The sequence below is a fragment of the Aeromonas sp. 601027 genome, assembly GCF_049174455.1.
In the GTDB taxonomy this organism is placed as follows: Bacteria; Pseudomonadota; Gammaproteobacteria; order Enterobacterales; family Aeromonadaceae; genus Aeromonas; species Aeromonas veronii_A.
Genome location: NZ_JAAKTN010000008.1, coordinates 1 through 113,249 on the forward strand (window position 1 = coordinate 1; position 113,249 = coordinate 113,249).

General features: G+C 60.0%; 108 protein-coding genes and 2 pseudogenes. 62 read left to right on the forward strand and 48 right to left on the reverse strand.

Annotation, left to right across the window (positions count from 1 at the left end; all coding sequences use genetic code 11):
- Positions 1-386 precede the first annotated feature (386 nt).
- Both tmaR and G5193_RS11525 read left to right on the forward strand, forming a co-directional pair.
- Positions 387-704, forward strand: coding sequence for a PTS system regulator TmaR (gene tmaR / locus G5193_RS11520; protein WP_005336024.1), 318 nt, complete (start codon positions 387-389; stop codon positions 702-704).
- Between the two features lie 208 nt (positions 705-912).
- Positions 913-3,996 carry a transglycosylase domain-containing protein gene (locus G5193_RS11525; RefSeq protein ID WP_421206051.1) on the forward strand — a complete coding sequence of 1,028 codons (3,084 nt, stop codon included), beginning with the start codon at positions 913-915 and terminating at the stop codon, positions 3,994-3,996.
- A 109-nt stretch (positions 3,997-4,105) separates the two neighbouring features.
- On the opposite strand, the gene yidA is transcribed toward G5193_RS11525, so the two are convergent.
- The 4 genes from yidA to G5193_RS11545 all read right to left on the reverse strand — a co-directional run bounded on the left by yidA (position 4,106) and on the right by G5193_RS11545 (position 9,393).
- The gene (yidA, locus tag G5193_RS11530) at positions 4,106-4,915 is read right to left on the reverse strand and encodes a sugar-phosphatase (protein ID WP_421206052.1); all 810 of its coding nucleotides are present in this window, start codon (positions 4,913-4,915) and stop codon (positions 4,106-4,108) included.
- Positions 4,916-5,029: 114 nt separating this feature from the next.
- The gene (locus G5193_RS11535; protein WP_421206053.1) at positions 5,030-6,697 is read right to left on the reverse strand and encodes a FapA family protein; all 1,668 of its coding nucleotides are present in this window, start codon (positions 6,695-6,697) and stop codon (positions 5,030-5,032) included.
- Positions 6,698-6,952: 255 nt separating this feature from the next.
- The gene (locus tag G5193_RS11540) at positions 6,953-8,101 is read right to left on the reverse strand and encodes a competence/damage-inducible protein A (RefSeq protein WP_421206054.1); all 1,149 of its coding nucleotides are present in this window, start codon (positions 8,099-8,101) and stop codon (positions 6,953-6,955) included.
- A 53-nt stretch (positions 8,102-8,154) separates the two neighbouring features.
- Complete coding sequence (locus G5193_RS11545) at positions 8,155-9,393, reverse strand: HD-GYP domain-containing protein (RefSeq protein ID WP_421206055.1); 1,239 nt, start codon at positions 9,391-9,393, stop codon at positions 8,155-8,157.
- A gap of 144 nt (positions 9,394-9,537) precedes the next feature.
- On the opposite strand from G5193_RS11545, the gene metA reads away from it, so the two are divergent.
- Positions 9,538-10,485, forward strand: coding sequence for a homoserine O-succinyltransferase MetA (metA, locus tag G5193_RS11550; RefSeq protein ID WP_421206056.1), 948 nt, complete (start codon positions 9,538-9,540; stop codon positions 10,483-10,485).
- On the opposite strand, the gene G5193_RS11555 is transcribed toward metA, so the two are convergent.
- Positions 10,486-11,004 (reverse strand): cyclin-dependent kinase inhibitor 3 family protein, encoded by a 519-nt coding sequence (locus G5193_RS11555; protein ID WP_216952807.1) that lies wholly within the window; start codon positions 11,002-11,004, stop codon positions 10,486-10,488. It lies immediately after the preceding gene.
- A gap of 143 nt (positions 11,005-11,147) precedes the next feature.
- On the opposite strand from G5193_RS11555, the gene G5193_RS11560 reads away from it, so the two are divergent.
- Positions 11,148-11,618 (forward strand): Lrp/AsnC family transcriptional regulator, encoded by a 471-nt coding sequence (locus tag G5193_RS11560; protein ID WP_005336001.1) that lies wholly within the window; start codon positions 11,148-11,150, stop codon positions 11,616-11,618.
- A 91-nt stretch (positions 11,619-11,709) separates the two neighbouring features.
- Here G5193_RS11560 and G5193_RS11565 read toward each other — a convergent pair whose 3' ends face one another.
- Positions 11,710-13,674, reverse strand: coding sequence for an LTA synthase family protein (locus G5193_RS11565; protein ID WP_421206057.1), 1,965 nt, complete (start codon positions 13,672-13,674; stop codon positions 11,710-11,712).
- Between the two features lie 259 nt (positions 13,675-13,933).
- Between G5193_RS11565 and G5193_RS11570 the strand changes: the two genes are divergently transcribed.
- The 3 genes from G5193_RS11570 to G5193_RS11580 all read left to right on the forward strand — a co-directional run bounded on the left by G5193_RS11570 (position 13,934) and on the right by G5193_RS11580 (position 18,142).
- Positions 13,934-14,191 carry a DUF2442 domain-containing protein gene (locus tag G5193_RS11570; RefSeq protein ID WP_005335997.1) on the forward strand — a complete coding sequence of 86 codons (258 nt, stop codon included), beginning with the start codon at positions 13,934-13,936 and terminating at the stop codon, positions 14,189-14,191.
- Positions 14,192-14,436: 245 nt separating this feature from the next.
- On the forward strand, positions 14,437-16,404 hold the full coding sequence (locus G5193_RS11575; protein ID WP_227341869.1) for a TonB-dependent copper receptor: 1,968 nt from the start codon (positions 14,437-14,439) through the stop codon (positions 16,402-16,404).
- Between the two features lie 109 nt (positions 16,405-16,513).
- Positions 16,514-18,142: an alpha-amylase family glycosyl hydrolase gene (locus G5193_RS11580; protein WP_421206058.1), complete on the forward strand. Its 1,629-nt coding sequence runs from the start codon at positions 16,514-16,516 to the stop codon at positions 18,140-18,142.
- A gap of 83 nt (positions 18,143-18,225) precedes the next feature.
- On the opposite strand, the gene G5193_RS11585 is transcribed toward G5193_RS11580, so the two are convergent.
- Positions 18,226-19,665 (reverse strand): RimK family protein, encoded by a 1,440-nt coding sequence (locus G5193_RS11585; protein ID WP_201982819.1) that lies wholly within the window; start codon positions 19,663-19,665, stop codon positions 18,226-18,228.
- A 186-nt stretch (positions 19,666-19,851) separates the two neighbouring features.
- Here G5193_RS11585 and G5193_RS11590 point away from each other — a divergent pair, with 186 nt between their 5' ends.
- Genes G5193_RS11590 through G5193_RS11600 form a run of 3 tightly spaced genes read left to right on the forward strand, consistent with a single transcriptional unit; the run spans position 19,852 to position 21,453 of the window.
- Positions 19,852-20,373, forward strand: coding sequence for a GNAT family N-acetyltransferase (locus G5193_RS11590; protein ID WP_005363198.1), 522 nt, complete (start codon positions 19,852-19,854; stop codon positions 20,371-20,373).
- A gap of 31 nt (positions 20,374-20,404) precedes the next feature.
- Positions 20,405-20,650, forward strand: coding sequence for a DUF3624 family protein (locus G5193_RS11595; RefSeq protein ID WP_042053656.1), 246 nt, complete (start codon positions 20,405-20,407; stop codon positions 20,648-20,650).
- Between the two features lie 56 nt (positions 20,651-20,706).
- Positions 20,707-21,453: an SDR family oxidoreductase gene (locus G5193_RS11600; RefSeq protein WP_421206059.1), complete on the forward strand. Its 747-nt coding sequence runs from the start codon at positions 20,707-20,709 to the stop codon at positions 21,451-21,453.
- Positions 21,454-21,514: 61 nt separating this feature from the next.
- Here the strand turns inward: G5193_RS11600 and G5193_RS11605 are convergent, their stop codons facing one another.
- Positions 21,515-22,987 carry a C69 family dipeptidase gene (locus tag G5193_RS11605; protein WP_421206060.1) on the reverse strand — a complete coding sequence of 491 codons (1,473 nt, stop codon included), beginning with the start codon at positions 22,985-22,987 and terminating at the stop codon, positions 21,515-21,517.
- A gap of 474 nt (positions 22,988-23,461) precedes the next feature.
- Here G5193_RS11605 and G5193_RS11610 point away from each other — a divergent pair, with 474 nt between their 5' ends.
- The gene (locus G5193_RS11610) at positions 23,462-23,887 is read left to right on the forward strand and encodes a hypothetical protein (RefSeq protein ID WP_421206061.1); all 426 of its coding nucleotides are present in this window, start codon (positions 23,462-23,464) and stop codon (positions 23,885-23,887) included.
- 184 nt (positions 23,888-24,071) lie between these two features.
- Here G5193_RS11610 and G5193_RS11615 read toward each other — a convergent pair whose 3' ends face one another.
- The gene (locus G5193_RS11615) at positions 24,072-24,650 is read right to left on the reverse strand and encodes a hypothetical protein (RefSeq protein WP_421206062.1); all 579 of its coding nucleotides are present in this window, start codon (positions 24,648-24,650) and stop codon (positions 24,072-24,074) included.
- A gap of 244 nt (positions 24,651-24,894) precedes the next feature.
- Between G5193_RS11615 and G5193_RS11620 the strand changes: the two genes are divergently transcribed.
- A complete protein-coding gene (locus tag G5193_RS11620; RefSeq protein WP_421206063.1) occupies positions 24,895-26,046 on the forward strand; it encodes an iron-containing alcohol dehydrogenase in 1,152 nt (383 codons plus the stop codon).
- 89 nt (positions 26,047-26,135) lie between these two features.
- Here the strand turns inward: G5193_RS11620 and G5193_RS11625 are convergent, their stop codons facing one another.
- The 3 genes from G5193_RS11625 to G5193_RS11635 all read right to left on the reverse strand — a co-directional run bounded on the left by G5193_RS11625 (position 26,136) and on the right by G5193_RS11635 (position 27,593).
- Positions 26,136-26,594 (reverse strand): methylglyoxal synthase, encoded by a 459-nt coding sequence (locus G5193_RS11625; protein WP_005354960.1) that lies wholly within the window; start codon positions 26,592-26,594, stop codon positions 26,136-26,138.
- 171 nt (positions 26,595-26,765) lie between these two features.
- Positions 26,766-27,242: a bacterioferritin gene (bfr, locus tag G5193_RS11630; RefSeq protein ID WP_005354959.1), complete on the reverse strand. Its 477-nt coding sequence runs from the start codon at positions 27,240-27,242 to the stop codon at positions 26,766-26,768.
- 144 nt (positions 27,243-27,386) lie between these two features.
- Positions 27,387-27,593, reverse strand: a complete 207-nt coding sequence (locus tag G5193_RS11635; protein ID WP_005335965.1) for a bacterioferritin-associated ferredoxin — start codon at positions 27,591-27,593, stop codon at positions 27,387-27,389.
- A gap of 136 nt (positions 27,594-27,729) precedes the next feature.
- On the opposite strand from G5193_RS11635, the gene G5193_RS11640 reads away from it, so the two are divergent.
- Both G5193_RS11640 and G5193_RS11645 read left to right on the forward strand, forming a co-directional pair.
- On the forward strand, positions 27,730-28,041 hold the full coding sequence (locus G5193_RS11640) for an HlyU family transcriptional regulator (RefSeq protein ID WP_005354958.1): 312 nt from the start codon (positions 27,730-27,732) through the stop codon (positions 28,039-28,041).
- Positions 28,038-30,104: a tRNA(Met) cytidine acetyltransferase TmcA gene (locus G5193_RS11645; protein WP_421206064.1), complete on the forward strand. Its 2,067-nt coding sequence runs from the start codon at positions 28,038-28,040 to the stop codon at positions 30,102-30,104. The genes G5193_RS11640 and G5193_RS11645 overlap by 4 nt, the downstream gene beginning before the upstream one ends.
- Here G5193_RS11645 and G5193_RS11650 read toward each other — a convergent pair.
- Positions 30,091-30,810 (reverse strand): SDR family NAD(P)-dependent oxidoreductase, encoded by a 720-nt coding sequence (locus tag G5193_RS11650; RefSeq protein WP_421206065.1) that lies wholly within the window; start codon positions 30,808-30,810, stop codon positions 30,091-30,093. The two genes, G5193_RS11645 and G5193_RS11650, sit on opposite strands and share 14 nt — an antisense overlap.
- A 201-nt stretch (positions 30,811-31,011) precedes the next feature.
- Between G5193_RS11650 and G5193_RS11655 the strand changes: the two genes are divergently transcribed.
- From G5193_RS11655 to G5193_RS11665, 3 genes are all read left to right on the forward strand, one after another.
- Positions 31,012-32,028 (forward strand): chemotaxis protein, encoded by a 1,017-nt coding sequence (locus G5193_RS11655; protein WP_421206066.1) that lies wholly within the window; start codon positions 31,012-31,014, stop codon positions 32,026-32,028.
- A gap of 175 nt (positions 32,029-32,203) precedes the next feature.
- Entirely contained in the window at positions 32,204-32,683 is a 480-nt protein-coding gene (locus G5193_RS11660) for a hypothetical protein (protein ID WP_421206067.1), read from the forward strand.
- A gap of 17 nt (positions 32,684-32,700) precedes the next feature.
- The gene (locus G5193_RS11665) at positions 32,701-33,315 is read left to right on the forward strand and encodes a superoxide dismutase (protein ID WP_421206068.1); all 615 of its coding nucleotides are present in this window, start codon (positions 32,701-32,703) and stop codon (positions 33,313-33,315) included.
- A gap of 84 nt (positions 33,316-33,399) precedes the next feature.
- Here the strand turns inward: G5193_RS11665 and G5193_RS11670 are convergent, their stop codons facing one another.
- The 8 genes from G5193_RS11670 to G5193_RS11705 form a co-directional block, all read right to left on the reverse strand.
- Positions 33,400-34,347, reverse strand: a complete 948-nt coding sequence (locus tag G5193_RS11670; protein WP_421206069.1) for an ElyC/SanA/YdcF family protein — start codon at positions 34,345-34,347, stop codon at positions 33,400-33,402.
- 187 nt (positions 34,348-34,534) lie between these two features.
- Entirely contained in the window at positions 34,535-37,294 is a 2,760-nt protein-coding gene (locus tag G5193_RS11675; RefSeq protein ID WP_421206070.1) for a collagenase, read from the reverse strand.
- Positions 37,295-37,522: 228 nt separating this feature from the next.
- Entirely contained in the window at positions 37,523-38,941 is a 1,419-nt protein-coding gene (gene menE, locus G5193_RS11680) for an o-succinylbenzoate--CoA ligase (protein WP_421206071.1), read from the reverse strand.
- Complete coding sequence (gene menC / locus G5193_RS11685) at positions 38,934-39,863, reverse strand: o-succinylbenzoate synthase (RefSeq protein ID WP_158111287.1); 930 nt, start codon at positions 39,861-39,863, stop codon at positions 38,934-38,936. Before menC ends, menE begins: the two co-directional genes overlap by 8 nt.
- Complete coding sequence (gene menB, locus G5193_RS11690; RefSeq protein WP_005354934.1) at positions 39,863-40,723, reverse strand: 1,4-dihydroxy-2-naphthoyl-CoA synthase; 861 nt, start codon at positions 40,721-40,723, stop codon at positions 39,863-39,865. Before menB ends, menC begins: the two co-directional genes overlap by 1 nt.
- Entirely contained in the window at positions 40,716-41,513 is a 798-nt protein-coding gene (gene menH, locus G5193_RS11695; protein ID WP_421206072.1) for a 2-succinyl-6-hydroxy-2,4-cyclohexadiene-1-carboxylate synthase, read from the reverse strand. The genes menB and menH overlap by 8 nt, the downstream gene beginning before the upstream one ends.
- Complete coding sequence (menD, locus tag G5193_RS11700) at positions 41,473-43,230, reverse strand: 2-succinyl-5-enolpyruvyl-6-hydroxy-3-cyclohexene-1-carboxylic-acid synthase (RefSeq protein WP_421206073.1); 1,758 nt, start codon at positions 43,228-43,230, stop codon at positions 41,473-41,475. The genes menH and menD overlap by 41 nt, the downstream gene beginning before the upstream one ends.
- A 32-nt stretch (positions 43,231-43,262) precedes the next feature.
- Positions 43,263-44,585: an isochorismate synthase gene (locus G5193_RS11705; protein WP_421206074.1), complete on the reverse strand. Its 1,323-nt coding sequence runs from the start codon at positions 44,583-44,585 to the stop codon at positions 43,263-43,265.
- A 208-nt stretch (positions 44,586-44,793) separates the two neighbouring features.
- Between G5193_RS11705 and G5193_RS11710 the strand changes: the two genes are divergently transcribed.
- Positions 44,794-45,699, forward strand: coding sequence for a 1,4-dihydroxy-2-naphthoate polyprenyltransferase (locus G5193_RS11710; RefSeq protein WP_042053617.1), 906 nt, complete (start codon positions 44,794-44,796; stop codon positions 45,697-45,699).
- Between the two features lie 75 nt (positions 45,700-45,774).
- Here the strand turns inward: G5193_RS11710 and G5193_RS11715 are convergent, their stop codons facing one another.
- Entirely contained in the window at positions 45,775-47,169 is a 1,395-nt protein-coding gene (locus G5193_RS11715) for a PepSY-associated TM helix domain-containing protein (RefSeq protein WP_421206075.1), read from the reverse strand.
- Between the two features lie 268 nt (positions 47,170-47,437).
- On the opposite strand from G5193_RS11715, the gene G5193_RS11720 reads away from it, so the two are divergent.
- Positions 47,438-47,845, forward strand: a complete 408-nt coding sequence (locus tag G5193_RS11720) for a hypothetical protein (protein ID WP_337073192.1) — start codon at positions 47,438-47,440, stop codon at positions 47,843-47,845.
- A gap of 27 nt (positions 47,846-47,872) precedes the next feature.
- Here the strand turns inward: G5193_RS11720 and G5193_RS11725 are convergent.
- The 3 genes and pseudogenes from G5193_RS11725 to dbpA all read right to left on the reverse strand — a co-directional run.
- Positions 47,873-47,965 (reverse strand): annotated as a pseudogene (locus tag G5193_RS11725) (YkgJ family cysteine cluster protein); the annotation flags it as partial.
- A 52-nt stretch (positions 47,966-48,017) separates the two neighbouring features.
- Entirely contained in the window at positions 48,018-48,308 is a 291-nt protein-coding gene (locus G5193_RS11730) for a YkgJ family cysteine cluster protein (protein WP_005363120.1), read from the reverse strand.
- 89 nt (positions 48,309-48,397) lie between these two features.
- A complete protein-coding gene (gene dbpA, locus G5193_RS11735) occupies positions 48,398-49,777 on the reverse strand; it encodes an ATP-dependent RNA helicase DbpA (RefSeq protein ID WP_421172272.1) in 1,380 nt (459 codons plus the stop codon).
- 544 nt (positions 49,778-50,321) lie between these two features.
- Here dbpA and G5193_RS11740 point away from each other — a divergent pair.
- On the forward strand, positions 50,322-51,527 hold the full coding sequence (locus tag G5193_RS11740) for a NupC/NupG family nucleoside CNT transporter (RefSeq protein ID WP_216952829.1): 1,206 nt from the start codon (positions 50,322-50,324) through the stop codon (positions 51,525-51,527).
- A 64-nt stretch (positions 51,528-51,591) separates the two neighbouring features.
- On the opposite strand, the gene G5193_RS11745 is transcribed toward G5193_RS11740, so the two are convergent.
- Positions 51,592-52,092: a metal-dependent hydrolase gene (locus G5193_RS11745; protein WP_041234360.1), complete on the reverse strand. Its 501-nt coding sequence runs from the start codon at positions 52,090-52,092 to the stop codon at positions 51,592-51,594.
- Between the two features lie 125 nt (positions 52,093-52,217).
- Positions 52,218-52,667, reverse strand: a complete 450-nt coding sequence (locus G5193_RS11750) for a YaiI/YqxD family protein (RefSeq protein WP_064339342.1) — start codon at positions 52,665-52,667, stop codon at positions 52,218-52,220.
- Positions 52,668-52,807: 140 nt separating this feature from the next.
- Between G5193_RS11750 and zntB the strand changes: the two genes are divergently transcribed.
- Positions 52,808-53,773, forward strand: a complete 966-nt coding sequence (gene zntB / locus G5193_RS11755; protein ID WP_005341467.1) for a zinc transporter ZntB — start codon at positions 52,808-52,810, stop codon at positions 53,771-53,773.
- A gap of 13 nt (positions 53,774-53,786) precedes the next feature.
- Positions 53,787-54,299, forward strand: coding sequence for a mechanosensitive ion channel domain-containing protein (locus tag G5193_RS11760; RefSeq protein ID WP_005354921.1), 513 nt, complete (start codon positions 53,787-53,789; stop codon positions 54,297-54,299).
- A gap of 142 nt (positions 54,300-54,441) precedes the next feature.
- Here the strand turns inward: G5193_RS11760 and G5193_RS11765 are convergent, their stop codons facing one another.
- Positions 54,442-54,855: a hypothetical protein gene (locus G5193_RS11765; protein WP_421206076.1), complete on the reverse strand. Its 414-nt coding sequence runs from the start codon at positions 54,853-54,855 to the stop codon at positions 54,442-54,444.
- Positions 54,856-55,117: 262 nt separating this feature from the next.
- Between G5193_RS11765 and pulA the strand changes: the two genes are divergently transcribed.
- On the forward strand, positions 55,118-59,182 hold the full coding sequence (pulA, locus tag G5193_RS11770) for a pullulanase-type alpha-1,6-glucosidase (protein ID WP_421206077.1): 4,065 nt from the start codon (positions 55,118-55,120) through the stop codon (positions 59,180-59,182).
- A 210-nt stretch (positions 59,183-59,392) separates the two neighbouring features.
- Here pulA and G5193_RS11775 read toward each other — a convergent pair whose 3' ends face one another.
- Positions 59,393-61,828, reverse strand: a complete 2,436-nt coding sequence (locus G5193_RS11775; protein ID WP_421206078.1) for a zinc/cadmium/mercury/lead-transporting ATPase — start codon at positions 61,826-61,828, stop codon at positions 59,393-59,395.
- Positions 61,829-62,012: 184 nt separating this feature from the next.
- Between G5193_RS11775 and tpx the strand changes: the two genes are divergently transcribed.
- A complete protein-coding gene (tpx, locus tag G5193_RS11780) occupies positions 62,013-62,513 on the forward strand; it encodes a thiol peroxidase (protein WP_021230929.1) in 501 nt (166 codons plus the stop codon).
- Positions 62,514-62,571: 58 nt separating this feature from the next.
- Here tpx and G5193_RS11785 read toward each other — a convergent pair whose 3' ends face one another.
- On the reverse strand, positions 62,572-63,399 hold the full coding sequence (locus G5193_RS11785) for a transporter substrate-binding domain-containing protein (RefSeq protein WP_100646827.1): 828 nt from the start codon (positions 63,397-63,399) through the stop codon (positions 62,572-62,574).
- Between the two features lie 142 nt (positions 63,400-63,541).
- On the opposite strand from G5193_RS11785, the gene G5193_RS11790 reads away from it, so the two are divergent.
- Positions 63,542-64,771: a DEAD/DEAH box helicase gene (locus tag G5193_RS11790; protein WP_421206079.1), complete on the forward strand. Its 1,230-nt coding sequence runs from the start codon at positions 63,542-63,544 to the stop codon at positions 64,769-64,771.
- Between the two features lie 3 nt (positions 64,772-64,774).
- Here the strand turns inward: G5193_RS11790 and G5193_RS11795 are convergent, their stop codons facing one another.
- Positions 64,775-65,605, reverse strand: a complete 831-nt coding sequence (locus tag G5193_RS11795; RefSeq protein ID WP_227341890.1) for a CPBP family intramembrane glutamic endopeptidase — start codon at positions 65,603-65,605, stop codon at positions 64,775-64,777.
- Between the two features lie 162 nt (positions 65,606-65,767).
- Between G5193_RS11795 and G5193_RS11800 the strand changes: the two genes are divergently transcribed.
- Positions 65,768-66,472 carry a substrate-binding periplasmic protein gene (locus G5193_RS11800; RefSeq protein ID WP_254204244.1) on the forward strand — a complete coding sequence of 235 codons (705 nt, stop codon included), beginning with the start codon at positions 65,768-65,770 and terminating at the stop codon, positions 66,470-66,472.
- A gap of 71 nt (positions 66,473-66,543) precedes the next feature.
- Here the strand turns inward: G5193_RS11800 and G5193_RS11805 are convergent, their stop codons facing one another.
- Positions 66,544-66,840, reverse strand: coding sequence for a hypothetical protein (locus G5193_RS11805; RefSeq protein WP_005348860.1), 297 nt, complete (start codon positions 66,838-66,840; stop codon positions 66,544-66,546).
- A 53-nt stretch (positions 66,841-66,893) separates the two neighbouring features.
- Positions 66,894-67,268: a YacL family protein gene (locus G5193_RS11810; RefSeq protein WP_031227767.1), complete on the reverse strand. Its 375-nt coding sequence runs from the start codon at positions 67,266-67,268 to the stop codon at positions 66,894-66,896.
- Between the two features lie 209 nt (positions 67,269-67,477).
- Between G5193_RS11810 and G5193_RS11815 the strand changes: the two genes are divergently transcribed.
- The 7 genes from G5193_RS11815 (at position 67,478) to G5193_RS11845 (ending at position 74,905) form a co-directional block, all read left to right on the forward strand.
- The gene (locus G5193_RS11815) at positions 67,478-68,593 is read left to right on the forward strand and encodes a sugar diacid recognition domain-containing protein (protein ID WP_216980066.1); all 1,116 of its coding nucleotides are present in this window, start codon (positions 67,478-67,480) and stop codon (positions 68,591-68,593) included.
- 118 nt (positions 68,594-68,711) lie between these two features.
- Positions 68,712-69,974, forward strand: coding sequence for a GntP family permease (locus G5193_RS11820; RefSeq protein ID WP_005340326.1), 1,263 nt, complete (start codon positions 68,712-68,714; stop codon positions 69,972-69,974).
- A gap of 9 nt (positions 69,975-69,983) precedes the next feature.
- On the forward strand, positions 69,984-71,117 hold the full coding sequence (locus G5193_RS11825) for a glycerate kinase (RefSeq protein ID WP_335833599.1): 1,134 nt from the start codon (positions 69,984-69,986) through the stop codon (positions 71,115-71,117).
- 232 nt (positions 71,118-71,349) lie between these two features.
- Entirely contained in the window at positions 71,350-71,913 is a 564-nt protein-coding gene (locus G5193_RS11830) for an NnrU family protein (protein ID WP_421206080.1), read from the forward strand.
- A 58-nt stretch (positions 71,914-71,971) separates the two neighbouring features.
- The gene (locus tag G5193_RS11835; protein WP_005340333.1) at positions 71,972-72,508 is read left to right on the forward strand and encodes a glutathione peroxidase; all 537 of its coding nucleotides are present in this window, start codon (positions 71,972-71,974) and stop codon (positions 72,506-72,508) included.
- 82 nt (positions 72,509-72,590) lie between these two features.
- Positions 72,591-73,526, forward strand: coding sequence for a LysR family transcriptional regulator (locus G5193_RS11840; RefSeq protein WP_421206114.1), 936 nt, complete (start codon positions 72,591-72,593; stop codon positions 73,524-73,526).
- Positions 73,527-73,708: 182 nt separating this feature from the next.
- The gene (locus tag G5193_RS11845; RefSeq protein WP_005357935.1) at positions 73,709-74,905 is read left to right on the forward strand and encodes a NupC/NupG family nucleoside CNT transporter; all 1,197 of its coding nucleotides are present in this window, start codon (positions 73,709-73,711) and stop codon (positions 74,903-74,905) included.
- 101 nt (positions 74,906-75,006) lie between these two features.
- On the opposite strand, the gene G5193_RS11850 is transcribed toward G5193_RS11845, so the two are convergent.
- The 5 genes from G5193_RS11850 to G5193_RS11870 form a co-directional block, all read right to left on the reverse strand.
- Positions 75,007-75,426: a DUF4426 domain-containing protein gene (locus G5193_RS11850; protein WP_111901074.1), complete on the reverse strand. Its 420-nt coding sequence runs from the start codon at positions 75,424-75,426 to the stop codon at positions 75,007-75,009.
- Positions 75,427-75,469: 43 nt separating this feature from the next.
- Positions 75,470-75,772, reverse strand: coding sequence for a DUF167 family protein YggU (yggU, locus tag G5193_RS11855; protein WP_123173809.1), 303 nt, complete (start codon positions 75,770-75,772; stop codon positions 75,470-75,472).
- Positions 75,772-76,323 carry a YggT family protein gene (locus G5193_RS11860; RefSeq protein ID WP_042011910.1) on the reverse strand — a complete coding sequence of 184 codons (552 nt, stop codon included), beginning with the start codon at positions 76,321-76,323 and terminating at the stop codon, positions 75,772-75,774. The genes yggU and G5193_RS11860 overlap by 1 nt, the downstream gene beginning before the upstream one ends.
- A gap of 11 nt (positions 76,324-76,334) precedes the next feature.
- Positions 76,335-77,159 carry a pyrroline-5-carboxylate reductase gene (proC, locus tag G5193_RS11865; RefSeq protein WP_219295531.1) on the reverse strand — a complete coding sequence of 275 codons (825 nt, stop codon included), beginning with the start codon at positions 77,157-77,159 and terminating at the stop codon, positions 76,335-76,337.
- 142 nt (positions 77,160-77,301) lie between these two features.
- Positions 77,302-78,003, reverse strand: a complete 702-nt coding sequence (locus tag G5193_RS11870) for a YggS family pyridoxal phosphate-dependent enzyme (protein ID WP_204480235.1) — start codon at positions 78,001-78,003, stop codon at positions 77,302-77,304.
- A gap of 39 nt (positions 78,004-78,042) precedes the next feature.
- On the opposite strand from G5193_RS11870, the gene tapT reads away from it, so the two are divergent.
- From tapT to G5193_RS11890, 4 genes are all read left to right on the forward strand, one after another.
- On the forward strand, positions 78,043-79,077 hold the full coding sequence (gene tapT / locus G5193_RS11875) for a type IVa pilus ATPase TapT (protein WP_005340354.1): 1,035 nt from the start codon (positions 78,043-78,045) through the stop codon (positions 79,075-79,077).
- A 28-nt stretch (positions 79,078-79,105) separates the two neighbouring features.
- Positions 79,106-80,215, forward strand: coding sequence for a type IVa pilus ATPase TapU (gene tapU, locus G5193_RS11880; RefSeq protein ID WP_216954525.1), 1,110 nt, complete (start codon positions 79,106-79,108; stop codon positions 80,213-80,215).
- 47 nt (positions 80,216-80,262) lie between these two features.
- A complete protein-coding gene (yaaA, locus tag G5193_RS11885) occupies positions 80,263-81,036 on the forward strand; it encodes a peroxide stress protein YaaA (protein WP_421206081.1) in 774 nt (257 codons plus the stop codon).
- Between the two features lie 194 nt (positions 81,037-81,230).
- Positions 81,231-81,656, forward strand: coding sequence for a hypothetical protein (locus tag G5193_RS11890; protein WP_005340360.1), 426 nt, complete (start codon positions 81,231-81,233; stop codon positions 81,654-81,656).
- Positions 81,657-81,813: 157 nt separating this feature from the next.
- Here G5193_RS11890 and G5193_RS11895 read toward each other — a convergent pair.
- The 3 genes and pseudogenes from G5193_RS11895 to arfB all read right to left on the reverse strand — a co-directional run bounded on the left by G5193_RS11895 (position 81,814) and on the right by arfB (position 84,265).
- Positions 81,814-82,984, reverse strand: a pseudogene (locus tag G5193_RS11895) (IS3 family transposase).
- Between the two features lie 347 nt (positions 82,985-83,331).
- Entirely contained in the window at positions 83,332-83,823 is a 492-nt protein-coding gene (locus G5193_RS11900; protein WP_227341897.1) for a methylated-DNA--[protein]-cysteine S-methyltransferase, read from the reverse strand.
- 25 nt (positions 83,824-83,848) lie between these two features.
- A complete protein-coding gene (gene arfB, locus G5193_RS11905) occupies positions 83,849-84,265 on the reverse strand; it encodes an alternative ribosome rescue aminoacyl-tRNA hydrolase ArfB (RefSeq protein ID WP_139430011.1) in 417 nt (138 codons plus the stop codon).
- A gap of 201 nt (positions 84,266-84,466) precedes the next feature.
- Here arfB and glnK point away from each other — a divergent pair, with 201 nt between their 5' ends.
- The 5 genes from glnK to G5193_RS11930 all read left to right on the forward strand — a co-directional run bounded on the left by glnK (position 84,467) and on the right by G5193_RS11930 (position 89,862).
- A complete protein-coding gene (glnK, locus tag G5193_RS11910) occupies positions 84,467-84,805 on the forward strand; it encodes a P-II family nitrogen regulator (RefSeq protein WP_005341406.1) in 339 nt (112 codons plus the stop codon).
- 258 nt (positions 84,806-85,063) lie between these two features.
- Complete coding sequence (locus G5193_RS11915) at positions 85,064-86,071, forward strand: Fe(3+) ABC transporter substrate-binding protein (protein WP_021230948.1); 1,008 nt, start codon at positions 85,064-85,066, stop codon at positions 86,069-86,071.
- 39 nt (positions 86,072-86,110) lie between these two features.
- Positions 86,111-87,736 (forward strand): ABC transporter permease, encoded by a 1,626-nt coding sequence (locus G5193_RS11920; RefSeq protein WP_421206082.1) that lies wholly within the window; start codon positions 86,111-86,113, stop codon positions 87,734-87,736.
- An 82-nt stretch (positions 87,737-87,818) separates the two neighbouring features.
- Positions 87,819-88,853, forward strand: coding sequence for an ABC transporter ATP-binding protein (locus tag G5193_RS11925; protein ID WP_019445596.1), 1,035 nt, complete (start codon positions 87,819-87,821; stop codon positions 88,851-88,853).
- 103 nt (positions 88,854-88,956) lie between these two features.
- Positions 88,957-89,862, forward strand: a complete 906-nt coding sequence (locus G5193_RS11930; protein WP_040067425.1) for a Dyp-type peroxidase — start codon at positions 88,957-88,959, stop codon at positions 89,860-89,862.
- 90 nt (positions 89,863-89,952) lie between these two features.
- Here the strand turns inward: G5193_RS11930 and argR are convergent, their stop codons facing one another.
- On the reverse strand, positions 89,953-90,423 hold the full coding sequence (argR, locus tag G5193_RS11935) for a transcriptional regulator ArgR (RefSeq protein WP_005340378.1): 471 nt from the start codon (positions 90,421-90,423) through the stop codon (positions 89,953-89,955).
- A 201-nt stretch (positions 90,424-90,624) separates the two neighbouring features.
- On the opposite strand from argR, the gene G5193_RS11940 reads away from it, so the two are divergent.
- The 6 genes from G5193_RS11940 (at position 90,625) to G5193_RS11965 (ending at position 95,584) form a co-directional block, all read left to right on the forward strand.
- The gene (locus tag G5193_RS11940) at positions 90,625-91,365 is read left to right on the forward strand and encodes an ATP-binding cassette domain-containing protein (RefSeq protein ID WP_179902581.1); all 741 of its coding nucleotides are present in this window, start codon (positions 90,625-90,627) and stop codon (positions 91,363-91,365) included.
- A gap of 24 nt (positions 91,366-91,389) precedes the next feature.
- Complete coding sequence (locus G5193_RS11945) at positions 91,390-92,127, forward strand: transporter substrate-binding domain-containing protein (RefSeq protein WP_058053929.1); 738 nt, start codon at positions 91,390-91,392, stop codon at positions 92,125-92,127.
- 3 nt (positions 92,128-92,130) lie between these two features.
- Complete coding sequence (gene artQ / locus G5193_RS11950) at positions 92,131-92,781, forward strand: arginine ABC transporter permease ArtQ (protein ID WP_236381186.1); 651 nt, start codon at positions 92,131-92,133, stop codon at positions 92,779-92,781.
- Between the two features lie 3 nt (positions 92,782-92,784).
- Positions 92,785-93,447, forward strand: coding sequence for an arginine ABC transporter permease ArtM (gene artM / locus G5193_RS11955; RefSeq protein ID WP_216952846.1), 663 nt, complete (start codon positions 92,785-92,787; stop codon positions 93,445-93,447).
- A 221-nt stretch (positions 93,448-93,668) separates the two neighbouring features.
- On the forward strand, positions 93,669-94,604 hold the full coding sequence (gene mdh / locus G5193_RS11960) for a malate dehydrogenase (protein ID WP_005340384.1): 936 nt from the start codon (positions 93,669-93,671) through the stop codon (positions 94,602-94,604).
- Between the two features lie 395 nt (positions 94,605-94,999).
- Entirely contained in the window at positions 95,000-95,584 is a 585-nt protein-coding gene (locus G5193_RS11965) for a tetratricopeptide repeat protein (RefSeq protein ID WP_103251390.1), read from the forward strand.
- Positions 95,585-95,683: 99 nt separating this feature from the next.
- Here the strand turns inward: G5193_RS11965 and hmpA are convergent, their stop codons facing one another.
- A complete protein-coding gene (gene hmpA / locus G5193_RS11970) occupies positions 95,684-96,877 on the reverse strand; it encodes an NO-inducible flavohemoprotein (protein ID WP_201990764.1) in 1,194 nt (397 codons plus the stop codon).
- Between the two features lie 111 nt (positions 96,878-96,988).
- Here hmpA and G5193_RS11975 point away from each other — a divergent pair, with 111 nt between their 5' ends.
- Positions 96,989-97,459 (forward strand): Rrf2 family transcriptional regulator, encoded by a 471-nt coding sequence (locus G5193_RS11975; protein ID WP_005340388.1) that lies wholly within the window; start codon positions 96,989-96,991, stop codon positions 97,457-97,459.
- 40 nt (positions 97,460-97,499) lie between these two features.
- Here the strand turns inward: G5193_RS11975 and G5193_RS11980 are convergent, their stop codons facing one another.
- Positions 97,500-98,780, reverse strand: coding sequence for an HlyC/CorC family transporter (locus G5193_RS11980; protein ID WP_005348906.1), 1,281 nt, complete (start codon positions 98,778-98,780; stop codon positions 97,500-97,502).
- A gap of 42 nt (positions 98,781-98,822) precedes the next feature.
- Positions 98,823-99,614, reverse strand: a complete 792-nt coding sequence (locus G5193_RS11985; protein ID WP_227341902.1) for a cytochrome C assembly family protein — start codon at positions 99,612-99,614, stop codon at positions 98,823-98,825.
- Positions 99,615-99,819: 205 nt separating this feature from the next.
- Between G5193_RS11985 and ffh the strand changes: the two genes are divergently transcribed.
- From ffh to rplS, 5 genes are all read left to right on the forward strand, one after another.
- Positions 99,820-101,196, forward strand: a complete 1,377-nt coding sequence (gene ffh, locus G5193_RS11990; protein ID WP_005341384.1) for a signal recognition particle protein — start codon at positions 99,820-99,822, stop codon at positions 101,194-101,196.
- Between the two features lie 182 nt (positions 101,197-101,378).
- The gene (gene rpsP / locus G5193_RS11995; RefSeq protein ID WP_216952849.1) at positions 101,379-101,627 is read left to right on the forward strand and encodes a 30S ribosomal protein S16; all 249 of its coding nucleotides are present in this window, start codon (positions 101,379-101,381) and stop codon (positions 101,625-101,627) included.
- A gap of 24 nt (positions 101,628-101,651) precedes the next feature.
- Entirely contained in the window at positions 101,652-102,173 is a 522-nt protein-coding gene (gene rimM, locus G5193_RS12000; protein WP_005340394.1) for a ribosome maturation factor RimM, read from the forward strand.
- Positions 102,174-102,207: 34 nt separating this feature from the next.
- Positions 102,208-102,957 (forward strand): tRNA (guanosine(37)-N1)-methyltransferase TrmD, encoded by a 750-nt coding sequence (trmD, locus tag G5193_RS12005; RefSeq protein ID WP_005308699.1) that lies wholly within the window; start codon positions 102,208-102,210, stop codon positions 102,955-102,957.
- A gap of 32 nt (positions 102,958-102,989) precedes the next feature.
- A complete protein-coding gene (gene rplS, locus G5193_RS12010) occupies positions 102,990-103,337 on the forward strand; it encodes a 50S ribosomal protein L19 (RefSeq protein WP_005308701.1) in 348 nt (115 codons plus the stop codon).
- Positions 103,338-103,445: 108 nt separating this feature from the next.
- Here rplS and G5193_RS12015 read toward each other — a convergent pair whose 3' ends face one another.
- Complete coding sequence (locus tag G5193_RS12015; RefSeq protein WP_005348910.1) at positions 103,446-103,769, reverse strand: isoamylase early set domain-containing protein; 324 nt, start codon at positions 103,767-103,769, stop codon at positions 103,446-103,448.
- Positions 103,770-103,849: 80 nt separating this feature from the next.
- Entirely contained in the window at positions 103,850-104,524 is a 675-nt protein-coding gene (mutH, locus tag G5193_RS12020) for a DNA mismatch repair endonuclease MutH (RefSeq protein ID WP_042084339.1), read from the reverse strand.
- A 733-nt stretch (positions 104,525-105,257) separates the two neighbouring features.
- Between mutH and rppH the strand changes: the two genes are divergently transcribed.
- From rppH to G5193_RS12060, 8 genes are all read left to right on the forward strand, one after another.
- Entirely contained in the window at positions 105,258-105,785 is a 528-nt protein-coding gene (gene rppH / locus G5193_RS12025; protein WP_279461041.1) for an RNA pyrophosphohydrolase, read from the forward strand.
- Between the two features lie 14 nt (positions 105,786-105,799).
- On the forward strand, positions 105,800-108,079 hold the full coding sequence (ptsP, locus tag G5193_RS12030; RefSeq protein ID WP_005340422.1) for a phosphoenolpyruvate--protein phosphotransferase: 2,280 nt from the start codon (positions 105,800-105,802) through the stop codon (positions 108,077-108,079).
- 67 nt (positions 108,080-108,146) lie between these two features.
- Positions 108,147-108,971: a prolipoprotein diacylglyceryl transferase gene (gene lgt / locus G5193_RS12035; protein WP_421206083.1), complete on the forward strand. Its 825-nt coding sequence runs from the start codon at positions 108,147-108,149 to the stop codon at positions 108,969-108,971.
- Positions 108,971-109,765: a thymidylate synthase gene (gene thyA / locus G5193_RS12040; protein ID WP_019445582.1), complete on the forward strand. Its 795-nt coding sequence runs from the start codon at positions 108,971-108,973 to the stop codon at positions 109,763-109,765. The genes lgt and thyA overlap by 1 nt, the downstream gene beginning before the upstream one ends.
- 223 nt (positions 109,766-109,988) lie before the next feature.
- A complete protein-coding gene (nhaA, locus tag G5193_RS12045; protein WP_005348917.1) occupies positions 109,989-111,179 on the forward strand; it encodes a Na+/H+ antiporter NhaA in 1,191 nt (396 codons plus the stop codon).
- On the forward strand, positions 111,176-111,583 hold the full coding sequence (locus G5193_RS12050; protein WP_201953738.1) for a hypothetical protein: 408 nt from the start codon (positions 111,176-111,178) through the stop codon (positions 111,581-111,583). Before nhaA ends, G5193_RS12050 begins: the two co-directional genes overlap by 4 nt.
- A complete protein-coding gene (nhaR, locus tag G5193_RS12055; RefSeq protein WP_005340434.1) occupies positions 111,570-112,502 on the forward strand; it encodes a transcriptional activator NhaR in 933 nt (310 codons plus the stop codon). The genes G5193_RS12050 and nhaR overlap by 14 nt, the downstream gene beginning before the upstream one ends.
- A gap of 51 nt (positions 112,503-112,553) precedes the next feature.
- A complete protein-coding gene (locus G5193_RS12060) occupies positions 112,554-112,856 on the forward strand; it encodes an ArsR/SmtB family transcription factor (protein WP_013724128.1) in 303 nt (100 codons plus the stop codon).
- Between the two features lie 49 nt (positions 112,857-112,905).
- Here G5193_RS12060 and rpsT read toward each other — a convergent pair whose 3' ends face one another.
- Positions 112,906-113,169 carry a 30S ribosomal protein S20 gene (rpsT, locus tag G5193_RS12065; RefSeq protein ID WP_005308808.1) on the reverse strand — a complete coding sequence of 88 codons (264 nt, stop codon included), beginning with the start codon at positions 113,167-113,169 and terminating at the stop codon, positions 112,906-112,908.
- Positions 113,170-113,249: the final 80 nt, after the last annotated feature.

The following is a 113,249-nucleotide window of genomic DNA, read 5'->3' on the forward strand; positions in this document are numbered from 1 at the left end:
AGGCCTTTTTGCTATGGGCGGTTTTTGCCCATAAGTCCCACTGGTTTGCACACCAGAACCAACACAAAGCCCAGTCTTACGACCGCGCGTTGGTGTTTTTAGCGTGTTAAACAGCCTGTATTAGCATTTATCTGCAGGAAGAGAACTAAAAATCCTGTCATTTCCTCCATTTTCTATCTATATCAAGCCCTTATCTGATGGATTACTGGCTATTTTAACTGGTTTACTTTTGGCCAAACTCTGTTCATGGCGCGCGATTAGGGTTGTATCTCGCTTATAACTCGGTAGAGTAAGGGCATCTTGAGTTTGCCTGTCCCGCGCCGAGTTTGCCGGGTTCCAGGTGTAACTTGGCCAGTTTTTATCAACCTTAAGTCAGTGGTATCGATATGGAACAAGTAAACAAGTCCACCTTCAGCGATGTACTGGAATATGTGCGTATGTCCCGTCGCCAGAACAAACTCAAGCGTGAAATTGCGGATAACGAGAAAAAGATCCGTGACAACCAGAAGCGCGTGCTGCTGCTCGACAACCTGAGCGACTACATCAAGCCGGGCATGAGTATTGATGATGTGCAGGCGATCATCGCCAACATGCGTGCCGACTATGAAGAGCGCGTGGATGACCACATCATCAAGAACGCCGAGCTTTCCAAAGAGCGTAAAGAGCTGAGCACCAAACTGAAGGGCATGAGCTCTCACAAGTAAGCGTTCAGCTTTTGCTTAAAAGACACCGGCCACTGGCCGGTGTTTTGTTATCAGCTCTGATCTCTGCCACTCCTGCAACAATCGGCTCCCCTTTTTAGAATTGCCCTGTTACCATCACTACAAAGCGGTCAATAGTTTCAAGCCATTGACTTGAAAAGACTAAGCTTGAGTGAAACACAATAAATTGCGCAACCATGGTGGGGCTGATATGGGCGCATCAGAACAGACGGATTTGACACAAGTGGCATCTCAAGATTCATCTGTCCAGACCTCGGACGGGAACCCAAAGCGCAAGCGCCGTCCCTGGTGGCGTTGGCTGTTCTGTTTTCTCTTTTTATTGTGCCTGGGGGCGGTGATCGCTCTGGTTGGCTATGAGATGAAAACCTCGAAGCTGCAATCTCAGGAGATATCCCGTTATGCCGCCAAGCTCACCTATCAGGTCGAGCCTGGCCAGAGCAAGCAGATCGCATTCCCTGAGGATGGCCCGTTCGACAAGCGGCTCGGCTATGTGCAACTGCCGATGATGCAGGAGCGTTTGCTTCAGCGGGGCTATGAAGTCAGCAAGCAGGTGCATTTCTCCGACGCGCTCTATGACTACGCCAGTCGTGGCTTCTTCGTGCCCTATACCGAGAAGGTGCAGGCTGGCCTGACGTTGCACGATTGCCGCGCAGAACCTTTCTATCAATTCAAGTATCCGACCCATCACTATCCGGATTTTGACTCAATTCCGCCGCTCGTCATCCAGTCGCTGCTGTTTATCGAGAACCGCGACTTGCTGAGCAACGAAGAGCCGTTGGCCAACCCGGCGGTCGACTGGCCCCGTTTTGCCAAGGCCGCGCTCTCTCAAGTGGGCAAGGCGCTCGATATGCAGGATCAATCTGCCGGTGGCAGTACCCTGGCGACCCAGGTGGAGAAGTATCGCCACTCGCCGGATGGCCTGACCCTGTCGCCGACCGAGAAGATCCGTCAGATGGCCTCTGCCAGCGTGCGTGCCTATCGTCTCGGGCCGGAAACCCTCGAAGCGCGCAAGCTGGTCGCCTGGGCCTACCTCAACTCGGTACCGCTCTCGGCTGCGCCGGGATATGGTGAGGTGCATGGTTTGGGGGATGGTCTCTGGGTCTGGTTTGGTGCCAATGTCGATGACGTGAACCGTCTGCTGGACCCCGCCCGCAACCAGAACGCACCGCTGGCCGAACAGGGACTTGCCCTGCGTCAGGTTGTCTCTTTGATGATTGCGCACCGCCGTCCCTCTTACTATCTGGCTCAGGGGCGAGAGGCGCTGGCTACCCTGACCGACAGCTACCTGCGCCTGTTTGTGCAGGAGGGGATGATCACGCCACCTCTGATGGAGGCGGCGCTCAAGGCCAAGATTACGTTCCGGGACTTCCTGCAGTCCCCGGCTATCACCCGGGTGAACAATAACAAGGGGTTGCAGGTTGCCCGTACTCGCCTGAGCCGCCAGCTCGGGGTGCAGCTCTATGACCTCGACCGGATGGATCTGACCGCCGATACCAGCCTCAACATGCCGTTGCAAAATGAAGTATCCCGTTATCTGCAGCAGTTGGCCGATCCGGCGTTTGCCGCCCAGGTCGGGCTGTTTGGTGAGCGCCTGCTCTCGCCGGAGAAGACGGGCGATGTGCGCTACAGCTTCACCCTGTTCGAGAAGTCGCCGGATGGGTTCAAGGTGCGGGTACAGACCGACAACACCGATCAGCCGTTCGATATCAACGAAGGCTCCAAGCTGGAGTTGGGCTCAACCGCCAAGTTGCGGGTACTGACTACCTATCTGGAGATCGTGGCCGAGCTGCACGACAACTATGCCGGGATGCCGGTCGAGAATCTGCGCAAGCTGGCTGCCGTCTCTCAGGACAACCTCAGCCGTTGGGCCATCTCCTATCTGATGACGGCTCAGGACAAGAGCCTGCCTGTGATGCTGGAAGCGGCGCTGGATCGCAAATACTCCGCCAGCCCCAACGAAGGGTTCTTTACCGGTGGCGGCATGCACACCTTCAACAACTTCCGCCGCGAGGATAACAATCGCATTCCGACGTTGCGTGACTCTTTGCGTGAGTCGATTAACTTGCCCTTTGTACGGCTGATGCGCGATATCGTGCGCTACAGCCTCTACAAGGAGGGCAACCGTGCCCAGTTGCTGAAGGACGACAAGGATCCCCGTCGTCAGGAGTATCTGGCCAAATTTGCCGACAAAGAGGGCCAGACCTATCTGCTGCGCTTCTGGCGCAAATATCGCGGCAAGACTCCCGAGGAGCAACTCGATACCTTCCTCGACGGTCTAAAGCCGAGTGCGGTACGTCTGGCGGCGGTTCACCGCTACCTGATGCCGGAAGCCAGTGAAGCTGCATTTGCTGCCTTCCTGGCGGAGCGGTTGCCGCGGGAGAAGTTGAGCGCCAAGCGGGTCAATCAGCTCTACGTCAGCTATGGCCCGGGCAAGTATTCACTTCCGGATCAGGGCTACATCGCCCGGGTTCACCCGCTGGAGCTGTGGCTGCTGGCCTATCTCAAGGAGTTCGACAAGGCCACCTTTGCCGACGCGGTGGCGGCCAGTCGTGACGAGCGGCAGGAGGTCTACAGCTGGCTGTTCAAGACTCGCCATCGCAGTGCTCGTGACAGCCGGATCCGCACCATGCTGGAGGTTGAAGCCTTCCTCGATATCCATCAGCGCTGGGCCAAGCTCGGTTATCCGTTCGACCATCTGGTGCCTTCGCTGGCGACCGCGTTGGGTAGCTCCGGCGACCGCCCGGCAGCACTGGCCGAGCTGATGGGGATTATCCAGAATGGCGGTATCCGCTCGCCAACTTTGCGTATCGAGCACCTCTCGTTCGCCAAGGGGACGCCCTTCGAGACCGAGTTTGAGCCGCAGCACACCGATGGTACCCGGGTGATGCCAGCAGAGGTGGCGGCCGCCCTGCGCAGTGCGCTCTCCAAGGTGGTTGAAGGGGGCACGGCAAGACGTATCGCCGGCGCCTTTACCCTGCCGGATGGCACTGTGCTGCAGATGGGGGGCAAGACCGGAACCGGGGATAACCGGATTGAAACCGTGGGCCGTTATGGCAACGTGACCAGCTCACTGGCGCGCAACCGCACCGCGACCTTCGTTTTCTATCTGGGTGAGGATCACTTCGGTACCCTGACCGCCTATGTACCGGGTAGCCAGTCTGACAAGTTCCGTTTCACCTCGGCGTTGCCGGTGCAGGTGCTCAAGGGGATGGCTCCCCTGCTGACGCCTTACCTGCAACCGGGCTCACATACCCAGTGTCTGGCGAACCAGTGATGCGAGCGAATTAACGCTCATCACGCAGATAACTGACCAGAAAAAACGGGGAGGCTGACAGCCTCCCCGTTTTTATTTCCTTATCGGGCGCAGCGGTGCTCGATTGCGATCAGGCATTCAGTACGAACTGCTCGATCACCTGAGCCACGCCATCTTCATCGTTGCGGGCAGTGGTGTGCTGGGCGAGAGCCTTGATCTCGTCGGTGGCATTGCCCATCGCAACCCCGAGGCCAGCGTACTCGATCATGTGGCGATCGTTGCCCGCATCCCCGACGCAGATCACCTGATCGGCGGTCAGGCCAAGATGCTCGGCCAGTGCGGCGACGCCGGTTCCCTTGTTGCTCTGCTTGTTCATGAATTCAAGGAAGAAGGGGGCGCTCTGTACCACGGTATAGTGCTCATAGAGCTCTGCAGGCAATCGCTCGATGGCGCGGGAGAGCTGGGGCGGCTCGTCGATCATCATCACCTTCATGATCTGCTCGTCGGCAGGCAGGGTAGCGAAGTCGATCAGATTGATCGGCATGCCGATCAGGCGGGATTCGTGCTCGGTGTAGGTGCTGACACGGGGGCTGATCAGGCCGCGGGTGACCGAGAAACCATGGACGTTTACCTCCAGCTCGTCAGCCAGTTTGGCGACGGCGCTGGCGTCACTACCGGTCAGCAGCTGGCTGCGGATGATGCGCTGATCGGCCACCTGCTGCACCAGGGCGCCGTTGTAGCAGATGACGTAGTCATGTTCTGTGGTGAGGCCGAGCTCTTCCAGATAGCGGCTCATCCCTTCCAGCGGGCGGCCGGAGGCCAGCACAACGGTTACCCCTTTGGCGCGCGCGGCGCTGATGGCGGCGTGGGTGCGGGGAGTAATCTGGCCCTGCGGGTTGAGCAGGGTGCCATCCATATCCAATGCGATCAGCTTGTACATCTCTCACTACCTGAGTCTGGGTGGCCCGCCCGGTGGGGCCAAGGAAGTGGCGAGTGTAGCGAAAATCGGCGGCGGGATCACGGCCGGTTCAGCGATGGGGCCGTGCCGGTTTAGCTATTTGTGTCCCTCGTAAGGGGTCATCTCCAGGGTTTCATCATGGATGGTCAGGCGGGTAGGGCCTCGGGTGATGGTAACCTTGCGTTTGAAGCTGGCCATCTCGACCTCGATGCCGGAGTAGAGGTGTTGGGTGGCAATGACCTCCATCTGAGCCATCAAGTTTCGCAGCTCCTCCTGGTTGGCGGTGAGCTGCTCATCGAGCTGGGCCAGTTCGGCCAGCTGATGGTCCCGGATCGGTTTGAGCTTGCGCAGGGTATCCGGATTGCGCTTGTCGCCGGGTAGTTGCAGCAACTTCATGACCAGCTCCTTGATTTTCTCCAGCTGGGCCTGACACGTCTGCTGGCGCAGCTTGAGCTGGTGTTCCTGCTCCTTGTGGGTGAAGTAGCCGCCAAGGATCTGCAGCCGGGTATGGTTGGCGGCCTCGGCCCCCAGGCTGGGGGCCATGATCAGGCGATTGGCAATGCTGGTGCCCCCCAGCAGAGTGCCTTTGCGCATGTTGCTATCGCCTACCTTGATATCTTGTCCGCTGCGGGAGTAGCAGTGGCTGAGCTGGCTCTGGATCTGGATATCCCCCCCCGCTTCCAGCTGGGCATACTGGGCGTAGCTGGCGTGGATTTCCCCTTGTGCATTGAGCTGGCAAAGGTACTCCCCCTGCTCGTTGCGGCGGCCAATGATGCCGTGGCGTACCGTGATGCTGCCCCCAGCTTCGATCCAGCCCCCTTCGATAAAGCCGCCGATGACGATGTCACCGCTGACCCGGATCTTCATTCCCGGGTTGACGTCGCCGCTGACGATTAAGCCTCCTTCAAAATCAATGTGGCCGTGGCGGGCATCAACCTGTTTGACGCTGAGCACCTCGTCCACCTTCATGCCCGCTTTCTCCTGACAGGGCAGGCCCGCCCGACCGGCAATCAGCAGGTCGGGATCGTCGGGGGAGATAAAGGTGCCCTCGCCAGCACTCATCGGGCTGTCTTTGCCGTCCTTGGCGGGCAGGTCCTGACCGGTCACGGTAAAACCGGGTACCCCGACGGTGGCCGGATGACGGCGCATCAGCGGAGCGCCGGCCTTGACGGTGACGATGGAGCCGAGATCCCGCAGGTCGACCTTGCCATGCCCCAGCTCCTGCGGTTTGAGGATCCGTTCGGCCGGGGTCTCCACCAACCGCTCATAGCGAGTGTCCTGACCATTGACGGCAGGCTGGCCGTTGGCAATCACCAGCTTGAGCTGACTGCCGGGGGCGGCCTCCTTGGCTGACTGGATGGCAGCGGTGAGCAGTTGCTCACTCACCCCCTGTTTGATTTCGCTGATGGCGATCGCCTCTTTCAGCTGTTCCAGCGTCACATACTTGCCACCCCAGTCGGCAGTGATCTGGGCGATGGCGCTCATGCGATCCTTCTCCACGATTACGGCGAGTCGGGCATCCTGACGCTTGCCGACAGGGATGGGGTTGGCAGGGACGGGGGCGGCAGGGTTGGTGAGCAGGGTATTGAGCAGGCTGATGGCCTGTTTGATCCCCTCGGGCAGCGGCTGATAGCGGCGACAGTTGGAAGCGAGCAGCAGAGCCTGCACATCCTGTTCCGTGACAGGTTTGGTGAGACCGGCGGCAATCCGCAGGCAGACCAGTTCCATATCGCTTGATAGCAGCAACCACTCTTTGCTTAACACCGCATCTCCTTGCTGGATGAGAACGGAACGATCGGCTCGTTCCTCTACTGTCATTTAATCTCTCAATGATTAATAAAGCGAGTCACCAACCCTGAGAGTGGGCAGTATTCAGATATTTCCTCTGAATGGTCAATGAATTGAAGTCAAATCGGTGATGGCGGCCAGATAAATGTGGGCGCTGTTTGGAAACGGAGTGAAAAGACGGATCGCAGCGCCAGCGACATAGGGTCGCTGGCAGGTGAATGGCGGTTCTTATCAGCTGCGCTGGGCTGTTCTGGCCAGGGTGAGGTAATCGCCGAGCACCGGCTCACCCAGCATATGGCGGCGCAGCATGTCGAGGGCGGCGAAGGCGAGGATCTTGCGGCGACTCTCCGGGTCGGGGTGGCTGACCTTGACCGTCTGACCGACGTGTTTTCCATCGGCGCTGAGTAGCAGTGGTACACCCTCAGTGCCCTCTCGCCCTATGGTCAGTTGCAGGCCCGCATCGGCGGTCGGCAGTTGCGCCAGCTCATCGGCCAGTTGCGTACTGAAGTTGGCCTCCAGCCGGGGATGGCCGTGACAAAGCGTCAGCAGGGCGCCGCCACTCTCTCCCTCCAGCAGAGCCAGCGGTTTGCCTTGCAGCAGCGCCAGGATCTGCTGCGCCGGTTCCGTATCTCCGCTGCCAACCAGCCAGGGGTGGATCGTATCCAGCAGTCGGCGTTCGGCACTCTCCATGTCAGCGGTACTGGCGCCGTGGCCGATCAGTTTCAGCTCGATAAGGGGCATGGAGGAGCGGTAACCCAGCTCGATGCCGATGGGCCAGGGGTCGGCATCCAGCATATCGCTGAGCGCCGACTCCGAGACACCGAAGGTGTAAAAGCGACGCAGCTCGGTATCGACTTGTGCCTCGGCCAGCTGTTTGAGGCGCGGCAGAATTTGCTCGCGCACCATCTGCTTGAACTCGAACGGCACGCCCGGGGTGAAGAAGAGCTGACTCTGGCCATTTCGCACCACAAAGCCGCAGGCGGTGCCGACCGGGTTGTCGAGGATCTCGCACCCCTGTGGCAGCCAGGCCTGTTTGGCATTACTTTGTGCCATGGGGCGGCCACGGCTGGCGTAGCGCGCTTCGATGGTAGCGAGCCAGTCGGGGAAGAGGGTGAGCGGTTGGTCAAAGGCCTCGGCTGCAGCCTGAGCGGTGAGGTCGTCGGCGGTGGGCCCGAGCCCGCCACACACCAACACCACCTCGGCGCGGCGGGCACTCTCTTGCAGCACCGTTTTCAGGTCGGCGAGGTTGTCCCCTACCGTCAGGCGACGGCGCACCTGCCAGCCCTGCTCCAGCAGCAGAGCGCTGAGCCAGGCCGCGTTGGTATCCACCACCAGACCCGTCACTATCTCGTCTCCGGTACTGATGATCTCGATACGCATGGCAGGCTCCTTGGATTAAACGGGTGGCAACGGTTGGCCTTGGGCCAACACAATCAGGCTTTGTTGTGCTCGAAGTAGTAGCTGATCCGGGTACGCGGATTGAGGTACTCGAACACGGCGGGCGGCAGCCGTTTGGGGTGGATCACCTTGGCGATCGACAGTTCGGCCTGCTGCAGGTCGATGATGGCCGCTTCCTGACGGGGAATGCGCGGATCGTAGACCAGCACCGAGGGGTAGAGCAGGCGGGAAGCGTTGACCGACATTACCAGCCCCACCTGACCATTGGAGAGTTGCACCACGCTGCCGGGGGGATAGATCCCCATCAACCGGATCAGCATGCTGAGGTACTCCGGATTGAACTGGGCCTTGCGCTGCTTGTAGAGGCCGCTCAGGGCCGAGTAGGGCACCTTGGCCTGCATATGGCAGAGGTTATCGTACTCGTTGATCAGAGACACCATCTGGGTGAGCTGATCGAGCTGGCCACCCTTGAGCCCTTCCGGCCCGCTGCCATCGAGATATTCGTGGTGGTGCAGCACTATCCCCTTCGCTTCCGACGGGAAATCCTTGGCCAGATTGAGCAGATCCAGCCCGTAGCGCGGGTGCTGGGCCATCAGGTTCTGCTCCGGCCTAGTGAGCGGCTCGGTCTTGCGCAGGATCTGGCTCGGGATCTTCAGTTTGCCGATGTCGTGGAACAGCGCCCCCATACCGATATGGCGGATCTGGTCGGCCGACATGTTGCACTCCTTGGCCAGCAGCATGCTGAGTACGCTGACGTTGAGGGAGTGGAAGTAGAGGTTGTTGCCATCCTCGCTGTCGGAGACCAGATGGAGCACCATCTCGTCCACCGAGAGCAGTTGCTCGGTCATGGCGTTGACCAGCTCCTGCGCCTCGCCGATGGCATTGAGGGGGCGGGACTGGAGCTTGCTCATCACGCTGCGCACCTGGGCCAGCGACTGCTGAAACTGTTTCTCGCACTGCTGCAGGTTACGACGATACTGCTGCAACTGCTCGATGCGGCGGTCCTTCTCCTGCTGCATCCGGGCCTGCCGCTGGGCGGCGTCTGCGCTCTCTTGTGGTTGAGGCTGTACCTGATTGAGGGGCTTGGGCGGAACGTCGCTCTTGTCGGGAATGATGGTGACCAGTTTCAGACCGAGTCGGCGGATCAGCTCGATCTCCTCTTCATTCTTGATCTTGAAGCTGGAAAACAGGAACGGGTGTTCGCGCCACCCCAGTGGCAGGGAGACATAGTTGCCGACTTGCAGTCGATCTACGGAAATCTTGATACCGGTCATTATCTTGGATGCAGGGGAGATACTGAGCCGTATGCTAGTCAAAGGCGAGAGTGAATACAAAAGGTATCTGATGACAGGGTGGGAGCTTTATTATAGGCTTCTGGATGTCCAGACATATTTACCGATGCAGTACAGGGAGTAAGCATGCCGATCAAGATCCCGGATCAGTTGCCCGCAGCCGAAGTGTTGGGGCAGGAGAACATCTTCGTGATGACGGAATCCCGGGCCGTCACCCAGAACATCCGCCCGCTGCGGGTACTGATCCTCAATTTGATGCCCAAGAAGATTGAGACCGAGATCCAGCTGATGCGGATGCTCTCCAACTCGCCGCTGCAGGTGGATGTGGATCTGCTGCGCATTGATGACAGGGAGTCAAAGAACACGCCGCAGGCGCATCTGGAGAACTTCTATCACGACTTCGAGCAGGTGCGTGGCAACAACTACGACGGCATGATCATTACCGGCGCGCCGCTCGGGCTGGTGGAGTTCGAGGAGGTGGTCTATTGGCCGCGTATCGTCGAGATCATCGAGTGGTCCCATCAGCATGTTACCTCCACCCTGTTCCTCTGCTGGGCGGTGCAGGCGGCGCTCAAGGCACTCTACGGCATGGAGAAGCAGACCCGTGGCGAGAAGCTCTCCGGTGTGTATCATCATCATCGCCTCGATGAGCACGAGCCGCTGCTGCGCGGTTTCGATGACGAGTTTGTCGCTCCCCACTCCCGTTACGCGGCGTTTGATGGCGATCTGATCCGTGCCCAGACCGACTTGCAGATCTTTGCAGAGTCAGAAGAGGCGGGGGTTTATCTGGCTGCGACCAAGGATTGTCGTCAGGTGTTTGTCACTGGCCATCCGGAGTACGATGCTTTGACACTGGATGGGGAGTATCAGCGTGATCTAGCGGCGGGGCTCGACCCGGCCATTCCGGTCAACTACTACCCGAATAACGATCCGAGCCGGACGCCGCGCGCCAGCTGGCGCAGCCATGGTCATCTGCTGTTTGCCAACTGGCTCAACTACTACGTCTATCAGCTCACCAGTTATCGGGTGGAGGATATCGGCAAGGTCTTCACCTACGACCAGGGGGGCAAGTAGTCAGTCGCCCTGCTCCAGCCGCTCGGCCAGCTGGTCGAGCCATTGGCGGTGGCAGGCTAACGCGAATGCCTTGGGTCTGTGGGCCTTGATGGCGGCCATCGCTTCTTGCTGCGGCTGGCCGAGGGTCATCAGTAGCGCGGCGGCGACCAGCCCGGTACGACCGCTGCCCCCTTTGCAATGGATGACCAGATGCTTGCCATCCCCCAGCAGCTCGCGCAGCTGCGGCAGTGCCTGTTGCCAGGCGGCCTCGAAGGCGGTGTCGGGGGCCAGATCATCCTCGATGGGCAGATGGAACCAGCGCATCCCTTCGTGCTCGACCTGCTGGCCGAGCGGCGCCAGTTCGAGTCGGGTCAGCTCGGCGCTCGTCATCAGGGTCACCACCCCGTGGGCACCGGCCAACCGCAGTTGATCGAGCGCCAGGGTCAGCGGCACCTGCTGGGTGCCGGGGCAGGGAGTCAGCAGTAACTGGCCATCGACACGGGGAACCTCAAGGCTCCAGAAGGGGTGAAACGGGTGCATGGCGGATCCTCGCGTAGTGGCCGCAGGTCTGCGGTCGGTGAATGGCGCCAAGGATAGGCGGGGCCGGAGGGATGTCAATGGCCGTTGTGTTTGCCCCGGTTTACGGGCAGAGTCTAAAAAATTGAGCGGTTCAAGGAGTTAAGATGAGAAACCTGGATCAACTGGATTTGGATATCCTGGCCCATCTGTTTCGGGATGCGGGCATGACCAACAAGGATCTGGCCGCGCTGGTGGGCGTTGCCCCCTCCACCTGTCTGGAGCGGGTGCGCAAGCTGCAGCAGGATGGCGTGCTCAAGGGGGCGCACTGCGAAGTGGATTATCAGGCCCTCGGTGGTCACATTCAGGCCATGGTCTCCCTGCAGCTGGCCCGTCACAGCCGTCAGATCATCGATGCTTTCCGCGATGCCATTCTGGCGCTGCCCGAAGTGATCAGTCTGTTCCACATGGGGGGCAAGGATGATTTTCTGGTGCACCTCTGTGTCTCCGATACCGAGCACCTGCGCAACTTCGTCTTTGATCACTTCACCTCCCGCGAAGAGGTGGTGCACCTCGAAACCTCGCTGGTATTCGAGCACAAGTTCAGCCGCTCCCTGCCCTGCTTTCCCCAGCCATAACGGCCAGTGGGCCGACAGTATGAATAGATAGAAAAAACCGCCAGCTGGCGGTTTTTTCTATTCTGCTATGGGTTGAAGCAGCACGAGTGGCTCAATTGGCCGCGGTGCGTTCATCCTTGGCCGTCTGATAGAGGCTCTTCTGATAGGCCATGCTGCCCCACAGGGCAAGACCGAGGGCATCCTCCTTCAAGGCGTCCGGCTGCGCCGCCAGAGTCAGCTTCTCGCTGGCATTGTCGTAGACATAGCCCTCTGCCGCCCGTTCCGGTTGCAGGATCACCACATCCTTGCCGCGCATCAGGGCAAAGTTCTTGTCGTACTGCATGATGGCGCGCCCCGGCCAGTCGGCGGGCATACGGGTCAGATCCTTGCCGAGCATGGGGTAGTCGGCACTGATCCCCATCAGGGAGAGCAGGGTCGGCGCCATGTCGATCTGGCTGACGATGCGCGGATCCTTTCTCGGTGCAATACCGTCGCCCACGATAACCCCCGGAATATGGAAGCGGGGGATGGGCACCAGACTGGCGCCACCGACCCGGCTGTCGTGATCGGCGATGACCAGGAACAGGGTGTCTTTCCAGTATTCGGACTGTTTCGCCCTCTTGAAGAACTCGCCGATGGCGTAATCCGCATACTTGGCCGCGTTGTTGCGGGTCTGTTTGGGTTGCTCGAAGAGTTCGATGCGGTTGTCCGGGAATTCAAACGGATCGTGATTGCTGGAGCTGAACACCAGACTGAAGAAGGACTTGCCCTCCTTGTGCAGCGACTTGAAGGTCTCGTCGGCCTTGGCCATCAGATCCTCGTCGGAGGCGCCCCAGGAGCCCTTGAACACCGGATTGTCGAAATCCTTATGCTCGACGATGGTGGTGAAGCCATTGCCGAGGAAGAAGCTGCGCATGTTGTCGAAGTGACTCTCGCCGCCATAAATAAAGCTGGTGTCGTAACCCCGCTGCTTGAGCAGATCAGCGATGGTGAAGAAGTTGGTCTGGCTCTTGCCGAGTTTGACCACCGACTGTGCCGGGGTAGGCGTGAAGCCGGTCAGTACCGCCTCGATACCACGCACCGAGCGGGTGCCGGTGGCGTAGAGCTGCTCGAAGGCCCAGCCCTGCTGCGACAGGGCATCGATGTTGGGGGTGAGCGGCAGGCCGCCGAGGGAGCCGACAAACTGGGCGCCCAGACTCTCCTGCAGCAGGATCACCAGATTCTTCGGTTTACCCTGGAAGCTCGCTTCATTGAAGGTCTGGCTGGGCAGCAGAACGGAGTTGAAATCACTGGCCGGACGGCCACTCTCCTTGCGCATGACCTCGAGCACCTTCTGCTCCGTCATCTCGCCGTAAAACTGGCCGGCATCCTCCTCGGCGCCCATCTGCTTGATGGCAAAGAAGAGGGAGTAGGCGGAGTTGACGGTGAGCGAGTTGACCAGCGGATCCTCGGCAAAGGCGACCATGGCCGGGTTCAGGGCGCGGTGGCCGAGACTGGAGCGGGCACCGAGAAAACCTATGGCCAGAATGAGCAGGGCGAAGGCCGGACGCAGATACCAGCGGGGGAAGCTGAGGCCACGCACCAGACGGCCGCTCAGCCTCCAACCACCGGTCAGCACGGCGCCACTGAAGAGTACCGCCAGCAGCAGCTCGGCTTTGCGGCCCGCCCACAGCATGGCGAACACCTCTTTCGGATAGATGAGGTACTCCACATAGAGACGGTTGGGACGCACGCCATACTCGGTGACAAACGAGGGGGTGGAGATCTCGAGGAACAGCATCAGCCAGAGTCCGACGGTCAGCCAGACGCGCATCAGTTGCAGCCAGCCTCGGCCGATGGCATGGGGGCCTGCCAACAGCAGAGTGAGCATGGCGGGGACACCCCAGACCCAGCAGAGGGTCGCAAAGTCGACCCGGATCCCTTGCAGCAGCATCTCCTGCCAACCGGCCACGGCATCGACCCGTTCCAGTTGCCAGAGACCGAGGGCGATTCGGCTGAAAGAGAGAGAGAAAAGCGCGAGCGCGCAGAAGACGGCGAAGGGCCAGAACGGGCCGAGTCGCTGTTTTAGAGTTGTCATGTTTGTTCCTGAATGAGACTGTAAACGTCTGTCCACAGACGTTTTTTTAGTTGTTGTGAGGTTATGACAGATCGAATTGGTTAAGGTTGCATTCAAGTTTGTTAAAAGTCGGCATTAACACATTTATCATCTAAAAATGTGATGTCGCGCCACTAATGAGCACAGCATAATCTGCTGGGTAAAATGTGAGCCACAGCGTGTATGGATGGAGCGCTGGTGTTTATAATTGCCGCGAATTATCTCAATCGGAGCCGAAGGGATGCCGGTCTTTATCGATGTCGAGTATGTGCGGGGGTGGCGCCTGTTTCTGGTGTTATCGGATGGCACCACGGGGGTGCTGGATCTGACCCCCTGGCGAACCCAGCCGCTATTTGCAAAGCTGGAGAGCGAGCGTCACTGCGCCCGGGTCTTCATCAACCGTCACCACCAGCTGGAGTGGCCTGTTGGCTGCACGCTATCCGCTCATGAGGTCTATCACCTCATCTCTCCCATCGATGAGCGGGAAGCCTTCAGCTAATCCCCATTTTTTGTGAGCCAACGCCAGATTCCTGTTACTGGAATGTTTGCCCGTTTGCCTTTCTGAGCCAACTTGGGTAAAACCTGCGCAACATTTTGCCAACTTGCTTTCGCTTCATCTGACAGAGGCTTGCCGCTTTCGCGCCGCAGGCCTTTTTTGCGGCCAGATGGCAAACCTTTCCCTTACCGAAAGGTTTGGTTGGTTGAATGAAAATAACAAAACAAACAAATACATAAGGAAAATGTATGGCTTGTCATATGCGCACACCCCTTGCCCTGCTGGTGGGTGGGCTCGCCTGTCACGGCGCTACCGGTCAGGAATCGGTGCAACAGCTGGATCCCATGGTGGTGGTGGCAACCCGCCCCGCCAGCACACTTGAAGTGATACTGGATCCCAAGAAGCCCGGTTCCCCCATGCCCGCTGCCGACGGTGCCGGTTATCTGAAGAATGTCACCGGCATGAGCATGGTGCGCAAAGGGGGGCTCGGTGGCGACCCTGTGCTGCGGGGGATGGGGATGTCCCGCCTCAACGTGCAGATGGATGGCGGCATGCTGGCCGGTGGCTGTGGTGGCCGGATGGACCCGCCCACGGCCTATGTGTTCCCCCAATCCTTTGACCGGATCCGGGTACTGAAGGGGCCGCAATCCCTGGAGCAGGGGGCCACCCTGGCGGGAACCGTGCTGTTCGAGCGGGACAGACCCGAGTTCACCGCACCGGGCCTCAAGGCCGATGCCTCGGCCCTCTATGGCAGCTTTGGCCGTGATGATCAGATGGTGGATATGACGGCGGGCTCGACCGACGGTTATCTGCGCGGTCAGTTCACCCACTCCGACAGCGACGATTACCGCGATGGTCACGGTAACAAGGTGCGATCCTTCTATCGCCGCGAGAACGGCACCGCCCAGCTGGGCTGGACGCCGGGGGAGCACACCTGGCTGGAACTGACCGCCGAGCGCAGCAACGCCCGCGCCGCCTATGCGGACCGCACCATGGATGGCCCCATGTTTGATCGCGAATCCTTCGGGCTGAAGCTCAAGCAGGAGCAGATCACCACTCACTGGCAGCGCAGCGAGCTGACCCTGTGGGACAACTACATCGACCACATCATGGACAACTTCAGCCTGCGGCAAAACAGCGGCATGAAGATGCTCTCCAACCCGGATCGCCGCAATACCGGCGGGCGCTGGGCCAACGATATCGCCCTGCCTGCCGACTGGCTGCTGACCGCCGGGCTAGATAGCAACCGGGATCAGCATCGCAGTCGGAGTGGGGTCGACTATGCCACCAAGGATCGCCAGCGCACCCTGCGTTTCGAGCAGCAGGGCGGCTTCGCCGAACTGGGTCGTCAGCAGGGGGCTCACAGCTACAAGGGCGGTTACCGTCAGGATAGGGTAGAGACCACCCGCTATGGCGCCGGTGAACAGACCCTCTACAGCGATACCCTGAGTCTTAACAGCGGGTTTGGCCGCTACGAATATCAGTGGTCGCCACGCTGGTCCAGCTATCTGGCCTGGGGGCAGGCAGAGCGGGCGCCGGATTACTGGGAGCGCAGCAAGGACAGCACTCCGTTCACCCTCAACCCAGAGCGCAGTCGCCAGTGGGATGCGGGGCTGGCTTTGCGCAGCCGCGAGCTGGACCTGACCCTCTCCCTCTTTAGCGCTGATATCAAGGACTACCTGCTCTACAACAGCAAGTCGAACCAGGTGCGCAATATCGATGCCCAGACTCGGGGCGGCGAGCTGGAGGGGCGCTGGCAGTTTGCCGAGCAGTGGCGTCTCGATGGTGGTTTGGCGGTGGTCTATGGCGAAAACCAGAGCGACAACAAGCCGCTGGCCCAGATGCCGCCGCTTGATGGCAAGCTGGCGTTGGGCTGGCAGCCGGACGAGGCGCTGAGCTTTACCCTGCTGGGGCGCGCGGTGGCGGCGCAGGATCGGGTAGATCTCTGGTCCGGTACCGTTGCGGGTCAGGATCAGGGTGAGACTCCGGGCTTCTTCACCATGAACCTGAGCGGCGCCTGGCAGTTTGCCAAAGGGTGGCAGCTCTCGGCCGGGGTGGACAACCTGTTCGACACCTTCTACTACGAGCACCTCTCCAAGTCGGTGCACGCCAGTCAGGCGGGGTTGGGCTACGAGCAGAGCGGCCGCATCCCCGAGCCGGGCCGTTCCTATTGGCTCTCTGTCAACTACCGCTTTGCCTCGGCAGGGGTGCTCTAACCAGTTGAGTCAGATAACGTTTTCAGTCACAGACACCGCTGTGTGAGCATCGCTATCATGGTGAAAAACAGGCGTATCAGACGCCTGCTCTCACAGCGGGAACATAACAATGAAACAGGGAACGTTACGCTATGGCGGCCTGCTCGGGGCCGCCCTGTTACTTGCGGCTTGCGGCGGCAGCGGTAGTTCAGGTGGGGAGAGTTCTCCCCCCGTCGTCAATCCGCCGGTCACCCACCCTCCGGTCGCCACGGCCAGTCGTGCCTGCTATGGCGACGATCAACCCGCCTGCAACCTGCGCATCTATCAGGTAATGGTGGAGTCGTTTGCCGATGGTGACGGCAGTGCCAACTACGGCGTCGGCTATGGCCCCTCACAGCACAACGGCGATCTGCAGGGGATCATCGACAGTCTCGACCACATCAAGAGTCTCAACGTCAACGCTATCTGGCTCACCCCGGTGTTCGACTCCTGCGCGGGGCAAGGCGGTGATAACAGGCTCGATGCCACCGGCTACTTCGCTTGCGACTTTTTCACCGTGGATCCCAACTTTGGCAGCAATGCCAAGCTCAAACAGCTGGTGGATGGGGCGCACCAGCGCGGCCTCTATGTCTTCCTCGACGGGGTGTTTGGCCACGTCAACAAGGTGGGGGTGAGCAAGCCCTCGCCAGAGGGGCGTCTGCCAGCCCTCACCAGCGGCGGTGCGGGTTATCCCGGCCAGCTGGTGGATTACAGCAAGCCGGAGAGCCTCGCCTACTTCAAGGAGGTGGCCCGCTATTGGGTCGAGCAGTACGGCATCGACGGCTGGCGCCTCGATCAGGCCTATCAGCTTGGGCTGGATGATTGGCGCGCCATTCGCAGCGAAGTGGAGCAGGCCAGCGCAGCGCGCAAGGCGGCAGGGCAGCAGTGGGGCACCCTTGGCTACATGGTGGGCGAGGTGTGGAAGGGGGCTGACGACATTCGCGCCCAGGCTTACGGCAGCAGCGACAATCCGGCGCTCTCCTCGGCGTTCGACTTCCCGTTGCGCTACGGCATCGTGCAGGCGCTGGCGGTGGAGGAGTCCGGCAAGGGCGGACAGGGGGCCAGCGTGCTTGACGCCAGCTGGAACAAGGTGGAGAACTACCCGAATCATGCCATGCCGAACCTGATGCTGGGCAACCACGATCTGGTGCGTTTCGGTGATCTGCTGGAGCGTGGCAACTTCAAGTCGACCGAGTACTGGCAGCGCCACAAGGCAGCCTTCAGCTTTATGGCGGCCCGCTCCGGCCCCATCACCTTCTACTATGGCGAGGAGTTTGGCGACGAGGTGCCGGGCTTTGCTGCCAAGGTCAGCGGTGACTGTGCGGCACAGGGCTTGTGCGACGATCATGTGGCCCGCAGCGATGGCAAGGTGCCCGCTGTCACCGGTTTTGTGCCGGGTAGCGAACAGGCCGAGCTGAAAGAGTGGCTGGCCCAGTTGCTGGCGATGCGCACCGCCCACCCCGCTCTCTATCAGGGGGAGCGAGTCAAACTGGTGGCCGAGGGCAGCCTCTATGGTGACATCAAGCAGACGGCGGGGGAGCAGATAGTCTACCTGCTCAACCTCTCCACCACGGCGCTCAGCTACAACCTGCCGACGGGCAAACTGCGCAGCGGCAGCGCGCTGGTGGATCTGCAAAGTGGCGAGAGTCTGGCTATCGGCGGCAGCAGCGTAACGGTGGAGATACCGCCCTTGAGCGGGCGTTTCCTGCGTCTGCAATAAGTCAGCCACAGCACGCTTTGATATGAGAGAGGGCCCCATCGCGGGGCCCTCTCTGTCATTGTGGGTGACAAAGTCATGGCGGGTTATGCGGTGGTCTGGCCCCGGTTTTCCAGCCGCTGGCGGAAGGCACGGGCCAGTCGCTCGTAGAGATCTTGCGCCTCCTTGTCTTCGATATCGCCGCGGATCCAGGGGTTGTCGACTATCTCCAGCAGCACGCAGTCACGCCCTTGCTGGCGCAAGTCGAGCCCGTAGAGGCCATTGCCGAGCTGATGGACGGCGCGGCGGGCGGTCTGCAGTACCCGCTCCGGCACCTCGTTAAGCGGCAGCGCCTCGATCCGGCTCATGTCGAGAGGGTGCTTGCGGCGGCGGATGCGGTTGCCGGGCTCGGGCCGGAAACGGCGGCAGGCAAACAGCGGAGATCCATCGAGAAAGCCAATGCGCCAGTCGAACTCGGCGGGGATCCGGCTCTGCACCAAGAGCAGGGCGGAGCGGCCCAGCCCCTCGTCCAGCAGGCGGGCCAGCTGTTGCTCGTCGCTGGCCATGGCGAGATCGCGCCCCTGTGCCCCGTCGGGCACCTTCACCATCAGCGGCAGGCCGAGCCGCTGTACCAGCTCATCCACATGGTGGCGGCCGCGGCGGGTGACCACCATGGTGGGCGGCATGGGCACGCCGCTGCGCACCATCAGCTCGTAGAGGTAGAGCTTGTTGCTGCAGGCGAGGATGGCGCGGGAGCTGTCGATCACCGGCATCTTCAGCTGTTCGGCACGGTGGGCAAATTCGAAGGTGTAGTGGCCGACCGCGGTTTCGGCGCGCAGCCAGAGGGTGTCGAACTCCGGCAGCCGCTCTATGGCCGACGGTGGCAGGATCTCGGCCCGGATGCCTTGGGCGGCAGCAGCCCGGATAAAGCGCTCCAGCGCCAACCCGTCACTGCTGGCACGGCCATCATCGGGATCCACCAGAATGGCGAGCTGGTAGAGCGGCGCCGCCTGCTCCTCGTCACCGGTCCCCACCAGTGCCTGGGCGTGGTGCAGCATCAACTCTTTCTCGCTTGGGCTCAGCTCCAGCGGTGACAGGCTCTGCTGCTGGCGCACCGACCAGCCGTGGCGGCCGCGCTTGAGGGTCAGCTCCTGCAGCGGCAACTGGCTCAGGCCATAGTAGTAGCGGGCCAGCCCCGCCAGCTCGCTCTGTTCACACTGGCCGAAGATGGCGCGGACTCTAATCCGATCCTCGCTCTGCTGGGCCAGCCACCCTTGCGCTTTGCGCCACAGCTTGGCCGGTGGCTGCTGGGGTTGCAGTCGGCTGATGGCCTGCAGACCCGGCAGGCAGTGGTGGCCGCGGGCCTGGGCCAGCAGCGAGCAGTAGTAGCCTGCGCTAAGGTGTTCCAGATTGCGGCAGAGGTTGATGATGCGGGGCCTCCCGCCGGTGGTCGGCACGCCATGTTGCAGATAGGTGCGGGCGGTCAGCAGATAATCGGCATGGCAAGGCCAGTCGCCCAGCTCTTCGACGATGACATAGGTACTCATATTTTCGGCTCCACAGATCAGACTGCCTGAACAGGCAGGATCCCCAGTGGGCTTCGATGCACCGACAAGCACGACAATGGCGCGAGGGGAAACAAGAGGTTACAGTGCCTAATATGACGCCTTGGTAACTTGTGATACAAGTCGCATTTTTGGTGCTGAGGATAAATAACCGAACAAGGACTCCCCGTGTTGACCGTACGTGCGGCCCGAACCGATGATCTGGGCGCCATCGTTAATCTGGAACGCTACTGTTTTCCTCCCGAAGTCGCCTTTGGCCGCAGCCGCTGGCACTATCTGCTGGCCCACGCCAAGGGGCGCACCCTATTGCTGCTGGACGAGAAACATCAGCTGATGGGCTATCTCTGCCTGCTGGAGCACAGAGGCTGGGATCGGCTGGTCATTCAGGCGCTTGCCATCCGCTGGACGGTGCGTCGTCTGGGCTGGGCCCGCCGTCTGCTGGAGCAGGTGATCCGCGAGGGCAAGGCCGCTGGCTGGGGGGCGATTCGCCTCGAAGTGGGGGACGCCAACGAAGAGGCGCTGGCGCTCTATCAGGGATTGGGATTTCGTCCCCAGCAGCGGCTGGCGGACTACTATGGCCGCGACCAGCACGCCCACCGGCTGGTGCTGCCGCTGGTGAGCGACGAGGAGCGTGAGCGGCGCAGAGTGGCTCGCACTCAGGCGCGCAAGCCCTCTGCGCAGGCCAACTGATCATGTTGAACGAGCAGAATCGAGGAGCAGGATGAGCTGCGACAACTGTCTTGCCACCGCTATCAGAGCAAAGCTGGGGCGCTGTCCGGTCTGCGCCATCCAGACCTTCATCATCGGCCTGAGTGGCTGGCTGGTCTGGTGGTGGTGCGGTGCCGACACCTCGGTCAACGCCCTCACCGGCCTGCTGTTTGCGCTGGGTGGCTCGGGCTTGTTGCTGCTCCATCTGGTGGTATTTGTCTGGCGCAAGGCGACCGGACGTGAATTGAGCGATGAATGAATCTTAATAGATTCAAATAGATAAATAACAATATCGGTGTAGATATGGAGGTTCAGATGATTGCAATGGTAACGGGCGCCTCGTCCGGTTTTGGTGAAGCCATCAGCCGCCAGCTGGTGCAGGCAGGCTACAAGGTGATCGGTACCGGTCGCCGTGCCGAGCGGCTGGCTGCGCTGGCCGACGAGCTGGGCGAGCAGTTTCTGCCGCTGGCGTTCGACGTGCAGGACAAGGCGGCCACCCGCGCCGCCATCGCTGGCCTGCCAGCCGCCTGGAGCGAGGTGGATCTGCTGGTCAACAACGCCGGTCTGGCGCTGGGGCTGGAGCCGGCCCACAAGGCGGATCTGGAAGATTGGGAGCAGATGATCGCCACCAACATCAGCGGTCTGACTCTGCTCACCCGATTGCTGCTGCCGGGCATGGTGGCGCGCAATCGCGGCCATGTCATCAACATCGGTTCGATCGCGGGCACTTACCCTTACCCGGGCGGCAACGTCTACGGCGCCACCAAGGCGTTCGTGAAGCAGTTCAGCCTCAACCTGCGCGCCGATCTGGCGGGCACCGCCATCCGCGTCACCAACGTGGAGCCGGGCCTGTGCGGCGGCACCGAGTTCTCCAACGTGCGCTTCCACGGTGACGATGCCAAGGCGGCCTCCGTCTATCAGGGGGTGGAGGCGATCCAGCCGGAAGATATCGCCAATACCGTGCTCTGGGTGAGCCAGCAACCGGCCCACGTCAACATCAACAGCATCGAGATCATGCCGGTGGCCCAGACCTTCGGCCCGCTCCATATCAGCCGTCGCTGATGGCTGCTGCGGATGAAATAAGAGAGGCTCCCAAGGGAGCCTCTCTGTTTTGGTGGCCTGTTTATAGGCTCATGATCTTCTTGAACTCCTCTGGCGAATACTTCTTCTCGGTGCGCTTGGTGAGATCCGTCATCAGCTTGTAGCGCAGCGTTTTGGCCATCTGATAGGTCTGCTCCAACTGGCCATAGGAGTAGTCGGCGGCCAGCCCGATGGCGGTGGCCTTGTCACCGGTATAGGCCTGCTTCAGGCTCTGGTCGAGCAGGGCCACCTCCTTGTAAAGCTTGCTGCTCTCCTTGCTCCAGACGCCGTGCAGCAGCGGCAGGTATTTGTCTGGAGCGGCGCTGGCCAGCGCGGTCAGGCTGCGGAACTGCCAGTAGGCGGAATCATCGGAGTAGCTGTCGCTGCCGGTGCGATAGGGCAGGGGGTAGTTTTCCAGCGTGTTGTAGAGCGGCACCATGACCGATTCAGCCAGCACGCCGTAGCTCTGCCAGATCAGTCCCTGCAGCTCTTTGGGCATCTCCTTGCGCAGCTGGATGACGTGGGATTCCAGCTGGCGATCGATGCGGATCGGCCGCTCTGCCTTGCCCGCCAGCGGCGTGCCCTCATAGGTGGCGCTCAGCAGTTTGGCCACGTCCGGCACGGCGATGGGGGCATCCGGCTTCATAAAGAGCGGATATTGCGCCTGCCGGGTCGGCTGCGGGTGGCTGGCGGTCAGCATTTTCTGGCCGAGCCACTCCCGATCCACGTTGTAGGGATCGGCAATCACTCCGAACGCCTTGGCGAAGTTGAACTCTTTCGGGTCGGCGTTATCCAGCAGTTTGTGCTCGCGCACGAACTCCAGCAGCTTGGGCGAGTGCAACACTTCGGCGCTGTCGAGATTGACGCCGTGGATGCGCAGGCCGTTGGCCACCATGGCGTAGCTGTCGTCCGGCACCCGCACCGCGATCCAGTGGTGGCCGGAGCCAATTTCCATCAGCCAGGCCTCGTTCACATCCGCCAGATAGAGGCTGTTGCCCTCACCGGCGCCATATTGCTCCACATAGCGGCCGAGCAGCTCGCCCCCCTCTTTGGCCGTCTTGGCCTGCGGCAGGATCAGGGTCGGGATGATGGCTTCAATCACTCCTTTCTCGATCAGCGGATCGGCTTTCTGGGCCTTGTCGTTGACCTCGGCACTGGTGGTGGCCGAGATGGCGACGTTGAACTCGTTGATGCCACGCTCTTCATAATATTTGCCTGCCGGATCGCTGGTTGTGGCATCCCAGTCACGAATGGCTGAGTAGGCGAAAAACGCCTTTGGCATCGGCACTTCCAGCCCGTTACCCAGTTTCCAGACCTTGCCCTCGTTCTGCTGCGCGGGCCGGAAGGCGAGGTACTTGTTCCAGTTGTTGACGCCAAAATCCTCGTTTCTGGCGATCATCACGCTGCCATCGGTACTGGCGCCCTTGCCGACGATAAGGCCGGTACAGGCGTCGGCACTGGTGCCAAGCAGGGTGAGCAGGGTGGCAGAGAGAAGACTCAAGGTGTGTTTTTTCATAGGTGTACCCGAAGGGTTGCGGTGAGTGAGAGTCAGACGAGGGGATGAGGTGTGGGGAGGCTGCAGCTCCGAACTGGCAGCGGAGTGAGCACGGCAGATTGGTCTGCCTGTTATTGGTTTTTCGAACAGATCATCCATGACACGGCTGGCTGGTTGTGATGTGCGCCAAAATTGTATTCCTGAGTGGTTGTTTGTTTTGTGAGCGATCTGCGATTCCTGACTTTTCTCTGGCGTCGTGGCGCGTGGACGGCGAAATGTGCCAAAACAGCGAGAGCCGGCAGCAGATGAGTCATGATTCTGACGCCAGCCTTGCGTGTGGGGCGTGGTGAGATCCGCCATAGCGCGGGATCTTGCAACATCTGACAAGTTGGCCTGTAACTTGCTGGTTTAATTGATAATGGTGGGGCCTGACGCCCCATGTGACCGGATCAGCCTGTGCCCATTGCCGCAGATGCGCACTGAATTGGAGCCCCCATGGATATCAAACCCTACAGCCAGCAGCTTGCCCAGAGCGCCTCCAACAACCGCGCCCTCGCTACCCTCAACAGTGCCAGTAGCGGCGGTCAGGGCGGTGGCTGGGAGGAGATGGTCAGCCTCTCCACCCAGCGCATGACCGGTCAGGCCCAGCAGGTGCTGACCTACGAACATCTGGCCAAGAACAACAAGTTGCCACCGGCGCTGGATATGAGCTCCGACAAGGGGGGCGTGGTGCAGCAACTGGTGGACAAGGCGCTCGGTTTCGATCGCAAGAAGTTCAACGAGATCGAAGAGAAGCTCAAGACCATCGCCGATAACAAGAAGCTGACGCCGGAAGAGCGGGCGGAGCAGAGCAAGCCGCTCAACGAGCAGAAAGAGGCGATGCTGAAAGAGGCGATGGGTCGCCTGACCGGTCAGAAATAGAGTGGCAGCAGCGTACCGATTTGGTCGGCAAATCGGTTGAGAAGAGGCAAGATCTTGCCCGGCATTGTGGATGGAGTGAATAGGCTGGATCATGAACAGCGGGAGGCCATATTGCCTCCCGCTTTGTATAGATGCATGTTGTTAACGAGTGATGTGCCAGTGTGCCGATGCGGCCTGAACGGGACTACTCGGTAGCGACTATGCCGATCCCGATAGCCTTGGTTTGGACCGCCTTGAGCTGATCACCTTCTGCGACCAGATTAAACTGCTCCGGGTTGTTGATCTTGATGGTCATGGTCTCATCCACCCCCCTGACGGTGACGGTCTGCTGTTGTTTGTCCAGCCCGATGACATCGGCATAAATAGTTACTCTCATGCCGACACCGGCCCCCGGTTTCTGGTCTGCTCCGGCGCGTTCGCCATCCACTTCTACTATCCGTTTTCTGATGCCGGCGGTGCCTTTCAGTAGTTCTATATCGAGCATCTGCAGATACTTGAGTGCGACCTTGTCCCCGACCTTGATGTTCGGCAGATTGGCAACCTGTTCGCCAGCAAAGATATCGAAGGTTTCGCCTTCTGCGTTTTTCAGAGTGACTTTGCGGGTTTCCATATCGATGGCGGTCACGGTGGCACTCGCCGTGACCGCCTCAACCAGACTGGCCTGCCCCGGGGTTGAGGCGATTTCGGTGGTGATCTCGGCGGCTTGAGCCAGCGTGGTCGAGAGGGTAAACAGACCTGCAATCCATGCATGCTTCAGTTTCATGTTTCAGACCTTCCTGTATGGCGAGGGAGTGGATAACCGTGACGGGGGCAGCAGGATGGGAAAGTGATGGGAAGCCTGATTGCCAAGGTGCTGCCCGCCCTCCTGACAGACCATAGCAGAGCCATGCCTGAAAATGCCTCGGCCAAGACCGGCAATCTCCATTTTGATAGCCAGCTCCCGTTTTTGACCTGGCGGGGCTGCAGGCGCACAATGTTCGCGCATTGAGCCAGTCGAGGAGTCCGCCGTGTACAACTTCCAATATGCCAATCCGACCCGCATCTGTTTCGGCGAGGGGCAGATCGCCAGCCTGCCCGAACTGATCCCGCCCGGCAGCCGGCTGCTGGTGCTCTACGGCGGTGGCAGCATCAAGCAAAACGGCGTCTATGAGCAGTTGACCCGGGCGCTGGAGGGCGTGACGTGGCAGGAGTTTTCCGGCATCGGCGCCAACCCCAGATTCGAGCTGTTGATGGAGGCGGTGGCGCAGGTGAAGCGCGAGCGCATCGACTTCCTGCTGGCGGTCGGTGGTGGCTCGGTAGTGGATGGCACCAAGTTTGTCGCGGCGGCCGCCTGCTATGAGGGGGATGATCCCTGGGATATCTGCGGTAAACAGGCGAGTGTGCACAAGGCGCTGCCGATGGGCTGTGTGCTGACCCTGCCAGCCACCGGCTCCGAGAGCAATCCCACCTCGGTGGTGAGCCGGGGGGATGTGAAGATCTCCTTCAAAAGCCCGCTGGTGCAGCCGCAATTTGCGGTGCTCGACCCGACCACCACCTACAGCCTGCCGCCGCGCCAGACCGGCAATGGCGTGGTGGATGCCTTCGTCCATATTGCCGAGCAGTACCTCACCTTTCCGGTGGGAGGCGAGGTACAGGATCGGCTGGCGGAAGGTTTGCTGCAGGTGCTGGTGGAGAACGGCCCCAGGGCGCTGGCGGAGCCGACCAACTATCAGGTGCGGGCCAATCTGATGTGGGCGGCCAGTTTGGCGCTCAACGGCCTTATCGGTTGCGGAGTGCCGCAGGATTGGGCCTCTCACGCCATCGGCCATCAGCTGACGGCGCTTTACGGGCTGGATCACGGCCAGAGTCTGGCGGTGGTGCTCCCCGCCCTGCTGCGGGAACGGGCTGCGCAGAAGCAGGAGAAGCTGGCCCAGTTTGCCGAGCGGGTGTGGCATTCGACCCGCGAGGACAAGGCCCTGCGCATCGAGGAGGCGATTATCCGCACCGAGCAATTCTTCCAGAAGATGGGATTGGGTACCCGGCTGGCTGACTATGGCCTCAGCGAAAGTTGCATTCCGGCGGTCTGCTCCAATCTCAAGCGGGTGGGGCGCACCGCGCTCGGTGAGCAGCAGGATATCGACCCGGATCGGGTGGCACGGATCCTCGCCCGCGCGCTATAAGCCGGCGCCGGTTTGTGTCCCTGGCTGATTCATTTTCCCAATTAAAGAGGGCCGCTTGTTGCGGCCCTTTTGCATGACGGGTTAGCCGATCACTCGGTGCGTGCCTTCAGATAACCGGCGTAATCCGGGATCTGCACGCTGAACGCCTGGCGCATATGGGGGCTGTCCATGATGAAGTCGGCGGTCGCTTCGTTGGTGGCGACCGGGATGTTCCAGACTGCCGCGAGGCGCAGCAGCGCCTTCACGTCCGGATCGTGCGGCACCGCATTGAGGGGATCCCAGAAGAAGATCAGCACGTCGATCTTCCCTTCGGCGATCAGGGCGCCGAGCTGCTGGTCGCCCCCCATGGGGCCGGAGAAGAGGCAGGTGATGGGCAGTTGCGCCTGCTTGCCGAGCATGGTGCCGGTGGTGCCGGTCGCATAGAGGTGGTGGAGCTTGAGCTCCTCCTTGCGGCGCATCACCCAGTTCAGCAGAGGGGTCTTCATGTTGTCGTGAGCCACCAGAGCCACCCGTTTGTGGGGCGCCATCTCGCGTGCAATCTGTTCCATGGAAATCGTCCGTAGCATTGTTATTGGCAGAGAGCCGTATCCTAATCGAAAGCCATGACAGATGCTGTGTCGGGCGTATTAACTGTGATCCTGTCGAAAAGTTTTCGGGTCATGGCTGCTCAAATGAAGAGACCCGCGCTGGCGGGTCTCTTTGCTTGCTGGCTTGCTGGCTCAGGAGCCGTGGTGCAGTTGCGATTGTTGGTAGTTCTCCAGCCCGATGCGATCGATAAGATCGAGCTGGGTCTCCAGCCAGTCCACATGCTCCTCCTCATCCTCCAGGATCTCCTGGAACAGGTCGCGGCTGATGTAGTCCTGCACCGACTCGGCGTAGGCGATGGCTACCTTGAGGTCGGGGATGGCATCCATCTCCAGCGAGAGGTCGCAGCGCAGCATCTCTTCGACGGTCTCGCCGATGCGCAGCTTGCCCAGATCCTGCAAGTTGGGCAGTCCTTCCAGAAACAGCACCCGTTTGACCAGCTCGTCGGCGTGTTTCATCTCATCGATAGACTCGTGATACTCCTTGTGCCCGAGCGCCTTGAGGCCCCAGTCATCGTAGATGCGGGCGTGCAGGAAGTATTGGTTGATGGCAATCAGCTCATTGGCCAGCACCTTGTTGAGGTGGGCAATGATCTTGGGATCTCCTTTCATCGACAGTGCTCCTTGGTTCGTGCCTGAGGCTTCGATCGTTAGAGCTTAGTCCAGAAAAGTGACAACAAGAGGTCTGGCGAGCCAGTTCGCCTGAGAAAAGGGGTGACCCTGTTGGCGGGTCGCATCAGAAAAGATGTGTCCGGATCAGGCCACTTCGTAGTAGAGCACGGGTTGCTCCTGCTCCATCTTGTCGAGTTCGGCGGCGATGATCTCCATGGTCATGCGCACGCATTTGCCACATTGGGCGCCCACCTCGAGCGACTGCTTGAGCTGGCGGAATTCGCTTTTACCTGACTGTACCGCTTTGCGGATCTGGGTATCTGTGATGCCGCGGCACAAACAGACGTACATGATGGTCACCTCTTGTGGAATGAAATGAAATCTAAATGAGAATGGTTCGTAGTGCAAATAACCATTAGTAATAAGATCCCCTGCTTGCCACTGTGCAACCCCTTGGGGACAATGCTGGCAACCAGAGGAGATCACCATGCTCAAGAAACTGTTCAGTGCCCTGTTCGGGGGCGAGCCGACCAAGGCGCCGGAAGTCACTCCCACCGAATATGCCGGCTATCTCATCTATCCGGAACCCATGGCCGAAGGTGGCCAGTACCGACTGGCAGGGCGCATCACCAAGGAGCTGGACGGCGTGCTGCAGACTCACCGTTTCATCCGCTCCGATCTGTTTGCCAATCCGGCTGATGCCGAGCGTTTCATGGTGCAAAAGGCTCACACCTTTATCGATCAGATGGGAGATCGCATGTTCGAGCCCCGCAAACCGGCTGACAGCCAAGCTTCATGACACTGCAAGAGGTCACCCTGCTGCGCGAGGCGCTGGCCCGCGCCGGTGAGCGGCGCCTGATCTGGCTGGAGGGGGAGGAGGCCGACTGCATTGCCCGCGCCCAATCCCTGCTCGGTGAGACTGTCTTCTGGCTGGGAGCCGGGCCCGAGTGTTATGCCCCGCAACCCGCAGCCAAGTCGCTGCAACGCCTTGGTCAGGAGTGTGACACGCTGGTGTTCAACGCCTTCAGCGGCTTTCATCCCGATGCCTTCGGGGCGCTGGCGGGCACTCTGCGCGCCGGTGGCTTGCTGTTGCTGCTGACGCCGCCAAGAGTAGAGTGGCCTGCATGGCCGGATCCTGACCGGATCCGGCTGGTGGCCCAGCCGGAGGAGGCGGGCCGGGCCGGCCACGGCTTTATCGCCCGACTGGTTCGGTTGCTGGAAGGTGATCCTGCCCTCTCTCTGGATCCGCCGGTTTGCTCGCTGCCGTGGCAACCGATTGGGCCGGAGCGCAGGCTGAGCTGCGATCAGACACGGGCACTGCCCGCCATCCACAAGGTGTTGCACGGCCATCGTCGTCGGCCACTGGTGCTGAGCGCCGACCGCGGCCGAGGCAAGAGTGCGCTGCTGGGGCTGGCTGCCGCCGAGCTGCTGCGCCAGCAGCCCGCGCTGAACATAGTGGTGACGGCCCCCTCGCAGGCGACGGTCGCGACCCTGTTTGCCCACGCCGCTCGCGGGCTAGATACCACGCCTGAACAGCTGACCGGACTGAGCTACTGCTCGCCGGATCGGCTGGTGCACGAGGCGATGAATCCCGATCTGCTGTTGGTGGATGAAGCGGCTGCCATTCCGACCCCGCTGCTCGAGGCCATGCTGGCCCGCCACAGCCGCATCGTGTTTGCCACCACCGAGCACGGTTACGAGGGGACGGGGCGCGGTTTTCACCTGCGCTTCAAGCGGGTGCTCGATAGCCAGACCCCGGAGTGGCAGGAGATCCACCTCTCTGAGCCCATTCGCTGGAGTGAGCGCGATCCGCTGGAGCCGCTGATTTTCCGCCTGCTCGGTCTCAATGCCGAAGTGGTAACTCCCTTGCCGCCGACTAGCCCGAGCTGGCGTCTGGTCAATCAGGAGGCGCTGGAGAGCGACGAGACGTTGCTCAACCAGCTGTTCGGCTTGCTGGTGCTGGCTCACTACCAGACTACGCCGAGCGATCTCAGATCCCTGCTGGAGAGCCCGGATCTCGACATCCATCTGCTGGAGCAGGATGCGAGCCTGCTGGGAGTGGCCTTGGTGGCGCGGGAAGGGGGAATAGACCCTGAACTTGCCGAGGCGATCTGGGCCGGGCGTCGCCGTCCGCGCGGCCATCTGCTGCCCCAGTCGCTGCTGGCTCATGCCGGTTTCAAGACTGCGGGGGGGCGCAGCTACGCCCGGGTGATGCGTATAGCCATCCCCCCCGAGCTGCATCGCCACGGTCTGGGGTCGCTGCTGCTTGGCAAGCTTGAGGAGCACTATCGCCAGATTGGCACCGACTACCTCGGCTCGGCCTTTTCGGCCAGCGCCGACCTGCTCCCTTTCTGGCGCAAGGCTGGATTGACGGTGCTGCGCATCGGCCTGCAACGGGATGCCGCCAGCGGCTGCCACGCAGCCCTGCTGCTAAAGGAGCTGAAACCCGAACATGAGCCCGAGCTGGATCAGTGGCAGCAGCGTTTTGTACGCCAGCTGCCGACCCTGCTGGTGGGTGAGTTGAAAGGATTGGATCCCGAGCTGGTATGGCAATGCCTGCAAGGCAGCACCGTCACCGCGCCGGAGCTTGGCGAGTTCGAGCGCGATGAGGTTGAGTGCTTTGCCCTGCATCACAAGCCGTTCGAACTGAGCCAATCCAGCCTGCAGTTGTGGCTGGCACGCAATCTGTATGTGCTGGGTTCACTGACCCCTGAAGAACGTTATCTGCTGATCGCAGCCATCTGGCAATATGCCGACTGGGGAAGACTGGCTGCGAGGTTGCAACTGGCTGGCAAGCCCGCCGTGATCAAGAGTTTGCGGGCGCTGCTGGCGCGTCTCTTGAGTTCCTCTACCACTCGATAGGTTTGCCCTGCCAGTCGAGAAAGCTCAGCTCGCCATCCGGTTGCAGCCGGTTCATCAGGTTAATCAGATGGTCGGCTACCAGCTCGGGACTCTGCACATTTCCTGGCGGTACATTGGCGTGAAACGGGCGAGAGAGTTGGGTATCCACTGTGCCGGGGTGGAAAGCCAGCAATTTGACGCCGGTGGCCCGCCGGGCCAGCTCGATGGCGGCACACTTGAGCAGCATGTTGAGGGCGGCCTTGGATGCGCGATAGCCATACCAGCCGCCCGCTCGGTTGTCGCCAATGCTGCCGACCCGAGCGCTGAGAACGGCCAGAGTGCAAGGCTCGCGGCCAAACAGCGGTAACAACTGGCTGATCCAGCGCAGCGGCAGCAAGGCATTGGTCTGGTAGAAGCGGGTCATGGCATCGAGATTGATTGCTTCGAGTCGCTTCTCTGGCTGGATTTCCCCCTGATGCAGTATGCCGTTGCAGATCACCACCCGATGCGGTCTCGGTGCCAACTCCGCGATGTGGGCTACCGCTTCTGTCATTTGCTCATCGCTGTAATCACAACATAGCCAGTGCGGGGGTGGCGAAGAGGCTCCTGCTGGTGCGGGCTGACGACTGATGGCAATCACTGGCCCAACACCCGCCGCCAACCAGTGTGTCACCAGAGCCGCCCCGATCCCGCCAGAAGCGCCAATCACGACGATACCTTCACTCATCTCAGGCTCCTTGTGAGTACATGATGGATTTCTCCATCTGCCAATGTTGTCCTGATTGGCAGATACGATCCCGCCATCCTGCGGGATCAAGCGGTTAACGATGCAATCTTGCCGAGATCCGAGCCGTTGGGTGAATTCCATTCCTATACTGAGGGAAAACCGCAGCGGTCTGCTGCCCGCGCAACCAGAATGAGAGTCACCATGATGTCCAAAGATGGGGAAGAGCGTAAATCTATCCTGACCGAAAGTGGCACTAACGAGCTTGAGATCATCGAGTTTCACCTCAAGAAGCAGCTACCGGACGGTCGTGAAAAAACCGCTTATTACGGGATAAACGTCGCCAAGGTGCGCGAGGTGATCCGGGTGCCGGAAACCACCGATTACCCCAATGCCCAGCGCCATATGGTGGGGGTCTTCTCCCTGCGGGATCGCCTCATCCCGCTGGTGGATCTGGCGGGCTGGCTCGGCATCGAGACCAACCCCGACCCCAGCCACAAGGTGGTGATCGTCACCGACTTCAACAAGATGGCCAACGGTTTTCTGATCGATAGCGTCAGCAGGATCCATCGGGTCTCCTGGGAGGATGTGGAGTCTCCCAGCCAGTTTCTGGAGGCGGGGGAGAACGACTGCGTGGTGGCCGTGGTCAGGCGTGATGGCAACCTCATCATGATCCTCGACTTCGAGAAGATCATCGCCGATATCAACCCCGAGCTCAGCATGGAGAAGTACGACGTCACCCAGGATCGCAAGGTGCTCATCGACGATCGCATGATGGCACTACGTCAGGGCAAGACCATTCTGGTGGTGGACGACTCGGCCTTTATCCGCAAGATGATCGAAACCACCCTGCGCACCGCTGGCTACAACGTGATCACGGCCAAGGACGGCGGCGAGGGACTGGAGATGATGACGGATTTCGATCGTCTGGCCCAGGAGGAGAGAATGCCGGTGACCGGCTTCGTCAATGCGGTGATCACCGATGTGGAGATGCCGCGCATGGATGGCATGCACCTGCTCAAGCGGCTGCGGGACACCCCCTCCTACAAGGAGATGCCCATCGTGATGTTCTCCTCCCTGATGAGCGATGACAACCGTCAGAAAGCGCTGCAATTGGGGGCCAACGATACCATCACCAAGCCCGAGATAGGGCGCATGGTGGGGATGATGGATCACATGCTGCTGGGGATTGCCCCGCCCTCGCCCGCCAACAACATCTGACCTGCCGTTAACTTCCAATTGGCCGGTCGAATCCACTGACCGGTGCCTCAAGCGGCCACTCCTTGCCAAGGGGTGGCTGCGTTGTTTTGGCTGTTTACTGCGATTCCCGACGCCCCTTGTCTCCCGGATATAATTCATGTAATGATAATTATTATCATTTGTTGGTGTGAAGCATATGACAGCAACCTGGGTGAAGGGGTGGGTCGAGTCGACCGAAGGTGGCAGCAGCATGAGTCACTGGAAAAAGCAGACCCGAGAGGGCAACCGGCTGTTTGATTGCGGCGAGTATCATCATGCGCTGGCTCATTATCAGCAGGCGCTCTGGCTGGCTCGTCAGCAATTGGTGCAGTGGCACGATGCCGATGAGGCGGTGGCGGCGCTGGTTGTGGCTCACCACAATCTGGCGGATCTGCTGGTGGCCATGACTCTGCCCGATCGCGCCGCCGACCTGCTCTGCTATGTGCACGACTGCCTGCTGGCGACCTGTCACTCCCCCGCTTGCTCCTCTCGCCTGCGTGAAGCCGCGTTGCGCCATACCAGCACAACCCGTGCCGAGTTGCTGACGTTCGTACAGCGCCACGGCAGCCACGCCGGGATCATGCGTTCGCTCGGTCACTGCCTGTGTCAGAGCGAGCCCTCATCCCGGCTCCATTAATCCGAACAGAGGTCATCATGAGCCATACCCTGCCAGCCCTGAACTATGCCTACGACGCACTGGAACCCCATATCGATGCCCTGACCATGGAGATCCACCATAGCCGTCATCACCAGACCTATATCAACAACCTCAACGCCGCACTGGAAGGGGCGCCCGAGCTGGCTGCACTGCCTGTAGAGGAGTTGCTGCGCCGCTTCGATACCCTACCCGCTACCTTGCTGGGGGCGGTACGCAACCATGGCGGTGGCCATGCCAACCACTCCCTGTTCTGGCTGGTGATGAGCCCGCAGGGGGGCGGTGAGCCGGGCGGTGAGCTGGCGCTGGCCATCGAGCGGGAATTGGGGGGATTCGATGCCTTCAAGCAGGCTTTCACTCAGGCGGCTCTGAGCCGCTTTGGCAGCGGCTGGGCCTGGCTGGTGGTGGACAAGGCGGGCAGATTGCAGGTGGAGAGCAGTGCCAACCAGGATAGTCCCCTGATGCATGGCCATACCCCGATCCTGGGGCTGGATGTGTGGGAGCACGCCTACTATCTCAAGTACCAGAACAAGCGTCCTGACTATATCGCAGCCTTCTATCAGGTGGTGGATTGGGCCGAAGTGGCCCGCCGCTATCAGGCGGTGCGAGGCTGACTTGGTCGCTGGGAATTGATTTGCAGTACAGCCGCCACAACCCGCGCTGTAATAACAAGACCCGCCAGTTGGCGGGTCGTCTGTTTATGGTGTGGCAGTGCTGACGCTGGCGGCTGAAGGGGTCATCGGCAATGTGGGCAAGGCCGCGCTGGGCATCTCGGCGGTGGTTTGTGCCGCAGGTTTGGTGGGAGTGACTGGCTCAGTGGCTGCCGCTGCGGATAAAGCAGGAGTGACTTGTTCAGTCGCGGCCGAGGCAGATGGAGTAGCCGACTCGGTGGCAACCGCGGCAGAGACTGCCGCTGGCTTGGCCTCATCCACCGCCGGTTTGGGCTGTTTGAGGCAGGGTTGCAGGCTGCCGATGGTGCTCAGTGACTGGCAAGGCACAGGCAGACCGATGGGGACCGGTGCCCCGAGGAACTTGGGCCCCTTGTCCAGTACATAGAGGTCGAGCAACCCCATCAGGCGGGCAAAGACTTCCCGCACCCGGGTGCGGATCCCCTGATAGGCGCTGGGATCCTCGGCATTGAAGCCGACCGCATCGATACCGAAATGGCGGGCGATGAAAATGGCCCGCTCGTTATGAAAGCCCTGGGAGACCACGGTAAAGCGCTCCTGGCCGAACACCTCCTTGGCGCGAACCACAGAGTCGAGGGTGCGGAATCCGGCGAAATCCATATAGATGGCGGAGGCGGGGATGCCCGCCTTGATCAGGGCGCGGCGCATCTGGCGCGGCTCGTTGTACTGCACGGTGGCGTTGTCACCGGAGACGATGATGAAGTCCACCTTGGCATTGTTGTAGAGCTCGGCCGCCGCCTTGATGCGGTATTTGAAGTAGTGGTTGGGGCCACCACCGGAGAGATATTTGGAGGTGCCCAGCACCACCGCAACCCGGTTGTAGGGCACCTTGTCCACCCGATCGTAGGTGTAGTGACGGGCATCCGAGACGATCCACTCGCTGTAGCCCAGCAGCATGGCAATCAGGGCCAGCAGCAAAACGAGGCAGGCGAGGAGGATCTTGGCAAACTTCTTCATGCGCGGTGCGGTCAGGGTCTGAAGTTGGGAGTGGCTATCGGCATTCTATTACAACTCGGCCGCTGGCGTCAGGCTTGATAACGGGTGGGCGCCTCATTCGGGCAGAGGTTGTCGCAGCAGAGGCCGGGAGAGCGGGAGGATAAAGCGAGGGGCTGCGGTGGCAGCCCCTCTGTTGGGTGAAGGTTTATCAGTGGGCGGAGTCGTTACCCTTGCAGGCGTCTGACTCCTTGTTGGCTTGCCACCAGGGCAGCAGATCCCGGGCGAGCCACGCCTGATAGGCGTCGCTGTCGTTGGCGATCAGCCGGTCCAGCTCCCCTTCGAAGTCGCTCATCGCCTGCTGCCGATCCGGATTGCGCAGCGCCTGTGCCAGCGCCAGCCAGCTGGCGCCGCGACCGGTGTCGTTAAGGAAGCGGTGCACGGTATAGGACCAGGAGTAGACCATCTCGCCACCCTGGTCGTAGTCAAGGTGGAGGATCGCCGCCAGTGTCGGACGCTGGTTGGCGGGGCGGTTTGCCACGTTATCCAGACCCCGGGCAAAGCACTGGCCGTGGGCGATGTACTCTGCAATCCCCTCGGCCCACCAGGTAGTGCGGTTGAGCGGATAGTGGCCGAAACTGCCGTACTGGTTGAAGCGCCCATCCAGATAGTGAACGTACTCGTGGCGCAGGTTCCACACCTGGAAGGCAGGGCGTTTCCACTCCGCCTCATAGGCGAAGAAGCGGGCCTGATTGCCGGGGCGAGCCGGATCCCCCTCGATATAGATGCCGCCATTGTCGGTGGAGACACCAAACAGCGCGCTGCCGTAGCGGCCCCAGTCGGCGGAGGAGTTGAAGATCACCAGCTCCAGCGCCTCGTTGTGATCATCGGCCACCGGTTGCCAGCCTGTCTCCATCTGCTGGTGGAAGCGCTGCTCCTCGTCACCCAGCTCGCGGCAGATCCCTTCGGCCTGAGACTGGGTCAGATCCTGAGCGCGCAGACGCAGGGTGGGCGAGCAGGTGTGCTCGAACGGCAGAATATCTTCCATGCGGATCGGGGTACAAAGCCCGGCGAACTCGCCACTGATACAGGCTTCGCTGGTGCGATCCGTGTAGGTGAGGTAGTAGCTGGAGAGGGTCAGGGATACCTCTTCCAACATGGCAGCCGGATGCTGTCCGCCCGGGATCAGCCCTTGCTGGCGCATGATAGCGATGACATCGCGATCCAGCTGTTGGCGGTAGGCGATCGCCTTATCCGGGCTGGTGTGATGGAGGTAGCGCATCATCTGGTAGAGGCGGCTGTGGGCATCGAGGATGTTGTTGAAGATAAACAGATCCCGTGAGCCATCGCGCTGTTTCCAGAGGGCCAGCTCGCTCAGGCCCAGTTGCAGCAGGCTCTGGCGCAATGCCGCCTCCTGTTGCAGCACAGCTGCGCTGAAGTCAGCCTGCTGACCGTAAGAGGCGCTCTGATCGACCAGATTGAGTAGCTCGAACAGGCCATCGGCCCAGGGTTTGTGGCCATTGATCTGTGCCGCATGTTGCACCGCATAGCCGAGCGCCTGGTTGAGCTGGGCCAGCATAGGGGCGGCACTCTGACGGAAGGTGGCTTGCCCAAGTTGTCCCTGCGCTGCCACGCTCCAGGCTTCCAGCACTGTGCCAGCCTGATCCTGCGGTTCAGCTCCCAGCAGCAATGGGTGGTTGAGCAGATCAATCATCACCCCGGCCAGTGCCCGGGCGACCTGATCACTCTCTTTGCCAACGCCGCCGTGGTAGTTGTGGGCGCGCACATAATAGAGCAGCTTGTCCATTGCCGGATGGGTCGGCTGGTTGGCCGCCAGCAGGGCACGCATGCCGCGCACCACCGCCATCAGCTTGGCGTCATCGTGGCCGTAATCCGCCTGCCAGGCAGGACTGTTCTGGCCGCTCACGTCGGCCACCAGTTTGGCTGCATCGCTGTCGAGCAGATCCACATCGGGCTGCTCGGGCTCGGAGCAGAGACGACCGTTGGCGCGGCGGCACTCCAGCTGCTCCTCCTTGCTGGCCAGCACGATGGGGCGATTGAGCACCCGACTCTCCTGCCACGCTTTGCTCTCTGGCAGGGGTTGCCACTCGCCGCCGGCGACCGGGTATTGGTAGCCGCTATCTTGCAGCGTTACCTGAACCTCGCTGCCAGCGGGGATCACCTGACGGCAGATGCGATAGCGGATGGTGTTGCTCCCCTCCTTGCGCTCCTGCGGCCCATCACACTCCTGCTGAGGCGTGAGCTGATCCAGCTGCCACTGATAGCGGCGCCAGACGTGGATCTCGCTGACCTGAGCAGCAGCCTGACTACCTGCCACCGGTTGCAGACGAAAGAAGATCTGCTCCAACCGGCCATCCCGCTCACTCGGGGTCTCTTCAAGTACCTGCAACTGCTGCCAATCCTGCGGCTGATAGTGCCACTCCGACTCGGCGCAGCGGCCCTGCGCGTTGAGTTCGCAGCGATCCAGCACCCTTTCGCTCTGACCCAGGATGATGGCTTGCGGCAGCGGCAGACGATCCTGCCGCTGGGCGGTCGGCGTGCCCGCCAGCTGCTCCCAGCGACCCTGCTTGAGGCCATAACCAAAGTCATAACTGCTGGCGGGGATGAGCTTGCCCGCAGGAATCCGATCCTCACAGCGCACGAAGCGGATCTGCCAGCCCGCATCTACCTTGAGCTGCGGCTCGCCACACTGTTTATCGGCCAGTGCGGCGAGATCGCTGCTCTGCCAGTCGAAGCGACGGTAGACCCTAAGCTGCTGGTAAGGAGCATTGCTGCTGCGCGCCTTGAGCTCGTAGGTGATCTCGGTGATGCGAGCGGCCAGTTGCCGGCTCGATTCGCCAGTCAGCTGATACTGTCGCCAGTCATTGGGGGAGTAGTTGGCTTGCGCCGAGGATGTCGCCAAAAGCAGGGGGCCTGCCAGCAGCAGCCACCCGGTACCTGAACGGTTCATTTTTATCCCTTTGTTCTTGTTTGTGTATTGTCTTGCGAGTAATCGCAAGGCAATTTAAACAGATCCAAAGGGATATCAATTGCCAATTAAAAATCAGATAAATCAATAAGATGATGGCTTTTTGAGTCTGATCGGATTCTCGTGGGCTGGCGCCGCAGTGAGGACTCACATGTTTCTTTTTCTGTTTTCAGAGCAGATCGGGAAATTGTGAGTCCGATCTCATTCAGCTTATTGTGACAAGGTGGTCAGCTGTCGGGCAATCTTGCCCAGCAGTTGGCGAGAGGGCTTGAGATTACCGCCAAGATCGGGCCAGGGGAGCCAGTGGTCGGGCACCATAAAGCCGGGCAGGGTGCTGCGGAGCCAGGTTGCCAGTTCGGAGTCGGGAACCGGCTCGCCGTGCCAGTCGATAAAGGCGGCGGGGCGTTGCCCCCACTCGTCGCTCGGCACCGGCACCACCAGCGCCTGGGCGACGGCGGGATGATCCACCAGTCGCTGCTCTATGGTTTCGGGCTGGATGTTTTCGCCACCCGAGATAAAGAGGTTGTCGAGCCGCCCCTCTACCAGCAGCTCCCCTGCCGTAGTGAACCTCCCCTTGTCGCGGGTATGAAACCAGCCCTCGTCATCGAGGGGCTGTTCCAGCTCGCCAGCCCGGTAGTAACCGGCAAACAGGGTGGTGCCGCGCACGCAGATCTCCTGCTCCCGGATGCACACCTCCCGTCCCGGTAGCGGTTTGCCAACTACGCCAGCATCGCCGGGGATAGCGGTGCAGACCTGACTGCCCATCTCGGAGAGACCATAGCTCACCTTGGGTTCGAGCCCCATGGCGCAGAGGCGACTTACCAGCGGCTGCGGGATGGCGGCGCCACCGAGCAGCAGCTCGCGCAGGCGGGTACGGGCGGGATCAAAACCCTCTGCCAGCAGGCGCCAGAGCTGGGTCGGCACCAGCGAGAGATGGGTAATGGGTTGCTGTTCAAGCCGCGCCTTGAGCGGCTGACTGCGATCGTCTAGCACCAATGTGGCACCCGCCAGAAAGACCCGAAACAGGATGGCGTAGCCGCCGACATGGAACAGTGGTAGGGAGAGCAGCCAGCCGGACTTCTCATCGAGGGAAATGAGGGTGGCAGAGCCGCGCGCCGAGGCAAGGTGGTTGCAGAGCCGGTGCACCACCGCTTTCGGCGTACCGCTGGAGCCGGAGGTGAGGATCATGTTGTTGAGCTGGGTCGATTCCAGCGGCCACGCTTCCTCTCTTGCTGGCAGTTCGCGCGTGAAGTCGAGCTGCAAGGGCTGCCAGTTGCCTGCCGGGATCTCCTCTGCCGACCAGAAGGCATCGGCATCGAGTTGTACCGCCAGCTCACGCTGCTTTTCGAGAGGAAAGGCGGGATTGAGCGGGCAGAACACCACGCCGCTGCGCACGCAGGCCCACGCCAGCAGCACATCTTCCAGCGCACCGCGCACCACCGCAGCCAGATGATCGCCACGGCGCACGTCGGCCTGTTCCAGCTGTTGGCACAGGCTGTTGAGGCGGGCATCGAGTTGGCGGTAACTGAGGGGGGAGACTGCGTGGATGGCAATGCGGTTCGGTGCTGTGATTGCCCAGTGGCGTACCGGGCAAGATGTCTGTTCGGATGAGCGGGAGGGGTCAATCACGGTAATACAGTTGCTCCAGTCGGCTCAGTTCCGGTTTGCCATCTTCCCCCAGCAGATTGCCCGCCATCCAGCGGCGGGTATCCAGCCCCGGCGCCTGTTCCGGCGCCCATTCGCCTGCCAGATGAAAGAGCTGGTTCAGGCCCAGATCCGATTCGAAGCAGGAGGAGATGATCACCTTGAGCCGCAGTTCGCGGGCGCGGGCGATCAGCGCTTCGCAGTTGGCGAGTGAACCGAGCAGGGTAGGCTTGAGCACCAGCGCGCGCAGTTGCGGGATAGGCTCCCACGGCTTGCCTTGTGCCAGCAGTTCGTCCAGCGCCACCGGCATGCCGGTGCGGTTGGCGACAAAGGCGATGTCGGCAAAGTCGGCACAGGGGTCTTCCAGATACTCGATGCGATTCGGGTCGAGGTGGCCGCAGAAGGTCCACGCCTCCTCGCGAGTCCAGCCCTGGTTGGCATCCAGTACCAGCTTGAGGGAGGGGAGGCGATCGCACAGCAGGCGGATCAGTGCCAGCTCGTCACGCATCGGGTAGCGTGCCACCTTCAGCTTGGCCTTGCCGGGCGTGCGGTGCAGCCACTCTTTCCAGTTGCGCAGCAGCTCCTGGGGGGAGCCTTGAATGAGGGGATAGGGCTCCGGCAGCGGGTTGCGCTGCTCGGGCCATGTCCGGCGCGCGCAGTCGAGGCCAAATTGCACCGACGGCAGCACGGGGTTCGGGGTGTCACCGGCGGCCAGGGCCGCCAGCGTGGCAAGGGCTTCTGCCTCTGCCTGTTGCAGGCTCTCTTTCGAGAAGCCGGGCAGGGGGGCGATTTCCCCCCAGCCGTCGTTGATGCGCACCAACAGCCCCTCTCGCGCCACCTCCACCTTGCCGTGAAAGGTCAGTGGCTGGGTAAAAGGCAGTTGATAGCGATACAGGGCGAGTGTCATCAGGGGTTCCGCTTGTATTTGGAGAAGTCGGGGCGACGCTTTTCGTTGAAGGCGTTGCGGCCTTCCTGACCCTCTTCGGTCATGTAGAACAGCATGGTGGCATTGCCCGCCAGCTCCTGCAAGCCCGCCTGACCATCACAGTCAGCGTTGAGGGCCGCTTTCAGGCAGCGCAGCGCCATCGGGCTGTTTTGCAGCATTTCGCGGCACCAGCGCACGGTTTCGCGCTCCAGTTCCGCCAGCGGCACGACAGTGTTGACCAGACCCATGTCGAGGGCTTGCTGGGCATCGTACATGCGGCAGAGGAACCAGATTTCGCGGGCCTTCTTCTGGCCTACAATGCGAGCCATGTAGGAAGCACCCCAACCGCCATCGAAGGAGCCCACTTTCGGGCCGGTCTGGCCAAACTGGGCGTTGTCGGCGGCGATGGTCAGGTCACACATCATGTGCAGCACGTGGCCGCCACCGACCGCGTAGCCCGCTACCATGGCAACCACAGGTTTCGGGCAGGTGCGGATGTCGCGCTGGAAGTCGAGCACGTTGAGGTGGTGAGTCCCCTCGTCATCCCGGTATCCACCGTAGTCGCCACGGATCTTCTGGTCGCCGCCGGCGCAGAAGGCTTTCTCGCCAAAACCGGTCAGGATGATGGTGCCGATCTGATCGTCATAACGGGCATCGGCCAGCGCCTGCAGCATCTCTTTGACGGTGCGGGGGCGGAAGGCGTTGCGCACCTGGGGACGGTTGATGGTGATCTTGGCAATGCCATCGTTGGACTTGTGATAGAGGATGTCCTCGTAACCGGCGGAGCAATCTTGCCATTCAACAGGTGCATACAGTTCAGCTTCCGTCATTGCTTCAATCATGACTCGTCTCTTCTTGTTGGTTGACCCACTTCGCGAGAAGTCGGGCAAAGTTATCAGGCTGATGGGCGTGCAGATTATGGCCGCCATCCAGCACCAAGTGGTTGATTCTGCGATCCTGGTTCGCCAGCTGGCAAGCCAGCTGATGGAATTTGTGATCCCGCTTGCCACTCACATAAGTAACCGGCAGTTGGCTCGCCATGAGCCAGGGGGCGAGATCCGGCTGCTTGCCTAGCGAAGTGGCACGCAGCATGGTGGCGATGCCCTGACCGTCGTTGCCAAGGCGGCGGGCGAGCTGGCGGGCCCGGGCCGCATCGTCAAGATCGGCAAACACCCCTTGCCGGTACCAGTCTGCCAGCACGTCAGCCAGGGGCTCCTGCTCGAAGCGCCGCGCCCACTGTTCATCGTGCTGGATGCGGGCGGCCCGTTCACTGGCCGGTAACCCCGGGTGGCAGTTCTCCAGCAACAGCCCCCGCAGCCCGGCGGACTCGCGGCTGGCGTGATAGAGGGCCAGTCGTCCGCCCAGCGAGTAGCCGACCAGCAGGTAGCGTTCAATGTTGCGGCTTGCCAGCTCGGCGACCAGCCACTGGTGGCTCTGCTCAAAGTCGCTGACGTTGAGAGCGCGATACTGGCCGTGACCCGGCAGATCGAGGGCGATGCAGCGGATGGCGGGCAGCCGGTCGATCACCGGTTGCCAGTCGCCGCCATCCCCCAGCAGGCCGTGCAGCAACACCAGCGGCACATTGGCATCTTTATTTGCCACGGATGGCGGCCCCCAGCGCCTTGAGATCATCGGCTACCTGCTCGCTCGGTACCCGGATCTCGATCAAGGTAACGCCATGTTGGAGGGCGGCGCGGTAATCCTGTTCGAACTCGGGCAGGGTGGTCGGCGCCCGATAGGCGAGGCCAAACATGGCGGCAGCATGTTCAAAGCTGAGGCCGTGGGGCAGCCGGTAGTAGCTCTCCAGCAGCTCCCCTTCGGTGGGCACCGGCAACATACGAAAGATGCTGCCGCCATCGTTGTTGAGCAGGATCACCACCAGCGGTCGGCTCGCCTTGCTGAGCAGGGCGAGGCTGTTGAGATCGTGCAGGGCGCTGAGATCCCCAAGCAGCAGGGTGGTGGGCTCATCACTGCCCGGCTCGACCGATTGGGCAAAACCGTAGGCGGTGGCGATGAGGCCATCGATGCCGGAGGCGCCGCGGTTGGTCATCACCCGGCTCGGCCCCTTGCCCGTTTCGCCGAGCATATCCATCAGTCGGGCCGGCATGCTGTTGCCGACAAACAGCTGTCCTTCGATAAGGGAATTGAGGCGATGGCAGACCCCGAGTTCCGAGAAGTGCTCGCAGGCGGCGGCAATCTGCTGGCTGGCGTTGTGTTGCAGCTCGGCCAATGTGTGCCAAGGGGCTTGTGTGGTGACCGGATGGCCCGCAGCAAAGGCGCTGGCACTGCAGAGCAGCCGGTTGCGCAGCCGGTAGTCGGGATCGAGCCGCGCCGGTTGCGGATCCACCAGCCAGTAATCCTGCCATGAATGGTGTTTGATGAACTGGCCAAGCCTCTTGGAGACAAGCCGCGCACCAAATTGCAGCAGCACCTCGGCGCGGCCCAGCTCGGCGACGAATTCAGGGTCGTTGAGCGCCATATCCATATGGATGAGGTTGCGACTATCGAAGCGGATCTGGCTCTGCAGATCCGCCAGCAACGGCCAGCCAAGTTGCTCTGCCAGTTCGGCGGCGGCCTGTGCCTGTTCGGGGTCAGTGATCCTGCCGGCGACAATAATGCCGCGCTGTTGGCGAAAGGTTTCCCACTCCGCCTGAGGTGGGCAGGTCGGCTCGTTTTGCTGCCACGGGCTCCAAGGCTTGCGCGAGCCGAGCCAGTCGCCGAGGGGGGCCAGATAGTCGGAGAAATCCTGATAGTGCTCGCCCGGGTAAAGGGGCTCGGGGTACATGCAGTTGAAGTGCACCACCCCGGGGGTGAGCGCCTGTTTGGCCAAGGCTTGGTCCACCGAACTCAGCACAAACGCCGCCGGAATGGTCGGGGTGGGGCTCGGCAGGTTCTGTTGATAGACGGGGTAGCGGCCGAAGATCCCCTGCTGGTCGATCGCCTGATTGGCGCCGTTGTCGATCAGTTCGTGAGGGCGATCGGCGGAGAGAATAATCAGCGGCACGCCGGTGAGCTGGGCCTCTGCCACGGCGGGCCAGAGGTTGGCCACTGCGGTGCCCGAGGTCATGATCACCGCCACCGGCCGGTTGCTCCCCTTGGCCAGCCCGAGCGCCATAAAGCCGAGGCCGCGCTCGTCAAAGTGCAGGTGACGACGAAAGCCCTGATGGGCCGCGGCGGCCATGGTCAGCGGCGCAGAGCGGGAGCCGGGGGCCAGCGCGATGTCGCGCACCCCGAGGCGAAAGAGCTCCTCCAGCAAGAGGGAGGACCAGACGTGGTTGAAGGTGGCGTGCTGGCTCGAAAACGGTGTGCAGGCAAACTCTTCGCTGGCAGGCTCTTTACGGGTGGGCATAGGGGCTCTCGTAGCGTGAAAAGGGTGAATGACTATCCCAGCAGGGAGAGCACATTGGCGATCTTGTTGTCGAGTTCGGCCCACTCGGCGACAGGCTCGGAACCGGCGACAATGCCGGCACCGGCAAACAGGGTGACGCTGCCCGACTGAATGCGGGCGCTGCGAATGGCGACCGAGAACTCGGAGGTCTCCCGGCTCAGCATGCCGCAGGCTCCGGCGTACCAGCCCCGATCGTAGGGTTCGAACTCGCGGATAAAGGCGAGTGCTGCCTCGCGCGGAGCGCCGCCCACCGCCGGCGTCGGGTGGAGGGCGTCGAGCAGCTGCCAGTCGCAGACCCCAGGCTTGAGCTCGGCTTCGATATCGCACTTGAGATGCTGCAGCAGCCGCAGTTTGAGAATGCGCGGCTCGGTCAGGGTGGCATCGTGGGTCAGTGGCGCCAGACGGCTGAGGATGTCGGCATGTACCAGCCGGTTCTCCAGTCGGTTCTTGCTGTCGGCCAGCAGCTCGGCGGCCAGTTGGGCATCGGCCTCTTCATCGCCGGAGCGGCGAATGGTGCCCGCCAGCGCCTCGGTAAAGAGGTGGCGATCTTCCCGGCGGTAGAGCCGCTCGGGAGAGCAGGCGATAAAGGCCTGCTCGAGGGAGAATTGAAAACCGAAGTGGAAGCAGTCCTGGGCATGGCGGGCCCACTGGTCGAGCATGGCCCAGGGATTGATATCCGCATCATGGTTCGGAGTGGTCAGCACGCTCTCCCGCGACAGCACCACCTTGGGAGTGTGGGCCTGAAAATCGGGGGCTGTGACGCGCTCCACCAGCGTCTGCCACTGGGCGGGGCCGGGGCAATCCTGTCGCTGCCAGGGCTGCTTTTGCAGGGCGGGCAGCGGGGTTTCCGGGCGCAGGGCATCGAGGGCGGCGTCGGCCGCCTGCAGTTCGGCCTCGAGATTGTTTTCATCCAGCCAGAGGTTGAGGCAGAGACTGACGCACTCACCACGGCGCACCAGCTCGATGCGGGGCAGCACGAAACGGCAGGGGCCAAACCCTTGCCAGCCGGACTGAGCCGGATCAAACGCCAGTCCGCCATAGTAGCGGGGGCTGTCGTCATGATGCTGGTTGGCTGTGTTAGTGCACACCTGCTTGATGGCGTGCGGCTCGGTCAGTTCATGGATGGCGCCCAGCGCGACATACTCGGGACGAGCCTCTCCACGGGCCTGCCAGTAGATGCGGGGATAGAGGGTTTGCGCCGCGAGCCAGCCCAGAAAGGAGCGGATTTCGATCGCCACTCGCAACCGTACGAAGCCGCTGACGTTGCTGTGACGCAGGGCGTCCAGTTGTTGCTTGATATGGGTCTGAGCCAACATGGATTCTTTTCTGAGCCGGGTAGTAACGAGCGATCCGGTAGCTGGATGCCGTAGGTTTATGCCAAAGGGCGATGATTTCCTATATATTATCTGCCCATTCGTCCATGTAAATCGCCCGCGGGAGCTTCACTCTCCGGGGCCAAGTATACCCAAATCCGGTTCGATAACCCTTAACACGATCAATATCCGATTGTTTGGCCATCACAAAATGACAAATACCTTCTCTGTTTGGTTGCTGGCGGCGCGTTTGCGAACACTGCCGCTCGCCTGCTCTTCCATCCTGCTGGGCTCGGGGCTGGCTGCCAGTCGTGGTGCCTTCGATGGCACCATCATGGCGCTCTCCCTGCTGACCGCCATCCTGCTGCAGATCCTCTCCAATCTGGCCAACGATTATGGCGATGCGGTCTCCGGCGCCGACAACGGTGAGCGGATCGGCCCGCAGCGGGCGGTGGTCTCCGGTCTTATCACCAAAAAGCAGATGTGCGTGGCGATGGGGCTGACCGCGCTGGCGGCGGTGGCCAGTGGCCTGCTGCTGCTGGGCTGTGCCTTCGGCGGCCAGTGGCTGCAGATTTTGGCATTTGTGGTGCTGGGTGGCGCGGCCATCGTCGCGGCGGTGACCTACACTGTCGGCAAGACCCCTTACGGCTATCGCGGGTTTGGCGATATCTCGGTGTTCCTCTTCTTTGGTCTGCTGGGGGTGCTCGGCTCCTACTACCTCTTCACCAAGACGCTGGAGTGGGATCTGCTATTGCCTGCCACCGCCTGTGGTCTGCTGGCGACCGCCGTGCTCAATATCAACAATGTGCGCGACATCGAGACCGACGCCGCCAGCGGCAAGATCACTCTGGCGGTTCGCCTTGGCCGCAACCGCGCCATCGCCTATCACTGGGTACTGCTGGGGGCGGCGTTGCTGGCAACCATCGCCTTTATCCTGATCCAGCCCGCCAGTTTCTGGCCGTGGATCTTCCTGCCCGCCATGAAGCCGCTCAGCGATGCGGCCAAGACTCTTCGCGAAAGCTACGATGGCGAGGTGCTGACCGGTGCCCTCAAGAAGACCGCCATCAGCGCCTTTCTGTTCAGCCTGCTACTCTCCATCGGGTTGGCGCTCTCCTGACAGCTGGTCGCAGCTCGCCAAGGCGAACAATACAAAGGGCTCCCGAGATGGGAGCCCTTTTTGGTTTTGGCGGGTTTAGCTGGCGCGCGCCACTTTGAGCGTACGGCGGGAAAATAGCAGGGTATCCAGCAGCCAGATGACAACCATGGAGGTGCCCACCAGCGGGAAGGCAATGCCCAGCAGGATCAGCAGGGCGATGGCACCGCGCATCGGCGGGAGTTTGGCGGGCAGTGGCGGCGCGGCGAGACGGCCTTGCGGACGACGGCACCACCAGATCCACAGGCCGCTCACGGCGCTGGCCAGCACCATCAGGCAGATGGTCAGCATGGCCAGTTGATGGGGCCAGCCGTAGAGCTTGCCCATGTGCAGCATGACGCCGCTCTCCACAGTCTTGGCAACCGTGCCGTAATCCTGCCAGCGCACATCGGCCAGCACCTTGCCGCTGTATTGATCGATATGCAGGGTGGCGTCGTTGCGTGGATCGTCGGCAAACAGGGCGATGGTGTAGACGCCGGTGGTGCCGACCGGCGGGGTGATGCTGTACCCCGGACTCACCTTCCGGGCAGTGGCGATATCCAACACCTGTTGCAGCGGGATCCGCTGGCTGGCCATCACCATTCCCTCGTGCTCGCCGTGGTTCATGGCGCCGTGATCGTGCCCCTCATCAACAGGCTGCGAGCTGGGCATGGGAGTGTTCTCCACCGCCCAGGGGACGGTCTGCTCGTGGGCCTGATTGAGGCTGCGAGCCAGCGGTGCCGATTTGGGCACCTCGTTCCACATGGCGGCGGGGAAGCGGTTCCAGACCGCGGCAAACTGATCGCCCCAGAAACCGGTCCAGGTCATGCCGCTCAGCAGCAACAGCAGCAGGAAACCAGCGCCCCAGAAGCCGACCACTGCGTGCAGATCCCGCCACCAGAGGCGTCCGCGCTGGTTCACTCTGGGCCAAAGAATGCCACCCACCCCGGGCCCCTTGCGTGGCCACCAGAGGTAGAGGCCGCTCAGCAGCAGTACTAGCCCCCAGCCTGCCGCCAGTTCGATCAGCCGATCCCCCGTGGTGCCGAGCAGCAGGTCGGCGTGCAGGGAGCGAGCCACCGCTTGCAGATTCCACTTGTTGTCCATGGTGCCGAGCAGGGCGCCGCTGGCGGGATCCATAAACAGGGTCAGTTCGCGCTCCCCCTGATTGACGATGAACTGAGCGCTCAGGTCGGGAGCGGCAGGCGGCAGGTATTTACGCAGGTTGGCATCGGGCATGGTCATCATCGCCTTGGCCAGCAGCTGGTCGGCACTCAGGGTCTGGCTGGCGGGGGCGACCTCCATCAGCTCTGGGTACATCAGGTTGTCGAGCTGGGGTTTGAACAGATAGACGATCCCGGTCAGTGACAGCAGGATCAGGAAAGGGGCGACAAAGAGACCGGCGTAGAAGTGCCAGCGCCAGATCCGTTGGTAATGACTCGAGTCCCTGTTTTTCATTGCACATCCTTGTTGAGGTGCCAAACCTTTCGGCAGGTGGAATGTTTGTGGCGGCGCGGATAATAGCAGTAACGTTTCGTTAACTGCAATCGCACATCTTGAGATCGATTCAGTGCGGGCTGCCGGTAACATGAGGTGCCGACGGTTTGCTGGATAGGATGAGCACGCTTTGGGAAAAGCCTGTTTGCTGCTGGACTTTTCCTTATAAATTATTACCTTGTGGTAACAATTTGCAGGCGATGGTGGTGGTAACGGAATGGGAGCAGTCATGCAGCCACATGGGCAATTTGACATGGAGCGCAGGGGCCAGATGCTGATCTGCCGCCCGAGTGGCCCTTTCAATCTGGCAGGTGCCATGGCCTATGAGGCGCGTTTTCGTCACGAACTGGCCGGATTGATGGATGGCCCCTGGGGGATTGTCGAGGTCGCGACCGAGTTTGAAGCGGCCGGGCCCGAGGTGCTGGCCCGTTTTCGTCGCCAGTTTGGCTGGTGTGCCGAGAGTGGCTGTCAGTTTCTGGCGGTGGTCTTCGTGGGGGGCTTCAAGCGCTATCTGGCGGATAATATCTTCACGGGATTGCCCTTTCGGGCGGTACGTTACTTCGAGCAGGAGGCAGCGGCCATCCAGTGGCTGGGGGAGCAGCTCAACACCGCTCCCTGTGAACCTGCGCACGCTTGACCACCTCGCTCACCGTTTGGACGGGTTTCACTCCAGCTTGATAAACCACTTGTCCCGCTCGTCAACGCAGTCGGGTTCACCCATTTCGAATTCGCGGCAGATCAGCGGTCGCACCTCGTACTCGTACATGGATGGGGCACATCATCGTGGTGAGTGCATTCGAGGATCCTGGTCAATCCAGCTTGATAAACCACTTGTCCCGTTCGTCAACGCAGTCGGGCTCACCCATTTCGAATTCGCGGCAGATCAGCGGCCGCACCTCGTAGATACGGCACATCATGGTGTTGCGGTCGAGGGCGGCGCACCAGCCATCGTCCAGCCGGCGCATGACCGGTATCTCGCCTTCCCGTTCCAGTACATAACGGTCCGGCACGCCGGTATCGGTAAAGAGCATCACTTCGAGGCGGCAGCAGCAGGCTTCGCAGTTCTGGCAGCTCACATCGGTTTGGATTGCTTGGGTCATGGTGCCTGTCTTGCCGCATGGCGGCATCGGAGATATGAAACAGGCGCCTCTCAGGCGCCTGTGGTCTGGCTAACGGCTTGCAAAAAACCTTAGCCCAGTTTGCGGGCGCGGTAGCTGCGACCCTTGATCTTGCCTTCCTGCAACCGCTTGAGGGCGGCGCTCGCCACGCTGCGCTTCACGGCGACGTAGGAGTACTGCTCGGAGATCTGGATCTTGCCCACGTCGGCGCCGGCAATGCCGCCTTCACCGGTCAGGGCACCCAGAATGTCACCGGCCCGCACCTTGGTCTTGCGGCCTGCATCGATGGAGAGGGTCACCATCTGCGGGGCGATCGGCTTGATGTCGCGGCCGATGCTGTCGAGATCACCCAGCGGCATCGGGGCCTGCTGGTACTCTTCGATAAAGTTGACGCGCTGGGCCTCGTTCGGCTGATAGAGGCTCAGGGCCAGACCCTGCTGGCCGGCACGACCGGTACGGCCGATGCGGTGCACGTGCACTTCCGGATCATAGGTCAGCTCGTAGTTGATGACGGCGCCCAGCTCCTTGATGTCGAGGCCGCGGGCCGCCACATCGGTGGCCACCAGAATGGTGGCGCTGCCGTTGGCAAAGCGCACCAGCACCTGATCCCGCTCGCGCTGTTCCAGATCGCCATTCAGCGCCAGCGCCGAGAAGCCCTTGGCGGCCAGATGGTCGGCCACGTCGTTACAGGCGCGCTTGGTGTTGCAGAACACCACGCAGGAGCTGGGCTGGTAGTGACTCAGCAGCCAGGTGAGGGCGTCGAGGCGATGACCGGCAGGCACTTCATAGAGCTTCTGTTCGATGGCGCTCCCCTCGTGCAGGGACTCCACGCTCACCTCGACCGGATTGCGCTGCACGCCGCGGCTCATCTGGGCGATCCCTTCCGGATAGGTGGCGGAGAAGAGCAGGGTCTGACGCTGCTGGGGGGCATAGCTGATGACCCGGTTGATATCTTCGCCAAAGCCCATGTCCAGCATGCGATCCGCTTCATCCAGCACCAGCGTCTTGAGGCCGGAGAGCTCCAGCGTGCCTTGCTCCAGATGCTTGAGAATACGACCCGGGGTACCGACGGCGATGTGGGCGCCAAAGCTCAGGGTGGCGGACTGAGGTGCGGTCGGGGTGCCGCCGCACAGGGTCACCAGCTTGACGTTGGGCAGGGCGCGCGCCAGACGACGGATCTCGGTGGCCACCTGATCCGCCAGTTCGCGGGTCGGGCAGAGCACCAGCGCCTGCACTTCGAGGCGGTTGACGTTGAGCTTGGCCAGCAGGCCGAGGCCGAAGGCGGCGGTCTTGCCGCTGCCGGTTTTTGCCTTGGCGATCAGGTCTTTGCCATCGAGCACCAGGGGCAGGCTCTGGGCCTGGATCGGGGTCATCTGCAGGTAACCCAGGCTGGTGAGGTTCTCTTGCAGGGCGGGGGAGAGATTGAGGCTGCTAAATTCGCTGTTGTTCACAAAAGGACTCTATTTCGGAGAAAACGGGGATGCGCGAGCGCTAAGGCCGCGCATCATACCAGAATGTGGCACCGGATGTGGCGGATTTTTGAACGGCTGGCCATGGGGGGCACATTATGGGGGTATTTGTTGCCAGATTGGTTGTGAGCAATATGTGAAAGGATATCGGGGTAATTATTCAAACATGCGTGTAATTATTTATTGCGGATAAACGTTTGCCATTTCTGTTGTTTAAATATAATGGTTGAAAAATATTCTATTGGCGAGTGTGGCATTAAGCACAATGTTGCGAAAATGATATAAAGATATTTTGGAGGGCCATGAAAATGCCATTTTAATTATGTAATATCATGTTTTTTAATGAATTTGTCGTCGTCAAAGTTGTGCGATTAATATCAGGTTGTTGCGTAATTAATTTAAAAACGTTTGTATTATCCTGCATGCATATTATTACACGGGATTGTGATGACTCTCTGATTTTTAAATGTGCAAATGTCTATGATGGCGCCGGTCGAAAATTACAATTCACTCAGGTGCTACAGGTATGGAATACGTTCACTTTGTGCTCGGACTGGTGATGGTCCTCGCTCTTTCTCTGCTGGCTAACCGCCACAACTGGAGACAGATCAAGCTGCGTTATATCGGCCAACTGCTGGTGGTCGAGCTGGCGCTGGCCTGGTTCATGTTGAACTCGGAAGTGGGTCTGGCTGTGGTGGGTGGCTTCGCGGCCGGCTTCACCAAGCTGATGGAGTTTGCCAAGCAGGGAACCGACTTTGTATTTGGCGGCATGATGAATGAAGGTTCATTTACCTTCTTCCTGATGGTGTTGATGCCCATCGTCTTCATCTCCGTGTTGATCGGTATTCTGCAGTACATCCGCCTGTTGCCGCTGGTGATCCGCGGTATCGGTACCGTGTTGGCCAAGATCAACGGCATGGGCAAGCTGGAGTCCTTCAATGCCATCAGCTCCATGATCGTCGGTCAATCCGAGAACTTCATCGCGCTCAAGAACATCCTGCCGCACCTGAACGAGAAGCAGATGTACACCCTGGCGGCAACGGCCATGTCCACCGTCTCCATGTCCATCGTCGGTGCCTACATGCAGCTGATCGAGCCGCGTTACGTGGTGGCTGCGCTGGTGCTCAACATGTTCAGCACCTTTGTCGTGCTGTCGCTGATCAACCCCTACGAGCCGGACAATACCGTGACCGATGCCAAGGCGCTGGCCGAGGGCGACGAGCACCATACGCCGAAGAGAGAGAACTTCTTCGAGATGCTGGGCGAGTACATCATGGCCGGTTTTTCCGTGGCCGTTATCGTGGCGGCCATGCTGGTGGGCTTTATCGCCTTGATTGCCCTGGTCAACTACCTGTTCGAGCTGGCGTTTGGTGTCAACTTCCAGTACGTCATGGGCTACCTCTTCTATCCAATCGCCTGGATCCTGGGTATTCCGAGTGGTGAAGCGCTGCAAGCGGGTTCCATCATGGCGACCAAGCTGGTGACCAACGAGTTCGTGGCCATGATGGATCTGGGCAAGATTGCTGCCGAGCTCTCCCCGCGTACCGTCGGCATCCTCTCCATCTTCATGGTCTCTTTCGCCAACTTCAGCTCCATCGGCATCATCGCCGGTGCAGTAAAAGCGCTGAACGAAGAGAAAGGCAACATGGTTTCGCGCTTCGGTCTGAAGCTGGTCTACGGTTCAACTCTGGTCAGCCTGCTCTCTGCTGTTATCGCAGGCATCATGATCTGATCCTCTAGTGGCATCTGCCACGGTTTGAGCCCCTGACCTCGTCAGGGGCTTTTTTATTTCTGGCTTACAGGCGCCAGCCGCACCACCAGCCGGCAACCAGCAGGGTGAGGGTGCAAAAGCCGGTTTCGATGGCGCCGCCACTGCGCAGCGGCCAGCCCGGCAGGCGGTAACGGCGCTTGATGGGCCAGAAGAGCGGAATGCCCGCCGGGGTGAGCCAGTCCCCCAGCAGATGGCTGAGGTAGCCGACGATCAGGGCATCCTTGACCCCCATGGGCAAGGTGTCCGGCGGCAGGCTCTGGTTCAGCCCCCAGACGGCGGCGGCGACCGCCAGCAGACTGTGGGTGAAACCGCGATGGCCGAACAGCCGCGACAGAGGTTTCGAGATCCACGGCAGTCGCTGCCCCAGCACAGATTTGGGGTGGTCGAGGTCGGGCAACAGGGCGCTGGCCAGCGCGGCAGGGATGGTCTGCCACAGACTGGCATCTGCCAGGGCCGGAGTGAGCTGCAGTTTGTGGGCGATCAGGGTGCAGGTAACGGAGAAGAGCAGGTGCCCTTGGGCGGTCATGATGATTACGGCGTGGACAAGATGGCGGCGCATCTTACCAGCCTGACGGTTGTGGTCAGCTCTTATTTTAAAAATCAGGATGTTACGGCGAAAAAGCGCCCAAATTGGGCGCCTTTATAGCCTATTTATAACTTGCCTTTGACCAGCCACTTGTCGAGGGCGTTGGCGAAGCGCTGCTTGTCGGCGGCATTGAAGGGGGCCGGGCCGCCGGTTTGCACGCCGGCCGAGCGCAGCTCTTCCATAAAGTTGCGCATGCCGAGCCGCGCCTTGATGGTCTCGCGGGTGTAGATCTCGCCGCGGGGATTGAGTGCCTCGCCGCCAGCATCGATCACCCAGGAGGCGAGGGGGATATCACCGGTGATCACCAGATCGCCGGGCTGAACCTGCTGGGCGATGACATGATCTGCCACATCGAATCCCTTCTCCACCTGCTGGGTTTTGATGAAAGGCGAGGGGGGCACCCGCAATCCCTGATTGGCCACCAGGGTGGTGACGATCTGGGCGCGGTGGGCGGCGCGGTAGAGGATCTCCTTGACCGGAATGGGGCAGGCATCGGCATCAACCCAGATGGGCATGGCATGGTTTCCTGTAGTGAACGCGGATGGAAAACGAGAGCTGGCATGTTAACACAGGCCTCCCCTTCCCGGCGCGGGGCTGAGTCGGCCCCGCCTTTGGTGTAAGCTGGGGCCAGCATATGAAACGAGAAGGAGACGAGATGGATCGGGTGCCCGGTGAAGTGATTTATGCCCTGACCCTGGATGGCAAGGGTGGCATGGCGCCGCTGACGGCGGGAAGCGAAGTCCCGGCGGCACATCCCGGCTGGCTGCATCTGGATTACGGCAATCCCGATTCGGCGCGCTGGCTGTTGCAGACCCCTTTGCTCAGCGAGGCGGCCAGGGAGTCGCTGCTCGGCCAGAGCAATCGTCCCAAGCTGGTGCGGATGGGGGAGACGGTGCTGCTGATCCTGCGCGGCATCAACCACAACAAGGATCACAGGCCCGAAGAGATGGTGGCGCTGCGCATCTTCATCACCCCGGATCTCATCATCAGCAGCCGTCGTCGTCCGCTGCTCTCCGAGCAGGATGTCTTCAACCAGCTCAAGCTGGGGGGCGGCGCCGATACCCCGGCCGACTGGCTGGTGGAGATTTGTGATGCCCTGACCGATCGGGCGGGGGAGTTTGTCGAGGAACTGCACGACAAGATCCTCGATCTGGAGGAGATGGTGCTGATGCGCGACATGCCCGCCAATGGCCGCTTGGCGCTGATCCGCAAGCAGCTCATCATGATCCGCCGCTACCTCTCCCCCCAGCGGGATCTGGTGGCGCGCCTTGCCAACGAGAAGATCAGCTGGCTGGATGAGGATGATCGCCGTCGTCTGCTCGATATCGCCGATCGGCTGCGGCGCTGGCTCGACGACCTCGATGCGGGAGTGGCACGCACCGCTGTGCTGGCAGACGAGATCAACAATCTGATGGCGGAGGCGACCAACCGCCGCGCCTACCAGATGTCGGTGATGGCGCTGCTCTTTTTACCTGCCAGCTTCCTGACCGGCCTGTTTGGCATCAACCTGGGGGGCATTCCCGGGGCCGAGAATCCGACCGCCTTCTGGGTCTTCTGTGGTTCGCTGGTGGCGCTGGCCAGCGGGCTGGCTATCTGGCTCAAACATCGGCGCTGGTGGTAAGGAGGCATAACCCATGTGGCAATCAATTGGTCTGACCCTACTGCTGTTGCTGGGGCATACCCTGATCCGGCGGCTGATTCACAAGAGCCTGCTGGCGCTCGGTCAGAGCAGGCAGGTGAGCGAGAACCGGGTGCTCTACGTGGCCCATGTGTTCCACTTCCTGCTCGGCTGTGCCACCTTGCTGGTGCTGGCCGGGGTGTGGGGGCTCGACTTCTCCCGACTGGTGGTGCTCGCGTCCTCCTTCTTTGCGGTATTGGGGGTCGCCATGGTCGCCCAGTGGTCGATCCTCTCCAACATCACCGCCAGCATCACCATCTTCTTCGCCTTCCCCTACAAGATTGGCGACCGGATCCGCATCCTCGACAAGGATGATTCGGTCACCGGCGTCATCACCGAGATCGGCCTCTTCTATGTGCGGGTGCGTGATGACAACGGCGATCTGGTCACCTATCCGGCCAACCTGATCCTGCAAAAGCCGGTCAGAAAGCTGGAGGGCAAGGTGGCGGAGCCGTTGCAACCGGAGTAGCAGGACATTTGCTGCCGGGGGGCTGGGCGTAGCGAGGAGTGATGCTCTGGTGTAAATCCACCACGCCTTCATTCGACACAGGCTATTGTGGATGCGTGCTGCGGCCACAATAGCCAGAACGACTCAACAGTTGGCTCCGCAGCTAGATCTCCTGTTGTGAGAGAGCGGCCTGCGGCTTGTGTTGCCAGATTGCGCCGAGCAGCAACTTGAGCAGCAGTCCGGGCGGGTTGTCCAGCAGTTTGCCGGACTCCAGCAGCAACTGGCCATCGGCGCGAAATCCGAGGCTGGCATCTATGGTGCCATCCTCCGAGACCACCTGGATCAGGCCATTGAGGGCGGAGCGCTCACCGGGCTGACAGCGCAGCCGCAGTTCGCGGGGTTCCCCCAGCAGGGTAAAGGCGCGGCTCAGCGGGGGTGAGTCTTCATAATCGGGCCAGTTGAAGAAGTGATACTGTTCGGCCAGGGCGCCAGCCTGCTGGCAGAACTGGTCGAACAGCTGCCCGATCGCCTGATACTCCTGATCGAGTCGTCTTGCCTGCTCTTCAATCCGTTTCATTGCTTACTCCTTGTGTATCCACTTGATCAGACATTGCTTTTCTGACCCCGTGACTGCCGTTTTCCAGATATGAGGCCAAATGGCCGCGAGGTCTGTGAGCCGGATCGAAGTTTCAGTCTGAAAACGTTATCTTGTTGAAACTGGATGGTTTTTTTGCCCTCTCGCTCACATTTGAATCGATTGCCGCTGATTAATATGGCACCGCCTGGCAATGACCGGGTGCTCGACTATCGAGACTAACTACAGCGGGAATTATAAAAATATGGATATGAAAAAGACCAAAGTGGCGCTGGTAACAGCCTCACTGCTCGCGCTTTTGTCTGGCTGTAATGACAACAGCTCTGATGCCTCCGGTGTGAACCCCGTCCCCCCTACACCGCCTACACCTGAAGTCACCGATGGGCCTGTCGCTCGTCTGCCCAAGATGGATCCCCCGAAAGAGTTGCTGGTTGCCGGCGACAATCAGGTGGTCATTGCACTGGTGGATACCCAGTCGGCAGCCAAAGGCGCCAAGGCACCGTTTGACAGCTACAGCCTGCACCTTTGGAACAACGACGCCTGCAAGGCAACGGCAGATAGCGGCCTGAATACCGGGTGGGATGACAAGAGCAAGACACCGGCCACCGCCGACAGCTTTGGTCCGGCCTGGGTCGTTCCGCTCAACAAGGTGGAAGGGTGCATCAACTTTATCGCCCGCAACGGCGATCTGGCCAACCTGACCGGCAGCGATATGAAGGTGAGCTTCAGTGAGCACCCGGATCGCACCGTGGCCATCGTTGCAGGCAAGAAAGATCTGTTTGGCAGCCGTGCCGAAGCCTTTACCGCCGCCTTTGGCGTGGCGGGGGCCAGCGCTCATTTGATCGATGGCAATACCCTGATTTGGCAAGGGGGCAAGGACAAGCCCCACGTTCGCCTCTATTACACCGACTCGGGCACCATCAAGGCCAATGCCGATGGGGTGTTCGATTTCCCCTATATCAGCCTGACCGCGACCAGCCTGACTGCCGAGCAGCAGGCCAAATATCCGCACCTCAAGGATGCGGCCGCCTTTGCCCTGCCTGCCGGGAAAGATCTCAAGCCCCTGCTCAAGGGTGAGCTGGTGGCTATCGGCACCGATGCCGACGGTATCCTGCAGGGGGCGACCCTGGTGCAGAGCGCCGGCGCCCTCGATGCGCTCTATGCTCCCGAGGCGACCAAGCTGAGCTATGGTGCCGTGGTGGAGGGTAACCGGGTGACCTTCCGCCTCTGGGCGCCGACCGCCAAGTCGGTCAAGCTGGCCCTCTACAACGCCAGCCACCAGAAGAGTGGTGAAGTGGCGATGACCTTCGACAGCGCCAGCGGCAGCTGGAGTTATGAGGGGGGCAGCGAGCTGATCGGCCAGTTCTACCGCTACGACATGGAGGTCTACCATCCGCTGAGCCGCAAGGTTGAGCACTATGAGGTGACCGATCCCTACTCCCTGAGTCTGGCGATGAACTCCGAGTTCAGTCAGGTAGTGGATCTCGACGATCCGGCCCTGAAACCGGAAGGATGGGACAGCCTCAAGGCGCCCCACAGCCAGCAGAACCCCGCCGACATCACCATCTATGAGGCCCATATTCGCGACCTGACCGGTAACGATGCCTCCACCGATGAAGAGAAGCGCGGCAAGTTTGTCGGTCTGACCCAGCCCGACTCTGTACCGGTCAACCATCTGAAAGCGCTGGCAAAAAGCGGCGTCAGCCACCTGCACCTGCTGCCGGTGTTTGATATCGCTACCGTCAACGAGGATCCGGCCAAGGTAGCCAATCTCGGCGATGACTTCAGCAAGCTCTGTCAGGTCAATCCGGATGTGAAAACATCCAGATTTGGTGGCTATTGCGGTGGCGGTCAGACCGTGGGAGATGTGCTGGCCGACCTGCAAGGGGGCGACAGCAAGGATAATCCGCAGGTGCAGGAGCTCTCCGGCTATCTGCGCGGCGTCGACTCCTTCAACTGGGGTTATGATCCCTACCACTACACCACGCCGGAAGGCTCCTACGCCACCAACGCCGAGGGGACCAAACGTATTCTGGAGTTCCGCGAGATGGTCAAGGCCATCAAGCAGAACATCGGCATGAACGTGGTGATGGATGTGGTCTACAACCATACCAACGAATCCGGGCTCGGCCCCAAGTCGGTGCTCGACAAGATAGTGCCCTGGTACTATCAGCGCCTCAATCCGGAGACCGGCTCGGTGGAGAACTCCACCTGCTGCTCCAACACGGCGCCGGAACACGCCATGTTCGCCAAGCTGATGGATGACTCTCTGGTCACCTGGGCGCGCGACTACAAGATCGACGCCTTCCGCTTCGACCTGATGGGCCACCATCCGAAAGATCAGATGGTGCAGGCGCTGGCCGCGGTGAAGAAGGTCAATCCCGAGATGTACTTCTACGGCGAGGGGTGGAACTTCGGCGAAGTGCAGGATGACAAGCGCTTCGTGCAGGCGACCCAGAAGCATCTGGGTGGTACTGGCATCGGCTCCTTCTCCGACCGCTTGCGCGATGCGGTGCGCGGCGGCAGTCCGTTTGACGGTGGCGATACCATTCGCAAGACCCAGGGCTTTGGCAACGGTGCCTTCGTCGATCCTAACGAAATGAGCAAGGTGGAGCTGGCAACGGCCTTGCACCAGTCCGATCTGGTGCGGCTCGGCATGGCGGGCAACCTCAAGGAGTTCGTGCTGACCGACAAGGATGGCATGCCAAAGAAAGGCGCCGAGATCGACTACAACGGTCAACCTGCCGGTTATGCCCAGGATCCGGTGGAAGTGCAGAACTACGTCGACAAGCACGACAACCAGACCCTGTTCGACAACCTGATCTACAAGGCGCCTGCCGGAGCCGATCTGGTGCGGATGCAGGGGGTCTCGCTAGCGACTGCCATGCTGGGTCAGGGCATTCCCTTCACCCACGCCGGTGTCGAGCTGCTGCGTTCCAAATCCATGGAGCGGGACAGCTATGACTCGGGCGACTGGTACAACAAGGTCGACTACACCCTGGGCGACAACAACTTCGACAAGGGATTGCCGCGCAAGGACAAGGATGGCGACAACTATCCACTGATCGAGCAGGTGCTCGGCAAGCATGCCAAGCCTGGCTCGGCCGAGATGGCGCAGATGGTGAGCTTCTATCAGGAGCTGGCGGAGCTGCGCAACTCCTCCCGCCTGCTGCGTCTGGGCAGTGGCGCCGAGGTGATCAAGCGGGTCGACTTCCGCAATACCGGCCCGGATCAGGTGCCCGGCCTTATCGTCATGACGGTGGATGATGGCGTCAGTGCCGGAGCGGATCTGGATCCGGCCATCGACGGTCTGGTGGTGATGATCAACGCCAGCAACCAGAGCCAGAGCATCGGCGACTTCCGTGACGGTAACGATCAGCCGATCGATCTGAGCGGTATGGTGCTAAGCAGCAAGCATCGCGCAGTCGACAGCATCGCCAGCGGCGCCGCCTATGATAACGGCCAGCTGACGCTGGGGGCCTGGTCTGCCGCTGTGTTCGTCAAGCCGCAGTCTGGTGCACAGGGTGCGGGCCTGCCGGTCAGCAAGAAGACCGACCTGAGCACCCTGCCACCGTTTGGCAACACCGATGTTTATCTGAAGGGGTTCCTCGATGAGTGGGGCAACACCAACCAGATGACCTTCAGCGGCAACTTTATGTACGAGTTCACTACCGAGGTGAGCACCGACAAGCTGGGTACCACCAGCGTCAAGATCGCTGACGCCAGCTGGGGGCCGGTCAACTACGGCAGCTGTAACGCCGGTGACAAGCTGGTGGTTGGCACTCCGCTGACCCTTTGCAAGGGGGGAGAAACCGGCAATATCGGTGTCGATCTGGCCAAGGCAGGCAGCTACAAGTTTGTCTTTACCGCCATGAACAAGGACAAACCGACCCTGAGCGTCAGCTTCACCGAGCCTGTGCAGAGCTGCAAGGTGCTGGATACGGTGGCGGGCAATCCGCTTGGCTACAACCTCTTCGTCAAGGGTGAGCTCTCCGGCTGGGGAGCCCAACCTCAGTACCAGCTGAGCTACAAGGGGATGGACGGCGATCTCGCCATCTATCAGGCGGCGTTCAACTACGCTGGCAGCACCGAGTTCAAGGTCGCCAACGAGGACTGGAGCAAGGAGTACCTGCTCAACGGTGGCGGCGCGGTGAACGCTGAAACCGGCTATTCGTTCGCCTTCTCCAAGGGGGGCAGTGCCAATAACAGCATCACCCTGCCGCAGGGGTTGTGGAGTGTGCTGGTGAAGGTTGACCCGGCTGGCGTCAAGGCGGGCACCGCCGTCATTCAGGAGTGCAGCGTCAAGTAAGCAAGCCATTGAGTCCGGGGGATGGCTCGGCGCCCCCGGGTTGAATTCCACCTTGCCAAGGGTGGGATAACTCCGAGAGAGTAAGCAAAGCGCGACTGCCGACCGGCAGGCGCGCTTTTTCTTTTACGGGGTGCCGTGAGAGAAATGAGAGGAAAAAGAAAAGCCGTCCCGGTTGGGGGACGGCTTTTGGCTGGGATGCTATCGGCTGGCTTAACGCTTGCGCAGCAGCCGCAAGGCGTTGGCGGTCACCAGCGCGGTGGCGCCGGTATCGGCCAGCACCGCAATCCACAGACCGGTGATGCCGAGCAGGCTGGTGACCAGGAAGATGGCCTTCAGCCCCAGCGCCAGCGCGATATTCTGGTGAATATTGGCCAGTGCCGCCCGCGACAGCCGGATCATCGCGGCAATACCGCCGAGCTGGTTGTGGGTCAGCGCCGCATCTGCCGTCTCCAGCGCCACATCGGTGCCGCCCCCCATGGCGATGCCGATACTGGCCCGCTTCATGGCGGGGGCATCGTTGATGCCATCGCCGATCATCGCGACTTTCTGCGAGCTGGCGAGCTTGGCAATTTCATTGACCTTGCCCTCCGGCAGCAGACCGGCGCGCCAGCCCATGCCCAGCTCGGTGGCGATCGCCTCGGCGGCGTTGGGGTTATCCCCGGTTAACATGATGCTGTTGAGCCCGAGTCGGTTGAGCTCTTGCAGCGCGGCCGCTGCCTCCGGCCGGATCTGATCCCGCAGCGCCAGCAGGGCAATCGGCAGCGCCTGGTCGCCACTGCTCTGGCAGAGCACCACGACGGTCTTGCCCTGCCGCTCCAGCGAACCAATCCGTGTCTGCTGTTCCACATTCAGGGTCGCCACCCGGTTCGGTGCCAGCAGTTGCCACAGTTCACAGTTGATGCGTCCCTCAACGCCCATGCCCGGCAGGGCACGCAAGTCTCGGGCCTCCGCCAGCGTCAGCCCCTGTTCGGTCGCGTTGGCGACCACGGCGCTGGCCAGCGGGTGGTGAGAGCCCTGCTCGATGGCAGCCGCCAGCGCCAGCAACTCGGCCTCCGGCTGGCCATTGAGGCTGACCAGCTCGGTCAGCTGCGGCTTGCCCAGGGTCAGGGTACCGGTCTTGTCAAACGCCACGGTATCGATATGGGCCAGTCGCTCCAGCGCGGCCCCCCCTTTGATCAGCGCTCCCTGACGGGTGGCGGCGGCCAGCGCCGAGGTGACCGCTGCCGGGGTGGAGATGACCAGCGCGCAGGGGCAGCCGATCAGCAGCAGCGCCAGTCCGCGATAGATCCATTCGTCCCAGCTCTGGCTGAAGGCAAGGGGCGGCACCACCACCACCAGCAGAGCAACCAGCATCATGGCCGGGGTATACCAGCGGCTGAAGCGGTCGATAAAGCGCTCGATGGGGGCGCGCTGGCTTTCGGCCTCCTCGATGAGGTGCAGAATGCGGTCGATGGCGTTGTTGCCGGGCTCGGAGACGACTTCAAGACGCAGTACCCGATCGGCCGCCAGACTACCGGCCGGCACCTTGTCACCCTGACGGCGTTCCACCGGAATAGACTCACCTGTCAGGGCGCTTTCGTCAAACGCACCGAGTTCATCGAGCAGGCGGGCGTCGGCAGGTAGACGGGCACCTGGGGCGATTTCGATGATATCGCCGGGACGCAGCTCATCGGCGCCGACCTCTTCGCGCACCTCGCCCTCGGCAGTGGTACGGATGCGCAGCGCCTTGTCGGGTACCAGCGCCATCAGGGCGGTCACTCCGGCCCGGGCGCGTCCGGCGGCGTAGGCCTCCAGATGTTCACCCAGCATAAAGAGCAGCAGCACCATGGCCGCTTCGGCGGTTTCGCCGAGAAACAGGGCGCCCAGGGCGGCGACCGTCATCAGGGTCTCGATGGCGAAGGGGGAGCCGCTTTTGGTCAGCGCCCACGCCTTGCGGGAGACGGGCCACAGCCCCCAGAGGGTCGCCAGGGTAAAGAGTGGCTGACCGAGCTCTTTCGGCAGCAGGGCAGCGACCAGCATCAGACTGGCCAGTGACAGGGGCTGCCAATATTTGCCCAGGGTGTTCAGCAGCGGGCTTTGGCGTGTTGCTCCCTTTGTGATTGTGTGGGCTCTGGTGGCTTGAGCACCCTTGAGCTGGAAACCGGCAGCCAGCACAGCGGCGGTGACGGGATCCGGGGAGAGGCCTGGGGCCAGATCCACTACCAGCTTCTCGGTGGCAAACAGCACGCGTGCCTGCTGCACGCCGCTCACCCGGCAGACGGCTGTCTCGATCTTGCGGGCGCAGCTGGGGCAATCCATCCCCAATACCTGCCAGCTGTGGCGGCTGTTGCCTTGCACCGGCGCAACCAGCGGGTCTGCAGGGGGCATATCGTGCTCATGCTCATGCTCATGCTCGTGAGCTGGTGATAAGGAGGCGCTGCAGCACGCTTGATCGTGACAGCCTCCTCGGGGAGGCTCTTCATCCCCGGGGGATTCATTGCCGTCACGGGATGCGTGCTCATGAGGCGTCTGGGTTGAACAGCAACTGACGGGCGTGGTGTTGTCGCAGCAGTGGCTATCGTGGTGATGTTCACTCTGGCCAGAGGCCGCCTTGCTGACGGCCTTGATGGGGGCGGCGTGCTGATGATTGCAGCAGGATTTGCTCATGATGAGTCCCTCTTGATGGATCCCGCCCCTGCGAGATCCCTGATTACCGAGAAGGAGTCTAAACCTTGGTGTTAAGTCCAAGGTCAACCCCTTTATATCCCTTATCTTCGCGGGTGTTTGTCTGGTCCCGCCGCCCCTATACTGATCACTCGGATTTTTACTACACCAATAAAGGACATAACACATGAGCAACTCAGTCACTCTGCAAGGCAACCCGGTTTCCGTCGCTGGTCACTTCCCGGTCGCCGGTGAGCAAGCCAAGCCCTTCTCCCTGGTGGCCAAGGATCTCTCCGACGTGACCCTGGCAAGCTTTGCCGGTCAGCGCAAAATCCTGAATATTTTCCCGAGCGTCGATACTCCCACCTGCGCGACCTCTGTGCGCAAGTTCAACGAGCAGGCCAGCGCGCTGGATAACACTGTCGTGCTGTGCATCTCCGCCGATCTGCCGTTCGCCCAGTCCCGCTTCTGCGGCGCCGAAGGTCTGGACAAGGTAGTGACCCTCTCCACCCTGCGCGGTGCGGCCTTTATGGAGGATTACGGCGTTGCCTTCTCTTCCGGCCCGCTGGTAGGTCTGACCGCTCGCGCCATCGTGGTACTGGATGGTGACAACAAGGTGCTGCACAGTGAGCTGGTCGCAGAAGTGGCCGACGAGCCGAACTACGCCGCTGCTCTGGCCGTGCTGTAAGGCTGCAAGCCATAAAAAATCCCGCTTCGGCGGGATTTTTTATGCGGGAATTGTCTGTTCAGGGTGTTGCGGGCGGGGTGGTCGCCGGTTCAGCCTTGGCGGGTGGGGAGGGTTGCCACTCCACATAGGGGCGGTGGATCTTCTCGTAGATCTCGGCCAGTTTGCCGGTGGCGGCGAGTTGCTCAATGGAACGACTTAAAAATTCGTCTATTTCATCCCCGCTCCCCCCTTTCTGGATGATGAAGACATCCTCGAAATCACCAAAGAATTCACGGCGAATATTGGTCAGCTTCAGATTTTTCAGCATCAGGTCCGCCTCTTCTTGTGCCCAGACAAAGGCGTCTATGCGACCCCGAGACAGTTTGCGCAGTGACTGCTCGATACTCATCGAGCGCTGTACCGAGAAGGGCATATAGTCGGGAACGGCTTCAATCAGCAGATCCCGTTTGGTGGGCACTATGCCATAGGCCATATCTGTGGTGACCGGATGGGCAGTATTGCTGTAAATCACATGGGCCACCTTGCCAAAGCTGCGGGTACTGAAACGGTAGGGGAGCATATCGACCTCCCTGAGATTGCGGATGGCGGGCAGACCGAGATCTGCCTTGCCAGCGATCACTCCGGCCATGGCCCGGGCGATGGGATAGATGGTGATTCTGATGGTCACATCGGGATGAAGATCGTCGATGGCGCGCACTAAATCAACGAAAGGTCCTGTCTTGTCGGCATTGATCAGTCCCGGCAGCTCACCGAGATGCGCGTTAAGAGTACGCACCGGTTTGGCCTGTTCGGCCGCACTGTCGCTCGCCGTGCTGCCGGACAGGCCGAGCGAGATGCTGCCAAGCAGCGCACTGGTCAGCAGCAGGATGGGGATGTGTCTGGTCATGACAGTTTTCTCTGTGATGGGTCAGCTCAAGTGTAGTCAGCCCGTTGCAATCCCCCCTTGGCCTGGCCATCATGGATAGGGTTTTACTTCTCGGCCCCCGCTCACTAGACTTCGCCTCCCACTTCTTTGTTGACGTAGCGCCATGACCTTTCGCGAACTTGCCCTCCATCCCGCTCTGCTGGCCTCTTTGCCCACCACCTTGCAGACGCCGACCCGCATCCAGCAGCTGGCCATTCCGGCTGCGCTGGCGGGGCAGGATCTGCTGGCGCTGGCCCAGACCGGCAGCGGCAAGACGCTGGCGTTTGGCTTGCCGCTGCTGCAACGGCTGGATCCTGCCTCCAGTCAGGTGCAGGGTCTGGTGCTGGTGCCGACCCGCGAGCTGGCGATTCAGGTCACTATTGCGCTTAAAGAGGGTGCCGAGGCGCTGGGGCTGCGTATCGTGACGTTGTGTGGGGGCGTTGCGCAGGAGCGGCAACAGGCCGAACTGGCGCAGGGGCCACAGCTGCTGGTCGCCACGCCGGGGCGGTTGCGGGATCTGCTGACCCAGCAACTGTTGGGGCTGGATGGTTTGCAACTGCTGGTGCTGGATGAAGCGGATCGCTTGCTGGAGATGGGCTTTGCTCCCGACATCAAGGCGCTGCTCGTCTTTATTCCGGCGGATCGCCAGACCCTGCTCTTCTCCGCCACCTTGCCTGCCGAGCTGGAGGCGCTGGCCAACGGCCTGCTGCGCGAGCCTACCCGTATCGAGGCCACCCCCCTCAACAGCGTGGTAAACGAGATCGAAGAGCGGCTCTATCTGGTCAACAAGAGCAGCAAGGTACCGGCGCTCATTAGCCTGCTCAAGGAGCAGGCGTGGCCGCAGGTGCTGGTCTTTATCAGTGCGCGGGATGATGCCGACGGGGTGGCCAGAAAGCTGGCCAAGGCAGGTATCGCTGTGGCTGCCCTACATGGCGAAAAAGAGCAGGCGGTGCGCGAGCAGGCGCTCGGCGATTTCAAAGAGGGCAAAATTCGGGTGCTGGTGGCCACCGACCTGATGGCGCGTGGCATCCATGTGGAGGCGCTGCCGGTGGTGATAAATCTGGACTTGCCCGCCAGCGCCCCTGTCTATGTACACCGCATCGGTCGTACCGCCCGGGCTGGCCGCGAGGGGCTGGCCATCTCGCTGGTTTGTCATGGCGAGAGTGACATGCTGCAAGCCATTCGCACCCTGACCGGCCGCGAGCTGCCGTTGGGCGACCTGGCGGGATTCCCGGTCACTGACCAGCCTGCCAGCGGAGAAGGCAAGCGCCCCCCTCGTGACAAGCAGGCCAATCGCCGTACTCAGGCCAAACGCAGCGTCAAGCAGTTCAAGGGCAAGACGCCGCGCAGTTGACCGTCAGGCTCTGGCCAGCGGGTAGGTGAAGAGCACCAGATGGGCGAAGTTGAAGGCGAAGTGGATCAGGATGGCCACGGAGAGTCGCCCGCTGAGCTGGAATACCAAGCCGTAGCAGCAGCCTGCCAGGGTCGCAAACAGCGCCAGCAGTGGGCCACCGGGCAGGTGGATGGCTCCGAACAGTAGCGCGGCCACGATGATGCCAATCCAGGGGCGGTAACGCTCGGTCAGCCCCTGCTGAATAGCGCCTCGAAACAGCGCCTCTTCCGCCACGCAGGTGAACAGCAGGTTGTTGAGTGCAAACAGCCACCACCAGTGGGGCAGACCCACTTCCGGTTTCAGTGCCCCCAACTGCCAGGCGATGACCAGCAGGGCACCCAGCGGCAGCAGTAACAGAGCCAGCGGACGCCAGCGGATAGCGCCTCCCTTACCAAGCAGCGTCGGACAGGCCAGCAGCAGCCCAAAGAAGAGCAGTGGCTTGTCGAGGTTCAGATACATGTTGAATGGCACACTGGCGGGGCCTGCCAGTACCTGATCCAGCACCTTGAGATTGCTGAAACCGGGGATCAGGTGCAGGGTCAGTGCCACCGCCCATGCCAGCAGGGCTGACCATGCGAGGGGGCGGCTATGGCCGGAGAAGGTGGGCAGACGCCAGGCCAGCAGCAGGGCTGCCAGCGTCACCAGCAGTGCGGTCGTGGTGATGCGATCCAGCCAGAGCGCCAGCAGCAGAGCCACAGCAAGCAGCAGGAAACCTGGCAGGCGTTGGCGTGCCATACAGAGCAGGGTGGCCAGTGCCAGTGCTGCCCAGATCAGTATGTCAGGTAGGGGTAACATCGGAACTCCTCTGTAATAAAAGCGCTGCACCTTAGCAGGGGCGTTGGCGCAAAGGCAACCAGACCGGGTTATTTGGGTCAGCCTCCTATACTGAACTGGAGAGTAAAGAGAGGGATGGCGATGAAGCACTATGGCTGGTTGTTCTGTTGTTGGTGTGGATGGTTGTCATGCGCCCCCCTGTCGCTGGTAACCGGAGATTTTTCGCCCTATTCCGGGGCCGGGCTGCCTGATGGTGGGCAGAGCACCCGGCTGGTGACGACCCTGCTGCGCGAGGCTGGCTATGACGAGCTGAAGGTGGATTACCTGCCATGGAACCGGGGCTACGAGCTGGTTCGCAACGGCCTGGCATCCGCCACCTTCCCTTATGCCTGGACGCGTGAGCGAGCCAAGCTGTTCTATTACAGCGCCCCCATTCATATCGATCACCTCTCCTGGTTCACCTATCGTGGCAGTGATGCGGTACTCGATGGCAAGTGGCAGGGGTTGAGAGTCTGTATTCCTGCCAGCTGGAGCACCAGTCACGCAGATGAGGTGATTGCCCGTTTTTCATTGCGGCTCACTCGCCCCAAGAGTTTGGTGCAATGTCTGCAACTGCTTGAGCGGAAACGGGTTGATCTGATGCCGATGAATGATGCGGTGACGGCGGACGCCAGCATGCAGGTGTTCGGCGACCCGAACTATCTGCAACCGCTCCCCTATTTTCGCCAGCGGGATACCTTCTATTTGCTGGTGTCGCGCAAGATGCAAAATGGACGCGAACTGATAGAACGCTTCAACGAAGCCTTGGCTGCGGCACGTGCCAGTGGCCATTACGACCAACTGGTTCCCTGGGGACAGCCACGTCTGCTGCGCTGTGAGCAACCCTGAGTCAGAGCAGATTGGCACCAATTAAAAAGCCGGAGCAGTGGCTCCGGCTTTCTTTATGCCTTCTGGGGCGATTAGCGGCCTGATTCTGCGATCACGCGGGCGATGATATCGGCGCGCTTGCCGGCTTCCAGTTCGCCCAGGGCGATCAGGCCAGCCTTGAAGATGACGTTCTTCGGCAGGCTGACGTCGTCCAGCGTGGCGATCGCTTCAACGTGCATGCCGTTCAGACGGCTGGCATCGCGCGGGCTCAGGTTGACCTGGGTGTTCATCACCTGCTTGCCTTTCTTCTTGGCAGGTGCAGCCGCTTTCTTGGTGGATTCCTGTTCTTCGTCTTCCGGCAGTTCGTCATCAAAATCGTAAATAGACATAGTCAATCCTGTTGAGTTAGGCAAAAGGGCACATTTGCCCGACATTGGGTCAATCAGCCCATATCCTCGTTACGGATAAAGGCGCGCCAGGAGCCGAGCACCTGGGCAAAATCTTCCAGCCCGCACATGGCCAGCTGTTCATCATCGTAGTAGGCGAGATCGTCAAGATCCTCACCCAGCTCGATATTGAGGGCGTTGGCTTTCACCTCCGCCTCTTCATGGGTCAGCAGCAGGGAGTAGTCACCGCCGTTGAGCCGGTATTCGACTCGGGTGCGGTTGGAGAGCTGATCAATGATGGAGAAGAGCTCGTCGAGCTTCTCCTCATCCTTGCCAACCTCGTCGATCAGCCACTGACCGATGGCTTCATGGCCCATGGAGAACCGGGCGCGATAGCCACCAAACGGGTCGCGGCGAAATTCATAATCCATAGCACAGTCCAGATCGGAGGGATGGGCCAGCACGGGCAGGCGGGTGCAAGCACGCAATTCCTGCTCCATGGCGGGGCACACATCGGGTAAAGTGGCCTATTCTAGCGATCCCCCTCTCGCTTGTCTTGATGATGTGGCATCTTTGCGCCCATGTGCCCTGAATCGCCTCGTGGTGACGTAGCCAGATCAGCCCCTTGTCCGGAGATGTTATGCAGCTAAACGATAACCTTGCCCGCCAGATCGTCGCGCGGGCGATGAAGATCCTCTCCTTTTCGGTCAACGTGATGGACGAACACGGCCTCATCATTGCGTCCGGCAATCCGGAGCGGATCCATCAGCGTCACGAAGGGGCCGTGCTGGCGCTCACTGAAAACCGGGTGGTGGAGATTAGCGAAGCGACAGCCCTGCAGCTCAAAGGGGTGCGACCAGGCATCAATTTGCCCATCTCCTATCAGGGGGAGCTGATCGGGGTGATCGGCATCTCCGGCGATCCGGAGGAAGTGCGTGCTTACGCTGAGCTGGTGCGAATGACCGCCGAGCTGATCCTGGAGCAGGCGGCGCTCACCGAGCAGCTGCAGTGGGACAAGCGCCACAAGGAGGAGCTGGTGCTGCAGCTCATCCGTGGTGAAGGGCGGGACGATCAGCTGCAGCAGGCGGCCCGTTTTCTCGGGCTGGAGTTGGCCCAGCCCAGGGTGGTGGCCGTGCTTGCGCTGGAGGAGGCCGATCCGGCTCGTCTGCGCGAGCTGGTCCATCAGCTGGAGAATCCGGAGCGGGACAATCTGGTCGCCATCAACGGGCTCGACGAGATAGTGGTGCTCAAACCGGCACAATTGAGTGATGGCGTCTGGCAATCGGCGCAGGAGCGCAGCCGGATCAAGCAACTGCTGGCGCGCATTCCCCACTTCAAGGTGCATATCGCGGTGGGCGATTACTTCGCCGGGATAGACGGGCTGGCGCGCTCTTACCAGACGGCGCGAGATACCCTGCGCCGTGGCATGCGGCAGGCGCCGCGCAAACAGGTCTACTTCTTTGAGGACTACCGTTTGCCGGTGCTGCTGGGCAGTCTGGCGGACTCCTGGCAGGCGGATCAGCTGCGCACACCGCTACAGAAACTGGCCCGGGAAGATGGCAAGGGGGCGCTGCAGAAGACCCTGCGCCACTATTTCTTGCAGGATTGTGATCTGCATCGCTGTGCCGAAGCGCTGTTCATTCACCCCAATACCCTGCGCTATCGGCTGGGGCGGATAGAGCAGATAACTGGGTTGAATTTCAACAAGTTAGACGACAAATTTTTGCTCTATCTCGGCCTTAATCTCGACTTGTGATTGTGAAGTTGGACAAAAAACCACTTTTACATGACGCAATTTTTGGTTTTTAAGCCAAAGTATTCTGATTGCAGATCTCCATAATGGCGGCCATTCACTCCCATTGAAGGTGTCCGTCATGATCCCGGTTACAGCCCTTGGCGCCATCGCGGCGCTCTCCATCGCCATCATCCTCATTTTGAAGAAGGTGCCGCCCGCTTACGGCATGATCGTGGGTGCCCTGGCCGGTGGCCTGATTGGCGGTGCCGATCTGACCCAGACCGTCGCCCTGATGATCGGCGGCGCCCAGGGGATCACCACTGCGGTGATGCGGATCCTGGCGGCCGGTGTGCTGGCGGGTGTACTGATCGAATCGGGCGCTGCCACCACTATCGCCGAGACCATCGTCAAGAAACTTGGTGAAACCCGCGCCCTGCTGGCGCTGGCGCTGGCAACCCTGATCCTGACTGCGGTCGGCGTATTCGTGGATGTGGCCGTTATCACGGTCGCCCCCATCGCGCTGGCCATCGCCCGCCGTGCCGACCTCTCCAAGGCGGCCATCCTGCTGGCGATGATCGGCGGCGGCAAGGCGGGTAACGTCATGTCCCCCAACCCTAACGCTATTGCCGCGGCTGATGCCTTCCATCTGCCCCTCACCTCTGTGATGGCGGCGGGCATCATTCCGGGTCTGTTCGGTCTGGTGATGGCCTACTGGCTGGCCAAGCGTCTGAACAACAAGGGCAGCAAGGTTGCTGCTGATGAGGTGGTGAGCTTTGCCGGTGCCAAGTTGCCAGGCTTTGCCGCCGCCATCAGTGCACCGCTGGTCGCCATCCTGCTGCTGGCTCTGCGTCCTGTTGCCGGTATCGTGGTGGATCCGCTGATTGCGCTGCCCCTCGGTGGTCTGGTCGGCGCCCTGATGATGGGTAAATTCAGCAAGGTGAACCAGTTTGCCGTCTCCGGTCTCGCCCGCATGGCGCCAGTCGCCATCATGCTGCTGGGTACCGGTACCCTGGCAGGCATCATCGCCAACTCCGGCCTGAAAGATGTGCTGATCAGCGGCCTGACTGCCTCCGGTCTGCCCTCCTACCTGTTGGCGCCCATCTCCGGTGCCCTGATGTCACTGGCAACCGCCTCGACCACTGCCGGTACCGTGGTGGCCTCCAACGTATTCAGCTCCACCCTGATTGAACTGGGGATCAGCAGTTTGGCCGGAGCGGCGATGATCCATGCCGGTGCCACCGTGTTTGACCACATGCCCCACGGTTCCTTCTTCCACGCCACCGGTGGCAGCGTCCACATGGGGGTGGGTGAGCGCCTGAAACTTATCCCTTACGAAACTGCAGTCGGTCTGACCATTGCCACTGTCTCCACCCTGATGTTTGGCGTGTTTGGCCTCGCCTAAGGAATTGATATGAAAATTGTTATTGCCCCCGATTCATTCAAGGAGAGTCTGAGCGCCATGGCGGTGGCTGATGCCATCGAGGCCGGTTTCAAGCAGGTGCTGCCGAATGCCACCTACGTCAAATTGCCGATGGCCGATGGCGGTGAGGGCACGGTGCAATCGCTGGTCGATGCCACCGGCGGCCGCATCCTCCCAGTCGAAGTGACCGCCCCCCTTGGCAACAAGGTACAGGGTTTTGTCGGCCTGCTGGGTGATGGCGAGCGCGCCGTCATCGAAATGGCCGCCGCCTCCGGTATCCATCTGGTCGCTCCCGAGCAGCGCAATCCGCTGCTCACCTCCAGCTTCGGCACCGGCGAGCTGATCCTGGCCGCGCTGGAGATGGGGGTGAAGCACCTCATTCTCGGTATCGGCGGCAGCGCCACCAATGACGGCGGTGCCGGCATGATCCAGGCGCTAGGCGGCAAGCTGCTCAAAGCGGATGGTGCGCCTATTGCTCTGGGTGGCGCAGGTCTCAGTGAGCTCGCGACCATCGATCTGAGCAGTCTGGATCCGCGTCTGGGTGAGCTGGTTATCGAGGTGGCGTGTGATGTGAACAACCCGCTCTGTGGCCCGAAAGGCGCCTCTGCGGTGTTTGGCCCGCAGAAGGGGGCAACGCCCGAGATGGTTGTCGAACTTGATGCCAACCTCTCCCGTTATGCCGACTGCATCGAGCAGGCCCTTGGCAAGCAGGTGAAGGATATTCCGGGGGCGGGTGCTGCCGGTGGCATGGGGGCCGCGCTGGTCGGTCTGCTCGGTGCCGAGCTCAAGCCCGGTATCCAGATCGTCATCGAAGCCCTGAAACTGGCCGATGAAGTGGCCGATGCGGATCTGGTCATCACCGGCGAAGGGCGCATCGACAGCCAGACCATCCATGGCAAGACGCCAATCGGTGTCGCACGCTGCGCCAAGCAGTTCGGCAAGCCGGTGATCGGTATCTCCGGTTGCCTGACCGACGATTGCGGTGTGGTACACGATCACGGGCTGGACGCGGTATTCGCCGTAGTCAACCGCGCCATGTCTCTGCCGGAGGCGCTGGAGAGCGCCAGCACCAACATTCAACTCACTGCGCGCAACGTAGCGGCGCTCTATCAGCTCAAGGGTTGATCCTGTTCGGCCGATGGGCGCCATCGGCCACTCAATATCCCCGTTTGGGGCATCTCCCATCCCGCGAGATGCCTGACTGCCCTGGCACTTATTTGCCGATCCATCGTGATCGGCTCTTTTCTTTCTGCTCCTTTGTCTTGCCACACTTTTGACTCCATGGGTCAGCACGGTTTTGATAGGCGCAAATCTCCCTTTACGGCATAGTGGTCGTACCAAGTACAAGGAGAGACTCATGTTCCTGCTGACCCTGGGGGTTGCGCTGTTTACCCTGATCCATCTCTACCCCTGTTTTGCGGTGGCCCATCGGGCGCGGCTGCGCGAGAGGCTGGGTGAGAATCGCTACAAGGGGCTCTTCTCCCTGCTGGTGTTTATCGCCATCGCCTGCATCATCGCCGGTTGGCGCTCGGCCAGCTCACTGCCGCTCTACTTCCTGCCCAAGTGGGGGCCGATGACCATGACGGTGATGATGCCCTTTGCGCTGATCCTTTTCTTCTCCGGCCAGGGGCCCAACCATCTGCGCCGTTGGCTGGTGCATCCCCAACTGCTCGGTACCCTGCTCTGGGCGGTGGCTCATCTGCTGGTCAACAGCGAGGCGCGCTCTCTGGTGTTGTTTGGCGGCATCGGGCTGTGGGCGCTGGTGAGCATGGTCTGGATTTCGGTGCGGGACTGGCAGCGATATCCCCGTCCGGCGGCCAACTGGACGGGCACCGGCATCAGCGTCGGGGCGGGCCTGGCTGCCACCGCGCTGCTGGTGTTCTGGGGCCACGGCTGGCTGACCGACATTCCCCTGCATTGAGAGTGAACTGCGGCTCTGGTAACCGCGTATGATGGACAAAACAAAAGGAGTCTTGGCGATGAAATGGTTCACTCTGTTGCTGTTATTGGGGGCCGGTGCGGCCTCTGCGGCGTGCCCCGATTATTTCAATGTGGAGATGCGGGAGCTAAACAACTCTCAGCGCCACAACCTTTGTCAGCTGACCGAGGGCAAGGTGGTGCTGGTGGTCAATACCGCCTCCTATTGCGGCTACAGCGGCCAGTTCCGAGATCTGGAGAAGCTCTACCAGAGCTACAAGGATAAAGGGCTGATTATTCTCGGTTTCCCCTCCAACGACTTCTGGCAGGAGGCGGGCAACGAGACCAAGACCGCCGAGGTGTGTCGGCGCGACTATGGCGTCACCTTCCCGATGTTCAATCGAGTGGCGGTGCGGGGCTCCGATGCTGTGCCACTGTTCAAGGGGTTGGCGGCGGCCGCTGACGGGGATGAGCCGAACTGGAACTTCCACAAGTATCTGGTGGGGCGCGATGGCAAGCTGATCGCCAGCTACGGCGCCAACCAGAATCCGGCTGACGACCCCCTCAAACTGCAGATCACCCGGGCGCTGGGGCTCTGACCCTACCCCTTGGCGGGCGGCTCTGGAATAATGGGCTACCGCCACTCAATCCGGTTATCCTGTGCTGCAACGTCTTCCTCAAATGGTGATCTTCGATGCGCTGGTGCGCGAGAAGGGGATCTCTGCCGCCGCCCGTCGTCTCGGGGTCTCCAAATCCCATATCAGCAAGCAGCTGGCGCTGCTGGAGACCACCCTTGGCGCCCAGCTGGTGCAGCGCACCACCCGCCGCTTCGTCCTGACCGAGCTGGGTCAGGAGTATGCCCGTCACTGCCATGCGCTGGTGGCGGTGGCGCAGGAGGCTGACTCCATGATCGCCGAGCGGCGTGGCAAGGTGAGCGGCGTGCTCCATCTCGGGGTGGGCCAATCTTTTGGTCGTCTGCACGTCATTCCCCATCTCAAGGCGTTTCAGGATCGCTATCCCGAGCTGGAGCTGGAGGTCTCGCTGTTCGACCACAGAACCAATCTGGTGGATGAGGGGCTGGATCTCTGGCTCACCACCTATGAGGACAAGCCGGAAGGGCTGGTGGGACAGCGGCTGGCCGACATTGGCTTCGTGGTGGCGGCTTCGCCGGATTACCTGCTGAGCCACGGTACGCCGCTCCATCCCAAGGATCTGGCCCAGCACAACTGCATCACTTACCAGAGTCGGGAGCGGCGCTATCACCAGTGGTCGTTTCGCCAGGGCAAGGAGCGCCAGACGGTGCAGGTGGCGGGCAACTATCGGGTGGATATGGCGGAGGCGGTGCGGGATGCGGCACTGGCCGGGCTCGGCATCGCCTATATCGCCAACTACTTGCTGGACAAGGAGTTACAGAGCGGCAAGCTAATCCCGGTGTTGCCAGGATGGCGACCGAACCAGCAGATGGCGGTACACGCCGTTTATGCCAGGCGCGAACATCTGGATCCCAAGATCCGTCTCTTCATCGATTTCCTCAAGGCCAGATTTGGCCCCGAACCCTATTGGGAGCAGCGACTGGTCCCCTGGCTCGGGGGTAAATTGTCCGGCAGTGAGGAATGATTGTTTCCATATAAAAACTCTCGATTTCTCCTGATACTAAAACCGAACCAAATCAGCCAGTTGGCGCAACCGATATCGTGCAAACGTTTTTTCTAACAGGCTTGTAACCAAGCGGACTTGCAGTGACGGGGTGAGAGGCGCAGAATCCGCGCCCATCTTTTGCCCCACCTGATGGAGTCCCTATGATTGCCCTGCTCGGCATCCTGAGTATCCTGGCGCTTGCCGTCATCTGCTCTGATAATCGTCGTCGTATCCCATTGCGAACAGTTGGTCTTGCCCTCTGTCTGCAAGTCATGTTTGCCGGTCTAGTGCTCTGGCTGCCTGCCGGTCAGCACGTGCTGAACGGGGTCAGCGAGAGCGTAAGCAGCGTGATCGGTTATGGTCAGGAGGGGATCGCCTTCCTGTTCGGCGATCTGGCCAAGTTCAAGCTGGGCTTCATCTTTGCCTTCAACGTGTTGCCGGTCATCATCTTCTTCTCTGCGGTGATCGCCATCCTCTACCACATCGGCATCATGCCGCGGGTGATCGCCCTGCTGGGTGGTGGCTTGCAGAAATTGCTGGGCACCGGCCGTGCCGAGAGCCTCTCCGCGACCGCCAACATCTTCGTCGGCATGGTGGAAGCGCCGCTGGTGGTCAAACCCTACCTCTCCAAGATGTCCGATTCCCAGTTCTTCGCCGTGATGAGCTGTGGTCTCGCCTCCGTCGCCGGTGGCACCCTGGTGGGCTATGCCAGCCTCGGGGTTGAGCTGAAATACCTGATCGCGGCAGCCTTCATGTCGGCCCCTGCCGGTCTGGCGATGGCCAAAATCCTGGTGCCGCCGGGAGCTGAAGAGGTCGATCACCATCAGGATGTAGAGATCCCCCGCGCCACCAACGTGATTGAAGCGGCGGCCGATGGCGCCATGTCCGGTCTCAATATCGCGGTGGCAGTTGGTGCGACTCTGCTGGCCTTCGTTGGCGTGATCGCCATGCTGAATGGCCTGCTCGGCTGGGCTGGCGGTCTGGTGGGGCTGGATCTGAGCTTCCAAATCATTCTGGGCTGGCTGTTTGCCCCCGTCTCCTGGCTGATCGGTGTGCCCTGGGATCAGGCGCAAGCCGCTGGCGCCCTGATCGGCACCAAGATCGTGGTCAACGAGTTCGTCGCCTTCATCGGTCTGGTGCAGGATCAGACCTTGAGCGAGTCGAGCAAGGCCATCGTGACCTTTGCCCTGTGTGGCTTTGCCAACATCTCCTCCATGGCGATCCTGATCGGCGGTCTGGGTTCCATGGTGCCGGAGCGCAAATCCTTCATCGCCCGTTACGGCATGCGCGCCATTCTCTCCGGCGTGCTGGCGAACCTGATGAGCGCCTGTCTGGCCGGTCTGTTCCTCGCCCTGTAACCGCTGCGGTACGGAATAGATGTAACAAGGGCGCCCTGATGGCGCCCTTGTCATATGGATAAAATGAAGCCCCTACCTTGGTCGGGGCTTCTTGTTGCTGCTCAGTCGACGTAGAAGGTCTGCTGGAAGCTGAGGTTCTGTTGCTGCCCACCGCCCATGATCTTCAGGGTGAACTGATAGGTATCTTCGTTGCGGTAGGGGAGGGTCGCCAGATAGTAGATGGCATCCCCCTCTTTTACCTCCTGAAAGCTCAGGGTGCGGATGGTGCCGGTCAGGTTCTTGGCCTCACCGGTGATCCCCACGGCTTGCGCCACTTTCTGCTTGTCCTGTACCGCGATATTGATGATGGCGTTGTAGCGACTGCGCTCCAGTCCATACGCCTTGGCGACCTCGGGGGTGAGGAAGCTGGAGTTGAAGGCGCTGTAGTGCACCAGCCAGGGCCCCAGCTCCTTCATCTGTTCTGCCTTGAGCGGCAGTGTCATCAGCAGTGCCAGCAGGCCACTCATCCAGGCTGTTTTCATCTGTCATCCCTCTCATATCTACGGTTGGCGCAGGCCGATTCATTCAGCCTTGCGTGTCATTCAGCAGTGCACTCACTTCTTGCGGCAACTGTTTGGGGCTGTCGATGGTGACGGTTTTGTGTCGCCCCAGCTCGCCCCGCACTATGGTGATCTGTCCCTTGGCCACCTTGAACTGCTTGGCCAGAAACTTGATCAGATGGCTGTTGGCTTGGCCATCGACGGGCGGCGCCGTGATTGCCACTTTCAGCTCTTCGCCATGCAATCCGATGATCTGATCCCGACTCGCCTTGGGCTGGATCACCAGATGCAGTACCAGTTCATCCCCTTGTTGCAGGACGGCAGGCATCAAATCATCCACCACAGCTGGCCGAACAGGTCACCCAGCAGGTAGTTGATGGCTTGCAGGCCGATAAAGGCGACCAGCACCGAGAGATCCAGTCCGCCCAGTGCCGGCAGTACGCGGCGGATAGGGGCGAGGAACGGCTCGGTCAGCTGATGCATCACGTATTCGATGGGGTTGCGGCCCTGGCTGACCCAGCTCAGGATGGCGCGGATCAGCAGTACCCAGAAGATCATCGAGCCCGCTTTCTTCAGCACGGTCAGCGCGGCGAACAGGCTGATGCTGAGCCAGTCCGCCAGCAGCACATTCATGCTCTTGAGTAGGGCCAGCTTGGCGAAGGCGATGACCAGCGCCAGCACCACAGAGGCGAGGTCGATGCCGCCAAAGCCCGGGATAACGCGGCGCAGCGGGATCACCAGCGGATTGGTCAGCTTGACCACCATCTGGCTCATCGGGTTGTAGAAGTCGGCACGGGCCCACTGCAGCCAGACGCGCAGCAGGATCACCATCAGGTAGAGATCGAAAACGGTGTTAATCAGAAAGTAAGCAGTGTTCATCTGGGCTCCTGTTAGAAGAGGGTTTCCATTTCGGTGGCACGAGCAACGGCCGCCTGCATGGCTTGCGCAGTCAGCGGCATCAGCCCCTGCTGCTGGAATGTCTTGATGGCTTCAGCTGTGGTGCCGCCCTTGCTGGTGACCTGCTCACGCAGGGTTTGCAGCGCCAGCTCAGGGTTCTGCTCCACCATGGCGGCTGCGCCCAGCGCGGTCTGCTGCACCAGCAGGCGTGCCTGATCGGGCGAGAAACCCATCGCCTCCGCCTCTTCGGCGATCGCCTGCATAAAGAGGAAGAAGTAGGCCGGAGCACTGCCCGCCGCGGCGATGACGCCGTTGATGCCAGACTCCTGCTCCACCCAGAGGGTCTTGCCGACCGCCTGCATCATCTGCTCGGCAAAGTCACGATCCACGGCGGCAATATGTTCGGGTGCATAGAGACCGGTCATGCCCAGACCCAGCAGGGCAGGGGTATTGGGCATGGTGCGGATGATGCGGTCATGGCCACCGGCCATCTCGCCAAGGCGCGCCACCTTGATGCCAGCCGCGATGGAGATGAGCAGCTTGCCCTCAAGGGAGCCCAGCTCGGCAACCAGAGCGGCCAGCATGCCTGCCATCAGCTGCGGCTTGACTGCCAGCACGATCACTTCGGCGCCTCGGGCCGCCTCGGCATTACTCTGGGTGATGCGAATGCCATGTTCGCTCGCCAGCGTCTCCAGCTTGGGCAGACTGGGGTTGGCGGCCGTGATCTGCCCGGCGGGATAACCCGCCTTGACCAGTCCGGCGATGATGCTGCGGCTCATGTTGCCCGCGCCGATAAAGGCCAGCGTTCTATGCTGCATCAGATGCTCCTGTTGCACATGGGGTCGCGGCGGGGTTGGCACTGCCTGCACCACCTGACGCCAGAATTCGGTGTTCCATCAAACGCTCCTGTTGATGAAGTCGCGGCAAGAGGCGGACGTATGGGTTATCCGCTGGCCTTGCCTATGAGTAGTCACGGGCGCCGAAGATGGCGGTGCCGACCCGCACCATGGTGCTGCCGTGGGCGATCGCCAGTTCAAGATCCTCGGTCATGCCCATCGAGAGGGTATCCACCGTGGGGTATTGTCGCGCAAGCTCGGTGAACAGAGTCTGCATACGGGTCATTTGGGCGGCCAGTATGCTCTCGTCGCTGGTGTGCTCTGGAATGGCCATCAGTCCCCGCAGCACCAGTCGCTCACTTTGAGAGACCAGCTCGGCAAGGCGGAAAATCTCTTGTTCCGACGTTCCGGATTTGCTGCTCTCTCCGCTAATATTGATTTGCAGACAAACATTTAGCGGTGCCATTGTAGTTGGGCGCTGGTTGTTGAGGCGGTCGATCAGCTTGTCCCGATCCACGCTCTGCACCCAGTCAAACCGTTCGGCGACCAGTTTGGATTTGTTCGATTGCAAAGGGCCGATAAAGTGCCACTCTATGTCGCTATATTCCGGCTGCTGGCGCAAGGTATCGATCTTGGCCGCTGCTTCCTGAGCGTAGGATTCGCCAAAGCAGCGCTGACCTGCGGCATGGGCGGCCATGATGGCCTCGACAGGTTTGGTCTTGCTCACGGCCAGCAGGCGGATCTGCTGCAGGTTGCGGCTCGCCCGTTCGGCGGCCTGGGCAATACGTTCCTTTACCTGAAACAGGTGCTGGGCAATCTGGTTCATATTTCGTTAGTGATCTTGTGATGGGAGAATGACAAGTCTATGGATATCACAGAGTTATTGGCTTTCAGTGTAAAGCATAAAGCCTCGGATCTACACCTCTCGGCCGGGGTTCCCCCGATGATCAGGGTTGATGGTGAGGTTCGCAAGATCAATTTGCCCGCCCTGGAACACCGGGAAGTGCATGCCCTCATTTACGACATCATGAACGACCATCAGCGCAAGGAGCTGGAGGAGAACTTCGAGGTCGACTTCTCGTTCGAGGTACCCAATTTGGCCCGTTTCCGGGTTAACGCCTTCCAGCAGGCGCGCGGCTCGGGTGCGGTATTTCGTACTATCCCCAGCACTGTGCTGAGCCTCGAGGATCTCGATGCGCCGGAGATCTTCCGCAAGATTGCCGAGTTCCCGCGGGGTCTGGTACTGGTGACCGGCCCGACCGGTTCGGGTAAATCGACCACCCTGGCGGCCATGGTCAACTACATCAACGAGAACTTCCATCACCACATCCTCACCATCGAGGACCCCATCGAATTCGTCCACGAGAACAAGCGCTGCCTGGTGAACCAGCGGGAAGTACACCGTGATACCAAGAGCTTCAGCAACGCCCTGCGCTCGGCCCTGCGGGAAGACCCGGACATCATTCTGGTTGGCGAGATGCGCGACCTTGAGACCATTCGTCTGGCCATGACTGCCGCCGAAACCGGCCACCTGGTGTTTGGCACCCTGCACACCTCGTCGGCGGCCAAAACCATCGACCGTATCATCGACGTCTTCCCCGGCGCGGAGAAGGACATGGTACGCTCTATGCTCTCCGAATCCCTGCGGGCGGTTATCTCCCAGACCCTGCTCAAGCGCATTGGTGGCGGTCGGGTGGCAGCTCACGAGATCATGATGGGCATTCCGGCGGTGCGTAACCTCATTCGGGAGGACAAGATTGCCCAGCTCTACTCGGTGATCCAGACCGGGATGACCCACGGCATGCAGACCATGGATCAGAGCCTCAAGCAGCTGGTGAGTCGCGGCGTGGTGGCATCCCTCGATGCCAAGGCCAAGGCCGTTGATCCCAACAGCATTTAAGCGACTTGTACCCAGGGAGGGATAAATGATGAATCTGGATGATCTGCTGAGCCAGCTGGTCGAGCGAAAGGGATCGGATCTGTTTGTGACGGTGGGATCGCCGCCCATTCTCAAGGTAAATGGCCATCTGGTGTCGCTGGGGGGAGACGCGCTCGACAAGAAAGGGGCGCTGACGCTGGTCAGGGATACCCTCAGCAGCGATCACTTCGAGCGCTATGTCCGCACCAAGGAGGCCAACTACGCGATTTACCGCGAGGCGCTGGGTCGTTTTCGGGTCAGCGCCTTCTGGCAGCAGGAGCTGCCCGGTATGGTGATTCGTCGTATCGAGACCCGCATTCCCACCTTTGAAGATCTGCAGCTCCCCAGGATCCTGCAGGAGGTGGCGATGGCCAAGCGCGGGCTGGTGCTGTTTGTCGGTGCCACCGGGGCGGGTAAATCGACCACTCAGGCGGCGATGATCGGCTATCGCAACCAGCATGCCGATGGTCATATCCTGACGGTGGAAGACCCGGTGGAGTTCGTCCATCAGCATGGCCGTAGCCTGGTGACCCAGCGGGAGGTGGGGATCGACACCGAGTCGTTCGATGTAGCACTGAAAAGCTCGCTGCGTCAGGCACCGGACGTGATCCTGATCGGCGAGATCCGCAGTCAGGAGACCATGGAGTTTGCCCTGCAGTTCGCCGAGACCGGCCATCTCTGTCTCGCCACTTTGCATGCCAACAACGCCAACCAGGCGCTGGATCGCATCCTCCATCTGGTGCCGCAGGAGAAACATCGCCAGTTTCTGTTCGATCTCTCCTTCAACCTCAGAGCTATTGTCGCCCAGCAACTGGTGCCGAGTGTCGATGGTTTGCGGCGCAGTGCGGCATTCGAGATCCTGCTCAATACCCCGCTCATCACCGACATAATCCGCAAGGGAGAGATGCACCGTCTCAAGGAGGTGATGACCAAATCTGCCGAACTGGGCATGCAGACCTTCGATCAGGCGCTTTTCAGCCTGTTCTGCGCCGGCCAGATTGGCTACAGTGAGGCCCTCGCCCATGCCGACTCGGCCAACGACCTGCGGCTGCTGATCAAGCTCTCCGGTCGCGAGCAGCTGGGGTCCGGCACACTGGAAAATGTGACGCTGGATGAATGAAACATGGGGCCGATCCGCTGTTCGGCCCCTCGCCAGAAAGGAACGTTATGCTGATTGTGGTTTCCCCGGCCAAGACGCTGGATTACGAGTCACCGCTGGTGACCCCCCGTTTCACCCAACCCGAGCTGCTGGAGCACTCCGCCGAACTGATTAGCCGAGCCCGCCAACTGAGCCCTGACCAGATCGCCACTCTGATGAAGATCAGCGACAAGCTGGCCGGTCTCAATGCCGCCCGGTTTGCCGAGTGGCAGCCAGATTTCACCCCCGCCAATGCCCGTCAGGCGCTGCTGGCCTTCAAGGGGGATGTCTACACCGGTTTGGCGGTAGAGGATTTCAGCGAGGCCGATTTTGACTTCGCTCAGGCACACCTGCGGATGCTCTCCGGCCTCTATGGCGTGTTGCGTCCCCTCGACCTGATGATGCCCTATCGACTGGAGATGGGGACCAGGCTCGACAATAGTCGCGGCAAGGATCTCTACCAGTTCTGGGGGGAGGTGATCACTCATCACCTCAACGACGCGCTGGCAGCCCAGAGGGATGAGGTGCTGATCAATCTGGCCTCCGACGAGTATTTCAAGTCGGTACGACCCAAGAGCCTGAAAGGGCGGATCGTCACGCCGGTGTTCAAGGATGAGAAGAACGGTCAGTTCAAGATCATCAGCTTCTACGCCAAGAAGGCTCGCGGCATGATGGCCCGCCACATCATCAAGCACCGTCTGACCGAGGTGGAGCAGCTGACCGGCTTCAACGCCGAGGGCTACTACTTCGTGCCGGAAGAGTCGGACGCCAATACCCTGATGTTTAAACGCGCCGAAAATTAATTACAAAAAGAGGGAACCAATCTTTCGACCCGAGGGTCTGAACATGTGAATCCTCTGTTGTAAGCACTTTTTATTCGCCGACGTTTGATACGTCGGCTTTTTTATTGCCGTTTTTATTGTCCATCGATTGCCTTCGCCGGGACTATGTGGTTCAGATAGACTCAAGACAGGGAGCGAGTTGTCGTGAGGTGAATATGGAACAGAAAAATGCCATTCGGCAGGTTGCCGTCCCTTGGGCTCCGTCCCGCCAGCTACCGCCCGGTCTGGTTGTGGCCGAGTTGCATCAGGATCTCTGGAGCGACTCCCTGACCATCATGCTGGGGCGGGCGCGCAGCATCGATTTACCCCCGCAAATCCTCTGCCGGGTCTATTTTCGCCATATTTATGCCCTGCGGGTCATCGAGGATTGCGATCTGGCCGAGGGGAAGGATAGCCACGCCATCGAAGAGCAGATCCAGCTCATCACTCCATCCCGTTTTGCCAGCTGGTTCCATCAGGAGTCGGACGGCCTGCATCTGGATGAAGATCTGCAGCACTATCGCATCTCGACCTGGGATTATTGCGCCGATGTGCTGACCTCCTCGGCGCCGGAGCTGCAGTTCCTGCCCCAGAGCGAGTAGCCAGCTGTTACGTCAGAGGCGAAGGGTGATCCTTCGCCTCTTGGTTTTTGGACGGGGCAGATTTTGTGGCATTCAGGCCATTCAGCCTGGGTGGTGGCCTGTTGTGTTTGTCTAGTCCTGAAATAGGTTTACACATTTTCAACTAGCATTTTTCTACTCAGAACCCTCTATGTACCGCATCGGGGGTTCTGTATTTCAACGCATGATGCGGCCGCTCCGCGTTGTAAATATCCACTGCTTCACGCACCATTTCCCGCGCTTGCGTCAAATCCTGCGGGCTTTGCAACAATAACTCTCCTTTCAAAATCCCGTTCACCCGCTCCGCCAACGCATTCTGGTAACAGTCATACCCATCCGTCATCGAGCATTTCACCCCGTACCGTTCATGTAGTGACTGATACAGCCCCGAGCAATACTGCACGCCGCGGTCTGAGTGATGGATGAGTTCACCGCTGCCACACCGTTGCTTCAGTGCTTTCTTGAACGCCATCGCCACCGATTCGGCATGCATTCCTTCGTGCACGTGATGGCCCACTATCTTGCGTGAGTACGCATCCGTCACCAGGCTCAGGTACAGTGGCCCGCTCCTGGCTGGCAGATAGGTGATCAGACCTGCACTGGGGCCACCGGTGTGACCTGCTCTGGTCCCGACTTGAGCAAGTTGGGATGATGGTAGAAACGGTGAAAACTGTGGGTGGTCTTGTGATACGCCCGTCTGGGTGGCACCAGCAGGCGGTGCTCGGCTAATATCCGAAACAGCCTGTCACGCCCGACCTTGAGCCCGCCATCATCCTGACCCTGCAGCAGATAATGCAGCTTGCGAGTGCCCACCCGAGGTTGTCGTAGTCGAACCTGACGCACGAAGCGCACCACCTGCAGCCCTTGTGCATGGCGCTCGTCGGCGACCCGATTGCGCTTGTAGTAAGCCTGCCGGCTTATCCCCAGAAACAGGCAAGCCCTGACGATGGTCAGCCTTTCGACTTGCCGCTGCGAGAGGACTTGCCGAGTCGCTTTTTTACGATGGAGACGCCGTAGTCATTCTTCAGTACATCGACGACGGCCTCAAAGAACTGGGCCTTCTGACTCATCAGCGCCAACTGCTGCTCGAGTTCCTTGATGCGCTGTTCGGGCGTCTGGTTGTCGGGGTCAGGCATGGTGATGCTCCTGCCGGCACGCACAGAAGCCCCCTGGCTCCAATCTTGCCGACCATGTTTACGCAACCATACCAGAACGGTGGAGCGGCCCTGAATGCCATAACGCACCTGAGCCTGTTTGTAGGTGAGCTCGCCTTTTTCAATCTGCTCGACCAGTGCCAGTTTAAAAGTCAGCGAGTAATCGCGCTATGTCCGTTTCACACCTTGTCCCATCGGGTTCTCCATTTATTGGGGGGAAAGGTGTAAACCATATTCAGGACGGGACAGTTGCCACAAAAAAAGCGCCTCAGAGGAGGCGCGGGGAAAAAGACAGATTGGAAGCGTCACATGGGTGCTACTTGAATCAGCGAATGAGCCGTGCCATTCAAGTATGGAGCCATAATGCCAAGCTCAATCTGAAGTAGTTCTGAGGCGATTCTTCATCTTCTGTTCATCTTGTCAGCAAGGCGTGGCCACTGATTGAAAGCCTTTTCATTCTGGTCGCGATATTGTCCCGTTCCTCTCCGGGGACGCTCATTGTCTCATGGGGCCAGCTCGAATGTTGTGCCTGCCTGTTCCAGTGCCAGCAACCAGCGCTTGATGGGAATGCCGCCAGCATAGCCGGTCAGATCGCCGCTGCGTCCGATCACCCGATGGCAGGGTACTATGATGCTCAGCGGATTGCGGCCATTGGCAGCGCCTACTGCTCGCACTGCCTTGGGATTGCCGATAGCCTGGGCAATCTCGAGATAGCTCACGGTCTCGCCATACGGGATATCACACAAAGCGTTCCACACCGTTTGCTGGAACGGGGTGCCCTTCGGTGCCATGGGCAGATCGAACTGCTGCAATTTTCCGGCAAAATAGGCGGTGAACTGCTCGACGAAAGGAGCAAGAGCCAGGTCATCACGCTGCCACTCATTGGTCGGAGTTACCGGCTGCTCCCCCCGCACGAACTCCACATAGCGCAGACCATCCTGATCGATGGCGACCAGCAGGGGGCCGCGGGCGCTGTCGCAAAAACTGTATCTCATCGGCTGACATCCTTTGGGGGCTGGCTCAGTCCAGAACCGGTTTGCCGCGGGCGGATTTGATATCCCCCTTGCGCTTTTTGGCATCGACCCGTTTGCGCTGGGAGCTGCGGGTCGGCTTGGTGGCATGGCGAGCCTTGGGGCGCCAGGCTGCTTTCTTCAGCAACTCCACCAGACGGTTCATCGCCTCCTTGCGGTTCATGTCCTGGCTGCGATGGCTCTCGACCCGGATCAGGATAAAGCCATCGTGTACCCGGCTGTCGCTCAGCTTGTCGAGACCCTCCTTGTAGAGGGGCGTCAGGCTGGGAGAGTTGCGGTAATCGAAGCGCAGCCAGACGGCGGAGTCGGTCTTGTTGACGTGCTGTCCACCGTTGCCCTGTGCCCGCATGGTCTGAAATTGCAGCTCATGCCAGGGAATCGTGACGCTGTTGGAGATAACTAACATGCTGTTTTGCTCTTGTTTGGTGCATACCCGCTGACCGCTGCAGCATGGTGCCTCATTATGGGGCGTGCTGGCCGGTTATGGGGATGTGCCTGACGAATGGCGCAGGCATTAAACTCTATCTATATGAAATAAAACAATAAAAATACTTGGCATAAGAATTGAAACCCGATTCATGACACACCATGGATTGGGAGCAACCAGATGAAGCTGATTAGTGCGATTATCAAACCGTTCAAGTTGGACGATGTCCGCGAGGCTATTGCCAACCTGGGGGTGGAAGGGCTGACCGTGTCCGAGGTCAAGGGATTTGGCCGCCAGAAGGGACACACCGAATTATACCGGGGAGCCGAGTATCAGGTCGACTTCCTGCCCAAGGTGAAGCTGGAGATTGCTACCGCCGATGATAACGTGGAAGGGGTGATCGAGGCGATCTGCAAGGCGGCCTATACCGGCAAGATCGGCGACGGCAAGATCTTTGTCTATGACTTGCTGCAGGCGGTGCGCATCCGCACCGGCGAAAGTGACGACGAGGCGCTGTGATGAACCGCATCCGTGACGTACAGATCTGTTGACCTCCCGATCTCGGGGAATCCCGATGGAGTGAGCGCTTATTGAAGCCTGATCAACATAACGTTTTGCTCAGAAGAGGCCGAATGGGATTCCATCCGGCCCTTTTCAATTATGGGCGATTAAATATGTGATGTGGCGACGGCGAGCTTTCTTGATCCGCTTATAAGATGTATGCAGAATGCAAACGGAAATCGTTATCACTATGTATAGCTAATCAAGGAATGGATGATGAAAATGAAGATGTTGGCACTGGCTTTCTCTGCGTTGGCAGCTCAGTCGGCATTGGCGGCCGGGGAAGTGAATGTCTACTCCAACCGGCAGGATGAGCTGATCAAGCCCATCATCCAGCAGTTCGAGAAGGAATCTGGCATCAAGGTGAACGTGGTGTTCGCCAAAGAGGGATTGAACGAGCGTCTGGAGCGGGAAGGCAAGCTCTCTCCGGCCGACCTGATGCTGACCGTCGATATCAGCCGTCTGACCGATCTGGTGGACAAGGGGCTGGTGCAGCCGGTAGACAGCAAGATCCTGCAGGAGAACATCCCCGCCATCTATCGTGATCCGGAGAATCGCTGGTTCGCCCTGACCACCCGGGTTCGCGCCATCTACTCCAGCAAGGATCGCCTCGGCAAGCTCGAGACCATCAGCTACGAAGACTTGGCCAAGCCTGAATTCAAAGGAAAAATCTGCACCCGCAGCGGCAAGCATGAGTACAATGTGGCGCTGGTCTCCTCCATGATTGCCCATCACGGTATGGCCGAGACCAAAACCTGGCTGGAAGGGGTCAAGGCCAACCTGGCGCGCAAGCCGCAGGGCAACGACCGGGATCAGGTCAAGGCGATCAAGGATGGTATCTGTGACGTGTCGCTCGGCAACAGCTACTATCTGGGCGCCATGTTGAAAGATCCGGCGCAGAAGTCCTGGGCGGATGCGGTCTATATCAACTTCCCGAACCAGGCTGACCGCGGTGCCCACGTCAACGTGAGCGGCGTGGCCATGACCAAGTATGCCAAGAACAAGGCCGAGGCCCAGAAGCTGATGGAGTTTCTGGCTGGCGACACCGCCCAGCACATGTATGCGGACGTGAATGCCGAATATCCGGTCAAGGCCGGAGTCGAGCCTTCCGCCATGGTCAAGTCCTGGGGCAGTTTCAAGTCTGACGCACTACCGGTCAGCGATTACGCCAAGCACCGCAAGGACGCCTTGCAGTTGCTGGATGAAGTGAAGTTCGATTTGTAATCAGATGGGGCCAACGGCCCCATCAACATCTGTGGTCTCATGAAAAATTTTGGATGGATGACCGGCAGCTGGGCCATCGCCCTGCTGCTGGCTTTGCCGGTGCTCGCCCTCGTATTCTCTGCCTTCTCGGCTGAGGGGGCGCTGTTTCGCCACCTCGCCGATACCGTGTTGCTCGATTATCTGGCCAATACCCTGGGGTTGGTGGTCGGCGTCGTATTGCTAAGCCTGCTGTTTGGCGTACCCACCGCCTGGCTGGTGGCCATGTGTCAGGTGCCGGGGCGCCGTGCCCTGCAGTGGGCCTTGATGCTGCCAATGGCCATGCCCTCCTATATCGTCGCCTACGTCTATACCGACTTGCTCGACTACTCGGGCCCGCTACAGGCCGGGTTGCGAGCGCTCTTTAGCTGGAACAGCCCTGCCGATTACTGGTTTCCTGCCATTCGCTCCCTTGGTGGCGCCGCCTGGGTGCTGGCGCTGGTGCTGTTCCCCTATGTCTATCTGCTGACCCGCGCCTCTTTTCTCGAGCAGTCAGTCAGCCTCATTCATTCCAGCCGCCTGCTCGGCTGTACCCCCTGGCAGAGCTTTCGCCGCCTCAGTCTGCCGCTGGCGCGCCCCGCCATCATGGTGGCGGTATCGCTGGTGGCCATGGAGACGCTGGCCGATTTCGCCACCGTCCACTTCTTTGCCATCAACACCCTGACCACTGCGGTCTACGACACCTGGCTCGGTTACGGCAGTCTGGCCACTGCGGCCAAACTCTCCTGCTTGATGCTGCTGGCGGTGGTGCTGTTGATCGCGCTGGAGCGCCGCTCGCGCAGCAGGCAGCAGGTGTTCCAGAAGTCCATGGGTCATGAGCAGCCGCTGCGCTATCCGCTTAAGGGGATGAGTCGCTGGCTAGCTGGCCTCTGGTGCTGGGGGCTGGTGCTAGCCGGTTTTGCTCTGCCGTTCATCATCCTGCTCGATTACGGCGTGCGTTACTTCGAGTTGTCGTGGACGCCGGAGTTTGTCCGCTTTGCCGGAAACAGCTTGGCTATCTCGGCGCTGACCGCACTGCTGGCGATGGGTATCGCCCTGCTGCTCGGCTTCTTCCGCCGCCTCGATGGCGGGATAAAGAGCCTGCTGCCTCTGCGCATCGCCGCCATGGGCTACGCCATGCCGGGGACCGTGCTCGCGATCGGGGTGCTGGTGCCGCTCACCGCCCTCGACTTTGCCATCAACGATCTGGCCGAATGGCTCGGGCGTCAGGGGCCGGGGCTGTTGCTGACCGGTACCATCACCGCCATCGTGTTCGGTTATCTGGTGCGCTTCGTGGCCATCGCCATCGGCTCGGTGGAGAGCAGTATGGGCAAGATCTCCCCCAGCCTCGACATGGCTGCCCGCTCTCTGGGGCAAGGGGATGGCGCTATGCTGCGGCGGGTCCATCTGCCGCTGGTGCGCCGTGGTCTGTTTGCCGGTGCCATGCTGGTATTCATCGAATCCATGAAGGAGCTGCCCGCCGCTTTGCTGCTGCGGCCCTTCAACTTCGATACTCTGGCGACCCACGTCTACCAGTTTGTCTCGGACGAGATGCTGGAGCGTGGCGCGCTGGGGGCTATCGTTATCGTGCTGGTGGGACTGTTGCCGCTGATCTGGGTCAACCGCAGTCTGGACAGTCCGGGCCACTGAGTCGCCGCGTCGGTCAATGAAATTGCATGCGGTGTGCTGAACCGAAAGGCAGCGCGCCGCCAGAAACGAGAGGAAGTCAGCCTTGTCCTGTTTGCAGGTTGAAAATGTCAGCTGTCGTTACAACGGCCGCAATGTGCTGGAGCAGCTCTCCCTGACGGTGGCAGACAACGAGATCGTCTGCCTGCTTGGGGCCAGTGGCTGCGGCAAGACCACGCTGCTCAAGGCCATCGCAGGGCTGCTGCCGTTGGCTGAGGGCTCGATTCGCCTCGGCGATACCCTGCTCGACGGGCCGGGTGCCAGCGTGCCGCCCGAGGCGCGCAACATCGGCATGATCTTTCAGGATTACGCCCTCTTTCCCCACCTGACGGTGGCCGACAATGTCGGCTTTGGCCTGACCAAACTCGATCGCCGCGCCCGCCAGCAGCAGGTGGACGAGGCGCTGGCGCTGGTCAATCTGCAGGGGCTGGGGGATCGCTATCCGCACCAGCTCTCCGGCGGCCAGCAGCAGCGGGTAGCCATCGCCCGGGCGCTGGTGTGCAAGCCACGACTGATGCTGCTGGATGAGCCCTTCTCCAACATCGATACCCAGGTGCGGATGAAGTTGATCCTCGAGATCCGCGCCCTGCTCAAGCAGCAGGGGATCGGCGCCATCTTCGTCAGCCACAGCAAGGAGGAGGCGTTCGCCTTCGCCGATCGGCTGGCGCTGTTTCGCGCCGGTCATATCGAGCAGGTGGGCCAGCCGGAGCAGCTCTATCGCCGCCCGCAAAACCGCTTCGTGGCGGAGTTTCTCGGCGGGGTCAACTATCTGGCTGCCGAGGTGGTGGACAGCCACTGCGTACAGACGGCGCTCGGGGTCATCTGTGGCAGCGAGCCTCATGGCCGGGCGGTGGGCGAGCAGTTGCAGCTGATGCTCAGACCCCAGCAACTGCTGCTGGAGAGCGCCGCAGATGGGGAGCTCAAGGTGGTGGAGCAGCAGTTCCTCGGCCACCACTGCCGGGTGCTGTTCGAGTGTGGCGATCTGCAGCTGGAGGCGAGCATTGGCGAGCCCCTTGATGGGATGCGGGCACGGATCAAGGTCGCTCCCCATGGATTGGTGTTGTTTGACCCTTTGCCCTGAACGCGTGATATCGTCGTGAAATCAAAGAACTGGATCCACTCTGGTTTATAATCGCGCAACGCAAATAGCCCGTAACGCTAACGCCTACTCAGGGGAGAGATATATGAAAGCCCAAGCCGGGATCTGCGCAGAGCCGAATCTGCACGCCCTCTATCTGATGTTCAATCGTACCGGCGATGCCGCCGAACTGGTCGGCCGTCTGGCCAAACTGCCCGCCCTGTGGCAGGCGGTCGCCGCCGATTTCCCCGATGCCGGTTTCAGCGGTCTGGTTGCCGTTGGCGCCGATGCCTGGGATGGTCTCTACCCTGCCGCCCGTCCGCCCCAGTTCCGCAGCTTTATGGCGCAATCCGCCAACGGTCAGGAGGCCCCCAACACCCCGTTTGATCTCTTTATTCAGCTGCGCGCCGATCGGGTGGATGTGCTGCACCACGCCGGTCACCGAGTGATGGCACTGCTGGCCGGACTGGTCGAACTGGCCGAAGAGGTGCGCGGTTTCCGCAATCTGGATTGCCGTGACCTGACCGGTTTCGTCGATGGCACCGAGAACCCGCAGGATGAACACCGTGCCGAAGTGGCGTTGCTGGCCGATGGCGAGTTTGCCGGTGGCTCCTATATTCACGTCCAGCGCTGGGTCCACGCCATGAGCGACTGGGAGAAGCTGGCGCAAAAAGAGCAGGAAGACATTATCGGTCGCACCAAGCCCGACAATATCGAGTATGAGTCTGCCGCCAAGCCGCTGACCGCCCACATCAAGCGGGTCAACCTCAAAACCCCGAAGGGAGAGTCCATGGAGATCCTGCGCCAGAGCATGCCCTGGGGCACCATGACCGAGCAGGGGCTCTACTTCATCTCCTGCTGCCGCACACCGCAGCACTTCAACGCCATGCTGGCCAGCATGTACAAGGGAGAGGGCAGCCACTTCGATCACCTGCTGCGTTTCACCAAGGCAGTGACCGGCGCGGCTTTCTTCGCCCCATCGGAGGGTTTTCTGATGGCGCAGGGCAAATAAGCCCGCCTGACGAAGCTGCAGAAAACAAAAATCCCGGCCTTGGCCGGGATTTTTCGTTCTGGCGTGACCGCTATGATGCGGTGGCGGCCATTACGGCGTCTGTTCGAACAGCTCGAGGGCGGAGAGATAGAGCTCTTCGATATCGGTGTCGCTGGTCGGGGTGATGAAGATGGTGTCATCACCGGCGATGGTGCCGAGGATCCCCTCTGCTTTGCCGAGGGAGTCGAGCAGGCGGGCGATCAGCTGGGCAGCGCCCGGGCTGGTGTGGATCACCACCAGTGCGCCGTTGTGATCGACGTCCAGTACCAGATTCTTGAGCGGGCTGGAGGTGGTGGGCACGCCCAGTTCCACCGGCAGGCAGTAGACCATCTCCATCTTGGCGTTGCGAGTGCGAACGGCGCCGAAGCGGCTCAGCATGCGCGATACCTTGGACTGGTTGATGTTCTCGAAGCCCAGCTCTTGCAGGGCGGTGACGATTTCTGCCTGGGAGCCAAAGCGCTCTTCTTTCAGCAAGGCTTTAAAGGCCTTGGCCAGTTTTTCTTGCTTGTCGTTGTGTTTCATCTTGGTCTCACGAATGAGGAGGTGTGGCGGCCTGCGCGATACAGGCGGCAGATACGAACAGCGGGGCCATTTTGCATTCATATGCCGTTTTTTGCAAGGAAGCGGCGCTTGTTCTGCATATTGATTCAAAAATGGCTTGCATCAACCTTTATTAGGGATAGAATCGGGATGAAATTTTGAAAACTTATTCAATTGGGCTGTATGGGTATTGAATTAATAGGTATCGAGAAGTCTTGGCACAAGGTGCCGGTTCTGCAACAGGTCAGCTTTCGGACATCCCCCGGTGAAACCTTGGTGTTGCTGGGCCCGAGCGGTGCTGGCAAGAGTTCCCTACTACGGATGATGAATCTGCTGGATACCCCGGATGCGGGTGTTCTGCGGATTGGCGAAAGTGAATTTTCTTTCCCGAACTCCCTCTCTGCTGCCGAATTCAACCGCCAGTCCCAACTGCTGCGCCGCAAGGTGGGCATGGTGTTCCAGCAGTACAATCTCTGGCCACATCTCACTGTGATGGAGAATCTGACTGAAGCGCCGGTCAAGGTGCTCGGCATGAGCAAGGAGGCCGCTATAGAGAAGGGGGCCTACCTGCTGGCTCAGCTGCAACTGGCCGACAAGCGCGATGCCTGGCCGGCACGTCTCTCCGGCGGTCAGCAGCAGCGGGTGGCCATTGCCCGTACCCTGATGATGGACCCGGAAGTGCTGCTGTTTGACGAGCCGACTGCTGCCCTCGATCCCGAGATCACCAAGGAGGTGGCCGAGATCATCCGCAACCTGAGCCAGACTGGCATTACCCAGGTTGTGGTGACCCACGAGGTTGACTTTGCCCGCAAGGTGGCCAGCCAGGTGATTTATCTGGAGAAGGGGCGGATCATCGAATCCGGCACCGCTGCCATTTTCCAATCCCCGCAAACCAGCCGGTTTGCCGAATTCTTGATGCATTGATATTGAATCGATAAGGAAGCTGTCATGAAAAAGAGTCTGTTGTTGGTTGCTGCCATGGGCCTGTTGAGTACCTCCGTCATGGCCAAAGAGATCAAGTTCGCCACCGAGGCCACCTACGCGCCGTTCGAATACCTGGATGACAAGAACGAGTTTCAGGGTTTTGACATCGATCTGGCCCGTGCCATCTGCGAGCAGGCCAAGCTGGAGTGCAGCTTCCACAACCAGGCCTTTGACAGCCTGATCCCCAGCCTGAAATTCCGTCGCTATGATGCCGCCATTGCCGCCATGGACGTAACCCCTGAGCGCTCCGCTCAGGTCGATTTCTCCGACATCTACTACGAGAACTCGGCCGTATTCGTCGCCAAGAAAGGGGCCTTCAAGGGGCCGGAAGAGATGGTCGACAAGACAGTCGGCGTGCAGAACGGTACCTCTCACCAGTCCTATCTGGTGGATAACTGGGTGAGCAAGGGTCTGCTGACCGTGCCTTATGCCAGCTACCAGAGCGCCTTCCTCGACATGATGAATGGCCGTACCGACGGTGTGTTTGCTGATACCGCCGTTGCTGCCGACTGGCTGAAGCAGCATAAGGAGTATGCCGTGGTGGGTACGCCAGTGACGGATGCCAAGTACTTCGGTACCGGCTTTGGCATCGCGGTCGCCAAGGGCAATCAGGAGCTGCTGACCCAGCTGAACAAGGGGCTGGCGGAGATCAAGGCCAACGGCACCTATCAGAAAATCTTCGACAAATACTTCGCGCAGTAAGCCATGTTGAGCCTGTTGTTGGATGCAGCCTGGATGACCCTCGGGCTGGCCTTGGCATCACTGGTCGGGGGCATGGTATTGGCACTGGCGTTCAGTGCCGCCGAGCTCAGCAAGCAGCGTGCGCTGGTGTGGCCGGTGGCCACCCTGACCACGCTGATCCGTGGCCTGCCCGAGTTGCTGGTGGTGCTGTTCATCTACTTCGGCTCGACCCAGGTGCTGTTCCTCCTCACTGGCGAGTATGTAGAGTTCAGTCCGTTCGCCTGTGGCGTGCTGGCGCTCTCCCTGCTGTTCGCCAGCTATGCGACCCAGACCCTGCGGGCGGCGCTCAATGCGGTGCCTTCAGGTCAACGGCTGGCGGCGCTGGCGCTGGGTTTGAGCAAGAACCACATCTTTTTTCGCATCGTGTTGCCGCAGGCGTGGCGCCATGCCCTGCCGGGCCTCGGCAACCAGTGGCTGGTATTGCTGAAAGATACCGCGCTGGTGTCGCTTATCGGGGTGAACGAGATGATGCGTCAGGCGCAGATGGCCTCGGCCAGTACTTATGAACCTTTTACCTGGTATGCCGCCGCGGCCCTCATCTATCTGGCTATCAGTCTGGTCAGCGAATATGGCCTCGGGCTGGCTGCCCGCTACACCCGCCGCTACGGAGGCTAACTGATGCAAGAGTATCTCGTTACGTTGCTGGGCGGTCTGGTCACCACGCTGGAGCTGACCCTGTTCAGCCTGCTGCTGGGGATTGTGTTGGCAGCCCTGATGACCTGGGTGTTGGAGCTGCGCCTGCCGGTGGCGACCCAGCTGGTGCAGCTGTGGGTGCTGCTCTTTACCGGCACGCCGCTGCTCATTCAGATCTTCCTGATTTACTACGGGCCGGGCCAGTTCGAGTGGCTGAAAGCCGGCCCGCTCTGGCCGCTGCTCAAGCAGCCCTGGTTCTGCGCCGTGCTGGCGCTGGGTCTCAACACGGCGGCCTACTCCACCCGGTTGTTCAAGGGGGCGCTCGATGCCATCCCGGCTGGTGAGGTGGAGGCGTGCCGGGCGCTTGGTTTTAATGGCCGCCAGACCTTGTGGATGAAGGTGCGCCACGCCGCCCGTCATCTGGTGCCTGCCTACTCCAACGAGGTGATCCTGGTGCTCAAGGGGAGCTCCCTCGCCAGTACTATCACCATCATGGACATCATGGGGCTGGCGCAGGGGTTGAACGCCCAGACCTACGATACCCTGGCTGTGTTCGGGGTGGCTGGTGGGCTTTATCTGGCGATGAACGGATTGTTAACAATTGGTTTTCGCTGGTGTGAAAAACGGGCGCTGGCATTCCAATCCTGAGACCCTCAGATCTACCTCTTTATGGTAAGGAGAAGTGCAGAAAAACTGTGCTTCTCCTCCAACTTTTTGTATTTCCCTCCAATTTTTGCTCCCGCATGTTTCGTTGCTCACAGAACCCGTGACTGCAACTGTTATCAGATTGTTTTTTATGGGGGGATCCATTAAGGTTGGGCGCACAACAACAAACAACCTTAAACCTACGCTTAAACATGGAGTTGATCATGAAAGTTGCCGTTCTGGGTGCCGCTGGTGGCATCGGTCAAGCCCTCGCTCTGCTGTTGAAAAACCGTCTGCCGGCTGGCTCCGAGCTGAGCCTGTATGACATCGCCCCGGTTACCCCGGGTGTGGCCGTTGACCTCAGTCATATTCCTACCGACGTCGCCATCAAGGGCTTCTGCGGTGAAGATCCGACTCCTGCGCTGGTTGGGGCCGATGTGGTGCTGATCTCCGCCGGTGTGGCACGCAAGCCGGGGATGGATCGCTCCGACCTGTTCAATATCAACGCCGGTATCGTCAAGAATCTGGTCGAGAAGTGCGCGGCCACTTGCCCGAAAGCACTGATCGGCATCATCACCAACCCGGTCAACACCACTGTGGCTATCGCCGCCGAAGTGCTGAAGAAAGCCGGTGTCTATGACAAGCGTCGCCTGTTCGGTGTCACCACCCTGGACGTGATCCGCGCCGAGACCTTCGTGGCCGCTGCCAAAGGGTTGAACATCGACAAGGTACGCGTCAACGTGATCGGTGGTCACAGTGGCGTCACCATCCTGCCGCTGCTCTCCCAGATTGAAGGCGCTTCCTTCACCGCTGAAGAAGTGGCAGCCATGACCAAGCGCATCCAGAATGCCGGTACCGAAGTGGTGGAAGCCAAAGCCGGTGGCGGTTCTGCGACCCTCTCCATGGGTCAGGCGGCTTGCCGTTTCGGTCTCTCCCTCATCAAGGGTCTGCAGGGCGAAGCCAACGTTGTTGAGTGCGCCTACGTTGAAGGCAACGGCGAGCACGCCACCTTCTTCGCACAGCCGGTACTGCTGGGCAAGAATGGCGTCGAAACCGTACTGGATTACGGCAAGCTGAGCGCGTTCGAGCAGGAAGCGATGGAAGGCATGCTGGCTACCCTGAAAGCCGATATCCAGCTGGGTGTCGATTTCGTCAAGTAAGCGGGTCAACCGTGCCAACAAGGGAGCTTCGGCTCCCTTTTGTATTGATGAGATCCGCCCGGCAGGCTAAGGGGATGGGGCTTGGTGCCGATAACAGAGTGCAGCAGGAGATCCTTATGATGAAACCCCTTACCCTTCTCATTCTTGTCGGTACATTCACCGCGCCCCTCTATGGTGCCGAGGCGGTATCGGCTGCCGTATCGAGCGATGTGCCTGCAGCAAGTGCATCGGCACCGACCGCAAGCAGTGCTGCGGTGTCAACGGCCCCTGTCTCTGCTGCTACGCCAGCGCCCTCTGAGGCAGTCCCCGTCTTGCTCCCGGCCGAGCCGGTCACCCCCGTTGCCAGCAGTGGCGAGGGGGCCGCGCCGCTGCCAAAACCGGTGGAACCTGCTGCTGTGGTGGCGCCTCCCGCACCTCTGGCCGCTGGCGAGTTGCAGGCGGTGCCACTCTATCGTCAGGACGAGTTGCTCAACTGGATTGAGCAGGGGCGTCACCTCACTCAGGTGAAGCAGGATCGCTGTCAGCTGACTCAGGATATCGAAGCGCGCGCCTCGGTGATGAAGATCCCGGCCTATCAATTCCTCTGGGGGGATATGCTGGCGTGGGGTGTCTGTACCAAATCCAATGCCGAACTCGGGGTGCAATATATGTGGGAGGCGGCCAATCAGGGGTTGGCGCCAGCGCTGGAGCAGCTGGGGCGCTACTACTGGAAAGGAACTTTGGTGCAGAAGGATTTGGTGCGAGCCGAAACTCTGATGCGCGAGGCGGCCAGCCTCGGTTTTCTGCGGGCTCGCATCGAGTGGGTCGAGATGCTGTTGCAGGGGATGGGCAGTCCGCTTGATTATGAGGACGCCTATCGCTGGCTCCATGGCTCCGTCATAGGTGACAAGGCGCTGCACCAGAAGGCGGCGAGTCTGCTCAGCCGTCTTGGCAACCGGATGCCGGCCAACGTGGTGGCCCGCGCCAAGGCGATGCACTGATCCAAAAAAATGACCCACAGATCTGCACCTGTGGGTCCGGTTCCAGCCGCCGTGCCATGACAAGCCGGAACCTCCCTCTGTTATATGGCTGCCTGCGCCTTAGAGATCTTGGTGGGGGCCAAAAACTTCGTAATGGAGCTGCCCGGCTGACACCCCAGCCGCCAGCAGCTGCCGCTTGATCTCTTGCATGAAGCCGACAGGGCCACAGAAGTAGTAGTGGGCCTGCGGCGTGATGCGCTCTTTCACGGCAGTCAGATCCATGGTGCCGGCCAGGTCATAATCTTCACCCTGTACATCGCTGGCCTCCGGCTCCCGATACCAGACCCGGCTCAGCAAGTTGGGATGCTGGCGGGATTTTTGCTGAATATCCTCCCGGAAGGCGTGTACAGCGCCCTGTTCGCAGGCGTGCAGCCAGGTGATCTCGGCCTGATGAGCACTTTCCAGCAGCTGGTTGAGCATGCTCATCATCGGCGTCACGCCGACACCGGCTGAGAGCAGTACCACCGGGGTCTGGCTGTCGGCTTTCAGGTAGAAATCGCCGGTAGGAGGCATCACCTCGATCTTGTCACCCGCCTGCAGGTGATCGTGCAGCAGGTTGGAGACCTGACCCTGCGGCTCACGCTTGACGCTGATGCGGTAATCCTGCCCGTTGGGGGCATCGGAGAGGGAGTACTGGCGGATCTCCTGATATTCCAGCTCGGGGTGAACCAGCTTGATGCTGAGGTATTGGCCCGGTTTGAAGGTCAGTACCGGCTTGCCATCTTCCGGTGCCAGCAGGAAGGAGGTGATGAGGTCGCTCTCGGCTCGCTTCTCCTTGATGATGAAGGTGCGGGTACCTTGCCAGCCGCCATCCTGACTTGCCTTCTCCTGATAGATCTCCCGCTCGCGGCCGATGAAGATGTCTGCCAGCACGCCATACGCCTTGCCCCATGCCTCCAGCACCTCGTCGGTGACCGCACTTCCGCCCAATTCTTTGAGCGTGGCCAAGAGATGACTACCTACAATGTGATATTGTTCCGGCTGGATCAGGAATCCGGTATGTTTGTGCGCAATCCGCTCGACCGCACCGGCGAGCGCTCCCAGATTGTCGATATTCTTTGCATACGCGGCGACTGCATTGAACAGGGCCAGCGGCTGGCCGCCACTGCGTTGGTGGGCCAGGTTGAAGATATCTTTCAGCTCCGGGTTATGGCTGAACATCCGCTGGTAGAAGTGCTGGGTGAGGGCAGGGCCTGCCGATTCGAGCAGCGGAATGGTGCTTTTGATGACGGCAACGGTGGTTTGATCTAGCATAGGGGCCTCGTTCTAATTGAACATATAAAATGTCATTTAATAAGTGGCATCCTAGATGTTTATTTGATTTGAATCAATACTCCACTTTTCGCATCGCGCTAATCAGGTTTTATGAGACTAACCAGTTATACAGATTTTGGATTGAGAGCCCTGCTCTATCTTGCCACCCTGCCGGAAGGGGAGTTGTCGAGCGTTGCCAAGGTATCGGCCCTGTATGGCGTTTCCCGCAACCACATGGTGAAGGTGGTCAATCAGCTGGTGAAGCTGGGCTATCTGCAATCCCAGCGTGGCAAGAATGGCGGTATTCGCATGGCTTGCGATCCCGCCACCATCAATATCGGGCAGGTGATCAGGGCGCTGGAAGGCAATCTGGACGGCATTGACTGCGGCTCGCCCGCTTGCCACATCGTCTCTGTCTGTCTGCTCAAGAGTGCGCTGAAAGAGGCGATGGATGCGTTTCTGGCGGTGATGGACAGCTATACGCTGCAAGACCTGCTGGCCAACCGTGACGAGCTACAGAGGGTGTTTGGCGAGTTGATCCCGACGCTGGTGCTGGAGCCGGATGATGAAGATGAACAGTGAAGAGCTGCAATAGAAAAGGGCTGCCACTGGCAGCCCTTTTTCAATCTTGCGAATCCGACTCCGCTCGGTACGATGCCGGCATAATCCGCGCCATCTTGACCATGTTGTTCTCCACATCGAGGATCTCGATAGGATAACCGGCCAACCGGATCCCGATGTTGGGCTGGGGGATCTCCTCCAGATATTCGAGGATCAGACCGTTGAGGGTACGCGGGCCGTCGATGGGCAGGTGCCAGTTCATCTCCTTGTTCAGCTCACGAATATTGGCTGAGCCTTCGACCAGATAAGAACCATCTGACTGGGGGTGGATCTCGTCGCTTGGCGCAGGCGTCATGGAGGTGGTAAAGTCGCCCACGATCTCTTCCAGAATATCGTCCAGAGTGATTAGCCCCTGAATGTCGCCGTATTCGTCGACGATCAGGCCAATTCGCTCCTTGTTGCGCTGGAATTTGGCCAGCTGCACGTTGAGCGGCGTTCCTTCCGGAATGAAGTAGATCTCGTCCACTTCCCGCAACAGGCTCGATTTGTTGAACTGATCCCTGGCAACCAGCCGCAGGGCATCGCGCGCGTGCAAAAAGCCGACAACGTCGTCGATATTATCGCGATAGAGCAGGATCTTGGTGTGAGCGCAGTGGGCCAGCTGGCGCTGGATGCTCTTCCAGTCATCGTTGATGTCGATGGCGTAGATATCGCTGCGCGGCACCATGATGTCCTCGACCAGCATCTTGTCGAGATCCAGAATACTCAGCAGCATCTCCTGATGACGCTGGGGGATCAGGTTACCCGCCTCATTGACGATGGTGCGCAGCTCCTCGGTGTTGAGGGAGTCATCCTTGTTGGGATTGATCTTCAGCATCTTGAGCAGGCCGCTGGTGATGCCGTTGATCAGCCAGACCAGCGGCGAGAGCGGCACCATCAGCCCCTTGAGGATCCAGGAGGCGGGATAGGCGATCTTCTCCGGAAACATGGCTGCCAGTGTCTTTGGCGTCACTTCACCGAATACCAGTACTACCAGAGTCAGGCCGAAGGTAGCGATGGCGACCCCGAGATCACCAAACAGCCGGATACAGACGATGGTGGCGATGGCGGAGGCGAGGATATTGACCAGATTGTTGCCGATCAGGATCAGCCCCAGCAGGCGATCGGGGCGGGCGAGCAGTTGCTCGACGCGACGTGCGGCTTTGTGTTTGGTCTGTGCCAGATGCCGAAGTTTGTAGCGGTTGATGGACATCAGGCCGGTTTCGGCACTGGAGAAAAAGGCGGAAAGAAGGATCAAGATAACGAGAACAATCAGTAATGTACTCGTTGAGATGCTGTCCAAAAAGGGCTCCTGTTGGATGGTATGGCTAAAAGAGTATAGGTGTCAGCTCAACAGCACTTCTTTGACGAAGCGACTGCCAAAATAGGCAAGAGTCAGGATGAAGCTGCCGATCAGACTGAGAGTGATGACTTTACGGCCGCGCCAACCATAGGTGTGATGGCCCCACAACAGCAGCACATAGACACACCAGGCCAGAATGGAGAGTACCGCCTTGTGTGATTTGCCCTGGGCGAACATGTCTTCGAGGAAGAACAGGCCGGAGGCAATGGAGAGTGTCAGCAGGAACAGACCCGCCGAGATGAGCTGGAACAGCCGCTTCTCCACCGTCATCAGTGGCGGCATGGCTGGCAGGTTGCTGATTTTTCGAGATTTAAGCTGCTTGTCCAGACAGGCAAGCTGCAACGCAAACAGGCAGGCGATCATCAATACCGCATAGGCCATCAGGGCTAGGCCGATGTGCAGCAACAGCTGGGGATGGGCCTCCAGATGGGTGATGTAGCGACCCGGGATCAAGGCGCTGGCAGCCAGCAACAGGGCCGAGAAGCTATAGACTACCGGCAGCAGGATCCAGCCGTTGAAGCGACGGGTGACGCAGGTCATGAAGCAACTGATGATCAGGCTCACCAGCGAGGCGACGTTGAGCATGCTCAGGTTTTGACCGGAATGGGTCACCATTACTTCGCTGGCAACAGATGCACCATGGGCTACCAGTGCCAGTCCCACGCAAGCGAACAGGGGGGTGTACCCGACTTGTTTGGCATTGAGCAGCAGGTGCAGTGAGGCGATGATGGCCAGCAGATAAAACGCCAGGGCCAGAACAGAGATCACGATCATAACCAGGTCGTTGTTACACAAGCATTTAGGGATATAAGAGGAGCAGTATACCTTGCACAAGATGTGCTCGCCAGTTGTGCAATGGCCGATCCGCCCATATATAGGGACGAAGCATAGATGAGCGACGGTGCGGTGAATAATCGTCCTCGCGGCTGCTCTGGGTTATAATGCCCCCTATTTATTACGCCAAGAACCGGAATGCGTCATGTTTGAGAATTTGACTGAACGACTCTCGCGCACCTTGCGCAATGTCAGTGGCCGTGGTCGGCTGACCGAAGAGAACATCAAAGAGACCCTGCGCGAAGTCCGCATGGCGCTGCTTGAGGCGGACGTCGCCCTGCCGGTCGTGCGTGATTTCGTGGCGCGCGTCAAGGAGCGTGCCGTCGGGCAGGAAGTGGCCAAATCCCTGAGCCCGGGTCAGGCATTCATCAAGATAGTGCACGGCGAGCTGGTCACCGTGATGGGGGAGGCCAATGAACAGCTCAATCTGGCTGCCCAGCCGCCCGCCATTATCCTGATGGCCGGTTTGCAGGGGGCCGGTAAGACCACCACGGTCGGCAAACTGGCCAAACTGCTCAAAGAGCGCAACAAGAAGAAGGTGTTGGTGGTCAGTGCCGACGTCTATCGCCCTGCGGCGATCAAACAGCTGGAGACCCTGGCGGGTGACATCGGCGTCGACTTCTTCCCGAGCGATGCAAGCCAGAAGCCGGTTGCCATCGCGACTGCCGCTATCGATCAGGCGCGCAAGAAATTCTATGACGTGGTGATCGTCGATACCGCCGGCCGTCTGCATGTTGATAGCGAAATGATGGCCGAGATCCAGGATCTGCATGCCACCATCAAGCCGGTCGAGACCCTGTTCGTGGTGGATGCCATGACAGGTCAGGATGCCGCCAACACCGCCAAGGCGTTCAACGAAGCGCTGCCGCTCACCGGTGTCATCCTTACCAAGGCGGACGGCGATGCCCGCGGTGGTGCCGCCCTGTCGGTGCGCCACATCACCGGTAAACCGGTCAAGTTCATCGGTATGGGCGAGAAGACCGATGCGCTGGAGCCGTTCCACCCTGATCGCCTCGCCTCTCGCATCCTCGGCATGGGCGATGTGCTCTCTCTGATCGAAGAGGTGGAGCGTAACGTCGATAAAGAGAAAGCGGCCAAGCTGGCCAGCAAGGTCAAGAGCGGTAAAGGCTTCGATCTCGAGGACTTCCGCGAGCAGTTGGCCCAGATGCGCAACATGGGCGGCATGATGGGCATGCTCGACAAGCTGCCGGGCATGTCCGGCCTGCCGGACAACATCAAGGATCAGATGGATGACAAACTCACCGTGCGGATGGAGGCCATCATCAGCTCCATGACGCCGAAAGAGCGTGCCCATCCCGACCTCATCAAGGGCTCTCGCAAGCGTCGCATCGCTGCAGGTTCCGGCATGCAGGTGCAGGACGTGAACAAGCTGCTCAAGCAGTTCACCGAGATGCAGCGTATGATGAAGAAGATGTCCGGCAAGGGCGGCATGCGCAAAATGATGAGCCAGATGAAGAACATGCTGCCACCGGGATTTGGTGGCGGTCGCGGTCCGTTCTGATTATCCGGAGTTAGGTATTGAGCGAGGGTCTGCGAGTTGCAGGCCCTTTTCATTGCAGCCCTGCGCAAAAAATGGCTGGCTTGGTTGCAATTATTACGAATCCAAGTAGAATTATGCGGCTTATTTTAAGCTAGGGTCCGCGTGTTTGCGGGCCTTGTTCATTAGATGTTAATGAGGACGATATGGTAACCATTCGTTTACAACGTGGTGGCGCGAAAAAGCGTCCGTTCTACCAGGTAGTAGTTGCTGACAGCCGTAACGCCCGCGACGGTCGTTTCATCGAGCGCGTTGGTTTCTTCAACCCGGTTGCTTCTGGTCAGGCTGAAAAGCTGAACCTGGACCTGGCTCGTATCGAGCATTGGGTTGCTACTGGTGCCGCTGTTTCTGAGCGCGTTGCCAAGCTGATCAAAGACGCTGCCAAAGCTGCTTAATCAGCCAAACGGTAAGGAGTTAAGGTGGAAAAACCTGTAGTTCTGGGCACCCTGGGGACCGTTTACGGCATCAAGGGCTGGCTTAAAGTGAACTCCTTCACCGATGTTGCCGAAGCGATTTTCGATTACAACCCCTGGCTGATTAATCAGAACGGGGCGTGGCGTGAAATTCGGGTTTCATCCTGGAAACGTCACAACAAGGGTCTGATCTGCAAACTCGATGGTATCGATGTGCGCGAAGATGCCCTGGCATTGACCAATGTCGAGATCGGCGTACCCGCTGATCTATTGCCTGCGTTGCCTGAGGGCGAGTTCTACTGGCGTGACCTGATTGGTTGCTCGGTAGTGACCACCAAGGGATATGACCTGGGCAAGGTGACCGAATTGATGGAAACCGGCTCCAACGATGTGTTGGTGGTTGAGGCCAATGTAAAAGATGCCTTTGGTGCAAAGGAGCGGTTGATTCCGTTCCTGGAAGAGCAGGTGATCAAGAACATTGATCTGACTGCTCGAACAATCGAAGTTGATTGGGATCCTGGTTTCTAGTTTCCCGCGCTAACACGGGTGCCGGAGGTTTCTTATGTGGATTGGGGTGATTAGCCTCTTCCCTGAAATGTTCCGAGCCATTACCGAGCACGGGGTAACGGGTCGGGCCGTCAAGAGTGGCCTGCTGCAGATTGAGTGCTGGAACCCCCGGGACTTTACCCACGACAAACACCGTACGGTCGATGATCGTCCTTATGGTGGTGGGCCCGGCATGTTAATGATGGTTCAGCCGCTGCGTGACGCGATTCATGCAGCCAAGCAAGCGGCGGGAGACGGGGCGAAAGTCATCTATCTCTCCCCTCAGGGACGCAAGCTGACTCAAGCGGGCGTAACCGAGTTGGCGACGAATCAGAAACTGATTCTGGTAGCCGGTCGATACGAAGGTATCGATGAACGCGTGATACAAACCGAAGTCGACGAAGAGTGGTCTATCGGGGATTACGTGTTAAGTGGTGGCGAGTTGCCTGCCATGACCCTGATCGATGCGGTTTCGCGTCTGGTTCCAGGAGTCTTGGGTGATCAGGCCAGTGCTGAGCAGGACTCCTTTACGGATGGCTTGCTGGATCATCCCCACTACACTCGGCCGGAGGTGTTGGATGGATTGGCGGTGCCCGAGGCGCTGACAAGCGGCAATCACGAAGTGATTCGGCGCTGGCGTCTCAAGCAATCGCTCGGACGAACCTGGCAAAGAAGGCCGGAACTTATTAACAACCTAGCTCTGACTGACGAGCAAGAATCACTTCTTGCCGAGTATGTCCGCGAAGTGCGTGACAGCGTTAAGTAGAGTTTTCAGTTTATCCTAGGTAAGGAAAGACAATGAGCAAGATTATTCAGCAGCTTGAACAAGAGCAAATGCGTACCGACATCCCGGCTTTTGCCCAGGGCGACACCGTACGTGTTCAAGTTCGTGTTAAAGAAGGTGGTAAAGAGCGTCTGCAGGCTTTCGAAGGCATCGTTATTGCCAAGCGTAACCGCGGTCTGCACTCTGCTTTCACCGTTCGCAAGATCTCCAACGGCGAAGGTGTTGAGCGTGTATTCCAGACTCACTCTCCGCTGATCCACAGTGTAGAACTGAAGCGTCGTGGTGATGTTCGCCGCGCCAAACTGTACTACCTGCGCAACCTGTCCGGCAAAGCTGCTCGTATCAAAGAGAAGCTCAACTAATTCGATTCGAATTGGTGTCGGTATGTCGGCAAATAGCTCGACAGGTAGTGAAAAGGCTCGCCAATGGCGAGCCTTTTTTGTATCCGTCTATTGGCTCTCTGGTTGCCGTTACTGGATGACCCGTACCACCGAGTTGTCACGCCCGAAAGGGCCAGGCACATAGTCGTCCGCAGCCCAGTCATTCTCGTAGAGGGTTTCCCCTGCCGGAGTGATGAGCTGGTAGCAGTATTCGAAGTACCCCGGGCCGTCGGTCGGTAGATTGAGGGTGGCTTTGAACTCGCCGCTCTTCATGCGTTTAAGCTCGACCGGTTGCCACTGGGTAAACTCGCCGATCAGCATCACCTGTTCCGCCCCTGCAGCCGCCTCTTTCTCTACTGCAAAGGTCACCTTGACCTCGGGCTTGGACTTTAAAAACTGTTTGATCAGTGGCATGACGCCTCCTTGTCTGTGAGTTAAAAATGGCTCCTGTCTATTTTTATACCACCATATGACAAAGATGTTGATAAGGCAGATCAAGTCGGCAAGGCAAAATAGCGTTGCAGCAAACTGTGGGTAAAGTCGATCTTGAGATAGAAGCCGCGGGGCAGGGTCATGATGGGTTGACCATCGCGGCCGATGGCGCGAGTCAGCGCCTTGTTGTTGGCCGCCTTGGGCCGCAGTTGCATCACCTGGCCGTGGCGTGCGCTGATCTGCTCCACTTCTCCCAGCACTATCATGTCCATTAGCTCCTCCCAGTCCTGACGCAGTAGCCGATCTTCCTCTTCATTCGGGCTCCACATCAGCGGCATGCCGACTCGCCGCTCGCCAACCGGGATCTCCCGACTGCCTTCCACCGGGATCCAGAGCACCCGGGAGAGCTTGTTGCGTACGTTGGACTCCTCCCAGCGCTGGCCGCTGACGCCGATCAGCGGGGCGACGCAGACGAAGGTGGTCTCCAGCGGTTTGCCTTGAGGATCCACGGGGATCGTCTTGAGTTCGATCCCCAGCTCCGGGAAGTCCTGCTCCGGCTTGCTCCCTGCGCTGGCTCCCAGTTGCAGCTCGATCAACTGACCGACCCACCCCTTGTCACGGCGCAGGTCTTTGGGCACCGCAACACCAGCCTCGGCGGCCAGCTGTGCCAGCGTGAAGCCGGCCATGGCATAGGCGCGGCTCAATAACTCCTGCTCGGATTGGGGATTGCTTGGCATAGTTGGCTCCATCTTGCTCGCCATATTCTAACAGGGGAGGATCCCGAGAAGGATCGCTGTTTTTATAACCGATCCTGAGTGGATAAGATCAAATGCAGAGAATTTGGGGGCTATCAGTTCATCATTATGATTTTAAAGGGTTTTGTCTGTTTTATCGAGCAGTAAGCCAGGTCTGCTTTGACCTCGAAATAGTTGTCCAAGGGTTTGTGCATGATGTTACACACAGTTATCCACAGAAATCTTGGATAAGTGGATGAAAGTGATTGGAGTCGCTGATATGTTACAAAAAATTGTGAATGCCACCCCATTTTTACAGGGTAAACGGGGTAGATATTGTGCCACTCCTGTGGATAATTTCGCCGCGGTGGATCTTTGAGCAGTTGAACTTGTTCACAATCCGGATCATGGATCTGACTCTTGGGGGAACATGGATCTAGATCCAGTTGCCTTATCTCAAGTTTATAAAAAATAATGATTTTTTATATTTTATGTCGCGTGGTGATACGGAGGGGCACTTTTCGCGTACAGTTAAAAAGTACTGTATATACCCGTTTGCTAACAGCTTTATGCACAGCCTGGGTGGGCAACTTGGGGGCGCGGATCCTTGGATTTGTTTATAAGTATGTTTGAAATCGAAAGTTATTCATGAAACAGGGGATTCACTCCTTGTTTGCTGCCACGGAGTGAATGTGGAACAATCTCCTTATAGATTCAGCCTTTATAAGGTGATCACGTGATTGATGGCGACGGATTTCGTCCCAATGTCGGTATCGTGATCTGTAACCGTGAAGGACAAGTGTTGTGGGCTAAACGCTATGGGCAGCACTCCTGGCAGTTTCCGCAGGGGGGGGTTGATGATGGTGAAACGCCAGAGCAGGCCATGTATCGAGAGCTGTATGAGGAGATTGGCCTCAAGCCCGAAGATGTGACCATTATGGCCACCAGTCGTAACTGGCTAAAGTACCGTTTACCCAAACGTCTTGTCCGCTGGGACAGTTCACCGGTCTGTATTGGCCAAAAACAAAAATGGTTCCTGTTACAGCTGAATTCGGGCAAGGAGTCGCGGATCCAGTTCGGCTGTCATGGCCATCCCGAATTTGACGACTGGCGTTGGGTCAGCTTCTGGTACCCGGTGCGTCAGGTCGTCTCATTCAAGCGGGAGGTTTACCGCCGGGTCATGAAAGAGTTTGCCCCGCTGGCGATGCCAGTGCCGGCAGTGCAGGTCAACAAGAAGGATGGGCGACGCAATCGCGTCCGTTAAGGAGCACAGATTAGTTGTTAACGGAACTGAGACGTATCGTCGAGAGCATGGCCGAGGCCAATACCCTCGAGCAGGCCTTGCAAGCATTGGTGAGCCAGACCCGGCACGCCATGGCAGTGGACTGCTGCTCCGTCTATGTCTCGGAACCCGAGGTGCGCCGCTATCGCCTGGCGGCTACCGACGGCTTGGCCCCGTCCGCAGTCGGCAAGGTGACCCTGCCCTACGAGCAGGGCATCGTCGGTCTGGTGGGTCAGCGGGAAGAGCTGATCAACCTGGCTGATGCCCCCGCGCATCCCAGTTTCAAATTCCTGCCCGATGTGGCCGAAGAGGCATTTCGCTCCTTCCTAGGCGCACCCATCATGCACCAGCGTCAGGTGGTCGGCATTCTGGTGGTGCAGCAGAAGGAGAGCCGCCGCTTCGATGAGGGGGAAGAGTCCTTCATGGTCACCCTGGCGGCCCAGCTGGCGGCGCGGATCGCTCAGGCGCAAGCCAAGGGGTGGTTGCAGAAGACCGACTGGAGCAAGCCGCTGCGCGGTATTGCCGGTGCCAGCGGCATTGCCATGGCTAAGGCCTGGGTGTGGCGGCCCCGCAAGGCGCTCTCGTCCATTACCCCGCGCAAGGATGAAGACCATGCCAGCCAGCTGGCGCGGCTGGAGCTGGCGGTTGAGGAAGTGCGTCACGACTTGGAGAGTCTGGCGCTGCGTTTTCGCGAGAGCTACAGCCAGGATTCGGTGGCGATTTTCGATATCTACCTCCATCTGCTGAACGATCCAGGCTATATCAAGCCCATTCGCAACAAGGTGAGCAAGGAGCACTGGACTGCGGTATCTGCGGTCAAGCTGATCAGCGATCGCTTGATCGAGCAGTTCAAGGGGATGAAGGATCCCTACCTGCAGGAGCGCTCCACCGACGTGAAGGATATTGCCCAGCGGCTGATCAGCCGACTGGTGCAGAATGAACCGGAACATATCTCCATCGGTGAGCCGGTGGTGCTGGTTGCCGATGAGGTGACCGCCACCATTCTGGCAGAAGTACCTCGCGAGTATCTGACCGGGGTGGTATCGCTCAAGGGGGGGACTAACTCCCACGCGGCTATTCTGGCCCGTGCCATGGGGGTTGCCGCCATCATGGGGGTGGATCTGCCTCTTGGCGACATCGGCGGTCGCATGCTGGTCGTCGATGGCTACAGCGGCGATCTCTTCATCGAGCCCAATCAGGTGATCCTGACCGAGTATCGTCAGCTGCTGAGCGAAGAGCGGGCGCTCGATACCCTGGTGCGCAGCGTCGACAACCTGCCATCCGAGACGGCCGACGGCACCAAGGTCTCCCTGTTGCTCAACGCCGGTCTCAGCGCCGATACCGAGATCTCCCTCAACCAGCTGGCGGACGGGGTCGGGCTCTATCGCACCGAGATCCCCTTTATGCTGCAGGAGAGCTTCCCCTCCGAGTGGGAGCAGACTGCCCGCTATCGCGGCATTCTGGAGACCTACCGCAACCGGCCGGTCTGCATGCGGACGCTGGATGTGGGCGGCGACAAGCCGTTACCCTATTTCCCCATCGTCGAGGAAAATCCCTTCCTTGGCTGGCGGGGGATTCGGATCACCCTGGATCACCCCGAACTGTTTCTGGTGCAGCTCAAGGCGATGCTGAGGGCCAGTGAAGGGCTGGACAATCTGGCCATCATGCTGCCGATGATCAGCAGCGTCAGCGAAATCAAGGCCTCCCGTCGTCTGCTGGATCAGGCGTGGCGGGAAGTGTCGGAAGAGGCGGCGAGCCGCGATGCGGTGATCCGCTACCCCAGCCTCGGGGTGATGATCGAGGTGCCCTCAGCCCTCTTTATCTTGCCGGAGATGGCGCCGCTCATCGATTTCTGGTCGGTGGGCAGTAACGACCTGACCCAGTACCTGCTGGCGGTAGATCGCAACAATTCCCGGGTTGCCAACATCTATGATGCCTTCCATCCTGCGGTGATCCGCGCCCTGCAACAGCTGGTTGATGCTTCCCACCGTTACCAGAAGCCGGTGTCGGTCTGTGGCGAACTGGCCGGTGATCCGGTCGGTGTGCTGCTGCTGCTGGCCATGGGCTATCGCCGCTTCAGTATGAATACCCACAACATCGCCCGGATCAAGTACGTGCTGCGTCAATCCACCCTGAGCGAGTTGACCGAACTGATGGCCGATGGCCTCAAACATGACAATCCCCACGTGCTGCGCGGCCTGTTTGCCCGCTATCTGGAGGAGCATGGTTTGGGCGGTTTGCTGCGAGCCGGTCATAAATCGAAACAGAGTGATTGATAATCATGCCTTGTCCCTGCTGACGAATGATCGGAAAATGCGGCTTTTATTTTGACTGGGGCCGCATATGCAGCACGATGGATATTGGGTTTTCTCGCAGATTGATCCCGTAGCATTCAGTTTGGGACCACTATCGGTACGCTGGTATGGTCTCATGTACCTGTTCGGTTTCGCGTTTGCCATGTGGCTTGCCGGCCGTCGCGCCGATGCACCGAACAGCGGCTGGACCCGCAACGAGGTATCGGATCTGCTGTTCTACGGTTTCCTCGGGGTGATCCTCGGTGGCCGTGTCGGTTACGTGCTGTTCTACAACTTCGATCTCTTCCTCGCGGATCCCACCTACCTGTTCAAGATCTGGACCGGCGGTATGTCGTTCCACGGTGGGCTGATCGGGGTGATCACCGCGATGATCTGGTTTGCCCACAAGACCAAGCGCCACTTCTTCACCGTGGCCGACTTTGTGGCACCGCTCATTCCGTTCGGTCTCGGCGTTGGCCGGATTGGCAACTTCCTCAACGGCGAGCTGTGGGGCCGGGTCACCGATGTGCCTTGGGCCATCATCTTCCCGGAGGCTGGCCCCGAGCCGCGTCATCCCTCCCAGCTTTACCAGTTCGCGCTTGAAGGGGTGGTGCTGTTCATCATCCTCAACCTGTTCTGGCGCAAGAATCCGCCGCGCGGCGCCATCTCCGGCATGTTCCTGCTGTTCTACGGCCTGTTCCGCTTCCTGGTGGAGTTTGTGCGCCAGCCGGATAGCCAGCTCGGTCTCTACTTCCAGGAGATCAGCATGGGCCAGATCCTCTCCACCCCGATGATTATCGCCGGTGCCCTGATGATCTGGGCCGCTTACAAGCGTCCGCAGTTGTTCGGTAATGCCATTAAGGAGGCGAAATAATGCGAGCTTATCTCGACCTGATGCAGAAAATCCTCGATGAGGGCACCGTCAAGTCAGACCGTACCGGCACCGGTACTGTCTCCCTGTTCGGCCATCAGATGCGCTTCAATCTGGCGGAAGGTTTCCCGCTGGTGACCACCAAGAAGTGCCACCTGCGCTCCATCATTCACGAGCTGCTCTGGTTCCTCAATGGGGATACCAATACCGCCTATCTGAAGGAAAATGGCGTCAGCATCTGGGATGAGTGGGCCGACGAGAATGGCGATCTGGGGCCGGTTTACGGCGCGCAGTGGCGCTCCTGGCCTGCGGCTGACGGGTCTGTCATCGACCAGATCCAGAAGGCGGTGGATGACATCAAGCACAACCCGGATTCGCGCCGCATCATAGTATCCGCCTGGAACGTGGGCGAATTGGACAAGATGGCGCTGGCTCCCTGCCACGCCTTCTTCCAGTTCTATGTGGCGGACGGCAAGCTCTCCTGCCAGCTCTACCAGCGCAGCTGTGATGTGTTCCTCGGCTTGCCGTTCAACATTGCCAGCTACGCCCTGCTGACCCACATGATGGCCCAGCAGTGCGATCTGGAAGTGGGTGACTTCGTCTGGACTGGCGGTGATGTGCATCTCTACTCCAACCACATGGAGCAGACTGCGCTGCAGCTCTCCCGCGAGCCGCGCCCGCTGCCGACCCTGGTGATCAAGCGCAAACCTGACTCCATCTTCGACTACAAGTTCGAGGATTTCGAGATCGAGGGTTATGACCCCCACCCTGGCATCAAGGCGCCCGTCGCCATCTGATGGCAAGGCGCCTTAGGGCGCCTTTTTTATGCAGTTAAATAATTGAAAATTCATTTTATTGATTAATAAGACGGTAGCCAGAGACGAGGAAAAACCTGCTTATAGCAGGTATGTTCTATTTTGCCTTCGGTTTTTTCGTTGTATTGAGCAGCAAGAAACGATTTTCCATTGGTTGTTGCAGGAGATAGACTCAAACCAAAGTAATACGGTGGAAAATTTAACCATGAGTGACGTAATCAAAAAGTTCCTGAAGCTGGAGGCCGCCTCCGGAATTATTCTGATCATGGCTGCCATGCTGGCAATGATTTTAGCCAATACCGCGCTGGCTGGCGGGTATCAGGCGTTTCTCGACACGCCGGTGCAGGTGCGCATCGCGGCTCTCGACATCAACAAGCCGCTGCTGCTCTGGATCAACGATGGCTTTATGGCGATCTTCTTCCTGCTGGTTGGCCTGGAAGTGAAGCGAGAGATGCTGGAAGGGGCGCTCTCGACCCGGGTTCAGGCGACCTTCCCGGCTATCGCTGCGGTGGGCGGCATGCTGGCCCCAGCCTTGATCTACGCCTTTTTCAACTATTCGGATGAAGTGGCGCGTGCTGGCTGGGCAATTCCGGCTGCGACCGATATCGCCTTTGCCCTCGGGGTGATGGCGCTGCTCGGCAAGCGGGTACCGGTGAGCCTCAAGGTATTCCTGTTGGCGCTGGCCATCATGGATGACCTCGGCGTCATCATCATCATCGCGCTTTTTTATACCCAGCAGTTGTCGCTGGAGGCGCTGGCCATCGGTATTCTGGCAACCCTCACTCTGCTTTGGATGAATCGCCGTGGTGAGGACAGGATCAGCCTTTACATGCTGGTCGGTCTTGTGCTCTGGGTTGCGGTGCTCAAGTCTGGCGTCCATGCGACCCTGGCGGGTGTAGTGGTGGGCTTTATGGTTCCGCTTAACGGCAAGCGTTACGCCTCGCCGCTCAAGTATCTGGAGCATCAACTGCACCCCTGGAGTGCCTATCTGATCCTGCCTCTGTTTGCCTTTGCCAACGCAGGGGTATCGCTGGAAGGGATTGGTCTCTCCTCCCTGCTGAGTCCGGTACCTATGGGGATCATGCTGGGGCTGTTTATCGGCAAGCCGCTCGGGGTGTTCACCATCAGCTGGCTGTCGGTCAAGCTGGGCATCGCCCAGTTGCCGCCCGGGGTCAACTTCAAGCAGATTTTTGCGGTCAGCATCCTCTGTGGCATCGGGTTCACCATGTCGATGTTTATCGCGTCGCTCGCCTTCGAGCACGGTGGGCTGGATTACGGCAGCTACTCTCGCCTCGGGATCCTGGTGGGCTCCACCATGGCGGCGGTAGTCGGCTATCTGGCCTTGCGCATGGCCCTTCCCAAGGGTGAAGGGGAACAGAGTACGGAGGGACTATGAAGCTGCATACAGGGTTGTTGATGCTGTTGTTGAGCCCCGCGGCATGGGCCGGCGGGCTGGAGGATTGCAAGCAGGACGCCGCCTCGGCGAACTGCTCTGCCTATCTGAACGGAGTGGTAGACAGTGCCCTGCTGCTGGGGGACAAGCAGGCCAAGGCGCGCTTTGGCGAAACCTTCTCCGAGCGGGCGCTAAGCAGCCGGGCTGGCGAGATGGTCAAGCGCTCCAACAAGCGTTATTGCGCTGACCGGATGCCGGACAAGGCACGCCTCAAGGCCACTCTGATGGAGCAGTTTGGCGCGAACAAGGTTGACTCGGTTAGCGACATGTATGACATTCTGGCGGTTGAACTCAGCTGCTACCGGAGTCCGCCTCAAGCGGGAACCCCATCGGATGTCACACCTTAACTACAACCATCTCTACTATTTCTGGATGACTCAGAAGAAGGGCTCCGTTACCCAGGCAGCGGAAGCCCTTTTTTTGACCCCGCAAACCGTCACCGGTCAGATCAAGCTGCTGGAGCAGCGCCTCGGGGGCAAGCTGCTCAAACGCAAGGGGCGCTCTCTTGAGGCGACCGAGCTGGGCCAGCTGGTGTTTCGCTATGCCGACAAGATGTTCAGCCTCTCCTACGAGATGCTCGATATCGTCAACTACCGCAAGGAGAGCCAGATCCTGTTCGACGTCGGCATCGCCGATGCCCTCTCTAAGCGCCTTGCCAGCCGCGTGCTGCTCTCTGTCATCCCCAATGATGGTTCCATCCATCTGCGCTGTTTCGAATCGACCCACGAACTGCTGCTGGAGCAGCTGAGCGAGCACAAGCTCGATATGATCCTCTCCGACTGTCCGGTGGACTCCAGCCAACATGCGGGGCTGCTCTCCAAACGGCTGGGCGGCTGTGGCGTCAGCTTCTTCTGCAAGGCGCCGCTGCCTGAAAAGCCCTTTCCCGCCTGTCTGGAGGAGCGCAAGCTGCTGATCCCCGGTCGCCGTACTGCCATGGGGCGTCAGCTGACCCAGTGGTTCGAGCAGCAGGGGGTTTCTCCCAGCATTCTTGGCGAGTTTGATGATGCCGCCTTGATGAAGGCGTTTGGCTTCTTCAATCAGGGGATTTTCATGGCTCCCACCATCTATCGGGAGGAGATCCTTGAGGGGGAGGGGGTGATGCTGATCGGGGAAACTCAGGATCTGATGGAGGAGTATTACGTCATCTTCGCCGAGCGGATGATCCAGCATCCGGCGGTGAAGCGGGTCTGTGAGAGCGATTTTACCTTTCTCTTTTCCGGCCAGGAGAACTTCTCCGCTATCCAGCCGGCCACCCTGTCGTTTTAAAACGACCCGTCACCACGTATCATCGGCGATCAGTGGTAGAGGAGAGATGTGATGCAACTTGAAGAGATGGAAGCCAATGCGAGTAAAGCGGTGGCCTTGCTCAAGGCGCTGGCCAACGAACGGCGGCTGTTTATTCTGTGCCAGTTGCTGGAGCGGGAGCTGTCGGTGGGGGAGCTCAACGAGCGATTGGGATTGAGTCAGTCGGCTTTGTCACAGCATCTTGCGCTGTTGCGGCGGGATGAGCTGGTGACGACGCGCAAAGAGGCCCAGACGGTCTACTATTCGCTGCGCAGCCATGAGGTGCGTGAAATGATCAGTTTGCTGCATCGACTTTATTGCAGCGCAGATAAATAAAAAACCGGCACTAAGGCCGGTTTTTTCAGCTTTGATCAGCAGAAGCTGATTAAGCCATAGCTTTGATCTGGGCAGACAGGCGGCTCTTGTGACGAGCAGCTTTGTTCTTGTGGATCAGGCCTTTGGTCGCCATACGATCCATGATCGGCTGAGCAACAGCGAAAGCGGCAGTCGCAGCAGCTTTGTCGCCAGAGGCGATAGCAGCAATGACTTTCTTCAGGTAGGTACGGGTCATGGAACGACGGCTGGCGTTGTGCTGACGGCGTTTTTCTGACTGAAGAGCGCGCTTCTTAGCAGATTTGATGTTAGCCAAGGTAAAACTCCTAAAACTGTCTTAGCGAGTGTATTGAAAAGGCCCGGAAATATGCCCTTCCAACCACATATTGTCAAATG

Coding starts and splice junctions, on each gene's coding strand:
- G5193_RS11870 (WP_204480235.1), bottom strand. CDS start 78,003: ATGAACCAGATTGCCCAGCACCTGTTTCAGGTAAAGGAACGTATTGCC.
- G5193_RS11890 (WP_005340360.1), top strand. CDS start 81,231: ATGGAACAGAAAAATGCCATTCGGCAGGTTGCCGTCCCTTGGGCTCCG.
- G5193_RS11710 (WP_042053617.1), top strand. CDS start 44,794: ATGACAAATACCTTCTCTGTTTGGTTGCTGGCGGCGCGTTTGCGAACA.
- G5193_RS11645 (WP_421206064.1), top strand. CDS start 28,038: ATGACACTGCAAGAGGTCACCCTGCTGCGCGAGGCGCTGGCCCGCGCC.
- menB (WP_005354934.1), bottom strand. CDS start 40,723: ATGATTGAAGCAATGACGGAAGCTGAACTGTATGCACCTGTTGAATGG.
- G5193_RS11830 (WP_421206080.1), top strand. CDS start 71,350: ATGTTCCTGCTGACCCTGGGGGTTGCGCTGTTTACCCTGATCCATCTC.
- G5193_RS11625 (WP_005354960.1), bottom strand. CDS start 26,594: ATGGAACAGATTGCACGCGAGATGGCGCCCCACAAACGGGTGGCTCTG.
- G5193_RS11820 (WP_005340326.1), top strand. CDS start 68,712: ATGATCCCGGTTACAGCCCTTGGCGCCATCGCGGCGCTCTCCATCGCC.
- G5193_RS11665 (WP_421206068.1), top strand. CDS start 32,701: ATGAGCCATACCCTGCCAGCCCTGAACTATGCCTACGACGCACTGGAA.
- G5193_RS11940 (WP_179902581.1), top strand. CDS start 90,625: ATGGGTATTGAATTAATAGGTATCGAGAAGTCTTGGCACAAGGTGCCG.
- pulA (WP_421206077.1), top strand. CDS start 55,118: ATGGATATGAAAAAGACCAAAGTGGCGCTGGTAACAGCCTCACTGCTC.
- hmpA (WP_201990764.1), bottom strand. CDS start 96,877: ATGCTAGATCAAACCACCGTTGCCGTCATCAAAAGCACCATTCCGCTG.
- G5193_RS11555 (WP_216952807.1), bottom strand. CDS start 11,004: ATGCACCCGTTTCACCCCTTCTGGAGCCTTGAGGTTCCCCGTGTCGAT.
- ffh (WP_005341384.1), top strand. CDS start 99,820: ATGTTTGAGAATTTGACTGAACGACTCTCGCGCACCTTGCGCAATGTC.
- G5193_RS11660 (WP_421206067.1), top strand. CDS start 32,204: ATGACAGCAACCTGGGTGAAGGGGTGGGTCGAGTCGACCGAAGGTGGC.
- mdh (WP_005340384.1), top strand. CDS start 93,669: ATGAAAGTTGCCGTTCTGGGTGCCGCTGGTGGCATCGGTCAAGCCCTC.
- G5193_RS11605 (WP_421206060.1), bottom strand. CDS start 22,987: ATGAAAAAACACACCTTGAGTCTTCTCTCTGCCACCCTGCTCACCCTG.
- metA (WP_421206056.1), top strand. CDS start 9,538: ATGCCGATCAAGATCCCGGATCAGTTGCCCGCAGCCGAAGTGTTGGGG.
- G5193_RS11565 (WP_421206057.1), bottom strand. CDS start 13,674: ATGACAACTCTAAAACAGCGACTCGGCCCGTTCTGGCCCTTCGCCGTC.
- G5193_RS11915 (WP_021230948.1), top strand. CDS start 85,064: ATGAAAATGAAGATGTTGGCACTGGCTTTCTCTGCGTTGGCAGCTCAG.
- G5193_RS11720 (WP_337073192.1), top strand. CDS start 47,438: ATGCAGCCACATGGGCAATTTGACATGGAGCGCAGGGGCCAGATGCTG.
- G5193_RS11760 (WP_005354921.1), top strand. CDS start 53,787: ATGTGGCAATCAATTGGTCTGACCCTACTGCTGTTGCTGGGGCATACC.
- G5193_RS11655 (WP_421206066.1), top strand. CDS start 31,012: ATGATGTCCAAAGATGGGGAAGAGCGTAAATCTATCCTGACCGAAAGT.
- tpx (WP_021230929.1), top strand. CDS start 62,013: ATGAGCAACTCAGTCACTCTGCAAGGCAACCCGGTTTCCGTCGCTGGT.
- lgt (WP_421206083.1), top strand. CDS start 108,147: ATGCAGCACGATGGATATTGGGTTTTCTCGCAGATTGATCCCGTAGCA.
- G5193_RS11740 (WP_216952829.1), top strand. CDS start 50,322: ATGGAATACGTTCACTTTGTGCTCGGACTGGTGATGGTCCTCGCTCTT.
- G5193_RS11775 (WP_421206078.1), bottom strand. CDS start 61,828: ATGAGCAAATCCTGCTGCAATCATCAGCACGCCGCCCCCATCAAGGCC.
- G5193_RS11805 (WP_005348860.1), bottom strand. CDS start 66,840: ATGTCTATTTACGATTTTGATGACGAACTGCCGGAAGACGAAGAACAG.
- G5193_RS12015 (WP_005348910.1), bottom strand. CDS start 103,769: ATGCCACTGATCAAACAGTTTTTAAAGTCCAAGCCCGAGGTCAAGGTG.
- yggU (WP_123173809.1), bottom strand. CDS start 75,772: ATGCCTGCCGTCCTGCAACAAGGGGATGAACTGGTACTGCATCTGGTG.
- G5193_RS11975 (WP_005340388.1), top strand. CDS start 96,989: ATGAGACTAACCAGTTATACAGATTTTGGATTGAGAGCCCTGCTCTAT.
- G5193_RS11795 (WP_227341890.1), bottom strand. CDS start 65,605: ATGTTACCCCTACCTGACATACTGATCTGGGCAGCACTGGCACTGGCC.
- menH (WP_421206072.1), bottom strand. CDS start 41,513: ATGATCTCAAGGCGCTGGGGGCCGCCATCCGTGGCAAATAAAGATGCC.
- zntB (WP_005341467.1), top strand. CDS start 52,808: ATGGATCGGGTGCCCGGTGAAGTGATTTATGCCCTGACCCTGGATGGC.
- G5193_RS11525 (WP_421206051.1), top strand. CDS start 913: ATGGGCGCATCAGAACAGACGGATTTGACACAAGTGGCATCTCAAGAT.
- G5193_RS12060 (WP_013724128.1), top strand. CDS start 112,554: ATGCAACTTGAAGAGATGGAAGCCAATGCGAGTAAAGCGGTGGCCTTG.
- tmaR (WP_005336024.1), top strand. CDS start 387: ATGGAACAAGTAAACAAGTCCACCTTCAGCGATGTACTGGAATATGTG.
- menD (WP_421206073.1), bottom strand. CDS start 43,230: ATGCCCACCCGTAAAGAGCCTGCCAGCGAAGAGTTTGCCTGCACACCG.
- yaaA (WP_421206081.1), top strand. CDS start 80,263: ATGCTGATTGTGGTTTCCCCGGCCAAGACGCTGGATTACGAGTCACCG.
- G5193_RS12050 (WP_201953738.1), top strand. CDS start 111,176: ATGAAGCTGCATACAGGGTTGTTGATGCTGTTGTTGAGCCCCGCGGCA.
- arfB (WP_139430011.1), bottom strand. CDS start 84,265: ATGTTAGTTATCTCCAACAGCGTCACGATTCCCTGGCATGAGCTGCAA.
- G5193_RS11580 (WP_421206058.1), top strand. CDS start 16,514: ATGAAACAGGGAACGTTACGCTATGGCGGCCTGCTCGGGGCCGCCCTG.
- G5193_RS11765 (WP_421206076.1), bottom strand. CDS start 54,855: ATGAAACGGATTGAAGAGCAGGCAAGACGACTCGATCAGGAGTATCAG.
- tapU (WP_216954525.1), top strand. CDS start 79,106: ATGAATCTGGATGATCTGCTGAGCCAGCTGGTCGAGCGAAAGGGATCG.
- G5193_RS11860 (WP_042011910.1), bottom strand. CDS start 76,323: ATGAACACTGCTTACTTTCTGATTAACACCGTTTTCGATCTCTACCTG.
- rpsP (WP_216952849.1), top strand. CDS start 101,379: ATGGTAACCATTCGTTTACAACGTGGTGGCGCGAAAAAGCGTCCGTTC.
- G5193_RS11575 (WP_227341869.1), top strand. CDS start 14,437: ATGGCTTGTCATATGCGCACACCCCTTGCCCTGCTGGTGGGTGGGCTC.
- G5193_RS11790 (WP_421206079.1), top strand. CDS start 63,542: ATGACCTTTCGCGAACTTGCCCTCCATCCCGCTCTGCTGGCCTCTTTG.
- G5193_RS11825 (WP_335833599.1), top strand. CDS start 69,984: ATGAAAATTGTTATTGCCCCCGATTCATTCAAGGAGAGTCTGAGCGCC.
- G5193_RS11810 (WP_031227767.1), bottom strand. CDS start 67,268: ATGGATTATGAATTTCGCCGCGACCCGTTTGGTGGCTATCGCGCCCGG.
- thyA (WP_019445582.1), top strand. CDS start 108,971: ATGCGAGCTTATCTCGACCTGATGCAGAAAATCCTCGATGAGGGCACC.
- artM (WP_216952846.1), top strand. CDS start 92,785: ATGCAAGAGTATCTCGTTACGTTGCTGGGCGGTCTGGTCACCACGCTG.
- glnK (WP_005341406.1), top strand. CDS start 84,467: ATGAAGCTGATTAGTGCGATTATCAAACCGTTCAAGTTGGACGATGTC.
- menC (WP_158111287.1), bottom strand. CDS start 39,863: ATGACACTCGCCCTGTATCGCTATCAACTGCCTTTTACCCAGCCACTG.
- G5193_RS11675 (WP_421206070.1), bottom strand. CDS start 37,294: ATGAACCGTTCAGGTACCGGGTGGCTGCTGCTGGCAGGCCCCCTGCTT.
- G5193_RS11615 (WP_421206062.1), bottom strand. CDS start 24,650: ATGAAACTGAAGCATGCATGGATTGCAGGTCTGTTTACCCTCTCGACC.
- G5193_RS11585 (WP_201982819.1), bottom strand. CDS start 19,665: ATGAGTACCTATGTCATCGTCGAAGAGCTGGGCGACTGGCCTTGCCAT.
- nhaA (WP_005348917.1), top strand. CDS start 109,989: ATGAGTGACGTAATCAAAAAGTTCCTGAAGCTGGAGGCCGCCTCCGGA.
- trmD (WP_005308699.1), top strand. CDS start 102,208: ATGTGGATTGGGGTGATTAGCCTCTTCCCTGAAATGTTCCGAGCCATT.
- G5193_RS11650 (WP_421206065.1), bottom strand. CDS start 30,810: ATGAGTGAAGGTATCGTCGTGATTGGCGCTTCTGGCGGGATCGGGGCG.
- G5193_RS11845 (WP_005357935.1), top strand. CDS start 73,709: ATGATTGCCCTGCTCGGCATCCTGAGTATCCTGGCGCTTGCCGTCATC.
- G5193_RS11985 (WP_227341902.1), bottom strand. CDS start 99,614: ATGATCGTGATCTCTGTTCTGGCCCTGGCGTTTTATCTGCTGGCCATC.
- G5193_RS11785 (WP_100646827.1), bottom strand. CDS start 63,399: ATGACCAGACACATCCCCATCCTGCTGCTGACCAGTGCGCTGCTTGGC.
- G5193_RS11545 (WP_421206055.1), bottom strand. CDS start 9,393: ATGACCGGTATCAAGATTTCCGTAGATCGACTGCAAGTCGGCAACTAT.
- G5193_RS11600 (WP_421206059.1), top strand. CDS start 20,707: ATGATTGCAATGGTAACGGGCGCCTCGTCCGGTTTTGGTGAAGCCATC.
- G5193_RS11640 (WP_005354958.1), top strand. CDS start 27,730: ATGCTCAAGAAACTGTTCAGTGCCCTGTTCGGGGGCGAGCCGACCAAG.
- G5193_RS11715 (WP_421206075.1), bottom strand. CDS start 47,169: ATGAAAAACAGGGACTCGAGTCATTACCAACGGATCTGGCGCTGGCAC.
- yidA (WP_421206052.1), bottom strand. CDS start 4,915: ATGTACAAGCTGATCGCATTGGATATGGATGGCACCCTGCTCAACCCG.
- G5193_RS11540 (WP_421206054.1), bottom strand. CDS start 8,101: ATGCGTATCGAGATCATCAGTACCGGAGACGAGATAGTGACGGGTCTG.
- argR (WP_005340378.1), bottom strand. CDS start 90,423: ATGAAACACAACGACAAGCAAGAAAAACTGGCCAAGGCCTTTAAAGCC.
- G5193_RS11750 (WP_064339342.1), bottom strand. CDS start 52,667: ATGCCCATCTGGGTTGATGCCGATGCCTGCCCCATTCCGGTCAAGGAG.
- G5193_RS11840 (WP_421206114.1), top strand. CDS start 72,591: ATGGTGATCTTCGATGCGCTGGTGCGCGAGAAGGGGATCTCTGCCGCC.
- mutH (WP_042084339.1), bottom strand. CDS start 104,524: ATGCCAAGCAATCCCCAATCCGAGCAGGAGTTATTGAGCCGCGCCTAT.
- G5193_RS11570 (WP_005335997.1), top strand. CDS start 13,934: ATGCCGGTCTTTATCGATGTCGAGTATGTGCGGGGGTGGCGCCTGTTT.
- G5193_RS11850 (WP_111901074.1), bottom strand. CDS start 75,426: ATGAAAACAGCCTGGATGAGTGGCCTGCTGGCACTGCTGATGACACTG.
- G5193_RS11730 (WP_005363120.1), bottom strand. CDS start 48,308: ATGACCCAAGCAATCCAAACCGATGTGAGCTGCCAGAACTGCGAAGCC.
- G5193_RS11920 (WP_421206082.1), top strand. CDS start 86,111: ATGAAAAATTTTGGATGGATGACCGGCAGCTGGGCCATCGCCCTGCTG.
- G5193_RS11835 (WP_005340333.1), top strand. CDS start 71,972: ATGAAATGGTTCACTCTGTTGCTGTTATTGGGGGCCGGTGCGGCCTCT.
- G5193_RS11900 (WP_227341897.1), bottom strand. CDS start 83,823: ATGAGATACAGTTTTTGCGACAGCGCCCGCGGCCCCCTGCTGGTCGCC.
- G5193_RS11610 (WP_421206061.1), top strand. CDS start 23,462: ATGGATATCAAACCCTACAGCCAGCAGCTTGCCCAGAGCGCCTCCAAC.
- G5193_RS11745 (WP_041234360.1), bottom strand. CDS start 52,092: ATGACCGCCCAAGGGCACCTGCTCTTCTCCGTTACCTGCACCCTGATC.
- G5193_RS11595 (WP_042053656.1), top strand. CDS start 20,405: ATGAGCTGCGACAACTGTCTTGCCACCGCTATCAGAGCAAAGCTGGGG.
- G5193_RS11930 (WP_040067425.1), top strand. CDS start 88,957: ATGAAAGCCCAAGCCGGGATCTGCGCAGAGCCGAATCTGCACGCCCTC.
- rplS (WP_005308701.1), top strand. CDS start 102,990: ATGAGCAAGATTATTCAGCAGCTTGAACAAGAGCAAATGCGTACCGAC.
- nhaR (WP_005340434.1), top strand. CDS start 111,570: ATGTCACACCTTAACTACAACCATCTCTACTATTTCTGGATGACTCAG.
- G5193_RS11670 (WP_421206069.1), bottom strand. CDS start 34,347: ATGAAGAAGTTTGCCAAGATCCTCCTCGCCTGCCTCGTTTTGCTGCTG.
- G5193_RS11945 (WP_058053929.1), top strand. CDS start 91,390: ATGAAAAAGAGTCTGTTGTTGGTTGCTGCCATGGGCCTGTTGAGTACC.
- G5193_RS11560 (WP_005336001.1), top strand. CDS start 11,148: ATGAGAAACCTGGATCAACTGGATTTGGATATCCTGGCCCATCTGTTT.
- G5193_RS11635 (WP_005335965.1), bottom strand. CDS start 27,593: ATGTACGTCTGTTTGTGCCGCGGCATCACAGATACCCAGATCCGCAAA.
- artQ (WP_236381186.1), top strand. CDS start 92,131: ATGTTGAGCCTGTTGTTGGATGCAGCCTGGATGACCCTCGGGCTGGCC.
- bfr (WP_005354959.1), bottom strand. CDS start 27,242: ATGAAAGGAGATCCCAAGATCATTGCCCACCTCAACAAGGTGCTGGCC.
- tapT (WP_005340354.1), top strand. CDS start 78,043: ATGGATATCACAGAGTTATTGGCTTTCAGTGTAAAGCATAAAGCCTCG.
- G5193_RS11815 (WP_216980066.1), top strand. CDS start 67,478: ATGCAGCTAAACGATAACCTTGCCCGCCAGATCGTCGCGCGGGCGATG.
- G5193_RS11705 (WP_421206074.1), bottom strand. CDS start 44,585: ATGTTGGCTCAGACCCATATCAAGCAACAACTGGACGCCCTGCGTCAC.
- proC (WP_219295531.1), bottom strand. CDS start 77,159: ATGCAGCATAGAACGCTGGCCTTTATCGGCGCGGGCAACATGAGCCGC.